This window comes from Stutzerimonas stutzeri (assembly GCF_051028275.1).
GTDB lineage: Bacteria > Pseudomonadota > Gammaproteobacteria > Pseudomonadales > Pseudomonadaceae > Stutzerimonas > Stutzerimonas stutzeri_AS.
The window spans coordinates 4,062,844-4,174,242 of record NZ_CP069269.1 but is presented as its reverse complement, the minus strand read 5'-3'; the positions used below and the strand labels follow the sequence as shown (position 1 = coordinate 4,174,242).

Below are 111,399 nucleotides of genomic sequence, written 5' to 3'. Positions count from 1 at the left end.
CGCACGAGCACTATTACGTCCCCGCCCAGAGCAAATGGCCGATCGTGGGGACGGTGGCGCTGCTGACGACCGCCTTCGGTCTGGGCAGCTGGTTCAACGACCTCAAGGCCGGCCGAGACGAGATCAGCGGCCCGGTGATCTTTTTCGTCGGCGCGCTGCTGATCGCCTACATGATGTTCGGTTGGTTTGGTGCAGTGGTGCGTGAAGGGCGCGCCGGACTGTACAGCGCGCAGATGAACCGCTCGTTCCGCTGGGGCATGAGCTGGTTCATCTTTTCCGAGGTCATGTTCTTTCTGGCTTTCTTCGGCGTCCTGTTCTACATCCGCTATTGGGTCGGTCCCTGGCTGGACGGCGAGGGTGACAAGGGCGTCAGCGAGATGCTTTGGCCGAACTTCGAGTACCACTGGCCGCTGCTGAACAACCCGGACCCCGAAATCTATCCGCCTCCGGAAGGCACCATCAGCCCGTGGGGCCTGCCGTTGATCAATACCATCCTGCTGGTCACCTCCAGCTTCACCCTGACCTGGGCGCACCACGCCCTGCGAAAGGAGAACCGCAAGCAGCTCAAGCTTGGGCTGGGCCTGACCGTGCTGCTGGGCGTGATCTTCCTGATCCTGCAGATCGAGGAATACATCCATGCCTATACCGAACTCGGACTGACGCTGGGCTCGGGCATCTACGGTGCGACCTTCTTCATGCTGACAGGTTTTCACGGCGCTCACGTGACCATGGGCGCGATCATCCTGACGGTGATGCTGGTGCGTAGCTTTCGTGGCCACTTCACGCCCGACCAGCATTTCGGTTTCGAGGCGGCAGCCTGGTACTGGCACTTCGTGGATGTGGTGTGGATCGGGTTGTTCGTCTTTGTCTACGTGATCTAGCGCGTTCAGGCGCCGAAACCGGGCTGCAACTGGCCGGAATGAAAGCCCCAGGCGATCAGGGCAATCGCCAACGCGGTCAGGGAGACGCGAACGAAGAGGGCGGTGATCAGGCGAGGGCTGCGGCTCTCGTCCTTGACCAGGAAAAACAAACCACTGAACAGACTGACCAACGTGGCTACTAATAACAGAACAATCGCCACCTTGAGCATGTGCGGGCCCGCCGTGAAAGGTGAACTGGGGGAAGTGGGGGTGCAGTATAGCCAGCCGGATCGATACGCCGCGGGGCAGGGTATGAACGGCTTCAAACCGGGCGTCATACCCACACTCGTGGTGCTCTGCCTGTTGCCGCTACTGGTCTGGCTGGGTTTCTGGCAGCTGGAACGGGCCGACCAGAAGCGCGAGCTGCTGGCGCGTCAGGAGGCGCGCGAAGCGGCAGCGCCGATCGGACCGGAGCAGATCGATATGCTCCAGGAGCCTGCCTACACCCGCGTCAACTTGCAGGGTAGTTTCGACGCTGAGCACAGCTTTCTGCTGGACAGTCGCACCCGCGACGGTCGCGTTGGCGTCGAACTGCTGCAGCCGTTTCGGGACCAGCCCAGTGGCCGTTGGGTGTTGATCAACCGCGGCTGGCTGCCCTGGCCGGACCGGCGCATCCCTCCGAAATTCGATACACCGGATCGCCCACTGAAGCTGGCCGCCTGGATCTACGCGCCATCTGGCGAGCCGTTCATTCTCAACCGGCGAATGGCCGAAGGTTGGCCGCGGCTGATCAACCACGTCGAGGTGCAGGACATCTGGACGTTGCTCGGCCGCGACGGCGTGCAATACCAGCTGCGGCTCGAGCCGGGCCCGGCGGCGTATCGCGCCGACTGGCCGGTGACCTTCATGCAGCCACAGCAGCATGTCGGCTACGCAGTGCAATGGTTTGCGCTGGCAGCGGCATTGCTGGCGTTGTTCATCTACTTCGGCGTGCATCAGGCGCGGGGGAACAAGGCATGACGATGATGAATCCGACCTACGACGTTGAACCGGCGCAACGGCGCCGTGGACGTCTGCAATTGCTGCTGATTGTCGCCGTTGTGATCGGCCCCATGCTGTTGGCAGGCGCCATGTACCGTTTCGGTTTCTGGGTGCCTGAAACCCGCACCTACGACGGTGCCCTGATCGCGACCGGGCAAGGCCGCGACGCCCTTGGCATCACCGCACCGATCACCACCGAACCGCGCTGGGAGCTGCTGGTGACCGCGCCGGATGGCTGCGCGCAGGACTGCCAGCAACTGGTGTACCTGGCCCGCCAGATCAACATCGGGCTTGCCCGCGAAGCAGGCCGGGCCAGCCACGCCATCGCCAGTGCGCAGCCTTTGGCTGCCGATTACGACCAGCGCCTGCAACGCGAGTATCCACAGCTTCAACGCTATCGGGTGGACCCCGCCGTGTATGGCGCCAGCTCCGATATACCGGCCGGGCCGCACCTCTGGATTGTCGATCCACACGGCAATCTGGTGCTGCGTTATGACGCCAAAGCCAATGGCAAAGCGATTCTCGAAGACCTGAAGTACCTGCTAAAAATTTCCCAGATTGGTTGATCCAAGGCACTCAGCCGCCTCGCTGGAGTCCCAAAGAGGTCGCTCAAGGAGAACCAGATGGCAAAACCCGGCTACCGCCTCGCCCTTGTCGCCACGCTATTGGCTGTCGTGGTGGTGCTGCTCGGCGCTTATACCCGCCTGACCCATGCCGGCCTCGGTTGCCCGGACTGGCCCGGCTGCTACGGGTTTCTCAGCGTTCCCATGAGCGAAGACAAGCAAAGCCTGGCCGCGCTGCGCTTCCCCGATGCGCCGTTGGAAGTGCACAAGGGCTGGAACGAGATGGTGCACCGCTATTTCGCCGGTGCGCTGGGGCTGGTCATCCTCGGGCTTGCCGTTCAGGCGCTACGCCGCCGCGCCGAGCCAGGCCAACCGCTGAAGCTCCCGTTGCTGTTGCTGGCTGTCGTCATTGCCCAGGCCGCATTCGGCATGTGGACGGTCACCCTGCAACTCTGGCCGCAGGTGGTGACCGCGCACCTCCTGGGTGGCTTCGCCACCCTGAGCCTGTTGTTTCTGTTGACGCTGCGTCTGTCTGGCCGGCAACCGGCGGTGCCAGATGTGCCTGGAAGGCTCCGTACCTTCGCCCTGATCGGCATGCTCGCGGTGATCGTCCAGGTGGCATTAGGCGGCTGGGTCAGCAGCAATTACGCCGCGGTGGCCTGTACCGATTTTCCGACCTGTCACGGCGAGTGGTGGCCGGAGATGGATTTCGGCAATGCCTTCAACCTGACTCATCACGACATTGGTCCGAATTACCTCGGCGGCATGCTTTACGGTGAAGCGCGTACGGCCATTCACCTGACACATCGGCTCGGCGCGCTCACGGTGACGCTGATTTTGCTGACGCTCGCCTGGCAACTCTGGCGGCACGGGCTGCCGCGTCTGGCCGGGCTACTCGTGGCAGCGCTGGCCCTGCAGATCGGACTGGGCATCAGCAACGTGCTGCTCAATCTTCCGCTGGCCGTTGCGGTCGCCCATAACGGCGGCGGCGCGCTACTGCTCTTGGTGACGGTACTGATCAACCACCGCTTGCGCCTGAACCCGGCGGCCAACGCCGTACTGGCGCCTCAGTCGCCTCTGAATTCGAACACGACGGGCAGGCTCGACCTGCCGCGCGCATAAGGAGAACCCCATGGCCACTCTCACCAGCGAACGCGGTGCCCAGGCAATCTGGCGCGACTATCTGGAGCTGACCAAGCCAAGGGTGGTGCTGCTAATGCTCATCACCTCGTTGGTGGGGATGTTCCTAGCAACACGCGCCGGCGTGCCATGGACGGTGTTGGTGTTCGGCAACCTTGGCATCGCCCTGTGTGCAGGAGGGGCCGCAGCGATCAACCATGTGGTGGACCGGCGCATCGACTCGGTAATGGCGCGTACCAACAAACGTCCTCTTGCCGTTGGACGCGTTTCGCCAGCGGCCGCCTTGCTCTTTGCCCTGCTGCTGGCGGTCGCCGGGATGGCCCTGCTGCTGACCTTCACCAATGCACTGGCGGCCTGGCTGACACTGGCCTCTCTGATCGGCTATGCGGTGATCTACACCGGCTTTCTCAAACGCGCCACGCCGCAGAACATCGTTATCGGCGGCTTGGCCGGCGCGGCGCCACCGCTGCTTGGCTGGGTCGCGGTGACCGGTCAGGTGACCGCCGAACCGCTGCTGCTGGTGCTGATCATCTTCGCCTGGACGCCGCCGCACTTCTGGGCCCTGGCGATTCACCGCAAGGATGAATACGCCAAGGTCAACGTGCCGATGCTGCCGGTGACCCATGGTGAGCATTACACCAAGGTCCATATCCTGCTCTATACCGCGATGCTGCTCGCCGTAAGCGTCATGCCTTTCGCCATTCACATGAGCGGCCCGCTGTATCTGGCTGCGGCGGTGCTGCTGGGCGCGCGCTTCCTCTTCTGGACGGTCGTGCTCTATCGCGACAGCCGCCCTCATGCTGCTATCAAGACGTTCAAATTCAGCATCTGGTATCTGTTCGCGCTGTTCATCGCCTTGCTGGTTGATCATTATCTGCCGCTGACCTTCTAAGCCTGGCGCCAGGGACCTCCATGACACGCATCCAGAAAACCGTACTGATCCTCGTGGCGCTGGTTGCGCTGGTCATCGGGCTTACGGCTTACAAAGTGTTGAATACCGAGCGGCAGCTCGACACCGCCGAGATGCTGGACGCCGGCATCGTCATGCTGCCCCGGGGTCGCGACATGCCGGACCTGACGCTGACCAACCAGAACGGCGAGTCGGTGGCCACCGAGCAGCTGGAAGGGCAGTGGAGCCTGCTGTTCTTCGGCTACACCTTCTGTCCCGATATCTGTCCCGCGACACTGGCGGAACTGCGTCAGCTGCGCGGCAAACTGCCGGAGGACGTCAATCAGCGGCTCCAACCGATCCTTGTTAGCGTCGACCCCGAGCGTGACACGCCTGAACAGTTGAAGAAGTACCTGGACTATTTCGGATCAGGCTTCATCGGCCTGACCGGCCCGCTGGACGATATCCAGACCCTGGCCAACGCGGCAGGTGTGCCCTTCATTCCGGGCGACACCTCCAAGGAAAACTACACCGTCGACCATGGCGGCAACCTCGCCCTGATCGGGCCGGATGGTCGCTTGCGCGGGTTCGTACGCAGCCCGCTGCGTACCGAGAAGCTCGCCGAGCAGCTGCCGGTGCTGCTCAGAAGCGAGGGTTGAGCCCCAGGACAAATGACCCGACCAGTGCGGCTGCGGGTTGGGGTCAGCTCGGGTTCCTGATTGGCAAAGACAGATCCACCCGCCGTTGCCTGCGGAGCTGGCGGCGCTGTCCGCGGCCTTTTATCCTCACGCGCAGGCCCTTACCGACATAACCCGATGACCCGCGTCTTACCCCCGCGTCCGCTGTTCGCACTGCTGACGGTCCTGCTGCTGCTGTCCATCTGGCTATCGTTGGCATTGGGGCCGGTCAGCCTTGCGCCGGGCGACACCTGGCGCGCGCTTCTGAGCCTCGTGGGGTTGAGCGAAGCCGACCCGCAACGCCTCCAGGCTGAGCTCATCCTCGGACAGATCCGTATGCCTCGGACCTTGCTGGGACTCGCTGTTGGTGCGGTGTTGGCCCTGACTGGCGTGGCGATGCAGGGGCTTTTCCGCAATCCGCTCGCTGACCCGGGGTTGATCGGCGTGTCCAGTGGCGCGGCGCTGGGCGCGGCGGTGGCCATCGTCTTTGGCTCCACGGCTGGCGGCATGCCGGCTGCCCTCGAACCCTATTTCCTGTCGGCCAGCGCCTTCGCTGGCGGGGTGGCGGTCACTGCCATGGTCTATCGGCTCGGGCGGCGCGATGGTCAAACCAGCGTCGCCACCATGCTGCTGGCGGGTATCGCACTGACCGCACTGGCCGCAGCGACCATCGGCCTGTTCACCTACCTCGCCGACGACACCACGCTGCGTACCCTGACCTTCTGGAACCTGGGCAGCCTGAACGGGGCTAGCTATGCCCGACTCTGGCCGTTGCTGCTGATTACCGCCGGGGTGGCGCTCTGGCTACCGCGCCGCGCGGCGGCACTCAACGCATTGTTGTTAGGCGAGTCCGAAGCGCGCCACCTTGGCTTTTCGGTCGAAGCGCTCAAGCGCGAGCTGGTGTTTCTCACCGCGCTCGGCGTCGGTGCCGCAGTGGCGGCCGCAGGGCTGATCGGCTTTATCGGCCTCGTCGTGCCGCACCTGATTCGCCTGGTCAGCGGGCCTGATCACCGCGTGCTGTTGCCTGCGTCGGCACTGGCCGGGGCCAGCCTATTGCTGTTTGCCGACCTCCTGGCGCGGCTGCTCCTGGCACCCGCTGAATTGCCGATCGGTATCGTCACCGCACTGCTGGGTGCGCCTTTCTTCTTGTTCCTACTGGTGCGGGGGCGCAGCTGATGCTCCGCGCGGAAAACCTCGAGGTGCGTCGGGGAGCCCGTTGTGTCCTGCAGGGCGTCAACCTTCAATTACCAGCCGGTGAGATCGTTGGCGTGCTGGGGCCCAATGGTGCTGGAAAAAGCACATTGCTCGGCGCGCTCAGCGGGGAGCTTGCCGTCACGACCGGTCAGGTGTGCTTGGCGGATCGGTCACTGCAAGACTGGCCGTCACGCGAACGCGCCCAGCGCCTCGCCGTATTGCCGCAGCAGTCCAGCCTGAGTTTTGGCTTTCGCGTGGAAGAAGTGGTCGCCATGGGCCGACTGCCCCATGCCGAAGGGCGCGCAGCGGACCTGCTCATCGTCGAGCAGGCCTTGGCTGCGGCTGATGCCAGTCACCTCGAAGGCCGCAGCTATCTGTCGCTGTCGGGTGGTGAACGGCAGCGGGTGCACCTGGCCCGCGTGCTGGCGCAGCTGTGGCCAGGGGCCGAAGGTCGGGTCTTGTTGCTCGATGAGCCCACCGCTGCGCTCGATCCATTACATCAGCACAGTACCTTGCAGGCAGTTCGTGGGTTTGCCGAACACGGTGCGGCCGTGCTGGTAATTCTTCATGACCTTAACCTGGCGGCGCGCTACTGCGATCGGCTGTTGCTGCTGCACGACGGCCAGCCACACCTGCAGGGGACCGTCGAAGCGGTGCTGCAGGCAGAGCCCCTGCGTGAGGTGTTTGGTTTGGATGTACTGGTGCAGCGTCATCCAGAGCGAGGGCACCCGCTGGTGGTGGTGCGATAGTACGGGTCGGAGCGAGCATGCTCGGGACGTGTTTGGCTGCTTCGCACGAACCTGCCCGCGGCCGTAAAAAACCCCGCACAAGGCGGGGTTCGGTGGGCTGGCGCTCAGGCGATCAGAACGCCGGAACCACGGCGCCTTCGTACTTCTCGTTGATGAACTTCTTCACGTCTTCGCTGTGCAGCGCTTCGATCAGCTTCTGCATGGCGGCGCTGTCCTTGTTGTCCGGGCGGGCAACCAGGATGTTCACGTAGGGCGAGTCGCTGCCTTCGATGTAGAGGGCGTCTTCGGTGGGGTTGAGCTTGGCTTCGAGGGCGTAGTTGGTGTTGATCAGCGCCAGGTCGACCTGGGTCAGCACACGCGGAAGGGTTGCGGCTTCCAGCTCACGGATCTTGATGTTCTTCGGGTTCTCGGCGATGTCCTTTGGTGTGGCGGTAATGCCCGCGCCGTCCTTCAGCTTGATCACACCGGCCTTCTGCAGCAGCAGCAGCGCACGGCCGCCGTTGGTGGCGTCGTTGGGGATGACCACGGTCGCGCCATTGGGCAGTTCGTCCAGCGACTTGTGCTTGCTCGAGTAAGCGCCGAAGGGCTCGATGTGTACGCCGGCAACGCTGACCAGCTCGGTGCCCTTGCCCTTGTTGAATTCATCCAGGTACGGCTGGTGCTGGAAAAAGTTGGCGTCCAGGCGCTTCTCGGATACCTGGATGTTTGGCTGCACATAATCGGTGAAGACCTTCACCTTCAGGTCGACGCCCTGTTCGGCCAGCTGGGGTTTGACGAATTCAAGGATTTCCGCGTGTGGAACAGCCGTCGCGGCGACGTTCAGTTCGTCGGCGGCTTGGGCGGAGAACGCCGCGACAGCGGCAAATGCAGCAAGCAGTTTTTTCATGGAGGGTTCCTTGTGGGTTCCTGTATCGGTGCCGGTTAGGCAGTTATTTTCTTGAAAAATGCGTCACCAGCTTGTCGCCGATGCTCTGTAGGACCTGAACCAGCACCAGCAACAGCACAACGGTGACAACCATGACGTCGGTCTGAAAACGCTGATAGCCGAAGCGGATGGCCAGATCACCCAGCCCGCCCGCGCCCACCACGCCAGCCATGGCGGTATAGGAAACCAGCGTGATGGCGGTGACGGTTACGGCGGCAATGATGCCGGGGCGGGCTTCGGGCAGCAGTGCATTGAAGATGATCTGGCGCGTGGTGGCGCCCATGGCCTGGGTGGCCTCGATGATGCCGCGGTCGACTTCGCGAAGCGCGGTTTCCACCAGTCGTGCAAAGAAGGGTGCCGCGCCCACCACCAACGGTGGAATTGCCCCGGCGACGCCCAGCGAGGTGCCGGTAACCAGTACCGTGAAGGGGATCATCACGATCAGCAGAATGATGAACGGCAGCGAGCGCAGCACGTTCACGACGAATGACAGAAAGCCATACAGCGGGCCGTTCTCGAACAGCTGGCGCGGGCCGGTGAGAAACAGCAGCACGCCCAGCGGCAGGCCGAGGAGGATGGTGAACAGCAGCGATCCGCCGAGCATCAGCAGGGTGTCCACGGTCGCCAGCCAGATCTCGTACCAGTCGACATTTCCCAATAAAGAGCTGAACAAAGCGTCCATCAGCGCAGCACCTCAACGTGTACGTCAGCAGCATCCAACTGGGCCAGGGCCGCCGCCATGTCGCCTCCCACCAGCGCCAAGGTCAGCTGGCCGTAGGGGGTGTCCTTGATGCGGTCGATGCGACCCGAGAGGATGCTGAAATCCACACCGGTCTCTCGTGCAACGGTGCCAAGCAGCGGTTTGTAGGTGGCTTCACCCTGGAAAGTCAGGCGCAGAATCCGGCCGGGTACGTGGGCGAAATCGTCATGCTGTTCGCCCTCGTCAATCGCCTCGTCTTCCAGCACGAAACGCTGGGTCGTCGGATGCTTGGGATGCAGGAAGACGTCGGTGACAGGCCCCTGCTCGACAATCGCACCGCCATCCATCACCGCCACGCGGTCGCATACGCGGCGAATCACGTCCATCTCATGGGTGATCAGCACGATGGTCAGCTTCAGCTCGGCATTGATCTCCGCCAGCAACTGCAGCACCGAGGCCGTGGTCTGCGGATCGAGTGCGCTGGTGGCTTCGTCGCAGAGCAGGATGTCCGGCTCGGTCGCCAGCGCCCGGGCGATCCCGACGCGCTGCTTCTGGCCACCGGACAGCTGCGCCGGGTACTTGCGTGCCTGATCCTTGAGGCCGACACGTTCGAGCAGGGCGGCCACACGGCTGTCGATCTCGCTGCGTGAATGGTTGCCGGCCAGGCGTAGGGGCATGGCGACATTATCGGCCACAGTCTTGGACATCAGCAGGTTGAAATGCTGAAAGATCATCCCGACGCGCTGGCGGAAGCGGCGCAGGCCGTTGGCGTCGAGCGCGGTGACATCTTCTCCGTTGACCAGAATGTGCCCACCGGACGGTTCTTCCAGACGGTTGATCAGGCGCAGCAGGGTGCTCTTGCCTGCACCGGAATGGCCGATCAGGCCAAACACTTCGCCGGCACCGATGGCCAGGTCGGTCGGCTTGAGCGCAGGCACTTCACGCATAGTGCCCCGGCCGGCAACCCGATAGGTTTTGTGGACTTGCTGAAATTCGATCACGGGCGAACCTTGTGGGTGCGGTCGTATGTGCCTGGAATGTGGCGAAAGGCGTGCATTCTACGCGTTTGCGGCGGGCGGGCGTAGTGAACTGCAGTCATTGAGCTAAGCCATCAGGGGCATAGGTTGTATAAATCGTCGCAGGCCGCAACCTTGAGCGGCTTTGTCATGTCACTAACCGGTACGCCGTGAATTGATCAAGCTTCGGCCTCGGCAAATGAGGCCAGGTTCCTTCGCGGTTAAGCGCAGCCATGCTCAACCGAGGCCCAAGATGACCGACAAGAAAGATCCAAAACACAGCGAACTCGCCGGTACCGATACCGTTGATCGCTCCAACCACAACGCCAAGCTCGACCAGCTCGAACGCTTTCGCTCCGACGCCACTGGTGAAGCGCTGAGCACCAACCAGGGTGTGAAAATCGCTGACAACCAGAACACCCTGAAGGCCGGAGAACGGGGCCCGTCGCTGCTTGAAGATTTCATCATGCGCGAGAAGCTGACCCACTTCGACCACGAGCGCATCCCCGAACGCATCGTCCATGCACGTGGTTCCGCCGCCCATGGCGTCTTCACCAGTTATGACGACCACAGTGCGCTGACAAAAGCCTCGTTTCTCTCCGGCAAAGGCAAAGAGACGCCCGTTTTCGTGCGCTTTTCCACCGTCCAAGGCTCACGCGGTTCGGCTGACACCGTGCGAGACGTGCGTGGTTTCGCCACTAAGTTCTATACGGACGAGGGTATCTTCGATCTGGTTGGCAACAACATGCCGGTGTTCTTCATCCAGGACGCGATCAAGTTTCCGGACTTCGTGCATGCGGTCAAACCGGAGCCACACAACGAGATCCCACAGGGGCAGTCGGCCCACGACAACTTCTGGGATTTCGTCTCGCTGACGCCAGAATCGGCGCATATGGTGCTCTGGACCATGTCCGACCGGGCGATTCCGCGCAGCTACCGCGCCATGGAAGGGTTTGGCGTGCATACCTTCCGCCTGATCAATGCCGAGGGTGTGAGCCGCTTCGTCAAGTTCCACTGGAAGCCGGTAGCGGGCGCCTTCTCGCTGGTCTGGGACGAGACCCTGAAGCTGGCCGGCAAGGACCCTGACTTTAACCGCCGCGACATGTGGGAATCCATCGAGATGGGTGACTATTTCGAGTGGGAGCTCGGCGTGCAGGTGGTCGAAGAGGCTGACGAACACAAGTTCGACTTCGACCTGCTCGACCCGACCAAGATCATCCCTGAAGAGCTGGTGCCGGTGCAGAAGCTCGGCAAGATGACGCTCAACCGCAACCCGGACAATTTCTTCGCCGAGACCGAACAGGCGGCGTTCCACATCGGCCATATCGTGCCCGGTATCGACTTCACCAACGATCCGCTGTTGCAGGGCCGGCTGTTCTCCTACACCGACACGCAGCTGCTGCGCCTGGGTGGGCCGAACTTCCATGAAATCCCGATCAACCGCTCGATCGCGCCAGTGCACAACAATCAGCGCGATGCCTTTCACCGGCAGACGATAAACAAGGGCCGCGCCAACTACGAGCCCAACTCCATCGACTGCGGCTGGCCGAAGGAAACCCCACCGGCTGCCAGCGGTGGTGGCTTCGAGAGATATCCGGAGCGCATGGAGGGTCACAAGGTTCGTCAGCGCAGCGCGTCATTCGGTGACCATTTTTCCCAGGCCACGCTGTTCTGGAACAGCATGAGCGCGCCGGAAAAGGAGCACATCATCGGCGCCTACAGCTTCGAGCTGGGCAAGGTGGAGCGCGTTTTCATCCGTGAGCGTCAGGTCAAAGAGATTCTGGCCAACATCGATCTTGAACTGGCCCGTCGGGTGGCCGAGAACATCGGCGTGACGCCGCCCACGGCGCCAACCGTCAACACACGACAGCCGACCCCGGCGAGCTCACCCGCGCTGAGCCTGGTGAATCATCTGTCGGGCAACATCAAGTCGCGCAAAGTGGCGATCCTTATCGCCAACGGCGTAGACGGCAAGGCGATCGATGCGTTCAAGAAGAAGCTGGCGGACGAGGGTGCTCTGGCCAAGCTGATCGGCCCGTCACCGGCGCCGGTGAAAACGGCCGACGGCACCCTGCTGACGCCAGACGCCGCGATGGACGGTATGCCTTCCATCGCCTTCGACGCGGTGTTCGTACCGGGCGGTGCGCAAAGCGTGCAGGCGATGGCCAAGAACGGGGTGGCCAAGCACTACCTGCTCGAGGCCTACAAGCATCTCAAGCCGATTGCGGTGCTTGGAGAAGCCCGTCAGCTGCTCACGGCGCTGAACCTGCCGGAAGATGCAGGCCTGGTGACCGGTGAGGACAGTGACGTGGGGACCGTATTCACCGCGTTCGCACAGGCCCTGGCGCAACATCGGATCTGGGCGCGCGAGCCGGCCGCGGAGCAGGTGCCGGCATAACCTCAGCCGTGTGAAACAAGCGGCCCGGTTGATCCGGGCCGTCTTTTTTCTGTTGATTGTGCGTCAGGCGATTTCCCGCCAGTGCAGATAGCAGCGCAGGTCGAACTCGGTCTGTGCGTAGCCCGGCATCATGTGCTCGCAGAGCTTGTAGAACGCCCGGTTGTGGTCGCTCTCGCGCAGGTGCGCCAGCTCATGCACGACGATCATCTGCAGGAATTCCGGTGCCGCTTCCTTGAACAGCGCGGCGACGCGAATCTCTTTCTTTGCCTTCAGTTTGCCGCCCTGTACCCGCGACACCGCAGTGTGGAGACCCAACGCGCGATGGGTAAGATCCAGGCGATTGTCATAGAGCACCTTGTCGATCGACGGCGCGCTTTTCAGGTGGAGCTGCCGTAGCTGCTGCACATAGCCGTACAGCGCCTTGTCACTCTGCACCTGATGGCGTTGCGGATAGCGTCGCTCGAGGTAGTCTCCCAGCCGCCGCTCCTCGATCAGACGCTGCACCTGCTGTTGCAGCGACTCAGGGTAGCCGTGCAGGTATTTCAATGGCTTCATCGCACCTGTCATCGGGCTATGCCCTGCGTGGCAAGGCGAAACTGAGCAGGAACATGGCCGCAGCAGACACCACGATGGACGGTCCGGCCGGCGTGTCCTGATACCAGGACAAGGCCAGCCCACAACAGACCGCCAGCAGCCCCAACAGGCTCGCACCCAGCGCCATCTGTTCCGGGGTGCGAGCATGACGTTGGGCAGCCGCAGCCGGGATGATCAGCAGTGAGGTGATCAGCAGCACGCCGACAATCTTCATCGCTACGGCAATCACAATGGCGATCAGCAGCATCAACGCCAGGCGGATACTGGCGACGGGTAGGCCCTCGACCCTTGCGAGTTCCTCATGCACCGTGACCGCGAGTAGCGGGCGCCAGAGGAACGCCAGCGCGACCAGCACCAGGGCGGAGCCGCCGACGATCCAGGCCAGGTCAGTGGGGCTGACGGCCAGCAGATCGCCGAACAGATAGCCTATCAGGTCGATTCGTACGTCCTTCATGAAGCTCAGCGACACCAGACCGAGCGACAGGCTGCTATGGGCCAGGATGCCCAGCAGCGTGTCCGAGGCCAGCGGCTGGCGTTGTTGCAGCGTCACCAGCAGCACCGCGAGCAACACGCAGCAGAAGGTCACGGCCAGCGTCAGGTTAACCTCCAGCATCAAACCCAGTGCCACTCCCAGCAGCGCGGAATGGGACAGGGTGTCGCCAAAGTAGGCCATCCGCCGCCAGACCACGAAGGAGCCAAGCGGGCCGGCGACCAGCGCCAGCGCGAGGCCGGCGAATAGGGCATTGAGAAGGAAGTCAGGCATCAGTGATATCAGTGCTTGCAGTTCGGGCCGTGAACGTGGGGTTTGCCGGTGACTACGCTGCCATGCAGGTCGTGGCTGTGGTCGTGCTGATGGTGATAGACCGCCAGGCTGCGTGCGTCCTGGCCAAACAGCTCGACGAAGGCGGGATCAGTGCTGACCTGCTCGGGATGGCCGGAGCAACAGACATGGCGATTCAGGCAGACCACCTGGTCGGTGGCGCTCATGACCAGATGCAGGTCATGGGACACCATCAGCACCCCGCAGCCGTAGCGGTCACGGAGTCGTCCGATCAGCCGGTACAGGTCGGCCTGGCCGGCGACGTCGACGCCCTGGACTGGCTCGTCCAGCACCAGCAGTTCCGGTTGGCGGAGCAATGCGCGGGCCAACAGGACCCGTTGCATTTCGCCACCCGAGACTGACTGCAGCGGGCTGTCGATGACATGCTCTGCACCGACCTCGGTCAGTGCGGCCAGCGCACCGGGGCGATCCACACCGGGCACCAGGCGCAGGAAGCGCAGCACCGACAGTGGCAGCGTCGGGTCGACGTGCAGCTTCTGCGGCATGTAGCCGACACGCAGCCGTGGCTTGCGCCAGACGGTGCCCCTGTCCGGCTTGAGCAGGCCCAGTACGGCGCGCACCAGAGTGGTCTTGCCGGCCCCGTTGGGGCCGATCAGTGTGACGATCTCGCCACGTTGGACCTGCAGCTGGGCGCCTTCGAGCACCGACTGATTGGCGAAGCGCACATGGATGTCATCCAGGCGAATCAACGCTTCGTTCATGCCGCGTTCCGGCAGGGCGCGCACAGACCAACCACTTCGACCGTCTGGCCTTCAACGTGGAAGTCCACGCTGCTCGCCGCCTGCACGATCGCCTCACTGATGGCTGGCTGCTCCAGCTCGATGGCGGTGTGGCAATTGCGGCAGATGAGGAACTGGCCCTGGTGGGGGTGCTCTGGATGGTTGCAGCCAACGAAAGCGTTGAGTGAGGCGATACGGTGCACCAGGCCGTTCTCGAGCAGAAAATCCAGTGCACGGTAGACCGTGGGCGGCGCGGCGCGGCGGCCATCCTGAGCCGTCAGCTCGGCGAGAATGTCATAGGCGCCGAGCGGCTTGTGGCTTTGCCAGACCAATTCCAGCACGCGTTTGCGCAGGGCAGTCAGGCGTACACCCGAGCGCGCGCAAAGCTGATCGGCTTCGGCCAGCGCATTACTGACGCAGTGATCATGGTCGTGGGGCGTGCAGGCCAGCGGAGACTTGGGCATGAGCGGAGACGAGGTGGCTGAGAGACGTTATTATGTTACCCATTCAGATCAGCCGAGTGTTGCCCGTGTTCCGTCTTTTTTCGATACCGCTTCTCGTGACTGCCGGCCTTTTCAGCAGTGCCCACGCCCATGCCGAGCTCGAGGTGCTGACCAGTATCAAGCCCTTGCAACTGATAGCCGCTGCCGTTCAGGACGGCGTTGGCAAGCCCGCTGTGCTGCTGCCGCCTGGCGCCTCGCCCCACCATTACGCGATGCGCCCATCCGACGTACGGCAGATCCGCAGTGCCGATTTGTTCTACTGGATCGGTCCGGACATGGAGACTTTTCTCGAGCCGGTGTTGCAGGGTCGCAAGGGGCCCAGCGTGGCGGTGCAGTCCCTGCCTGGGCTGACCTTGCGCCACTTCGGCGAGGCATCCGGCGAGCACGAGCACGACCATCACGACGAGCATGCACACGAGCCACAGGGTGCCCACGACGAGCATGGACATGGCGATCATGACGACCATGCCCATGAAGCAACCGACGCCCATGCAGCCGATCACGACGAACACGACCATGCCCACCGCCCCGGCAGTCTGGACGCGCACCTCTGGTTGTTGCCCGCCAATGCCGTAGCGATCGCCGAAGAAATGGCAGATGACATGGCCAAAGCCGATCCAGCCAACGCCGAGCACTACCGAGCCAACTTCGCATCGTTCAAGCAGCGGTTGGATGCGCTCGATAAGCGGCTCAGCCAGCGTCTGAGCGAAACCCGAACCAAGCCATTCTTCGTCTTCCACGAGGCCTACGAGTATTTCGAAGCCGCGTATGGAATCAAACACGCGGGCGTGTTCAGCGCAGGTGGCGAAGCCCAGCCCGGTGCGCGGCACGTCGCCGCGATGCGTGAACGCCTGGAGCAGGCAGGCCCAAGCTGCGTGTTCTACGAGCCTCCGGCTCGTCCGCGCCTTGCCGATAGCCTGACTCGCGGGCTGCCCGTGAAAGTCGCGAAGCTGGATGCGCTGGGTTACGGCATCGACGCCTCGGCGGGCGGCTACGAGCAGTTGATCGAGGATCTCGGTAGCTCGCTGGCGGGTTGCCTGGAATCACTCTGAGTCCCCGTCGCAGAGCCTGGCGACCAGGATGTCGCCGGGCGAATGACAGGTGCGTCCGTCGGCCGACTTGATCCGCGTCATAGTGCGTCTGCAACCCATGACTATGCTTCGTGCTTTGGATTCCATTCCATCGATACGAGGATGCGCAGCGCATGGCGAAGACGGACGGGCCCATCGCGGCAGAGACGAAAAGCACCCCTGACATTGCTTTGCAGGCCGCCTCTGAAGACATCTGGGCGCAGAAGTATTGTCTGACCCGCAAGGACGGCAGCGCTGTCGACGACAGCGTTGACGCCACCTGGCAACGGGTCGCCCGGGCGTTGGCTGATGTGGAGCCAGCCGAGCAGCGCGACCACTGGCACGAACGCTTCCTCTGGGCGCTGCGCAATGGCGCCATTCCTGCCGGGCGGATCATTTCCAACGCGGGCGCGCAGGATTACAAGCCTGCCACCTCGACGATCAACTGCACCGTTTCCGGCACCATCGCCGATTCGATGGACGACATTCTGGGCAAGGTTCATGAAGCCGGCCTGACGCTCAAGGCCGGTTGCGGCATCGGTTATGAATTCAGCACCCTGCGCCCGCGCGGCTCCTTCGTGTCCGGCGCCGGCGCGCACACCAGCGGCCCGCTGTCGTTCATGGATATCTTCGACAAGATGTGCTTCACGGTCAGCTCCGCTGGCGGGCGCCGCGGCGCTCAGATGGGCACCTTCGATGTCGGCCATCCGGACGTGCGTGAATTCATCCGCGCCAAGCGCGAGGATGGCCGGCTGCGGCAGTTCAACCTCAGCCTGCTGATCACCGACGAGTTCATGCAAGCCGTAGAGGGCGATGCCGACTGGCCGCTGATTTTCCCGCTGCACCTGAAGGAAAAGGCGGAGCACGATCTCGAAGACGCGGATCAGGTGCTCTGGCGCGAATGGCCGAGCCATGAGGGCTACATCGTCCGCGACGATGGCTTGGTCGCCTGCAAGGTCTACGGCCGGGTCAAGGCGCGGCACCTCTGGGACATGATCATGGTGTCCACCTACGATTATGCCGAGCCGGGCTTCATCCTCATCGACCGGGTCAACCAGTTGAACAACAACTGGTGGTGCGAAGCGATCCGCGCCACCAATCCGTGCGGCGAACAGCCGCTGCCGCCCTATGGCTCTTGCCTGCTGGGCTCGATCAACCTGACCCGATTCGTGATTGATCCCTTCGGCGTCGATGCGCGCTTCGACTGGGACACATACCGCGAAGTGGTGCGCGTGTTCACCCGGATGCTCGACAACGTGGTGGAGATCAATGGCCTGCCGCTGGCCCAGCAGCGCCACGAGATCGAAAGCAAACGCCGCCATGGCATGGGGTTCCTGGGTCTTGGCTCGGCCCTGACGCTGCTCAAACTGCGCTACGGCAGTCCGGAAGCTTGCGTATTCACCGAGGAAGTCGCCCGCGAAATGGCGCTGGTCGGCTGGGAGGTGGCATTGCAACTTTCGAAGGAGAAAGGGCCGGCGCCGTTGTTGGCTGAGACCTTTGAGGTCACCGCCGAGATGCTGCGCAAACGACCGGAAATGAAAAAGGATGGCTACAAGCTTGGCGATCCGGTGCCGGGGCGCATCCTGCATGCCAGGTACTCTCGCTACATGCAGAAGATTGCCGAATACGCGCCCGAGCTGATCGAGGCGCTGGCCGAGCAAGGCGCGCGTTTTACCCATCACAGCTCAATCGCGCCCACCGGCACCATCAGCCTGAGCCTGGCCAACAACGCCTCCAATGGCATCGAGCCTAGCTTCGCCCACCACTACTCGCGCAACCTGATCCGCGCCGGGCGCAAAGCCAAGGAAAAGATCGAGGTGTTCAGCTACGAACTGCTGGCTTATCGCACCCTGATCAATCCTCGCGCCAAGCCCGGCTCGACCGAGCCGGGCGAGCAATTGCCGGACTATTTCATCACTGCTGACGACATCACCCCGACCCAGCACGTCGACATCCAGGCCGCTGCGCAGAAGTGGGTCGACTCGTCGATCTCCAAGACCGCCAACGTCCCCACCGATTACCCGTTTGAAGCCTTCAAGGACATTTACCGCTACGCCTGGCGCCAGGGGCTGAAGGGTTGCACGACCTTTCGCTTCAATCCGGCTGCGTTCCAGGGTGTGCTGGTCAAGGAAGCTGACCTGGAGAAGACGCTGTATCGCTTCATCCTCGAAGACGGCAGCGTGGTCGAGCTCAAGGGCAATGAGAACGTAGAGTACGACGGCGAAGTGAATACCGCAGCCAACCTCTTCGATGCCTTGAAAGAAGGCTACTACGGCAAGTACTGAGCATAGAAAGCCGGACGGCGTGCGTCGTCCGGGTGGAGAACCCGCAATGACCGTAAAGATCACGCAGCGCATCAAGGGCTTCAAGGTTGTCGACGAGACCGTGGAGCGTCCCGCCGTCACCGCTGACAACGCCACCGGCAAGGCCAATGTGGTGGAAATGGACGAAAGCCTGCAGCGCCCGGAAACCCTGGTCGGCATGACCTACAAGATCAAGTCGCCGCTGTTCGAGCACGCGCTCTACGTCACCATCAACGATGTGGTCCTCAACGCCGGCACGCCCCATGAGCAGCGCCGGCCGTTCGAGATCTTCATCAACTCCAAGAACATGGACCACTTTCAGTGGATCGTGGCGCTCACGCGGATCATGTCGGCGGTGTTTCGCAAGGGCGGCGACTGCACCTTTCTGGTGGAGGAGCTCAAAGCCGTCTTCGATCCGCGCGGTGGCTACCTGAAGAAGGGTGGCGTCTACATGCCGTCGATCGTGGCAGAGATCGGCGGCGTGCTGGAACGTCATCTGATCGCCATCGGCATGCTCGAAGGCCATGCGCTGGACGACACCCAGCTCAAGTACCTGGCCGAAAAACGCGCCGCCTATGAGGCCAGCCAGGGCGCCGCTACGGTAGAGCCGGGCGAGGGCTTCCCCCCCGGCGCGCAACTATGCAGCAAGTGCAACACCCAGGCGGTGGTGCTGATGGATGGCTGTGCGACGTGCCTGAATTGCGGCAATTCCAAATGCGGCTAGAACGGCCAGAAAGAAAGGCCGGACTCCGCTTGTGGTTTACTGCGTAGCCTTTGCTCTGATTGGGCCGGACGACAATAGCCGTCACGGCCCTGTCGGGTTGTCAGGTCACGACGCGATAGCAAGGCTCGTACGGCCGGCCGCCAGGCAGCTTCATCCGGTGCTGCTCGACAAAAGCCTGTAACAGCTCGTCGAGCGGTTTCATGAACGCGGGATCGCCGTGGATTTCGTAGGGACCGAACTGCTCGATACGACGGATGCCCTTGTCCTTCACGTTACCGGCCACGATGCCGGAGAACGCCCGGCGCAGGTTCGCCGCCAACTGGTGCGGCGGCACGTTGCGGGTCAGTTGCAGACTGGCCATGTTCTCGTGGGTCGGATCGAAGGGATGCTGGAAGCCTTCGTCTATCTTCAGCAGCCAGTTGAAGTGGAACGCATCGTTGCGCTCCCGGCGGAACTGCTTGACCGCTTTCAGCCCCTCGACCATTTGCCGTGACACCTCGGCCGGGTCGTCGATGACGATCTTGTAGAGGCGCTGGGCTTCCTCACCCAGGGTCGCGCCAACGAACTCGCGCAGCCGCTGCAGATAAGGCGCCGCGCTTTCCGGGCCGGTGAGGATGACCGGGAAGGGCACCTCACGATTGTCCGGGTGTAGCAGGATGCCCAGCAGATAGAGGAATTCCTCGGCCGTGCCGACACCGCCTGGGAAGATGATGATGCCGTGACCGACCCGGACGAAGGCTTCGAGGCGCTTCTCGATGTCCGGCAGGATCACCAGCTCGTTGACGATCGGGTTCGGTGCTTCGGCGGCGATGATGCCCGGCTCTGTCAGGCCCAGGTAACGGCCCCCGACGATCCGTTGCTTGGCATGGGCGATGGTCGCGCCCTTCATCGGGCCCTTCATCACGCCTGGGCCGCAGCCGGTGCAGATGTTCAGGTTGCGCAGGCCCAGCTCATGGCCGACCCGTTTGCTGTATTTGTATTCCTCGGTGCTGATCGAGTGGCCGCCCCAGCACACCACCATGTTCGGTTCGACCCCTGGACGCAGGGTGCGGGCGTTGCGCAGCAGGTGGAACACATAGTCGGTAATGCCCTGGGAGCTGCTCAGGTCGATGCGGGGGCTGCCCAGCTCGCTTTCGGTGTAGACGATGTCGCGAAGTGCACTGAACAGCATCTCGCGGGTGCTGGCGATCATCTCACCGTCGACGAAAGCATCCGCTGGGGCATTGAGCAGTTCCAGGCGCACGCCACGGTCCTGCTGATGGATCCGTACTTCAAAGTCGTCATAGGCTTCGAGAACGGTTTTTGCGTTGTCGATGCGCGCGCCGGTATTGAGGATAGCCAGGGCGCACTGGCGAAACAGCGTATAGGTGCTGCCACAACCGGCTTCGCTCAGTTGCTGGACTTCCCGTTGGGACAGCGTCTCCAGGCTACCTTTTGGGGTAACCGAGGCATTGATTACATAGCGTGAGGTCATGCTTTTATTCCCTGAAAGCAATGCGGCCTGGCCAGTGCGGGCAGGCGCATCAGGATGTTGGACGCCGAGGCCTTGAGCAGCGGCGTATGAACAGGGCCGTCCGAGCAGGCATCGTGCCGATGGGCTGTAGGGCGGAGCGTCGCAGCGGCAAAACGCATCGCTGCAGGCTGCTTGCCAAGGCCAAACGTTTCACGCTGGCCGATACGATGCGCTTGGGCGGGCAGTACTTGACGTCGAACGGGAGAAAATGTTCCTGAAAGCGCCTCCTGGGGCTTGGTTCTGTTCATGCGTACATCCAGTACGGCCAGCGTTGACAAGCGTTTGACAGCGGGTGTGGCTGTTGATTGGACGCGATGTGGACGGTTTCTCCGGCAAGGGGCGCAACCTTTCGGTTGATGAAGGCGCTCAAAAGGCAAACGGCAGGGCGCTGTGGCAATGCTGTCGAGCGCTGAGCAGCCGACAGAACTCGTCGGGGTCCTTGATCAGCACCGACTGGCCTGCGAATTTCTGCGCAGCGATCAACCGCGACAGCCAGAAACGCACACAGGCGACACGTAGCATGGGTCGCCACAGCTCGGCTTCGGCCGGGGTGAAGCGGCGCAAACTGGAGTAGGCGGCCAGCAACGGCTGGCTTCGGGATTCGTCGATTTCGCCGTTGGGGTGCGAGCACCAGTCGTTCACCGTGATCGCGACGTCGTAGAGCATGGGCCCGGAGCAAGCATTGTAGAAATCGATGACACCGGTCAGGTGGCTGCCTTCGAACAGCAGATTGTCACGGAACAGATCGGCGTGCAGGTTGGCCCGCGGCAGCGCCAGGATCTTTGGCTTGAGCTCGGCAATCTCGGCCAGGCCGTCACGCAGCAACGGTAACTGGTCATCACTGAGCGACAATGCCAGGCTCGGGCCTTCCGCCTGCATCCAGTCCAGGCCGCGATCGCTGCGTCGCTCGATGATCTTGTCTCGCGTCGCCAGGTGCAGGCGCGCCAGCAGCCGACCGACCTCGGCGCACTGATGGGCGTTGGGCGATGCGACATGCTTGCCAGCCAGTCGTGGCTGCAGCAGGGCCGGTTTTTCTGCCAGGGTGCGCAGGGCTTCGCCGCGGTCGGTCCGCAGGGCATAGGGGACCGGCAGGCCGGCGCGGTGCAGCACGTCGAGCAGTTCGATGAAGAAAGGCAGATCCTGGCTTGGGCCGCGCTCGACCAGCGTCAGGACGTACTCGCCCTGTTCCAGGCTGACAAAGAAATTGCTGTTCTCGCTGCCGGCAGCAATGCCCTCGAACTCACGCAGGCGGCCAAGGCCGTAGGGCGCCAGGAAAAGCTCGAGTTCTTCGCGTTGCAAGGGGGTGAAAACCGACATGAGCTGCCTTCCGTTATCAGAACATTCAGCTTACCAGCTGAAGATTTCCCAGGCCGGGATGAGCATGTCCGGACGATCGGCGCGAATGAAGTTGCTGTCGCCATCGGCTCGCACCAGAAAGTACGGCTTGCCATGCTTGGGGATGATCTTCACCGCATAGAGGAAGCCATTGACCCGGTATTCCTCAACGGTGCGCTCACCGTCCTGGCGGATGGTCACGTCGGGTTCGCCGCCGACCGATTCCTGAGCGAAACCACTCAGCGGCGCCAGTGCCAGCAAGCTGGCCAGCAGTAAAGCCTGGATCGAACGCATGATAACCTTGTCCCTTTGTCGTCAAGTGGTCCCGCGCATTCTAGCCCCGGACCCGCCGAAAAGGTTGATCCTGCTCATGAGCCAAGCGCCCCTCGTTCTGGTGGACGGTTCGTCCTACCTCTATCGCGCCTTTCACGCCTTGCCCCCATTGACCACCTCGACCGGCAAGCCTACCGGCGCGGTCAAGGGCGTGCTGAACATGCTGCTGTCGTTGCGCCGGCAGTACCCGGACAGCCCCTTCGCAGTGGTTTTCGATGCCAAGGGACCGACCTTTCGCGACACCCTGTTCGCCGAATACAAATCGCACCGCCCGCCCATGCCCGATGACCTGCGCGGCCAGGTCGAGCCGCTGCACGCCAGCGTACGCGCATTGGGTATGCCTTTGCTGTGCGTCGAAGGCGTTGAGGCCGACGATGTCATTGGAACGCTGGCGCGGCAGTGCGCAGCGCTTGGCCGCGACGTCATCATATCCACCGGCGACAAGGACATGGCGCAACTGGTCTGCCCACACGTTACCCTGGTCAACACCATGACCGGCAGTGTCTACGACATCGAAGGCGTGAAGACCAAGTTCGGCGTTGGTCCGGAACTGATCATCGACTTCCTCGCACTGATGGGCGACAAGGTCGACAACATTCCTGGCGTTCCCGGCGTTGGCGAGAAGACCGCCTGCGGCCTGCTGAACGGCATCGAAGGCGGCATCAAGGGGCTTTACGAGAACCTCGATAAGGTCAGCGCCCTGCCGATCCGCGGCGCCAAATCCCTTGCCGCCAAGCTTGAAGAGCATCGCGACGCAGCGTTTATGTCCTATGAACTGGCGACCATCAAGATCGACGTGCCGCTGGATGTGCAGGTCGGTGACCTGATGCCCGGCGAACCGCACCGCGAAGCCCTGATCGCGTTGTACCGCGAACTCGAATTCAAGACCTGGCTCGACGAACTGCTGCGCGATGCCAAGGCAGCGGGCGAAGACTGCGAGGTTCAACCCGAGAGTTGCTCGATCCAGGCCGAAGCCGAGTACAGCACCATTTTTGAACAGGCCGAGTTCGACGCCTGGCTCGAACGCCTGGAGGCGGCGGAGTGCTTCGCCTTCGACACCGAAACCACCAGCCTGGACGCGCAAAAGGCACAACTGGTCGGTGTGTCCTTCGCCATCGAGGCGGGCAAGGCGGCTTATGTACCGCTCGGCCACAGCTACATGGGCGTTCCGCAGCAGCTGAACATGGATGCCGTACTGGCTGCGCTCAAACCGCTGCTGGAAGACCCGAGCAAGCGCAAGATCTGTCAGCACGGCAAATATGACATGAACGTGCTGATGCACTACGGCATCGAGATGCGCGGCATGACGTTTGACACCATGCTCGAATCCTACGTGCTCGACGCTACGGCCACCCGCCACGACATGGACAGCCTGGCGCTCAAATACCTGGGTCGCGGCACCATCCGCTTCGAGGACATCGCCGGTAAGGGCGCCAAGCAGCTGACTTTCGATCAGATCGCCGTCGAGCAGGCCGGGCCCTACGCTGCCGAGGACGCCGACGTCACCCTGCGCCTGCACCAGACCCTGATGAGCAAGCTCGACGCCGCACCCTCGCTGCTCAAGGTGCTCAACGAGATCGAGATGCCGCTGGTGCCGGTGTTGGCGCGTATCGAGCGCAACGGCGCACTGGTCGATGCCAACCTGCTCGGGTTGCAGAGCGTCGAGATTGGCAACAAGCTCGTCGAGCTGGAGCGCGAGGCCTATGACATCGCCGGTGAGGAGTTCAACCTCGGCTCGCCCAAGCAACTCTGCGCGATCCTGTATGACAAGCTCGGCTGCCCGGTGCTGTCGAAGACCGCAGGCGGCCAGCCGTCCACCGCTGAGAGCGTGCTGGCCGATCTGGCCGAGAAGGATTATCCGCTGCCCAAGGTGATCATGCAGCACCGCAGCTTGAGCAAGCTCAAGGGCACCTACACCGACAAGCTGCCGTTGCAGATCAATCCGCGCACCGGACGCATTCACACCAGCTACCACCAGGCCGTGACGGCGACCGGTCGCTTGTCATCGTCAGACCCAAACCTGCAGAACATCCCGATCCGCACCGCGGAGGGTCGGCGGATTCGCCAAGCATTCGTCGCCGCGCCGGGCTATAAGCTGCTGGCGGCCGACTACTCTCAGATCGAATTGCGGATCATGGCGCACCTGGCACAGGATGCCGGCTTGCTGCATGCCTTCCAGAACGACCTGGACGTGCACCGTGCCACTGCTGCCGAAGTGTTCGGCGTCGAGCTGGATCAGGTCAGCAATGACCAGCGACGCAGCGCCAAGGCGATCAACTTCGGCCTGATTTACGGCATGAGCGCGTTTGGTCTGGCCAAGCAGATCGACGTCGGTCGCGGCGAAGCCCAGGCCTACATTGACCGATACTTCGCCCGCTATCCCGGGGTGCTCGCCTACATGGAGCGCACCCGCACGCAGGCGGCGGAGCAGGGCTACGTGGAAACGCTGTTCGGGCGCCGGCTGTATCTCCCCGAAATCAATTCCAAGAACGGCGCCATGCGCAAGGGCGCCGAGCGTACAGCGATCAACGCACCCATGCAGGGCACTGCAGCGGACATCATCAAGCGCGCCATGATCGCCGTCGACAACTGGCTACAGGAAAGCGGATTGGATGCGCGTGTCATCCTGCAGGTGCACGATGAATTGGTGGTCGAGGTTCGCGAGGATCTGGTCGAACAGGTCCGCGAGCAGATTCTGCCGCTCATGAGCGGAGCCGCGCAGCTGGATGTGCCGCTGCTGGTCGAGGCGGGCGTGGGCAACAACTGGGACGAGGCACACTAGCAGGGCGCTGGTCGAGGTGCGATAGGCTGCGGTACGCCCCGTCTTGGAGCGGCTTTGCCCTCGATGAAAATATTTTTCGTTGCGTATTGAACTGACGGATCGAAAGACCGGTCATAGGCTACGAAGGGTGTAGAAGCCCTTCGATGCTCCTTGTTGTGTTAAGTGTTGGCAGATCTCTGGTTACGCCATTGGCGTACCGGATTTAAACCTCGGACTTCCCCCTCCCCCAACGAAGTCCGAGGTTTTTTTTTGCCTTTAAGAAAGTGCCTCGAAGAAGGTCCGTGAAGATGGCGGCGCTTCGCTCGGCCCATCGCTATCGAACGGGATTGTGCTGGCTCAAGGCAGCTGCAAGCCGCCGCCTGCCTTGTGCAAATGGCGAAGGTGCTTACCGATCTGCGCCAGATTGGCTTCGACACTCTCCAACTCCAGCCGGCGCTCTTCGCCCAGCAGCTGGCGCACCTCGGCATTCAGCGTATCGGTGAGCTGGTGTAGGCGAGCCTGGCGCTGGTTGCTTTCTGACTCGAGCCGCTGCCACTCGCTGGCCTGCGGCAAGCCGTAACCACTGCCGTCGAGCAATTGCGCCGGCTGGCTCAGGTAACCGCTGTTGGCAAGAATGCCCTGCAGGGTCTCGTCCGCCTTGGCCAGGCCTGTGTCACCCTGTTGGCGGCCGCTGAGGTAGCGATTCTTCAGCTCTTCCTGCGCCAGCAGCAGGTGCCGGCGCAGGGCTGCCTGTTCCACCAGCAGCAGGGCCGCGCTGGCGCGCAGGTCGGCTCGCTCGATCCATGGGCGACGCGTTTCGGCGCTCAGTTCCAACCAGGCTTCGACGTCTGCCTGCGGCAGTCCCAAGCGCTCGCGGAGTATGGCAAACATCGCCTGATAGCGATCCCGGTACGAATCGAAGCGATAGCCAAGGCGCAGCGCCTCGCGCGGATCATCGAGCACGCTGGCATCGGCCAGCCCGCGGTTGATCAGGATCTCGAGCAGGCCGCTGGGCAGAATGCTATCCAGTGCAACGAGCTCAGGGCGGGCCGTTCCGCTACGCAACAGCTTGAGCGTTTCTACGGCGCAGTTGTTGGACAGAAAGTAGTAATCGCCGTCGTAGCTCCAGTGCATTTCAGCGCTGCGGGTCACCAGGTTTTCGATCTCCGCGCGCTGGAACCTCAGCGGGATCGAGGCGAGGCTGCGCAGTTCGATCTTGGTGTATTCGTCGATCACCTGGCCCAGCGGCAGAACGAACAGGCGTGACGGGTAGACGCCGGTCAGGCCATCCCAGCTCGACAGCTGCACATCACCCACGAATGCGCGGAAAGACAGTACCAGGTGTTGATCGAGGTCCAGCCGGCAGTCTGGCCCGCGCGGGCGCCCCGGTGCGCAGATCACCAGACGCAGCATGCTGTGGCCCCAGCGGCTGACCCAGGCGTCGTTGGCTTCGGCGAACAGGTAGTCCACTTCATAGACTCGCTCGGGGTCGAGTTCGATCAGCGGCGTGCGCGCAAAGTCGTGCCCGGCGTTGAGGATCGGCAGGGCGTCTGCGCACGCTTCTACGTCGGCGGGATGCCAATCGAAATGCTGGCTGAAGTAGCGATGCAGAGAGGGACGACGGCAGGCGTAGCTGGGATCCAGGAGAAAGTACTCCAGGTTCACCGCGACGAATTCCAGCGGGTTGCTCAACTCGTACGCATCGGGGCTGCGCGCGACCTGGGCGTTCTCTCGTTCGCGCTCGCCGCGCTGGCCGACACGTTGAGGCCAGCCGGCCAGATCGAGAAGGCGTGGATCATCGCTGAGGGTGAAGCGACGTTCGGTCTGGCCGCGACAGTGTTCCGGTAATCCGATTTGGCCATGGCTGCTGGCGCGTCGGCTGCAGAAGGCGAGCTGTCTGTATTCATCCGACGACCAGAGGCGGGCGCGGTCATACAGGTGGGCGATTTCGTGAACGAGAGTCGCCAGTAATTCCTGACGCACTGTGCCATGTGGACGCTTGGTGCGCTGCTTGGCCGCGCTGCCATCGGTCAGCCCCGGCAGCAGGCGCCTGTTGAGCAGCACCAGGCTGCCGCCAGCGCTGCCATACACATCGTGAGTCAGGCCTTGATGCCAGCGCACACGAACCTCGCGGTCGAGCTGTTCGACCATCCGCGGAGGCAGCGCGGCCATGGCTTCGTCCAGTAGGCGCTGGCTGGATGCGCGTTGAGCCGGTAGCAGGTCGTCGTTATCCAGCTTCAGCCGCAGGCCAGCCTGACAGAGGCTGGCAAACATCGTGAGCGTGATGAGCGCAAGGGCCGCACACCAGGCGCGTGGCCTCTTCACTGAGCGAGGATGGTTTCGGCTAGAGCCAGGTCGCTGGCGTATCGCGCTTCGGGAAAGGCTCCACGCAGGCTGTCCAGCGCGGCTTCCAGCCGAGCGCCACGGATTTCACCACTGCTGGCGACGAAACTGGCCGCCTCGTCGCGGGCTTCGCTGACAACTTTCATGTCGCTGATGCGGCTGGTCACGTCGGATGTGAAGTTGATGCTGCGATCCAGCGCGTTGACGACGATATTGCTGGTGGCAACGAGGGTCTGCGCCTGGGTGCCGCTGGCGATAAAGGCCAGTGCGAATGGCACGGCGATCAGCTTGAGTTTCATTGGGCTTCTCGTAAATCGGAGTGAGTCATTGGACGAGGATTGCTTCGGCCAGTTCAAGGTCGCTCGCTTCCAGCTCCGGTTGATGTTCGCGTAACCAGAGCAGTGCAGCCTCCAGGCTCGCGCCACGCAGAGCGCCAGCGCTGGCAACGAAGCCGGCTGCGTCATCGCGCGAGTCAAGGATGAGCTTCTTGTCGAAGGGAGCGCTGGTCAGCTGGCTGGCAACGTAGCTGAAGGCGACGGTACCGCCGGTCAGGCTGTCAAACGCTTGGGCGCTATTGCAAAGGCAGCAGCTGAGGAGTGCAAGGTAAAGCGAACGCATGTGAGTCCTGGAGCCGAAACAACAGCTGCCAAGGCTAGCGAAACGCCAGCCCTTGGGCCAGCGCTACGCTCACCGCATCCGTGTCACAGCGCCAGAATGGCGCCGGCCAGTTCGAGGTCGCTGGCTTCCATACCTGGTGTTTCGGCGCGGATGTGCTTGAGTGCTGCCTCCAGCTGAGCGCCACGCGCCTCGCCGTTGCTGGCCACGAAGCGAGCCGCATCGTCGCGAGCGTCCAGTACCACCTTGTCATCACCCAGGTTTGACGTGATGTCGGATGTACCTTCCACAGTGTTGACCAACGAGGCGCCGATGGCGTCGATGGTGCCGGTGATGCTGCCGGCCGAAGCGGTACCTGCCACCAGACAGGCAGCGGTGGCAATAGACAACAGGTACTTGTTCATAGTGTTCTCCAGGCTAGACGCGGCTCGCCGCTGATGGCCAGTTTGACCATCAGCCAAGGCATGCCGTTCAGCTTACGACGCGATGCCATCGCCCGGAAGGTGCCGTCAGCGCCAGAAGGGCTTATTTAGCTCGTCCAGCCGCTCGCTGTGGCTGATGCCGATGTCCGCCAGTTGACGGTCATCGAGCGCGGCCAGCTGGCGGCGGGTACGTGTTCGCTGCTGCCATAGGCGGAATATTTCCGGTATGTAGCGAAGCGATAGCGGGCCTAACGTGGGTGTAATGCTCTGGGACAGTACGCGCTCCATGTGCCGCTCCTTCCCGAAGTAAACGGGGATGGGTTATGGGCAGATAGAGTCGCGTGCCGGACTGTTGCGATACAGTCACAGGGACTTAGAATTGTGCTGGTTCAGTTGGGCTGATGGCCGAGCTGTACCGCTGTTGCAAATGCACAACTGTTTGCCGCAGCCGTTTACGCGTTCCGGTTGGTGGACGCAGGGCTCAGCATATGGACCGGCCGGATCTCGAAATCGCAAGTCAGGTAATCCATCCGATGTTCACTGAAGCTACGCATATGCGGCAGTGCACTGTGAGCCTCGAGATGCTCGGCCGATTCCCAGACCTCGTAGAAGATGAACAACGTTGGGTCTTTGGCATCGCGCAGCATGTGGTACTCGATGCAGCCTGCTTCCGCTCGGCTAGGGGCTACGTAGCGCTTGAACAATGCTTCGAATTCAGCGGATTTTTCTGGCCGGGTATGGGCGTGGAGAATGAAAGCACAGGGTTCGCTCATGGGCTGCTCCAGAAGAAAGGTATGCAGCCTAACGCAGTAAAGCGGCACTTATTCATGATTTTCAGTCAATAAGTTTTTGCCGGAATGGCTCTGTATCGACAGTTCTGGAATCGTTAGGCTGCGAGCCATCCTCATTTGCTGGAACGATCAATGAAGCACATTCTCCTTCTTAATGGCGCCAAGCAGTTCGCTCATTCCGACGGTCGCTACAACACAACCATGCACGAGACGGCGCTGAGCTTTCTCGACCGTGCCGGGTTCGACGTCAGACAAACGCACATTGACGCCGGCTATGACTTGGCTGAAGAGGTCGCCAAGTACCTGTGGGCCGACGTGATCATCTATCAAATGCCTGGCTGGTGGATGGGCGCGCCATGGACCGTGAAAAAATACCTCGATGAAGTTTTCACCGAGGGTCATGGAAGCCTGTACGCCAACGATGGACGGACACGCTCCGATGCATCGCAGAAGTACGGCAGCGGCGGGTTGCTACAGGGCAAGCAGTACATGATCTCGGCGACCTGGAATGCGCCGCAGCAAGCCTTTGACGATCCGACCGATTTCTTCGAGGGCAAGGGTGCCGACGCCGTGTACTTCCCTTTCCACAAGGCCAACGAGTTTCTTGGCATGACTGGCCTGCCAACGTTTCTCTGCGTCGATGTGATGAAGCAGCCATCCATCGAGGCGGACATCAGGCGCTACGAGGCGCACCTGGCCAAGGTGTTCGGCCTCTGACCCGGCCGCTGACCCGCCAAAACAAAAACCCCTCGCGGCCGGGCCGGGAGGGGTTTTTGGTACTGCGGTATCGCTTACTCCACAGCCTTGACCATATCTTCGACGACCTTCTTGGCATCGCCAAAGACCATCATGGTCTTGTCCATGTAGAACAGCTCGTTATCCAGGCCGGCATAACCGCTGGCCATCGAGCGCTTGTTGACGATGACCGTCTTGGCTTTGTAAGCCTCGAGGATCGGCATGCCAGCGATAGGCGACTTGGGATCGTTCTTCGCCGCCGGGTTGACCACGTCGTTGGCGCCGAGCACCAGCACCACGTCGGCTTGGCCGAACTCGGAGTTGATGTCTTCCATCTCGAAGACCTGCTCGTAGGGGACTTCGGCCTCGGCCAGCAGCACGTTCATGTGACCGGGCATACGACCAGCGACCGGGTGGATCGCATACTTCACGGTCACGCCCATGTGCGTCAGCTTTTCGGCCAGTTCCATCAGCGCATGCTGCGCGCGGGCCACCGCCAGGCCATAGCCGGGCACGATGATCACGGTGTCCGCGTTCGACAGCAGGAAAGCGGCGTCATCGCTGGAGCCGGATTTGACCGGACGCTGTTCCTGGCTGCCCGTTGCCGGGCCCGCATCTGCATCGGCGCCGAAGCCGCCGAGGATGACGTTGAAGAACGAGCGGTTCATCGCCTTGCACATGATGTACGAGAGGATCGCGCCGCTCGAACCCACCAGCGAGCCTGCAATGATCAGCATCGAGTTGTTCAGTGAGAAGCCGATACCGGCTGCTGCCCAGCCTGAGTAGCTGTTGAGCATCGAAACCACCACCGGCATGTCGGCGCCGCCAATCGGGATGATGATCAGCACGCCGATGACGAAGGCCAGCGCCAGCAGGATCATGAACGCGGTGAAGTTGCCGCTGAAGGTGTAGATCAGGCCCAGTACCAGAATCGCCACGCCAACGGCGAGGTTGATCTTGTGCTGGTTGGGGAACACCACCGGCGCGCCCTGGAACAGGCGGAACTTGTACTTGCCCGACAGCTTGCCAAAGGCGATCACCGAACCGGAGAAGGTGATGGCGCCGATGGCCGCGCCGAGGAACAGCTCCAGGCGGTTGCCGGCCGGTATCGGATAGCCGATGGCCTGCACGATGCCCAGCGACTGCGGCTCGAGCACCGCGGCGATGGCGATGAACACCGCGGCCAGGCCGATCATGCTGTGCATGAACGCGACCAGCTCGGGCATCTTGGTCATTTCGACGCGTTTGGCCATCAGGGTCCCGATGGTGCCGCCGATCAGCAGGCCGATGATGATGAAGCCCAGACCGCTCCAGGGGCTGGCGCTTTCGACCAGCTGCGCGCCGAGTTTGAACACCAGAAACACCGTGGTGACCACGGCGATGCCCATGCCGATCATGCCGAACAGGTTGCCACGGCGAGAGGTGGTCGGATGCGACAGGCCTTTGAGGGCCTGGATGAAGCTCACCGAGGCGATGAGGTAGAGCAGGGTGATCAGGTTCATGCTCATGGCTTGACCTCCGCCTTGGCGCCTGCGCGCTCCTTTTTCTTGAACATTTCGAGCATGCGGCGGGTGACGAGGAAGCCACCAAAAACGTTGACCGCGGCCAGGGTCACGGCAAGGGTTCCCATCAGCTTGCCCATCGGGGTAACGGTCAGGGCAGCAGCCAGCATGGCGCCGACAATGACGATCGCAGAAATGGCGTTGGTGACCGCCATCAGTGGAGTGTGCAGCGCGGGGGTGACGTTCCAGACCACGTGGTAGCCGACGTAGATCGCCAGCACGAAGATGATCAGGTTGTAGATGCCATCAGAAATCATGTCCATGTTCAGGCTCCCTTAACCGTTGGTGCGTACGACCTGGCCGTCACGGCACATCAGGCACGCGGCGACGATGTCGTCTTCAAGATTGAGCTGGAATCGGGCTTCTCCATCGACCACCAGCTTGAGGAAGTCCAGCAGGTTGCGTGCGTATAGCGCCGAAGCATCCGCCGGCACGAGGGTCGCCAGGTTGGTGTAGCCAACCAGGGTCACGCCGTGCTTGACCACCACCTGATCGGCTTCGGTCAATGGACAGTTACCGCCCTGAGAGGCGGCGAGGTCGATTACCACCGAGCCGGGCTTCATCTGCTGCACGGTCTCTTCCTGCAGCAGCGTCGGTGCCTTGCGCCCCGGAATCAGCGCGGTGGTGATGATGATGTCGGCCTGTTTGGCTCGTTCGTGCACGGCCTGGGCCTGGCGCGCCATCCAGGACGCGGGCATCGGCCGGGCATAACCGCCAACACCTTCGGCGCACTCACGCTCTTCGTCGGTTTCGAAGGGCACGTCGACGAACTTGGCGCCAAGGGACTCGATCTGCTCTTTCACCGCCGGGCGGACGTCCGAGGCTTCGATGACCGCGCCCAGACGTTTGGCCGTGGCGATGGCCTGCAGACCGGCAACACCGGCGCCAAGAATCAGCACCCTTGCGGCCTTCACCGTACCGGCTGCGGTCATCAGCATCGGCATGAAGCGCGGGTACTGGTTGGCCGCCACCATCACCGCCTTGTAGCCGGCGATGTTGGCCTGGGAGGAGAGCACGTCGAGGCTCTGCGCGCGCGAGGTACGCGGCGCGGCTTCGAGGGCAAAGGCGGTGATCCCGCGCTCGGCCATGCGTGCGATGTTGTCATTGTCGAAGGGATTGAGCATGCCGATCAGAACCGTACCGGGCGCGATCTGCGCCAGTTCGGTCTCGCTCGGTGCGTTCACCTTCAGCAGGATCTCTGCTGCGAACGCCGCAGCGGCATCGGCGATGGTGGCGCCTGCCGCCTCGAAGGCACTGTCCGGAATACTGGCCTGTACGCCAGCTCCGCTCTGCACCGTCACCCGATGCCCTTGCCCGATCAGCTTCTTGATGGTTTCCGGTGTCGCGGCAACGCGCGTTTCACCGGGCCTGGTTTCGAGAGGAACACCAATGTGCATTGTTCTTGTTCTCCTGCTTGATCGTAGCCAGCGGACTTTCCGGTCTACCGGTCATCGCACCGCTGACGTTACTTATCGCCCGGCCACTGCGGATGGCGGCTGGGTGTGGATCGGCTTAACGGGCCCTTGCACATTGCTAAAAGCCTGCTGCGGCGCGGCATTCTGCAAGGACTGAAAAAATCAAACAACTGTTTTAACCAGAACGCAAGTGTGGCGGTTCGTTCACAACGTGACCGTTAGGTTGCTTCGTAACGCTGCAGCCAGCGTCGGTATTGGGTTCGACCTTAGTCTAAGGTTCAATACCCTGTTAGGCGCGGCGCACTCATGAATGACGGGTTATAGACGCGGTATTCGTCGGCGGCCTCGTCTATATTCAATCTTGGTGCTGGTTTTTTTGCGCGATGGCCCCGCTGCGCCAAAAAATCAGCGAGGGGTTTGAAATGTCATGCATGTCCTGTAGTCCATAGCTGTTGGTCGCGTCGGATCGGACCGCCGGCCAACACGAATCGCACCCACTGCGAGAAAATATTGCGCATGGCCGAATTAGACTTGAACGAGATCACCCTGCTTGAGGAACCGTTGCCGCGACGGTTGCCTTTCGCCTTTGCCCGCCGTCACGGAGTGCTCCTGCTGGAACGCCCCGAGGGCTTGCGCTTGTGCGCTCGGGAGGGCGCGCCGCTGACTGCGCTGCAGGAGGCGCAGCGTATCGCCGGTGGGCCGTTGTCGATGCAGTGGTTGGCGCAGGACGAATTCGAGCAGGCCCTGAGCGCGGCCTATCAACACGATTCGTCGGCGGCGATGCAGATGGTCGAGGGCCTCGGCGACGACATGGACCTGCACAGTCTGGCCGACCAGATCCAGGAAACCGAAGACCTGCTGGAGCAGGAAGACGACGCACCGATCATCCGGCTGATCAACGCGATCCTCGGGGAGGCGATCAAGGAAAACGCGTCGGATATTCACGTCGAAACCTTCGAGAAACGCCTGGTCATCCGCTTCCGTATCGACGGTATCCTGCGCGAGGTGGTACAGCCCAAGCGCGAGCTCGCGGCCCTGCTGGTGTCGCGGATCAAGGTCATGGCACGGCTGGATATTGCTGAGAAGCGTATCCCGCAGGATGGGCGGATCTCTCTCAGAGTCGGTGGACGCGAGGTGGACATTCGTGTCTCGACGCTGCCTTCGGCCAATGGCGAGCGGGTCGTTTTGCGCCTGCTCGACAAACAGGCCGGGCGGCTGACGCTCCGCCACCTGGGCATGAGCGATCGCGACAGGCGTGTGATGGAGCAGGCGGTGCAGAAGCCCCACGGCATCATCCTTGTCACCGGCCCGACCGGCTCGGGTAAGACCACCACGCTGTATGCCAGCCTGGTCACGCTCAACGATCGTACGCGCAACATCCTTACTGTTGAGGACCCGATCGAATACAACCTCGAAGGCATCGGTCAGACCCAGGTCAACACCAAGGTCGACATGACCTTTGCTCGCGGCCTACGCGCCATCCTGCGTCAGGACCCGGACGTGGTGATGGTTGGCGAGATTCGTGACCAGGAGACGGCCGACATGGCGGTGCAGGCCTCTCTGACCGGTCACCTGGTGCTGTCGACCCTGCACACCAACAGCGCCATCGGCGCCGTCACCCGCCTGGTGGACATGGGCGTCGAGCCGTTCCTGATCTCATCTTCGTTGCTTGGGGTGCTGGCCCAACGCCTCGTCCGGGTGCTGTGTAATGACTGCAAACGCGCCTACGTGGCCGACGAGGCTGAATGTGCACTGTTCGGCCTCGATCCCAGCGAGGCCCCGACGCTCTACCACGCCGAAGGCTGCGATGTTTGTCGCCAACTGGGTTACCGCGGACGGACCGGCATCTACGAGCTGGTGTTATTCGATGACACCTTGCGCAGCATGATCCACACCCGCGCGGCCGAGCAGGACATGGTTCGCCACGCCCGGCGTCTCGGTCCAAGCATTCGGGAGGATGGGCTGCGTAAAGTGCGCGAAGGGGTGACGACCATCGAAGAAGTGCTGCGCGTGACGCGGGAGGAGTAACGGTGAAGAGTTCGTTTGGTTTCACCGAAGGGCTTGCAGTCCCGATCGCGCCCGTGGGTGCTTTGTCTCGCTGTGGTGATGACGTCCAATCTGCCCCCTCTCACACCGGCGTTGACGTTGTGCGGGAGCGGTCTGGACTTCGGGCTTTCACCCACATAGGCGAAGTCCCGCGCTAATGGCCGCGTTCGAATACATCGCCCTCGACCCACGTGGGCGTGAGCAGAAGGGCCTGATCGAGGCGGACAGCGCGCGCCAGGCGCGGCAGCTGTTGCGCGAAAAGCAGTGGTCGCCGCTGGACGTCAAGCAAGCAAAGGCCAAGGAAGACAGCGGCGGCGGAGGCTTCGCCTTTGGCCGTGGGCTGTCGGCGCGCGACCTGGCACTGGTAACCCGGCAGCTGGCGACCCTCGTTCAGGCCGCGCTCCCCATTGAGGAAGCGCTACGTGCGGCGGCGGCGCAATCGTCGTCGCAGAAGATCAAATCGATGCTGCTGGCTGTCCGGGCGCGGGTGATGGAGGGGCATAGCCTGGCGGGATCGCTGCGTGAGTATCCGTCGGCCTTTCCCGAGCTTTACCGCGCCACCGTTGCGGCGGGCGAGCATGCCGGCCACCTCGGGCTGGTGCTCGATCAGCTGGCCGATTACACCGATCAGCGCCAGCAATCGCGGCAAAAGATTCAACTGGCGCTGCTCTACCCGGTGATCCTGCTGGTCGCCTCGCTGGCCATCGTTGTGTTGCTGCTGGGCTATGTCGTGCCGGACGTGGTGAAGGTGTTCGTCAACACCGGACAACAGCTGCCGGCCCTGACCACAGGCCTGATTGCCGTGAGCGAAGTGGTGCAGCGCTGGGGATGGCTGATCTTTGTAGGCCTCGTGGCGGCAGGCCTGGCGATGCGGCAGGCACTGCGTGATGAGAAGATCAAGCGCCGCTGGCATGCCTTCATCCTTCGCATTCCGCTGGTGGGGCGTCTGGCGCGGGCGACCAACACTGCGCGCTTCGCCTCGACACTGGCGATCCTTACGCGCAGTGGCGTGCCGCTGGTGGATGCACTCGGGATCGCTGCAGCGGTAATCGCCAACCTGCGCATCCGTGACAAGGTCATCGAAGCTGCACAGCGCGTGCGTGAGGGTGGCAGCCTGACGCGCGCACTGGATGCCACGGGTGAGTTTCCCCCGATGATGCTGCACATGATCGCCAGCGGCGAGAAGTCCGGTGAGCTGGATCAGATGCTGGCTCGTACCGCACGCAATCAGGAAAACGACCTGGGCGCGCAGATTTCGCTGATGGTGGGACTTTTCGAACCCTTCATGCTGGTGTTCATGGGGGCTGTGGTATTGGTAATCGTGCTGGCGATCCTGCTGCCGATCCTTTCTCTCAATCAACTGGTGGGCTAGTGAGAATGACGTTGAACGAACATAAACAGGGTGGCTTCACCCTTATCGAAATCATGGTCGTGGTGGTGATCCTCGGGATCCTCGCCGCGCTGGTAGTGCCACAGGTGATGAACCGTCCGGATCAGGCCAAAGTCACTGTGGCCAAAGGCGATATCAAGGCCATCGGCGCCGCCCTCGACATGTACAAGTTGGACAACTATTCCTACCCCAGCACCCAGCAGGGGCTGGATGCGCTGGTGGAGAAGCCCAGCGGCAATCCGCAGCCGAAGAATTGGAACCGCGACGGCTACCTCAAACGCGTCCCGAAGGACCCATGGGGCAATGAATATCAGTACCTGTCGCCCGGTACCCAGGGCCCGTACGACCTGTACTCCTATGGTGCCGACGGCAAGCAGGGCGGTTCCGACCTGAACGCGGATATCGGTAACTGGGACCTCTGATCCATGCCCCAGGCGCGCCGGGAGGGCGGCTTCACGCTGATCGAGCTGTTGGTGGTGATCGTCATCCTCGGCAGCCTGGTGGGCCTGGCAGTGCTATCGACCGGCAACACCAGCTCATCGCGCGAAATTCGCGACGAAGCGCAGCGCGTAGCGACCCTGATCAGCCTGATGGCGGACGAAGCCGTACTCGACAGCCGTGAATACGGCTTGCTGTTCGATCGGGACAGTTACCGGGTCATGCACTACGACGAAGCCGATGCACGCTGGCGCGATGCCGGTGATCGTGAAGCGCACCAGGCGCCCGAGTGGATGCGCCTGGAGCTGGAGCTGGACGGCACCCCGCTGGAGCTGGTGACGCCGGTCAAGCGCGAGGATGACCCGGCGGGCCTGTCCAACGACGAGGACCGGGAGCGCCGGCGTGCGCCCCGCGTGCAGCCGCAGCTGCTGATTCTCTCCAGCGGTGAGCTGTCTCCCTTCACCCTGACCCTGTCCGATCAGCGCCCTGGCGGAAGCCGCTGGACGGTGTCGAGCGATGGCTTCCGCATGCCCCTTGCCCAGCCGGTAGAGGGACGCCGATGAGTCGCCTCCATGCGCGCTCACATGGCTTCACGCTGTTAGAAGTGCTGGTGGCGCTGGCGATTTTTGCCATCGTCGCCGCCGTGGTGCTGACCGCGGCCGGGCGCAGTGTCAGCAATGCCGGGCGGCTGGAAGCGCTGACCCTGGCCGGCTGGATTGCCGACAATCGGCTCACCGAGCTGCAGCTCCAACAACCGGCCCCGAGCGTCGGCCGGGAAGACACCCGGCTGGAATTCGGTGGGCGTCAATGGCAAACCCTGAGCGAAGTGGAAACCAGCGGCACGCCCGGGCTGTTGCGCATTCAGGTTTGGGTCGCGGCCGCCGAGCAGCAGCGCGGTGTCGGCGCCGGCGCTATCGAAGAGCGTGCAGTGACCAGCCTGACGGGCTTCGTTGGCGTCGACCCATGAAGATCTGGACGCGTCACGCCATGGCAGGCTTCACGCTGCTCGAATTGTTGATTGCAATCGCTCTGTTTGCGCTGTTGGGGTTGGCCACCTACCGCATGCTCGAGGCGGTGATGCGCAGCGACGAAGTGGTGCGCGCGCAGGAAGTCCAGCTGCGCGAACTCGGGCGTGCGATGTGGAGCCTGGAGCGAGACCTTGTCCAGGCCATGCCACGACCGGTTCGCGACGGCTACGGCGATGAGCAGAATGCTTTTATCGGCCAGATGGCTGGCGCCGAGGACGGCGTGTCGCTGGAGCTGACCCGCAGCGGGTGGCGAAATCCCACGGGTATGCGCCGGTCCAATCTGCAGCGGGTGCGCTGGCGGTTGGTGGGCGACACGCTTGAACGGGTTTACTGGGTCGTGCTCGACCGCGACGTAGACAGCGAGCCACGGGTGCAGCGCGTGCTCGACAACGTGCTGGCGCTGCGGCTGCGCTATCTGGATGCTGAGAACAGCTGGCACGAGGAATGGCCGCCGTTCGAGTTCGGTCGAGGTGATCCGGACGAACAGGCCCGGCGCCTACCCCGCGCCGTGGAGGTCTCGGTGGACCACCAGCGTTACGGCACCATTACTCGCCTGCTACGGCTGCCAGACGGCCCGGCACCGGCGCCGCAATTCGTGCAGCCCGACTCGCAGGGCGTTCCGGAGCCGGGCGGCGTGGGAGAAATGCAATGAGGGGCCAGCGCGGCGTCGCGCTGATCACCGTGCTGCTGGTGGTCGCCATTGTCACGGTGATCTGCGCCGGCATGATCGCCCGTCAACAGCTGTCGATCCGAGGCACCGGCAACCAGCTGCAGGCACGTCAGGCGTGGCATTACGCCTTGGGTGGGGAAGCGCTGGCGCAAACCATGCTGCGCCGCGATCTGCAAACGTCCGAGGGCACCGGGCAACCGCCAGTCGATCATCTGCTCGAACCTTGGGCATTGCCGCAACCGGCGTACGATCTTGACGAAGGTCAGGGGCAGGTTCAGGTACGTATCGAGGACATGGCCGGGCGCTTCAATCTCAACAGCCTTGTGCAGGAACAACAGCCCAACGCGGCAGCCATCGCACAGTTTCGCCGGTTGCTGCAGCGCCTGCAGATCACCGAACCCTATGCCGAGCGGCTCGTTGACTGGATAGACAGCGACCAGCAACCCAGCGGCGAACTGGGCGCAGAGGACAACGCCTATCTGCTGCTCGATCCGCCTTATCGGACGGCGGGCAGGCGGCTCGAGGATATTTCCGAGCTGCGCCTGCTGCTAGGCATGCGCGACGAAGACTTTCAGCGTCTGGCGCCCTACGTCAGCGTGCTCCCGGCCGATACGCCTCTGAACGTCAACACGGCCAGTGCTATGGTGCTGTCGAGCCTCGCTGACAGCCTCAGCCCCAGCGCCGCCGAATCGCTGGTCAAGGCACGGCAGGCCGCCCCGTTTCGCGACACGGCCACGTTCATGGCGCAACCGGCGCTTGGTGGTGTCCAACTTCAAGGCACCAACATCGCGGTGACCAGTCAATTCTTCCAGGCCATCAGCGAGGTGCGCCTGGGCGATCGCCGCCTGGCGCTGGTGAGCCGCTTACGGCGCGAGGATAACGGCGACGTTCGGGTGCTTCAGCGCAACCTGGGTCAGCCGCCACGGCTGCCCCGACCAACCAACGACGGAGATCGATAGCCGATGGACTGCCTGTTTTTGCCCCCTGATTGCGGCGCCCGAATCGACAGTGATACCCGTGTTTACTGGTTGCCGGGCGAAGGCGACCACGGCTGGGTGCCGCTGGAGACTGTTATCGAACGGGCGCCCGCGGCGGTGACCCTGGTGCTGCCGGCCGAGGTCTGCAGCTCGTTCGCGGTCAATCTGCCGACGCGAAAGGCGCGCTGGGTCAATCAGGCGCTGGCCTATGCCGTGGAAGAATTGCTCGCCGAAAACGTCGACGACCTGCACCTGACCCATGGCGATGCGCTGGAAGACGGGCGCCGTCGTGTCATCGCCATCCGCCGACAGTTGCTGGCCGGCTGGCTGGACGATTTGCAGGCACTCGGCCTGACCATCGTCGCAATTCATGTCGATGCCGACTTGCTGCCACGCGACGGCACGCAGCTGCTGTTCATCGATGGGCGCGCGCTGCTTGGCGGCAGTCCGGAGGCCCGGCTGGCCTTTGACAGTTCGCAATGGCCGCACCTGGCCGGGCAGTGCCCCGCGCCGCGTCATGGACATGGCACCTTCGATGCGGCGCCCTCACCGCTGGACGATTATCAGCAGTTGGACGAGCCCTATCGCTTCCTTGCCTCCGGACGCGCCGCTGCGCTTAATCTGGCGCAGGGTGACTTTGCCTTTCAGGCTGCAGGTAGCGGGCTGGGCCAATGGAAGCCCGTCATGATCGTGCTGGCGCTGGCACTGGCGGTGCAATTGGTGTTCAACCTGGTCCAGGCCTGGACGCTGGAAAGCCAGGCCGAGCGCTATGCCGACGCCAGTCGAGCGCTCTACACAGAGCTGTTTCCCGAGGATCAGCGCATCGTCAATCTGCGTGCGCAGTTCGACGCACACATCGGCCAGAGCACCGGCGCCTCGGCAGAATTCATGCGCCTGCTCAACGAGGTGGCATTGGCAATGGCCGAGGGCATTCCGGTGTCCATCGGCCAACTTGATTTCAACCAGGCTCGGGGCGACCTTGCCCTTCAGGTACGCGCCAGCGATTTCGCCGCGCTCGAACAGCTGCGCCAGCGCCTGGGGCAAACCGGGGAGAGCGTTCAGTTGGGGTCGGCCAGTCGTGACGGTGATGCCGTCAGTGCGCGTGTTGTGATTGGAGGCAGAGGATGAACCTGAGACAACAGATGCGCGTGCGCCTGGCCGAGTCGCCGTTGTGGCTGCGTTGGCAACGTCTACAGCCTCGCGAGCGCCTTTCGCTCAGCCTGCTGGGCGCTTTTCTGCTGGTGGTGCTGTTCTATCTGCTGCTCTGGCAGCCAGCGCAGCAGCGCGCCAGCAATGCACGGGATTACTTCGAGCAAGAGCGTGCCTTGCATGCCTACCTCGAGCAGAACACCGAGCTTGCACGGCAGATGTCGCGTAGTAATCCGGTTTCACTGGCACCCGATCAGCTGCAGGGACTGGTGACGCAAAGCGCACAGCAGAGGGGCCTGGTTATCGAGAGTTTCGATTTCGGCAATGACGGCAGCCTGCAGGTGACGCTCCCCGGCGCGTCGTATGGAGTGCTGCTGCGCTGGTTCGATGAGCTGCAGGCCGCTGGCGCGAGTCTCGCCGAGGTCAGTATCAGCCAGGTCGGAGAAGGGCTGGTCGACGCCCGGGTCAGCTTCCGTGCGGACGGCTAGACCGTCGCGCAACGAAAGCGGCAGTTCGCTTCACTTGGCCAGCATCGCCTCGATTGCGCGGCTGACTTACTGCGAGGGCTGGACCTGCATCGCCAGGGCGCGGAGCGCGGCTTCTGCGTCCAGCACTTTGCTGACGACCTCGTTGGCTTTCTCACGGCTCAGCCCGAGGCGGTCGAGCAGATCCTGCGGAACCTCGCTGTAGGGGCCGGAGCCGATGCCACGGTTGCGCAGCAGCTGAACTGCAAGACAGACAAGGTTGGCGTGCCCGGCATGTTCGCCCTGGTAGTGTGGGTCATGCTGAAAGCGCAGCGCCGCGGCCAGCTCGTCCGGCATGCCCCAGTAACGCATCAGCCAGGCGCCGATCTGCTCGCGGGTGATGCCCAGCAGGTGCTGTTCGATGACGCTATGGCTCAGGTGCGGATTGACCTCCATGTGTCGGCAGATCAGCGAGAAATGAGGTGGGAAGACGTGCGCCAGTACCAGGTAGCCGAAGTTGTGCAGTAACCCTGCAAGATAGCTGATGCCCGCCTCGGGGCGCTGAGTCCTTGGTATGGCGCGGTTGAGACCTTCGATGACTGCTGCCGTGTAAATCGATTGCTGCCAGTAGGGTGTGGCCTGCTGCGGCTGATCCTTGGGCAGGCTCAGGGTCTTGCCCAGCGCGAGCCCGAGCGCCAGATTGATCACCAGATCGAAGCCAAGCACCCGCACGATCGCGTCCTCTACCGAGCGGATCTTGCCGGGCGCGCGGTAGTAAGGCGAAGCGGCCCAGCTGACCACCTGCGCGGCCAGTGCCGGGTCGGTTTCGACCACGCCAGTGATGTCATCCACCGTGGCGTCCGGATCGACGCGCAGCTTGATGATTTTCTGCGCCGTCTGCGCCAGCGGTGGGATTTCAATGGTCTCTTCGAGCCGCTTCTGGATACGTCGTGCGGTAAAGCTCTGCACTGCCAGGGTGATCTCGGCGCTGTCTTCCTCGGGGCGGTCGAGATTCGGCTGAATCGTGCTGACAGGCACGGCGAACTGTCCGGCGCTGGCCTTGCTGAGCAGTTGCTTGAAATCGTGGCTGGCCATCTCAAGCAAAAGGCCGGGATGCCCGCTGTCGATGAACAACAGTGGCTGCTGTAGCAGGCGCTCTTCATACAGGCAGGGTGAGCTGGTCAGTGGCGGCAGCCCCGGCAGTACCTGCAGGCTGTGCTTGGCTAGCATGCGTGCCAGGCGGTCCGGCTTGACGGCCAGCAGCTGACGGCCAGTGAGCTCACCCAGACGATTCAGGTCAAGCAGGTGATCCCGCGGGAACAGCACAAGCAAGGCACCGATGGCATCATCCACCAGCACCACCTGTACCCGCTTTGCCGGGTCCAGCTCGGGGCTGTCGTCGCGTGTGCGGTAGGGCAACCCCAGCTTTTCAAGGAGCTGGACGATCAGGGCGGGTGGCGTAATTGAAGTTGTTCTATCGACAGCCGAGTTCATGAGCATGATCCGTCTTATTCCCGTGCGCCGCAGTATAGCGTCAGGTTTAGTCCGGTTAGGGTTTACCGACGAGCGTCAGACCTGACCGTATTGCTGGCCGTGGCGCAGCCAGCGTTCCAGTAACGGGCTGACGTGTTGCGGCCAATGTGCAAGCAGTGCTTGCGCAGCATCTCGGACGGCGGGAAGCAGGTCCGCGTCACGCATCAGGTCGGCGACCTTGAACTGCAGCAGACCGGTTTGCCGGGTGCCCAGCATTTCTCCTGGGCCGCGCAGCTCCAGATCCTTCTCCGCGATGATGAAGCCGTCGCAGGTTTCGCGCATGATCGCCAGCCGTTCGCGTCCGATCTGCGAAAGTGGCGGGTGATAGAGCAGCACACAATGACTAGCGGCACTGCCGCGACCGACCCGTCCGCGCAGTTGATGCAATTGAGCGAGCCCAAGGCGTTCCGGGTTTTCGATGATCATCAGGCTTGAGTTCGGCACGTCGACACCGACCTCGATCACGGTAGTGGCGACCAACAATTGCAGCCGGCCTTCCTTGAATTCTGCCATCACAGCTGCCTTTTCCGCAGGCTTCATGCGACCGTGGATCAGCCCCACATTCAGCCCGCCGAGCGCCGCGGAAAGATCTTCGAAGGTGGTTTCCGCTGCCTGACAGGTCAGCTCTTCAGACTCCTCGATCAGGGTGCAGACCCAATAGGCCTGACGCCCTTCGTTGCAGGCTGACCGCACCCGCTCGATGACCTCCAATCTCCTGCTATCAGCCACCAGCACCGTGTTGACCGGTGTACGACCGGGCGGCAGTTCGTCGAGGATGGAGGTGTCCAGATCGGCATAGGCGCTCATGGCCAGCGTGCGTGGGATGGGCGTGGCGGTCATGATCAGCTGATGCGGGCAGAGCCGGCCTTCAACGCCTTTGCGACGTAGCGCCAGGCGCTGCTGGACGCCGAAACGGTGCTGCTCGTCGATGATCACCAGGGCCAGGCGACGGAACTGAACCTCGTCCTGAAACAGCGCATGGGTGCCCACCACCATAGGGCAACCGGCCGCGATGCGCTCAAGTGCCGCGGCACGGGCTTTGCCCTTGAGTTTGCCGGCCAGCCAGGCGACTTCGATGCCCAGCGGTTCCAGCCATTTGCAGAAGGTCATGAAATGCTGTTCTGCAAGGATCTCGGTGGGTGCCATCAAGGCGACCTGATAGCCCGCCTCCAGGGCCTGCAAAGCGGCGAGGGCGGCCACAACGGTCTTGCCGGCGCCCACGTCACCCTGGACCAGGCGCAGCATGGGTTCGTTCTGAGCGAGGTCGTAGGCGATCTCGGCACCCACGCGTTGCTGCGCGCCGGTGGGCTGGAAGCCGAGGTTGGTCAGGTAGCGTTGCGGCAGATCGCGCGCGACCGGCAGTGGCGGCGCGTGCTGGGCGCGACTGCTTTCGCGCAAGCGTTGCATCGAGAGCTGGTGAGTCAGCAGCTCCTCGAAAGCCAGCCGATGCTGCGCCCAGTGGCGGCCCTCGGCAAGTTCTTCGAGGTCGGCATCCGGAGGCGGTCGGTGCAGGTAGCGGATCGCTTCATCCAGCTTCGCCAGCCGGTAGTCACGGGTCAGCTCGTCGGGTAACCAGTCGGGCAGGCTGTGCGGGCCAAGCCGAGCCAGCGCTTGCGCCGTGAGCTGGCGCAGGCGCTGCTGCGTCAGGCCCTCGGTGGTCGGGTAGATCGGCGTAAGCGTCTGCTCGACGGCCACCGGCTCACTGTCAGTAAGCGCACGGTATTCCGGGTGATAGATCTCCAGGCCCGATGCACCGGGCCTGGCTTCGCCATAGCAGCGCACCTGGGTGCCACGCTTGAGCGCTTCTTTCTGCGCCTGGCTGAAATGGTAGAAGCGAAGGCTGAGGCTGCCGCTGCCATCATGCAGGCGTACCAGCAGGCTACGGCGCCGCCCCATCACCACATCGGCACCCGTGACGGTGCCTTCTACCACCGCGTCCTGGCCGGGACGCAGTGCGCCGATCGGCACGATGCGCGTGCGGTCCTGGTAGCGCAGCGGCAGGTGAAACAGCAGATCCTGCAGGGTTTCCAGGCCGACCTTGGCGAGCTTTTCGGCCAGCGCCGCCCCGACGCCCTTCAGTGCGGTCACCGGTACCGCTGCCAGCTCGCTCATGGCCTCAGGCGTTCGCAGCCGGCGGTTTGGCGACTGAGCACAGGCGAATGGAGTCGGCCAGCACTTCGATGGCTCTCGGCCGTGGGAAGCTGGCGCGCCAGGCAATGGCCACGGTACGGAACGGCACCGGCGGCGTCAGCGGACGGATGTCCAGCACGCCGGCCGAGTAGTGGTGACTATCCACTGCAGAGAGCGGCAGGATCGATACGCCCAGCCCCGACGCGACCATGTGACGGATGGTTTCCAGCGACGAGGACTCGACCGTTGTGTGGCTCGGCGCCTCGCCCTTGCGCGTGGTCGGGCAGGCTTCGAGGACCTGATCGCGAAAGCAATGTCCTTCACCCAACAGCAGCAAGCTTTTGTCGTTGAGCATCTCGCTGTCGATGGTTTCCCGCTTCGCCCAGGGGTGGCCGGCAGGCATCAGCACGTAGAAGGGCTCGTCATACAGCGGCAGCGTCAGGACGTCGGCTTCCTGGAAGGGCAGCGCGATGATGATCGCGTCCAGTTCGCCGGTGCGCAGCTTGTCGCGCAGGATGTGGGTGAAGTTCTCTTCGATATACAGCGGCATGTCCGGCGCCACGCGATGCAGCTGCGGAATCAGGTGCGGGAACATGTAGGGGCCGACAGTGTAAATCGCGCCGACCTTCAGCGGCGCGGCCAGCTGATTCTTGCCGGCCTGGGCCAGCTCACGAATGCTCTGCGCCTGCTCCAGTACCTTTTGCGCCTGGGTCACGATGCCTTCACCGACCGGCGTCAGCCGCACCGCGCTTTTGGTCCGCTCGAAAATCAGCACCCCAAGCTCATCCTCGAGCTTCTTGACGCCTACCGACAGGGTCGGTTGGCTGACATGGCAACGTTCGGCCGCGCGGCCGAAGTGGGATTCCTGGGCGAGCGTGACGATGTAGCGCAGTTCGGTCAGTGTCATAGTGTGATTCCATCAGAGTGCTGGTTAGCATAGCCTTTGCTCGTGTTCGAACCAACTGGCCAATAGCCGTTCCCTTATAGGTGATCAGCGGAAATATGCTGACAGCAGTACACTCAGGCAAGGCGGGCCGGATGAGGGCCTGCACGGTTAAGGAGCAACCGCCATGGCAATTCGTCCCTCTGTAATGATCGCCGGTTGCGGCGACGTCGGTAGTCGTCTCGGGCTGAAACTCAGCCGGGAAGGCTGGACGGTATATGGGCTGCGCCGCGAGGCCGCCAGCCTGCCGGTGCCGATTCTGCCGGTCAAAGGCGACTTGTCTGCAGCAGAAGTACCGCGTGGCTGGCCAAACGGCAAGCTGGACTATGTGGTGTACGCCGCTTCGGCCAATCAGCATGACGAGCCTGGGTATCGCCAGGCCTATGTAGAAAACCTGCGCAATGCGCTTCGCTGGCTGGAGCAGCGGGGACAACGGCCGAAGCGCGTTTTATTTGTTTCCAGCACCGGGGTCTACGCGCAGAACGATGGTGAGTGGATCGATGAAGCCTCGGCCACCGAGCCCACGGGCTATACCGGTCAGGTGATGCTCGAGGCTGAACGGCTGGCACTCGAGTGCGGTTTTCCGGCGACGCGAGTGCGCATGGCCGGGCTCTACGATCCGGTGCGCCCATGGATGCAGAATCAGGTCCGTTCGGGGCTGCGGGTCGAGCGTGACCCGCCGCAGTACAGCAACCGCATTCACCGAGACGACGCGGCCGCGCTGCTGGCGTGCCTGCTGCAGACCGATCTGGCCGGGGGCGCTCTCGAAGACTGTTACCTCGGCGTGGATGACGACCCCGCGCCGCTGCACGAAGTCGTCGACTGGCTGCGTGAACGGCTGGGTGTCACCCATTGGGCCGAACAGACCATGACCCGCCGCGCTGGCAGCAAGCGCTGCAGCAACGCGCGCGCCCGCGCCCTTGGGTGGGTGCCGCAATATCCCAGTTATCGAAACGGTTACGCCTCCATCCGCCCGGGTAAAGGCTGAACAGCAACGAGGCCCGCACGGATCGCCGCGCTTTCTCTAGAAGCCAGCGGGACGCCCAGTCCTTACTGGCGATCCGTGTTCTTCGTCGCGCCGAGACCTGATGCATTGGTTCGAACGTGCTCTGAACAGTTGATATAACGTTCCAACTCGGCACCGAATGATCACGCTTCGTCGGTGATATCGCTTCATTGCGCATAAATCAGGCAACTCTGCCGGCACGCTGCTTACTAAAAATCTGATAGCACGTACGCCGTACACCCTGCCGCATGGCAGCAGTCGGGTCAGGAGCAGCAGCCGCAGCGCGGCGAAGACATCAGGAAGAACAACCACGGCGGCGTTTTCGAACACCGAAGCAGGAGATTTTTCCAATGAGAGCCCTTCGCTGGCACGGTAAGCACGACATTCGCTGTGACAACCACGTACCCGATCCCTCTATCGAGGACCCGCGTGACGCCATCATCAAGGTGTCCTCCTGCGCCATCTGCGGCTCCGACCTGCACCTGTACGACGGCTTCATGCCCGGCATGCAGCACGGCGACATCATGGGCCACGAGTTCATGGGCGAGGTGATGGAAGTCGGCTCGGCGAACAAGAAGCTCAAGGTCGGTGACCGCGTGGTGGTGCCTTTCACCATCGTCTGCGGCGAATGCGACCAGTGCCGGCGCGGCAACTTCTCTGTCTGTGAGCGCACCAACCGCAACAAGGATGTCGCCGACAAAGTCTTCGGCCACACCACCGCCGGTTTGTATGGCTACACCCACCTTACCGGCGGCTACGCTGGGGGACAGGCCGAGTTCGTTCGTGTGCCCTATGCCGACGTCGGCCCCGTGGTGGTCCCGGACGGCATGACAGACGAACAGGTGCTGTTTCTCGGCGACATCCTGCCCACCGGCTGGCAGGCCGCGGCGCAATGCGACATCCAGCCCACCGACACGGTAGCGGTGTGGGGCGCCGGCCCGGTCGGTCAGTTCGCTATCCGCAGCGCGGTGATGATGGGTGCCGAACAGGTCATCTGCATCGACAACGTGCCCGAGCGTCTCTCCATGGCCCGCGCCGGCGGTGCCATCACCATCAATTTCGATGAGGAAAGCGTGCTCGAGCGGCTCAAGGAGCTGACCCGCGGCAAGGGCCCGGAGAAGTGCATCGACTCGGTCGGCATGGAGGCGCACGCGGCGCGTTCGATCGATTCCATGTACGACCGCGCCAAGCAGGCGCTGATGATGGAAACAGACCGCCCGCACGTGCTGCGCGAAATGATCTATGTCTGCCGCCCGGCGGGCATCATTTCGATTCCTGGCGTCTACGGCGGGCTGATCGACAAGATCCCCTTCGGCGCGGCGATGAACAAGGGCCTGACCTTCCGCATGGGGCAGACGCACGTCAACCGCTGGACCGACGACCTGCTCAAGCGCATCCAGGAAGGTCAGATCGACCCATCCTTCGTCATCACCCACAGCGTCAGCCTTGAGCAGGGTCCGGAGATGTACAAGACCTTCCGCGACAAGCACGACGGCTGCATCAAGGTGGTTCTCAAACCCTGAGCCTGACCCTGTGAGAACGGCAGTGTTCGGCCGATTGCCTGGCTGACCCATGCGCGCGACGTTCTCACGGGGCTCGATAGTGCGGCCTCGCTACTCGAGGCCGCTACTGAGGAGGTATTTTATGAGCGTTCCACATCGTGTCACCCATACTAACCATTCAGCCCGCACGCTGGCCCGGGGCCTTGGCTGGTTCAGCATCGGCCTGGGCCTGGCCGAAGTGTTGATGCCGGCGAAGCTGGCGCGGTTTCTTGGTGTGCCCGGCAACGAAGGCCTGATCCGAGCCTGCGGCGCGCGGGAAATCGCCACAGGCGTTGGCCTGTTGCTCACTGATGATCCCAAACCCTGGATTTACGGGCGCATCGGTGGCGATGCGCTGGACCTGATCGGCCTGGGCCTGAGCATCGAGAACGGTACCGAGCAGGTCAATGCGGCCATTGCCGCTGGTGCTGTGGCCGGCATCACTGCGCTGGATATTTCCTGCGCTAAGGGCTTGGCGACCGAGGAGCAGCTGGTCATTGAGTGGGATTACAGCGACCGCAGCGGTTTCCCGCAGGGCGCTGATGCCATGCGTGGCCGTGTCGAAGCGGAGTTCGCGGCCGGGCGCGCCGAGCCGAACGGCTACAGCCCTTCGATGATGCTGCATTGAGGTTCAGGTCAGAGCGAATCAAGGAGTGGCCTGATGTCACGGTATCGCCCGGCTGGGCGATACCGTGACATCACAGCAGTCGATATCTCGTTTGGGCCAAATCATCGAACATCAGCTATCGACCTGTGCCCGGTAGCCCGCGACGCATCCATTCTTTGCTAAGGTTTGCCGCCGGCTTGCCCCGGCCCAACTGTCCCGCACAGCCAGCCTGCTGTCGGTAAACCTGCCGTTGAGAATCCATGTCCGCCGTCGTCAATGTTGTCCTGCCTGTTTTTGCGCTGATCTTTCTAGGCTTTATCTGTCGCCGTACCGGTCGCATGGGGCCGACCGGGGCTTCCGAGCTGAATCGGTTCGTGGTCTGGCTTGGGCTGCCGGCGCTGTTGTTCAGCGTCGTAGCCAACTCAACCTGGCAGCAGCTCTGGCAGCCGGGCTTCATTACGGCATTCTCGGTAGGCTGCCTCGGCGTGTTCGGTTTCACGCTTGGCTACCGGCTGTGGCAAAAGCACCCGTTGGCTGACGCCAGCCTCGATGCGCTCGGTGCGTCCTATGCCAATACCGGCTACATCGGCATTCCGCTGTGCATGCTGGTGCTTGGCGATGAAGCACTGCAGCCGGCCATGGTCGCGTGCATTGTGGTCGTCTGCGTGCTGTTCGCCATTGCGCTGGCTTGCGTGGAAACCGGGTTGCATGCCGGGCAGGGTTTCAACCAGACGCTGCGAAAGGTGAGCGTCGCGCTGCTGCGCAACCCACTGGTGGTGGCGCCGATGCTGGGTGGGGTGTGGGCGGCGACTGGGTTGGACCTGCCGGTCCCGGTCGCGACGCTGCTGAAGCTGTTGGGTGCGGCGGCGGCCCCTTGTGCGCTGGTTTCGCTGGGGTTGTTCCTGGCGCAGCCGCAGCCGGGGGGCAACGTGAATGGCGTATGGCCGCTGGTCACGCTGAAGCTCGTGGTGCAGCCATTGATCACCTGGCTCCTAGCATTTCAGGTCTTCGAGCTGCCCGCGCTGTGGGCCTATTCGGCGTTATTGCTGAGCGCGCTCCCTACCGGGACCGGCCCCTATATGCTCGCCGAGTTCTACGGACGCGAGGCGTCGAGAGTGTCGCGCGTGGTGCTGCTATCGACGCTTGGCTCGCTTGTCACGCTATCGGCCTGCCTGGTGCTGCTGCCGGTGTAGGATACAATCGCGAAGCGCTTCTGCTGGGCGTCGAGTCGCGTGCTGCACGCCGCTTCAATCAGCCGGTCGAGTCACTTCCAGCACCACTGCTGCGATCCGATCACACTCGGTATAGGCGCCGTCGAGCAGCTCCTCGCCAAACACGTCGGGGTCGACTTCCCGGTAACGCCAGTCCATCCCGCGGCCTTCGAGGCGTTGTTCTATCTCGCGGCGGAAGGGGTCCTGATTGCCCTTCATTGCCACACCGGTATAGAGCAGCAAGGTGCCGCACGGGGCGAGACGCTGCAGCGCACTGTCGAATATCGCCAGGGACAGCCCGGCCCCCAGAGGCCCGCCGCCGTGTCGATAGGCGCGCTCGTCCGGATCGATCAGATACGGCGGGTTGGCGAGGATCAGGTCGAATTCACCGTCCACGTCATTGAGCAGATCGCTATGGCGGGCACTGAGATTGTCTGCCCCGGCCAGTGCTGCGTTGATGCGGGTCATGCGCAGTGCGGAGGGGTTGATGTCCACCGCGAGCACTTCTGCCTGCGGCCGCGCCAGCGCCGTTAGAATCGCCCCGGCGCCGGAGCCGCAACCGATGTCCACGGCGCGCCCGATGTGGCCCTTGTGATTGTTCAGGTGGGCCTGGATCGCATTGGCGAATCGGTAAGTATCCGGGCCGAAGAACACGGCGTCCGCTGCGTTGGTGGGGTAGGCGGAGTGAACGAACAGTTGGCCGTCGAGGCTCGATACACGCACCCGGCTTCGCCAGCCTGAATCGCAGGGTGCAAGCGCGCCCGCTTGATCCATCAGGCTGAAGATCGCCGGTGGTAGCAGCTCGTGCTGAAACGGGCGGCTCCAGCCGAAGACGCCCGCCAGGTCCTTCGCCAACTGGTTCTCGACCCGCGCGTTGACCCGTTCATGGGTCAGTGGCGTAGGCGTGATGAAGTGGTAGCCGCGCTCGCGCAGCGTCTGGACCAGCTGCAGCAGCGCGCGGTCCTGGGCAGTTTCCGTGGTCATGTCAGATTCCCTGGCGAGTTCGCCTTAGTTGAACAATCCGGTGAAGATGCGAGTGGCGAGCAGTCCCGCTGCGCTGTGGTGGCGGGTCGGAGCCAGCAGCGGCAACAGGTGGCGCATGCGCGCCTCGCGTGTCGGCAGTTGGGTCAGTTGTTGTTCGAGCAGCAAGGTCTCCTGATCGAAATCGCTTACCGGAAGCCCCTGATCCACGAGTGTCGGCTTCGCCGTCCGCTCGGTAGTCATCCGGCGGCGGTTGTTGAACGGCACTTGGCGTTGAGCCAATGACGGGTGCGGCTTGCCTCGGGTGGGCGATTGCTGGGCCAGCCAGTCGCCGGCAATCCAATCGTGGATCAGTTGTTGCTCGTGGGCGCTGAAAACCCCAAACATGGGCGCCTGTTCCCCGGTGATCAGCTGCCAGAAGCGACTGTTTTGCGGATCCTCGTTGCGTTTTATCCAGCTGCGCTGCTGTAGCGTCTCGATGAATTGCGGGATCTGTTCGGGCTCGGCCAGCCATTGGTTCACGGTACGGCCATCGAAGCGGCAGTAGTCGGAATGCACGAACTGACCGACGCCGGCCTTTTTTTCCAGCACACGCACCACTTCCTGCTCGGGATCGAAGCCCGCGATGACCGAAAGCGTGCTCGCACCCAGATCATTGAGGCGATAGCCGTTCATGACCCGGCGGTAGAATGCTTCGCTGTCGCCCACCTGCGGCCAGGCGGCGAGCAAGCCTTGGATCGCCTTCTTTGCATGGCCGTTGTCGGCATTGTCGACTGTCACATGCAAGGTGAAGTAATAGGGATCAATGCCCAGCTCGGTCAGCTCGTAGGCGCTGATCAGCAGATGCAGCGGGAGCTGTTCGTAGCCAAGGTTGAACCCGATCACCTCGGGCAGGAACTGCTCGGCGTGCTCGGCCAGCGCCAGCTGTATGGCACCCTGAACGAAATTGTCGTCATCCAGGTTCTGCCAGTCATCACAGCCCTGGCTGGCGAGCAGCTTGCGGTAGAGCACCACGTGATTTTTTTCCGGCTGACCTTCCCCCAACTCCTCCAGATAGGTCTGAATCAACGAGGTGAAGCGTGCGTCGTCCCAACGCTGCAGCAGCCCATAGAGCCAGGCGCCATCGACCAGCTTGGTCGGCGCTACGCCACGCAGAAAGTGCAGTGCATGGGCCTTGCTCGTGAAGTAGCGGCGTGGACCGCCGGCGCGACGCGCGTCGAGGTAGGCCTGATACTGCCCACCGACCTTGGCGGTATGCGCGTCCAGCCAGTCCGCGAGCCCGGCCGGATCTGGCGGCAGGTCGCAGGGCAGCGCGGATGCCTCATCCAGCTGTGCATTGAGATAGTCAACGGCGCGGTTACGGACGGCTGCGTCGTCGGGCGCATCCAGCAGGGCGAAGTAAAGCGCCCTGGATGGCGCTGCCACCTCGCAAGTCACGGGAGTGGTATCGACGGGCAGGCTTCGATTCAGTTGCATAGGTTCACACGGCGGCAGTGGGGAAACCCCCAGATGATTTTTGGGCCGTCGGTGTGCCGGATAAGTTCAGCGCGCCTGCCGAATGGCCGGCTATCTCGGAAAAACCTGATGCAACTTCTTCGATTGGGCGTCTTCCTAACCTATGGGGATGCCGAGCGGTGTCCGAATGCGCAACCAGACGGAGGTCCCATGAATCAATCTGAACGCGGCACGGAAAATCTGAAGACGATCAACGACCGCAACGATGAGCGTGTCGACCAGGCGAGCCGGACCACTAACGGCGAAGCCGCCGGCGGCGACCGTGACGATGTACCAGGCGGCGCTTACAACGTCCCGCCGGGAATGGCGGACGAGGTAAGCGATGAAGACGCGGTGAAGCGCGACAAGCAGAATCGCCCCGAGCGTTAGTCCATAGCGGAGCGTGGGTCAGCCCCCCGCTCCGCTGCCTGAAAATAAAATCGGGCGAGCGCTTAAGTTCCGTTGTGTTTTGGTCGCCTGCAGCCTTTAAGTACACTGCCACGGCCATGCTCGGGAGGACGCTCCCGGCGTGTCGCGTGACAGGAAAAAGGACTGCCAGAGCCTCGACATGCGCCAACACAGCCGACTCACCTTTCGCCACCTCAGCCGTATCCAGGTCACCAATCGACTCAGCGGCGACCCTATGGGCTATGTGGCTGACCTGTCGATTGGCGGGTTAAGGCTGGTCGCGAAGCAGCCTTTGGGCATGAGCGGCTGCTATGAAATGTGCCTCCATGTGCCGACCGTAGGTGATCGAACCCGTGAAGTGCAGGTCGTGGTGCTCTGCCAGTGGGTGCGCAAGGACTCCCGTCGCGACAGTTTTGAAATGGGCTTTTCCCTGGATCGCCCGAGCGATGACTACACCCGGTTGATTGGGGAGTTGATGCCCAAGCGGCGCGATTAGCGATTCACCACCTTGGCCGGCAACGCGATGACCAGCAGCGAGCCGAGCACCAGACACGCCGCGAAAAACCACAGCGCCACACCGCTTTCTCCGGTGATATCGAGCGTGACGCCAATCAGCGTATTGCTGACCAGCCCGGCAATGTTCGCCAACGAGCAGGCCAGGGCGAAGCCGGTCGCCGCCGCGGTGCCAGTGAGAAAGGTCGCCGGCAGGCTGAAAAACACCGGAACGGCGCCGATGATCGCGGCCTGAGCGATGGAGAACAGCAGGACTGTTGCCATCACGTTATCGGTGAATGCGGTACTGGTTGCCATCGCCGCAGCGCCAATCCAGAACGGCAGAATGATGTGCCAGCGCCGTTCCCGGAAACGGTCGGAGCTGGCACCCAGCACGAGCATGCCGAGCACCGCGGCGATGCTGGGCACAGCAGTCAGCAGGCCAATGTCCGAGACATCGCTGACGCCGGCGTTGCGGATGAATGTCGGCATCCAGAAGCCCAGGGCATAGGCGCTCAGCAGAATCGCGAAATCGATACCGCCCAGCATCCACACCTTGAGGTTGAAGAACCCCTGACGAAAGGTCTCGCCGCTGGCAGGGCTCTGCGCCTCATCGAGGGTCAGGTCGCGCAGCACCTGGCCCTGCTCTTGGATGTCCAACCAGTCGGCGCGCTTCGGACCGTCTGGCAGCATGCGCAGCGCCAACAACCCGAGCATCACGCTTGGGATGCCCTCCAGCAGGAACAGCCATTGCCAGCCATACAGGCCTTGCACCTGATCGAACGCACCGAGAATCCATCCGGACAAAGGCGCGCCGATCACGCTCGACAGCGGCAGGCCGATCATGAACAGCGCAATGATTCGCCCACGGCGATAGGTCGGGAACCACAACGTCAGGTAATAGAGCACGCCCGGCAGGAAGCCCGCCTCGGCGACGCCCAGTAGCAGGCGCACCACGTAGAACTGGGTGGGTGTGGTGACCAGCATGGTGCAGGCGGACAGCACGCCCCATGTGATCATGATCCGGGCGATCCAGACCCGCGCACCGACGCGCTTGAGGATTAGGTTGCTGGGTACTTCGAAGAGGATATAGCCCACGAAGAACAGGCCTGCACCAAGGCCGAACGCCGCTTCGCTGAGCTGCAACTGCTCGGCCATCTGCAACTTGGCGAAGCCGACATTGATGCGGTCCAGATAAGCCGCCAGGTAGCAAAAGCAGAGAAACGGAATCAGCCGCCAGGCGATCTTGCGATAAAGGCGCGGGTTGTTCGGCTCGCCGCTCGTGGGTCGGGTGTCTGGCGCGGGCGCCTGGGGCATCGGTCGTCTCCGTTTTGAGCTGTTTTGAGCTGTTTTGAGCAAGGCTGGCATGTTAATGGATGCCGGGCTGCCGAGTCAGAAGCTCTGACCCGAGGCCCGCGGCGGAATGTTCCGCGTCGCCTCTGCCGTGATGACGGGCGGCGAAACGCTATTGAACGCGGTCCGCCTGCAGGCGCCCAAAGAACATCGCCGGAACATGGCTCCTATATAGGCAAATCCAGTGGAAATGATTCTGCTCATTGGTATCCAGGCGGCCGGCAAGTCCACCTTCTATCGGCGGCAGTTCTTCGATACTCACCTGCGTCTGAACCTGGACATGCTGCGTACTCGTTATCGCGAGCGGACCCTGTTCCAGGCGTGCCTGCAAACCCAGCAACGGCTCGTGATCGACAACACTAACCCCAGCATCGCCGAGCGTGCCGCCTATATCGGCCCGGCGCGGGGCGCCGGCTTTCGCGTGATCGGTTACTTCTTTGAACCCGACCCGCGCGGCTGCGCAGCGCGCAACGAAAGCCGCGTCCGACAAATCCCGCCAGCGGGGCTGTTCGGCACGCTCAAACGGCTGCAGCGACCGACACTCGGAGAAGGGTTCGATACGCTGTACCGAGTGGTGCTGGACGCCTCCGGTGAGTTCATCATTTCCGAGTACGAAGGATGAGCTGGCGCGAACTCGACACCCTCTGACCTGTCGCACCTGTTCGACCGGTGCTCTTCGGTGCGCCTGATAAGGTCCGGTAACTCGCAACCCAATGGAGACAGGCATGACTTCACAGTGGATCGACATACCCGCGCAAGACGGCAACACCTTCAAGGGCTACCTGGCACTGCCGCCGGCGGGCCATGGCCCCGGCATCGTGCTGATTCAGGAAATCTTCGGTGTCAACGAGCACATCCAGTCCGTCGCCGACCAGTACGCATCCGATGGTTACGTGGTGTTGGCGCCGGACCTGTTCTGGCGCAGTGAGCCAGGCGTCAAGCTCGGCTATGACGGCGACGACTGGGAACGGGCGTTTGCCCTGATGAAAGCGCTGGACTTCGACCTCGCCATCGACGACCTGCGCCGCAGTGCCGAGCTGCTTCGTGAGCGCGACGACTGCAATGGACGTGTGGCCTCGGTGGGTTACTGCATGGGCGGTGTGCTGTCCTACCTGTTGGCTGCCCACTCAGGCGTCGATGCCGCCGTCTGCTACTACCCCGGCAGCATCGAAAAGCGTCTGGATCAGGCCGCGAACATCAAGTGCCCGACGCTGTTCCACTTTGCCGAGGAAGACGACCACATCGACAGCGATGCGGTGGCCGCCGTGCAGGAAAAGATGGCGCAGGTCGGCCAGGCGCAGATCGAGACCTACCCGGGCGTTGACCACGGCTTCAACTGCTGGGCGCGGCCGATGTACAACCAGAACGCTGCGGCGCTGGCGCATGGGCGTAGTCTGGTGTTTCTGGCTGAGAATCTTTAGGCGATTCAAGCGGCCCTCGTTGGCCCTGAGGGGTGTAGGCAAACGCTGCTGGCAGCTTGAGCACCAAGGGACCGTGATCGCGAGCAAGCTCGCTCCTACAGGCGCAGCCCTTGGGCGAGCTCCGCACCTATAGGAGCCAGCTTGCTGGCGAACCGAGCGACCCCTCGGGTGGAGCGACCGCAACGGACACGGCTGCGGCATCGTCTCCTGATCTTTCGCGAGCAAGCTCGCTCCTACGGGAGCAGCCCCTTGGGCGAGCTCCGCACCTGTAGGAGCCAGCTTGCTGGCGATCCCCGGCCTGACGCGTCACGCGGGCCGCTGGAACAGTTAACCCAGCGTGCCGAGAATGTTCACCCCAACCCGATCCGGAATCTCGTTCTGCGACAGCACGTGCAGCCCTGGGCTGAACACCCGTGCGTAGCGCGACAGCAGCGGACGCAGCTGTGGCATCACGGTGAGGATCGGTGGGTGACCGTCTTTGCGCAGCTTTTCCTTCACCACCGGCATGCTGTTCTGCAGCTGGTTGAGCAGGCTCGGTTCCACGGGAATGTTGTCCAGGCTGACCTGACCGGCCTGCTGAGCGATGGCAAGGGCGTTGAGCAGGGTGTTCTCCAGCGCATTTTCCAGGACGAAGACCGCCAGTTCGCGACGATCCCCGGCAATCATCGAAACGATGCTGCGGCGCAGGGCATAACGCACATCCGCAGCCAGCAGCACCGGGTCTTTGGTGGTTTCGCTGCATTCAAGCAGGGTGCTGGCGATGGTTTCGATGTCACGCAGCGGCACCTCTTCCAGCAACAGCTGACGATACACCCGCATCTGTTGGGTGTAGCTCAGTGCATTCTTCAAGCTTTCGGCCAGCTTGGGTGCCTGAAGGGTCAGGCGCTGCATCAGGTGCTCGACGTCGTCATGCTTGAACAGGTCTGGCAGGTGCTCGCGCACCACCTTGTTCAGGTGCGTGGCGACCACGCTGGCGCAGTCGATAACCTGATAACCGAGGTTCAGCGCGCGGGATTTGTCCGACGGTTGAATCCAGACCACCTGCATGCGGTACGCGGGGTCAGTGCCGAGAATGCCATCGATCTCGCCATAAAGCTCCGGCGACGGAATCGCCATCAGACGGTCGGCGTGCAGCTCGGCGCCGTCAATCTTTTCGCCATTGATGTAGATGTCGTATTGCGAAGCCTTGAGCCGCAAGCTGTCGCGGATCTGCACTTCTGGCAGCAGGAAGCCCAGATGCTCGGACAAGGTTTGGCGCACACCACGCACCCGAGCCGGCAGCGGCGCACCGGAAGCTTCATTGACCAGACCGACCAGCTTGTACCCCAGCGAAATCGACAGCCGCTCGACCAAGGGAATGTCTTCCCATGCCAGCGTCTGTGCCTTTTCCTTGTCCATCGCCTGGCCGATGGCCTGGATTTCCTTGAGATCGGCGCCAGCGGCCGGTGGCTCATGCAGCGACACCCTCCAGCCAATGAAGCCGATCAGCGCGGCAAAGCCGATGAATGCCAGGTGCGGCATGCCGGGCACCAGACCGAGCACGAAAAGAATGCCGGCTACGGTGTACAGCGAGGCCGGGTTGGCCAGCAGCTGACGCTGGACCTGGCTGGTGATGTCGCTGGATTCGTTGATGCGGGTGACGATGATCGCCGCCGCGGTGGACAGCAGCAACGCAGGAATCTGGGCGACCAGGCCGTCACCGATGGTCAGCAAAGCGTACTGCTTGAAGGCTTCACCGGCTGCCAGATCGTGCACGAACACGCCGATGGCGAAGCCGCCGAACAGGTTGATCAAGAGGATCAGGATGCCCGCAATGGCGTCGCCGCGGACGAACTTGGAGGCACCATCCATCGCGCCGTAGAAGTCGGCTTCCTTGGCCACTTCCTGGCGGCGGGCCTTGGCTTCATCGTTGCTCAAGAGGCCGGCGTTGAGGTCGGCGTCGATGGCCATCTGTTTGCCCGGCAGGGCGTCCAGGGTGAAGCGCGCGGTCACTTCCGAGATCCGCTCGCCGCCCTTGGTGATGACGATGAAGTTGATGATCATCAGGATGATGAACACCACCAGGCCGACAATGAAGTTGCCGCCGATCACCACCTCACCGAAGGCTTCGATCACCTTACCTGCCGCACCCGTGCCGGTATGGCCTTCGAGCAGCACCACCCGCGTGGAGGCGACGTTGAGTGTCAGGCGCATCAGCGTGGTGATCAAAATCACTGTCGGGAACAGCGAGAAATCCAGCGGGCTCTTCGATGACACACTGACCAGCAACACCAGGATCGACATGGCGATGTTGAAGGTGAACAGCACGTCCAGCAGCTGCGGCGGCAGCGGCAGGATGATCATCGCCAGAATCGACAGGATGATCAGCGGAATCCCAATCCGACCGCTGCTGAAGGTCGGGGTCAGTTTCTGAATCAGGCTCATGATCGGGCTCGGTTGAACAATTCTTCGGGAATGTGCATGTCAGTCGCCAGCTTGGGCTTGGCCCGGCGGCCTTGTTTCCAGGCCTTGAGCTGGAGGATGTAGGTCAGCACGTGGGCCACTGCGGTGTAGAGCGGCGCCGGAATCTGCTGATTGACCTGTGTGCTGAAGTAAATCGCCCGCGCCAGCGGCGGCAGCTCGACCACCTCCAGGTTGTTGGCCTGGGCCAGCTTGCGGATGTACAGCGCCGTTTCATCGACACCGCGCGCAATGACGAAGGGTGTTTCGGCCTTCTTCGGGTCGTACTTGAGCGCAACGGCATAATGCGTCGGGTTGACGATCACCACGTCGGCATCCTTGATCACGCGACTGATCTGCCGCTGGGCCAGCTGGCGCTGCAGCTGCTTGATCCGCGCCTTCACTTCGGGTCGGCCTTCCTGGTTCTTGTGCTCTTCCTTGCGCTCCTGCTTGGTCATACGCATCTTTTTCAGGAAGAAGAAGCGCTGCAGCGGGATATCGATCAGCGAGAACAGCAGAAAGACCATCAGCAACACGATCGCCAGATCGAACGTCAGCGAAAAGGCACTTCCGATGGCGTTGCTGATGTCGCTGCGTTGCAGGGCGATCAGCTTGGGCGCAGCGTAATAGAGCTGGCCGACGGCAACGCCGAGCAGGGTGGCGATCTTCAGGAGTGACTTGAGCAGCTCGGCCCAGTTCTGCGCGCCAACCATCCGCCCCAGGCCGGAAATGGGGTTGAGTTTGCTGAACTTGGGAGCGAAGTTCTTGGACGCGAACACCCAGCCGCCCGGTACGAGCGCGAAGGCGATCACCAGTATAGGGGTCACCAGCAACGGCAACAGCACGGCGATGAACACCAGCAGGTTGTGGGTGAGGATGAGTTGCAGGTCATCGAGCGTCATCTCGCTGTGATGAAAGTTGATGTACGAATAGCTGAACGCCTGCTGCAAGCCATCGAAAAAGAAGCCGAAGCTGAACTTCAGCACCAGCAGCGTCGCCAGCAACGAGACGGTGGTCGCGACGTCCTTGGAGCGGGTGACCTGGCCATCGTCGCGACTCTTCTTGAGTTTCTGCTCGGAGGCCTCTTCTGTTTTGTCCTGGGTGCTGTTCTCAGACATTGCGGCCGCTCCGCAAGATCTCACCCATGTTGCCCAGCAGCTCGCGGGTCAGGTGCAGGTAGGCTTCTGACAGATTCGGCAGGGTCAGGTAGATCAGCACCAGCCCAGCGATGATCGCCATGGGAAAGCCTAGCGAGAACAGGTTCATCGCCGGCGAAATGCGGTTGAGCAAGCCAAAGCAGAACTGCACCAGCGTCATGCAGAAGACGATGGGCAGGGCGATCAGCAGCGCGGCGGAAATCACCCAGCTCAAGGACAGCGCAATGGTCTGCAGTCCGTCGAAATGAATGCCACTGCCGATCGGCCAGAAGATAAAGCTCTGGTAGATGATGGTGACGATCACCAGATGGCCGTCAGTGGCGAAAAACAGCAGTGCCAGCATGATGAAGTACAGCTGGTAGACGATGGAGGCCGAGGACACGCCGTTCATGGGGTCGTTGAACACGGCCATGGACAGGCCCAGCTGCGTCGAGACGATGTCACCGATCAGCGTGAAGACCGTGAACACCAGCATCAGCGCCACGCCCAGCAACAGGCCCATGGCGATCTGCTCCAGCGCAGTGAGAATGCCCTTCATGGACAGCGGGTCGATAGGCGCGGTCGGCGGCAGGGCGGCGGTGAGTACCACCGTCAGGGCGATGGCCAGCAACACCCGCACGCGGATGCTCAACGATTTATGACTGAACATCGGCGCCAGGCTGAACACGGCCATGATCCGGCAGAACGGCCACCAGTAGCCCAGTAGCGTCTGCAGGTACTGACCGGCCTGCACGATGGGTTCGTTGCCCACGGCTAGCCGACCAGCCGCCCGGCTTGGGTGAAGGTTTCGATGAACAGGTCGCTGAAGGTGCGCAGGATCCAGTGCCCGGCGAACACCAGCATGCCGAGGGTGATCAGCAGGCGTGGGAGGAAGCTCAGCATCTGTTCGTTGATCTGGGTGGCGGCCTGGAAAATGCTGATCAGCAGGCCACCGAGCAGGCTCGGCACCACCAGCACGCAGACCACCAGCACGATGACGTGGATAGCGTTGGAGACGATGTTGACGGCGGTGTCGGGGGTTAGCATGGGAGCACCTGGGAGGTGATACAGCCGCTACAGGTCGCGGCGAGCCGGTAGTGGCTTTGGCCTCGGGTGTAATGGCTCTTTGTTGTGGTTGGCTGAGGCAGTGGTTTCGCCCTGCTGGGCGAGTCCCTTTTGGCAGTCGCCCCAAAAGGAACCAAAAAGTCTTGCCCCTGCATGCGGGTCTCGCTGCGCTCGACTTCCCTCGCTCCGGTGGCGTTCCAGGGGCCCGCCGCGAAGGGCCATCCCTGGCCCATCGCGGCTCTCGCGGCATCCATGCCGCTCAACCCCTTCCACGCCACCTGCGCTCGGCCTTCTGAAAGGTGCGATTCGGTGGCGTCTGATGAGCCGTGCGATGACGCGTTTACAGAGTCCTTATGTAGCGTGGGTAATGCGAAGCTTACCCACCGGTTTTCGCCGGCAACGTTCGATACCGATCGCGGCGACGATTGCGGTGGAAAATGCTTCGCAGTTTTTCGCCCTACGAACTTTTGACCGCCGTTGATTAGGTGACCTCGGCTCGAAACGATTCCTGGCTTTTCCATTGCACGGCCTGCCAGACGACGCCGAACGCCCCTTTCAGGAGGCCGAATGGAATCGCTGCGCAGAGGGGCGAGCGGCATGGATGCCGCGAGAGCCGTGAAGGGCCACGGATGGCCTTTGCGCGGCGACCCTCGGAGCAGCGATGGAATGAGGGAAGTCGAGCGCAGCGAGACCCGGATGGAGGGGCAAGCGTTTTTGGTTACTTTTTCGGCGTTTGGAAAAAGTGACTCGCCGTGCAGGGCGAAACCTGTAGCCCCAGCCGAGGAAAGCGCGGCGTTATACGAAGAGGTACGAGCCGCCAGCTTGTGATCGCAAGCAAAGACTAGGCGTCCCCCTACGCTCCTACGAAAAGCGACAGGCCGTTCAGCGGTTAAGGCATAAGGAGAGCGACTGTTCACGGCGCCCCCTAAAACGGCTGGATACTGGTGGTCAGGGTCCCCATCAACAACGCCCACCCATCCACCAACACAAACACCATCAACTTGAATGGCAGCGAGATCATCATCGGCGAGAGCATCATCATGCCCATCGCCATCAGTACGCTGGCGACCACCAAGTCGATCACCAGGAACGGCACGAAGATCATGAAGCCCAGCTGAAACGCAGTTTTCAGCTCACTCAGCACGAACGCCGGCAGCAGCAGCGAAAAGTCCAGATCGTCGAGGTTCTCAGGCACTTCTTCGCCGGCCAGGGCAACCATGGTTTCCAGCGAGTTCTTATTGGTCTGCGCCAGCATGAAGCCCGACAGGCTGTCCTTGGAGACTTCCAGTGCCTGCTCCAGGCTGATCTCGTCGTTCTGGAACGGCTCGAAAGCGGCGTTATGGATTTCCTGCCACACCGGGCGCATCACCAGCAGAGTGACGATCAGCGCGATACCGACCAGCACCTGGTTCGGTGGGCTCTGCTGCAGGCCGATGGCCTGGCGCAGGATGGCCAGCACGATGATGAAGCGGGTGAAACAGGTCATCATCATCAGCATCGCCGGCAGGAAGCCCAGCAGCGTCATGATGATCAGGATCTGCAGCTTGATGCTGAATTCCTGGCCGTTCTCCGTATCGTTCAGGTTGAACAGCGTGATTTCGCCGTTATCGGCCAGGGCTGCCAGCGGAAACAGGCTGATCAGCAACAGGCACAGCAGCGACAGCCCGCGGCGCAGCTTCATTGCGTCAGCGCATCCAGGCCGACACCGGAAAGCTCGACGATACGCAGCCCGTAGCTGCCGTTCATCACCACCACCTCGGCCTTGGCGAACAGGGTGCCATTGACCTTGACGTCCAGCGGCTCGCCAGCAACCTTGTCGAGCACGATGACGCTGCTGGTATCGCACTCCATCAGTTCTTTCAGCGAGATTTCGGCGGACGCCACTTCCAGCGTGACGTTCACCGGGATCTTGCCGAAGAAGCTGAGGTCCTGGCGGGGCGCCTGTGGCTGGGGGGCAGGTGCAGCCGCTGGCTCGTCGGTGCCGTCGAGGCTCAGGTCGCCCTCGTTGATGAGGTTCTCGAATTCGTTGTCGGACAGTTGACCGGTCATTGGGATTTCACGCTTTCAAGTGAAGTGAGGAACAAGGCGCCGTCTTCTTCGAAGACAGTCCCCCGATAGAGCTTCTGCTGGTTGATCCGAACTTCGTAACGGTCCAGCGGGCGCACCATGAGAATGTCGTTGAGCTGCAGGCCGAGCACCTGCGACAGCGGCATCTGTACAGAGGCGACTACGCAATCCAGGCGCACCGGCAGATGCTTGATGTGATCCACCGGGTTGCCGGTCAGCCGAGCAGGCAACGGGCCGGCTAGGCGACTTGTGAGTTCATCGACCAGATCGGTATTCAGATAAATGAAAACCGATGAGCGGCTATTGGTCAGGTGGCTGATATATTCGAACTCAGCGACATACTCCCAAGTGGTTTCTTCGTAGTCGTTTTCGTAGCGTTCGAGTTCGCCGAATGTTTCGCCGGATAATACTGAGCGCGCAAAGATATAGGTCAGATCCAGGCCCAAGCGATCGCGCATCCGTTGTTCGGAAGTGCTGATCGGTGGTGCTTCCTGGCTAGGCACTATCGTTCCGCCGTAATAGCACTCGAGTGCCTCGGTAAGCAGTGCCCGGTCAATAGAAAAGCCAACTTTCCCCATCGGCGATCTGTAGATACATTCCGGTGTTTTATTTGCCGGCTCCTGCACATCAACTTTGCTCAGCTCCAGGCTGATCCGGTAATTGCGCAGAAAGTAATCGCCAATCAAGCGGGGATTCTTGTTGGTGGTTTCCTTGATGAACTGTGGAATCTTGTGATGATGCCGGCCAAGCTTCTGCGGTTTTAATACAGTCAGGCTTTGGGCGGGCACGCCATGGTGGACTTTTGAATTGCCAGACATGTTGTGAACGGTAGTTCCTGGTTCTTGCACGACGGGCAGGTGCCAATCGTGCGGGTATAAGCAGAAGAAGGTTTGGCCAGGGCGGGTGTGCGATGCCTGAAGTCACGGGCACGGCTCTAGCGTGCCGCCAGTCTAGGCTTGGGCGCGAGGAAGAATTAAATCAATAGGTATCAATTGATCTTTTTTGAGATCACTGATGAGCTTTTGATTTTAATTTAGCGGAACTGATTAGGCAGCTCCAGGTGGGGTTGTTAGCGTGCGCGCAATGGTTTCGAGGACAGTCGAGCGTGGAATCCCTCTTGTATGGCGAGTTGGACAGACAAGGCGACTGAAGTTCCGAAAGACTTAAATAATTTTTTAGCGAATCCGGCGTTGTGCTCGAGCAACAGGCGTAACAACGCCAAGGTGGTCACATTGAATAGTGTCAGTCATGCAATGAACTACTCCCGCGATGAGCTTTACGCTCCGGCGCCGGCGCGCAAGAAAATCCTTATTGTCGGGGATTCCGCAGAGCCGGGTTGCGAGTTCCTTGAAGCAGGACTGCGCAAGGAGGGCTGTGCGGTATTTTCCTATGCTGGTCTGAATGATCTGGATAATGCCGCGCTGAAGGGCGCATCGCTGGTTTTCATTGTTATCAGTGGCATGCAACAGCCCGCTTTATATACGCAGGTCGATTCATTGATTCGCCGCGGGCGCTCCATCAGCGTTATCCCCGTCGTCCAATACGCCGATCAGGAAAAGGCTGCCGCCTTACTTGAACTGGGATGTGTCGATTACTTGTTGTCGCCATTCAGCGAAGGCCAATTAAGCGCATTGTTGCGTCGACAGGAATTCGCTGACGCCGCACAGGAAAGTTTTGTTTCCTGCTCTCAGGCGGGTCGTCGCCTTCTGGCCATGGCGCAGCGCGTATCGCTGACCCGGGCGCCCATTCTGATAACCGGTGAAACCGGCACCGGCAAGGAGCTGATGGCGCGCTATATCCATCGTTTCTCGGCCAGCGCCGATGCGCCTTTCATCGCCGTGAACTGCGCGGCGATTCCTGAGCAGATGCTCGAATCGATTCTGTTCGGCCATGAAAAGGGCGCTTTTACCGGCGCGGTGACGGCCCAGCCCGGCAAGTTCGAGCTGGCCAATGGCGGCACCCTGCTGCTCGATGAGATCGGTGAGCTGCCGCTGGGATTGCAAGCCAAGCTGCTGCGCGTGCTCCAGGAGCAGCGTGTGGAGCGCCTCGGTGGGCGCAAGGAAATCGAACTCAACGTGCGAATCATCGCCGCCACCAACCGCGACCTGCAGGTGGAAGTGGCGCAAGGGCGCTTCCGCGCCGACCTGATGTTCCGTCTCGACGTGCTGCCGCTGCACATCAGCCCGTTGCGCGAGCGCAAGGAAGATGTGCTGCCGCTGGCTCGCCGCTTCGTCGCCAAGTATGCGCCGCAGGAAGCCGACGAGGAGCTGTTCACCAGCGATGCCTGCCGCGCCCTGCTGCAGCATGACTGGCCGGGTAACGCTCGTGAACTGGAAAACACCGTGCAGCGCGCTTTGGTACTGCGCAACGGCCTGTTCATCCAGCCGCAGGATCTTGGCCTGGCCGCACCGGCACAAGCCGAAGCGCGTGTCGAGCGGCTGCCGCTGCCCACGGTCGAGACCGGCAAGGCGGCCCTGCGCGCCAGTGGCAAGTGGGCCGAGTACCAGCATGTTATCGACACCATCCGCAAGTTCGACGGGCATAAGACCAAGGCGGCAGCGAGCCTTGGCATGACCTCACGCGCCTTGCGTTACCGCCTCAATGCCATGCGCGAGCAGGGCATCGAGCTGAATTTCTGATCTAAACAAGGCAAGGGGAGAGCCAGCGATGAGTTCAATCACTCAGGTACAGCAGGACCTGCTGGGCCGGATGCAGCAGCTCCAGGGTGTCGCCTCCGGCGCGACCATCAGGCCGGCTGACCAGGCGGCGCCCGATGCGGGCGGGCTGTTCATGGCGGCGATGCGGTCGGTCGATGCCCAGCAACATCATGCCAGCGCTGCGGTGGCCGCGGTGGACAGCGGCAAGAGTGACGACCTGGTGGGCGCGATGATCGACAGCCAGAAGGCCAGCGTGTCGTTTTCCGCGTTGCTCCAGGTGCGCAACAAACTGACCACGGCGTTTGACGACGTCATGAGAATGCCGCTTTGATCCGGCGTGAGAGCTAAGACGTGCTGCAGACAATCAAAAGCAAGCTGCCTGCCGGCGGCCTCCAGCTAGACCCACGGGTGATGCTCGCGGGCATGGCGGTGATCGCCGCCGCGCTGGCGGTGGCCGTGGCCTTTTACCTCTGGCGCGACAATGGCTCCTTCCGGCCGTTGCATGGTGCAGGTGAAGCCTTTCCGGTCGCCGAGGTGATGCAAGTCCTCGATGCCGAGGCCGTGCAATACCGCATTCATCCACAAAGTGGGCAGATCCTGGTGCGTGAGGACCAGCTGTCGCGCGCGCGGATGCTGCTCGCAGCCAAGGGTGTGAAAGTTGCACTGCCGGCCGGCTACGAGCTGTTCGACAAGGAGGAGCCGCTGGGCACTAGTCAGTTCGTGCAGGACGTGCGTCTCAAGCGCAGCCTGGAAGGCGAGCTGGCCCGCACCGTGATGTCGCTCAAAGGCATTCAGCACGCCCGTGTCCATCTGGCCCAGGAAGAAAACAGCTCTTTCGTGGTCAGCAAGCGCGCACCGACCAAATCCTCGGTGATGGTGCAGCTGGAGCCCGGTTACAAGCTCAGCCCCGATCAGGTGGGCGCGATCGTCAACCTCGTGGCCGGCAGCGTGCCTAACCTCAAGCCCGAAGATGTCGGCGTGGTCGACCAATATGGCGCACTGCTGTCGCGCGGCTTGAACGTGGGCGGTGGCCCGGCGCAGAGCTGGGGAGCCGTAGAGGATTATCAGCGGAAGGCGGTGGCCAATATCGAAGAAGTACTGGCGCCGGTGCTGGGCAGCGGTAACTACCGTATCAGCGTCGCGGCAGACATCGACTTCAGCGAGAAGGAAGAAACGCTGCAGTCTTACGGCGAAACCCCACGTCTGCGTCGCGAAGTGCTGAGCAACGAAAGTGCGCTGGATCAGCTCGCGCTCGGCGTGCCTGGCTCCTTGGCGAACCGGCCAGTCGCCCCGCCGAAGGAAGGCGAAGAGGCCAAGCCGGCCGAGGGCGAGACCAAGGGCGCAACGTCGCTGCGCGAAGAATCCACCCGTCAACTGGACTACGACCAGACCGTGATCCATGTAAAGCACGCTGGTTTCGCCCTGCGCCAGCAGAGTGTGGCTGTGGTGCTCAACGCTGCAGCCGCGCCAGAAGGTGGCTGGAGCGATGAGGCCCGCGCTGAACTTGAAGCCATGGTACGCAGCGCCGTCGGCTTCAAAGAGGCGCGCGGCGACCTGCTGACGCTCAGCGTGCTGCCCTTCGCCGCGGTTGAAACCGTCACCGAAGAAGTGCCGTGGTGGGAAAACAATCAGGTGCACGCCCTGGCCAAACTTGGTGTTGCCGGCCTGATTGCGCTGCTGCTGTTGCTGATCGTGGTACGTCCTGCCGTTCGCAGCCTGACCCAGCGCAATGCGCCAGCCCAGAATGATCCGGTTGCACTGGAAGGCACTTTGGCGGCTGCGCCGGGGCCGACGCCCATCGAGGCCGAGACGCGCGCCGCACTGGCCAGCCCACGGCCCAGCGGTGACGGCATACATGTATTCGGCGAACTCAATCCGCTCTCGGAAATTCGTCTGCCGGCGCCTGGTTCGGGGCTGGAGCTACAAATCGAGCATTTGCAGATGCTCGCCAAGAACGACCCGGAACGTGTTTCGGAAGTCATCAAGCATTGGATAGGCCGCAATGAAAGAGACCTCAACCCAGCCAGCTGAGTCGGTTACCGGCTCGAGCAGAGAGATCAAGGCACGCCCGGTGCAGTTGCGCTCGGTGAGTTCGCTGGATCAGGCGGCCATTCTCATGCTGAGCATGGGTGATGACATCTCTGCCGGCATCCTGCGCAATTTCTCGCGAGAAGAAATCATCAGCATCAGCCAGGCGATGGCGCGTCTGTCCAACGTCAAGCAGCCGATGGTTTCCGATGTCATCAGCCGCTTCTTCGATGATTACAAGGAGCAGAGCAGCATCAAGGGCGCCTCGCGCACGTACCTGTCGGGCATGCTGGGCAAGGCGCTGGGCGGCGACATCACCCGTTCGCTGCTCGACTCCATCTACGGTGAGGAAATCCGCGCCAAGATGGCGAAGATGGAGTGGCTCGACCCCAAGCAATTCGCTGCGCTGATTGCCAAGGAGCACGCGCAGATGCAGGCGGTATTCCTCGCTTTCCTGCCACCGGGCATGGCCACCGACGTGCTGGAGTGCATGCCGGCCGAGCGTCAGGACGAGTTGCTCTACCGTATCGCCAACCTCAACGAGGTCAACAGCGACGTTATCGCTGAGCTCGAGCAGCTGATCGACCGCAGCCTGCAAGTGCTGTCGAATCAGGGCTCGCAGGTGCGCGGCGTGAAGCAGGCGGCAGACATCATGAACCGCTTCAAGGGCAACCGTGACCAGATGTTCGAGCTGCTGCGCGCGCACAACGAAGAGCTGGTCGGCAAGATCGAAGATGAAATGTATGACTTCTTCATCCTCTCGCGACAGAACCAGGACGTGCTGCAGACGCTGCTGGAAGTGATCCCGCTGGAGGAGTGGGTGGTCGCCCTCAAGGGCGCCGAGCCCGCGCTGGTCAAGGCCATCCAGGGCGCGCTGCCCAAACGGCAGGCGCAGCAGATGGAATCGATCAATCGTCGCCAGGGCCCGGTGCCATTGTCGCGGGTCGAGCAGGTGCGCAAGGACATCATGGCGGTGGTTCGCGAGATGTCTACCGATGGCGACCTGCAGGTTCAGTTGTTCCGCGAACAGACCGTCGAGTAAGCGCCGATGAGCATCAAGATCATCAAGGGTGAAGGCCGTTCCTGGCGCCCGTTCCGCTTTCCGCCTCGCGTACGCTCGGCGGCCGAGTTGGCCGACAGCGTAGCCGGCGACCCGGCCGCGTTGCAGCGGGCCGTCGCCGATGGGTTTCAGGAAGGCATCGACAAAGGCTACGAGCAGGGACTGGAGCAGGGGCGTGAAGCCGGGCATCGCGAAGGATTCGAGCGTGGCGTCGAAGACGGCAAGTCGATCGGGCGTGAAGAAGGTCGTGTCATGGGGCGCCGCGCATTTGACGAGGCGGCCCGGCCACTGGATGAGCTGGTCACGCGCTTCGAGCACTTCCGGCAGGAGTTCGAACAGGCGCGTCGTGAGCAGCTGCTCGAGCTGGTGCAAAAAGTCTCCAAGCAAGTGATCCGCTGCGAACTGACCCTGCATCCGACACAGTTGCTGACCCTGGCCGAGGAAGCCCTGTCGGCCATGCCAGGCGATCAGGAAGATGTACGTATCCTGCTCAACCCAGAGGAATGCACGCGGATCAAGGAGCTGGCGCCCGAGCGGGCGGCGGCTTGGCGTCTGGTTCCGGATGAGAAGCTGGCGCTTGGCGAATGTCGTGTGGTGACGGCTCAGGCCGAAGCCGATATCGGCTGCCAGCAGCGTCTGGATTCATGCATGGACACGCTGGCCGAACACATCAAGGCGGAAGCCTAAGATGTCCCTGCGCGAGAGCTTCCGGCTCGATGAGGCGTTGCGCTCGCTGGATACGGTACAGCTGGCGAAGGTCAGTGGCCGGCTGGTACGCGTCTCCGGCATGCTGCTGGAAAGCCTCGGCTGCCAGCGCATGACCGGTCAGCGCTGCTTTGTCGAACAGGGCGATGGCAGCATGCTCGAAGCGCAGGTGGTTGGCTTCAACCGTGATATCACCTACCTGATGCCGTTCAAGAAGCCGGTTGGGCTGACCTCCGGCTCGCGCGTGTTTCCGGCACCGGACGACGCCAAGCTGCATATCGACGAGTCCTGGTTGGGGCGCGTGGTCAATGGCCTCGGCGAGCCTCTGGACGAAATGGGCAAGCTCAGCGGGCGCGATCCACTGCCGACCGAGCTGCCCTCGGTCAATCCGCTCAAGCGCAAGCCGGTCAGCGAACCGCTGGACGTCGGCGTGCGGGCCATCAATTCCATGCTCACGCTCGGCAAGGGCCAGCGCGTCGGCCTGTTTGCCGGTTCCGGCGTGGGCAAGAGCGTGCTGCTGGGCATGATTACGCGGCAAACCAAGGCCGATGTGGTGGTGGTCGGGCTGATCGGCGAGCGCGGTAGAGAGGTGCAGGAGTTTCTCTTGCATTCGCTGGGCGAGGAGGGCCTGAAAAAGGCCGTGGTGGTGGTCGCGCCGGCCAATGAATCGCCCTTGATGCGCCTGAAGGCCACCGAGCTTTGCCACAGCATCGCCGCTTATTTCCGCGATCAGGGCAACGATGTGCTGTTGCTGGTCGATTCGCTGACCCGCTACGCCATGGCCCAGCGTGAAATCGCCCTGGCGCTCGGCGAACCGCCGGCGACCAAAGGCTATCCGCCGTCGGTGTTCGGCATGTTGCCGGAGCTGGTTGAAAGCGCGGGCAACGGTGCCAACGACAATGGCAGCCTCAGCGCGCTTTACACGGTGCTGGCTGAAGGCGATGACCAACAGGACCCTATCGTAGACTGCGCGCGGGCGATTCTGGACGGGCACATTGTGCTGTCGCGGCGATTGGCCGATGCCGGGCACTACCCGGCCATCGACGTCTGTGCCTCGGTCAGCCGCTGCATGAGCCAGGTGGGCCAGCCGCCGCACCTGGGTGCGGCGCGCCAGCTCAAGGAGTTCTACAGCACCTACGAGAAGATCAAGGAGCTGATCCCGCTGGGCGGCTACAGCCCGGGCGCGGATCTGAAAACCGACCGCGCCGTGAAGCTGGCACCCACCATCGAGCGCTTCCTGCGCCAGGAAGTGGGCGAGGCCGCGGAGCTGGAAACCAGTCTTGCCATCCTGCAGAGCATCATCAAACAACCATGAAGCAGCAGATCGAAACGCTTACGCGCCTGGCCAGCCTGCGTGGCAACCGGGTCAAGCAGATGCTTGGGCAGGTTCAATACCAGCAGAACCTCTGTCAGCGCTATCGCAACAACATCACCGGCCTCAGCCGGCTCTGTGGTTTCTCTGTGCCGATGAGCACACCGCTACAACGCGACAACCAGCAGCGCTACAAGGCCACGCTGTACAAGATGGTCGAGCTGCAGCGCCGTGAGCTGGCTGTGGCCGAGCAGGCACTGGTGCGTATCCAGCAGGAGCTGCTGCAGGCCATGCGCAGCGAGAAAGTGGTGGAGCATGTGATCGACGCCAAGATGCAGCAGTGGCAGCAACTGCTGATGGCGCAGGAGCAGAAAATTCAGGACGGTCTGGCGGCACAAACGTGGTGGCGCAACCAGATTGCCTGACGGTGCTCGGGCTATCGTAGGAGCCAGCTTGCTGGCGATCACGGCGCCCCGTAGGCTGATTGGCAACAGCGCTCAGCGTCCTCGGTGCTGCCGATGTCGAAGGTCGCATTACGGGATAACCGCGCCACTCGTCCGTCCGTTTGCAAAAAAGATTTAAGTAATCCGCCCAAGCGGTCGCTTGTTAGGCAGTAACCACTGAGTTGGAACGAAATCATGGAAATCAGCCGGCAATTCAAGCCCGCCATCGCAATGCCCACCGAGACCGCTCCAGCGCGTCCGGCCAGCGCTCGCGCCACCGTTCAGCCGACAGCCCGCCCGGCCGCAAGCCTGCCGCTGGAGCAGATGCACGACGCGCTGCGCGCCATGCCCGAAGTTGATCTGGACCGGGTAGCAGCCATCAAGCAAGCGCTGCAACGCGGCGAGATCTCCACGGATGTGGGTGATTTGGCCAGCAGCATGCTCAGCTACCACCGCGGAAACGATGCGTGAGCCAGCGCGAAAAGCTGTTGGCAGTCGTCGATGACGATCTCCAGCAGGATTGCGGCGACTACCTCGCCTTGCGCGAACTGATGCAGGAGCTCTACGGGCGGCTGCTCGAACGTGACGTCCCCGAGATCGATCGCATCAATCTGCAAATCACCGTTCGTGTAGAAGCCATCGCCGCACGCGCCCAGCGCCGCAGCAAGGTACTGGCGGCGTTCGGTCTGGAGACCTCCGGTGTGGGCATGCGCCGCCTGTTGGCCAGCTGCTCGGGTGAGCGTGGCGAATCCCTTCAGCAGCATTGGCGGCAGGTCGGGGATCTTGCGACGCAATGCCAGCAGTTCAACGAGCACAACGGCAAGCTGCTCGCCATGCACCACGACATTCTCCAGCAACTGCTCGCCGGTGGGCAGGACGCTCGGCTCTATTCGCCACAGGCATACTGAGGCGCAACAAGTCCCTCCCGCTTATCGATCCTGCTCCGCTGGATCGCCAGCAAGCTGGCTCCTACGAAAGGCAGCGCGTGCCGTTGACTATGGGCATGCGATCGCCGCTGGATAGCCGCTCCTGTAGAAGCCAGCTTGCTGCGAGCCACGTCAGGTCAGGCGTGCGCTGCGGCTCCAATTCCCACTTGATTCAATTCACGCAGCATTGCCCCAGTGCCTCGTGAGTGCGCTGCTTTGTCGCCACTCACTCAAAGAATTAATCCTTTTCGTTTACTCCTTTAACTACCTCGCCTTTGACGTCGCCTTTATAGACAGATGTTCCGCCACCGCCCAAGGCGGAAACGGTGCTTCCCCGTTTCCTCGTCTTGTCGCGTTGCGGAAGCCTTTTTTCTGCATGTGCTTCGCTGAGAAGCCCGATTCAAGGGGGCTCCAGACCTGGCATGCAATCTGCTCTACAAACTTCAAGAGGGGAAGGTAATGGCTATAAATTCCGATTACGTACAGCAGATGTCGACGCAGTTGGCGACCTACGAGGTTCAGTCCTCGCTGGATCGGCTTAACCGCAACGAGGCGCGTTACAAGGCCCAGCGCGACGCGCTGAGTTCGTTGCGTACATCGATGACGACCTTCAAGTCAGCTATCACCAAGCTCAACAGCAGCACATCGAGCATGCTGACCAACAGCGCGACCTTCAGCCAGGAGGGCTACGCGACGGCGACCGTCGGCGCCACCGCGAAGGCCGGCACCTATGATTTCTTTGTGGAGCGCTTGGCCAGCAAAAAGCAGGTTGCTGTACAGGGTCTGGTGGATGGCAGTCTGAGCGGCACCCTGACGCTGGACGCCCAGGCCTTCGACCTGAGCCAGTACGCCACGCTGAGCGATGCCGCCACAGCGATCAACAACGCTGGTCTTGGCGCGCAGGCGACGCTGGTACGCAGCGACGGTGCGGTCAGCCTGGTGGTGACGAGCGAGCAGTCCGGCGCGGCCAATGGTTTCAGTCTTTCCATGACGGGTAATGCCGCTGCGACCACGACTGAGCTATCCACCGCACAGGACGCCTTGCTTCGTCTGGGGGGTAGCTACGGCGCCGGCGGCATCGAGCTGACCAGCGCCAGCAACACCTTCACCAATGTCATCGATGGCGTCAGCCTGACCGTAAGCAAGACCCATACGGCGACTGACACACCCTTGACTGTCACAGTGGGTCAGGACAAGGCCGGGACCCAGGCCAAGGCGCAGACCTTCATCGACGCCTTCAACGCCCTGATGAGCAGTTTCGATTCGCTGACCGCCAGCGGCAGTGACCGTGACAAGCGTGGCGCCCTGGCGGGCGACTCCAGCGTGCGCTCCATCGAGAGCCGCCTCAACGGCCTGCTGCGTTCCGACTTCGGTGGCAAAAGCCTGATCGAGTTCGGTATCAGTGCTGACCGTAACGGCAAGCTGACGATCGACGCCAAGCGCTTCGAAGCCGCTGTCGCAAACGATCCTGCGGGATTCGAGGAACTGTTCACCGGTACGGACAAGCTGCTCGACAGCATGGACAAGACCGTCGCCAGCTACACCAGCAGCACCAACGGCCTGCTGAAAAACCGCATGGACACGCTGGACATGAGCCTGCGCCGCATCGACGAGCAGTTCGAAACGCTCCAGCAGCAGTACGACACCCATTACAGCCGCTACCTTCGGCAGTTCACCACCATGATGCAGACCATGCAGAGCATGGAGCAGACCAGCGGGATGTTCTCGATGCCAACCCCATCGCAAGCTAACGGATTGTTCTCATGAACAGCTATCACCCTAACGACAGCTATGACAGCTACCGCTCGGTAGACCTCGAAGCGCGTGCAGCCTCGGCTTCGCCATACGAACTGGTGCTGGTGCTGATGGACGGCCTGCTGGACGAGCTGGCCCGTGCCCGCGGCCACATCGAACACAAGCGCTACCAGCAGAAAGGCATATCGCTGGAAAAGTGCATGAACATCCTCAACGGCCTTAACGGTGCCCTCGATGAAGAGGGCGGTGGTGAGGTGGTTCAGGGGCTGTCGCGGCTATACGAGTACTGCATCTATCGACTCTCGGATGTGAGCGTGTCGCTCTCGCTTGAAGGGCTGGACGAAGTGATCAACCTGCTCGGGATTCTCCGCGAGGGCTGGGAGGGCGTCAGTGCCGCCCGTAAGTGACCGCGAGCGCCTCATGGCGCTGCACAGCGAATTGCAGTCGGCGTTGCAGAGCGATGACTGGACTGCTGTCGCCACGGTTGACGCGGCGATCCGTCAGTGCCTCGAAACACTGGCCGGGCTTGAACTGGACGAGCCGACGCACGCCGCCAAGAACCGCCTCAAGCAGCTTCACGGGCAAGGCCTGCAAGCTTGCGCCGACGAGTGCGAACGCCTGCGCCTGCTGTTGTTGAACCACCTTGAATATGCGGAAGGGCGTGCCGCCTATCAGCGCATTGATATGTTCCAAGCCGGAGACAGGGGATGATGATCCAGTCGATTTCAGCAACGCGTGCCGCTGCGGCAAGTGGGGAATCCTCACTGCCGGTGGCCGCTCGTGCGAGCCAGGGTGGGCAGGCCACAGCCGGCCGGGCGATGGCAGACGATGCCATGCGCGGCTTTGGTGAGCGCATGCTGCTGGCGTCGACCGCTGACCAGGATCTGGCTTCGCAACTTGCTGACCCCTCGCTGCAAGGTGCTCTGCCGGTGTTGACTACCGAGCCGGGCCAGGCGCTCCGGGCTGGCGGCAGTGCCAGTCAGGGCAGTGAAACACCCCAGGAGCTCACGCCTGAACAATGGCTGCTGGGCATGCTGGATCAGCAGCTTGCCGCCATCCAGGCACGCGACGCGCAAGCCGGTAACACGTCCGGGCCAGTGCCGCGGGTGTTGTCGGACTCGGTCACATCCGCAGCCGATGATGTGTTGATCGGATTGCCGGGTCAGGCTCAGTTTCCCCAGGCCGTGGCAGAGGCCGCTCCGGTCGATCCGCTGGCCACACTGATGAGCGCCGGGGTTCAGCGCGGCCTTGCCGAGGTCAGTCCGCTGGTCGCGGCCATGTCCAAGCCCGGCGCAGATATGGGCGTTGCTCAACCTGCCGGCGTCGCGGTCACGTCGCTGGACGCTACGCAAACCACCACGCTGGATTCGCTACTGGACGCCGTTGAGTCGCTTGAACCCGGCGAGCCGATGAACACAGCGGCCGAGCGCGGGCAAGCCGCACCGCTGCAGTCGGCTGATCGCGCGCTGAAACTGCAGGCGCCAGAAGCCAAATGGGGCGAGCAGATGTTGCACGCCCTGCGCGAAAACGTGGATCTGCAAATTCAGCAGAAGATTCAGAGCGCCACCATCCGCCTGGATCCGCCAGAGCTGGGCAGCATGGAAATCCTGCTCAGTCACGAGTCAGGCCGGCTTAGCGTGCAGCTGTCAGCGGCAAATGCCGACGTGGCGCGTCTGCTGCAACAGACCAGCGATCGCCTGCGCCAGGAACTGGTGGGCCAGCATTTCGTTCAGGTCAACGTACAGGTCGGCGCGGACGGAGGTGGTCAGCAGGGCCAACCGCGTCAACGCCCAGTGCTGGCCGGGGAAGAGGCACCCCTGGCGGCCCGGCCGCAGGAGCAGGAGCCGGACCGAGATAGCCGCCGCCCCCGTGACGTCCTGGTAACGGTTTGACCCGATTCAACCTAATTAGCCATTTGTGAGTGTGTTATGTCGACGCCCCGTATTGTCCTGCTGATGCTGTTGCTCAACGTGCTGACCGTTGCCGGTGGCGTTGGCGCCAGCTACTGGCTGCTCAAGCCAGGCCTGGAAGGCTCCAGCCCGGAAGAGGTTGCAGAGGCTGAACCGGTCGAGCCTTCGGAATATGTCTTCTTTCCGGTGGATAAAGTGATCGTCAGCGTGCGTGGCGAAGGCCGTGAGCACTACTTCGTGCTTGATCTGGCGCTGCAGGCGGATGCGTCGAAAGAGCCGCCTAAATTCGAGCAAGCCGAGCCGATTGTGCGTAACTCGGTGGTGGGTTACCTGTCGTCCCTGCCGTTCGATGAACTGCGCGGGCTGAAGATCGGTGAGTTGCAAGAGCGTCTGGAGACAGCGCTGTTCGCCGACTTCGCGAGCAAAAATGCAGCGGTGCCCTTCAAGCACGTGCTGGTCAACAAGCTGATCGTGCAGTAAAGGCCACGCCATGAGTGCCACTTGCCCCATCGACTACTACGGCGCTACGCCGGCTGCCCCCTCGGTGTTCGCGCCGGCGGTCGAGCAGCGCTGGCTGATGCAGTACCTGCCTCTGGTCAAGCGGATCGTTCGCCAGCTGTCACTGCAGGCCAATCAGGTGCTCGACCGAGAGGACATGGAACAGATCGGCATGATGGGGCTGCTCGAAGGTCTGCGCCGCTACGGCGAGCCGGATGAAGGCTTCGGTAAGTTCGCTTCCCTGCGTATCCGTGGCGCCATCCTCGATGAATTGCGCCGCCAGGACTGGCGCCCACGCCAGGTCCGCCAGCAGGCACACAAGGTTCGTGATGCGATCCGGGATCTGTCGCGTCAGCTGGGCCATGAACCCAGCGATGAGGAAATCAAGGCCCACACCGGTCTCGATGAAAAGGAATACCAGGAATTTCTCTGCGCCGATTCATCCGAGGCCATCGAAAGCCTCGACGAGCTGTTGCAGAGCGGTCACGAACATTTTCCGGACACCACCGAGCTGTTCGAGGAACGCCTGATCAAGGAGCGTGTGCTGGCGCAGGCGCTGGCGCGGCTGGACGAGCGCGAACGCTTGGTACTAACGCTGTATTACCAGCATGAACTGAGCCTGAAAGAAATCGCCTTGGTGCTGGAAGTCAGCGATGCCCGGGTCTGTCAGCTGAGTAAACAGGCAATCGGCAAAGCCTGCCGATTCCTAACCGAGAGAAGTCAGTAGTCATGCAAAAAGTATTAGGCGCGTTGATCATCATCGGTTGTGTGCTGGGCGGGTACGCCATGGCCAACGGAGATATGCGGGTGCTTTGGCAGCCAGCCGAAGTGGTCATCATCCTGGGTGCCGCGCTCGGCAGCCTGGTGGTAGGCAACCCCAAGGAAGTACTGATCGAAATGCTTCATCAGATCAAGGACGTCTTTTCCTACAAGCGCCGGGGTGAAGAGTTTCAGCGCCAGTTGCTGATGCTCCTGTATGAGCTGTTGGAAATGGTCGACGTCGGCGGTCTCAAGGTGCTCGATTCGCATATCGAGGAACCGGAGCAGAGCGAGCTGTTCGTCCGCTACCCGTTGATCCTTCAGGAAAAGAACCTGATGGCCTTCATTGCGGACAACTTCCGCCTGATGGCCATGGGCAAGATCAGCGCCCACGAACTGGAGGGCTTTCTCGAACAGGAGCTGGAGGCCATGGAGCATGCGCTGCTTCAGCCGGCGCGCTCGCTGCACAAGATCGGCGAAGCCATGCCGGGCTTCGGCATCCTCGCCGCGATCATGGGCATCATCATCACCATGGGCAGCATCGGCGGCAGCGTCGCGGAAATTGGTGCCCACGTGGCTGCGGCTCTGGTCGGCACCTTCCTCGGCATCTTCTTCTGCTACTGCCTGATGGACCCGCTGTCCAACGCCATGAGCCAGCGCATCAAGACCGAACTCTCGGCCCTCGAATGCGTACGGACCACGCTGGTGGCTCATGTGGCCGGCAAGCCTACGCTACTGGCGGTGGACGCTGGTCGTAAATTGATCGAGCAGGACGTCAAGCCGGCCTTCAAGCAACTCGAGAACTGGGTCAACCAGTACGAGGAGCAAAGGGACGCCGCATGAGGAGCAGGGACAAGAGCAAGGGCGGCGGCGAACACGAGATCATCATCAAGCGCCGCAGCAAGAAGGGGCATGGTGACGAACACGGTGGTGCCTGGAAGGTGGCCTTTGCCGACTTCACTCTTGCGATGATGGCGCTGTTCATGGTGCTTTGGATCATCCAGCCGCAGATGGAACAGTCCAACCCTTCATACGGCGAAATGCAAAGCAATCCTTTGGTTGACGGCGGCGCCGGTATCTTCGATGGCACCAGCACGTCACCGCTTGAACTGGACGGCGTACCGGTGCGTCCACCGCAAGCTGACGAAACCGATCGCAAGGTCGAGAAAGGCGATCAGGACGGTAGCCATAACTATGGCTCGACCGAGGAGTTGAAGAAGCTCGCTGAGCTGATGCGCGAGGTGGCAAGCGAAGTCGATGCATTGGCCAACCTTGAAGTGGACGTGGTCCCGCAGGGACTGCGCATTCTCATCAAGGACGACCAGCAGCGCTTCATGTTCCAACGCGGTAGCGCGACCCTCAATCCGCATTTCCAGAAGCTACTGGGCGTGCTCGCCGGCGTGCTGGCCAAGGTTGATAACAAGCTGATCATCAGCGGCCACACCGATGCCACGCCGTATCGGCAGAAGAATGGCTACAACAACTGGAACCTGTCGGGGGACCGTGCTCTGCGTGCGCGTAATGCGCTGGTCGAAGCCGGTCTCGGTGAGCGGGCGGTGCTGCAGGTGACTGCTCAGGCTGACGTCATGCCGCTGCAACCCGAAGATCCTCAAAGCGGCGCGAACCGCCGTGTGGAGATCCTGTTGCTGACCGCTTCGGCCGAGGCGCTGTACAAGGAACTCTTCGGTGACAGCTACGGCAAGGTTCGCTTTTCCGAAAGCGGGGCGAGCTATAGCGGAGCGGCTGCGGATTAACAAGCAACGGGGCGCCTGTCGCCGCGGATGATCGCAGCGGTTGCTCCACATCGGGAACAAACGCGCTCCTGGTAGGTGGCAAGGGCAGGCCCGGTCAGCAGGAAGAACGCGTCGGTTTTCGTAAAGCAACTCGCAACTTGTAGGAGTCAGCTTGCTGGCGATTGAGCGTTTACGGAGACCGGCGCCTTGGCGTTCGCAGCACCTTGATCGCGAGCAAGCTCGCTCCTACAGGGTGGGCAAGGGAAGGCTCCGGCGGTAGGAAGAACGCGTCGGTTTCGCAAAGCAATTTGCAACTTGTAGGAGCCAGCTTGCTGGCGATTGGGCGTTTGCTGAGAGCGGCTCCTTGGCGTTCGCAGCACCTTGATCGCGAGCAAGCTCGCTCCTACAGGGTGGGCAATGGAGGCTCCGGCGATAGGAAGAGCGCGTCGGTTTTCGTAAAGCAATTTGTAACTTGTAGGAGCCAGCTTGCTGGCGATCGGACGTTTGCTGAGAGCGTCTCCTTGGCGTTCGCAGCACCTTGATCGCGAGCAAGCTCGCTCCTACAGGATGGGCAACGGGCGGGCCTGGTCGGCAGGAAGAACGCTTCGGTTTCGTTCAGCGACATGCCATTTGTAGGAGCCAGCTTGCTGGCGAATGGCATCGCATCGGTGCGGGATCACGCGTGCGCCTTCACTGGTTCAAGGCGCGGGTATTCATCACTAGGCTAGGATTGGGTGCAGTGCCTATACCGCGACTCCGACAGGCGCCGCTATCAGGCTCATCGCAACCGCTGGCAAGCGTGTGCTTCAGCCGCGGTTAGGGTGATCGTCAGCGCAATAAACCTGTCGGGTTTCGACGCCGTACAGACAGGAGCCGACCTGTTCGAGCGTGATGCGCGCACCCTTATGGGAGCCGTAGAACAGGTTGAACATCAGCTCGTCGTCCATTTCGTCTCTTGGCCCCAGACCGTGTACCTGACCTTCTTCCACCACCAGCGATGCCCGTCCGAGCAGGTCGGTCTCCAGTCGCCCCGACGTTTCGACGATGGCCGGTGCGTTGCGGGTCATCGAATAAAAACGGCCCTTGTTGAAGACCAGGCTCTGGCTGACCTTGACGGTCGAGCCGTCGCTCAGCAATACATGCCCGCTGGAACTGTAGCGGCCATCGAGGCTGGACGAAGCGTTGCCGGTGGTGCCCATGGCCACGAACGCCCACAGCAACAATGCAGCGGGCACCATCACCCGGAGCATGTGTTTACCGACTGCGCCGGTTTCGTTCTGGCTATTCATTGCAAGCACTCTTGTAAATGGTCACTGGGAATCGTCTGAACGCGGCTCTTGTGGACCTTGAGCCAATTCACCCGTCCATCCCCTTGCAGGCATCGGATCTCGTAAAAGCCTGGGGACATGTTGACGATCAGTCGGGCCGGTTCGGCACTTATACCGGCCATGGTATCGACCATATATTTCGTTTCATTAATCAGCGAATCGAGCAGGCGCTGGCTCTTCTCCACGTACAGCACTTCAAGCGCCCCAACATCGACCGTTTGCGTAAACGAAGGCGCCGAGCTGCTGGCGAGGCGAAAGCCAAGCGTCGCCAGGCCCAGCAGCACCATCATCGCCGAGCCGGCCAGCGCCATGGTTTGCCAGGAGCGGTAACGGCGTGCAGGTGTTGGCAGCTCGGCCATCGGTGCCGGGCTTGGCTTCGGCAGCTCAATCACGACCGTTTCGGCAGCGTCGGCAATGATCGCCACCGGTGCTGCTTCGATTGACGGCGCCGTTTGATCGGCATTTAGATACTGTGGATTAAACAGGTAGCCGCGGCGCGGCAATGTCTGGATGATCTGGCTACCAGCGTCAAACAGGGACTGACGCAGGGTATAGATTTGCTGATTCAGGCTGCCCTGGCTCACGACTCGCCCTTCCCAGGCATAAGCCATCAGCTCTTCACGGGAAACGACCTGCCCTGGAGCCTGAAGCAGGCGTTCCAGCACGCGACTACCGGAAAAGCCCAGATCAAGCGTCTCTTCGTTTTCCCCATCGATCAGCACGAGCTGGTAAAGCGCACGATCGAAACGCGCCGTGCACCCGGCTCGGCCAGTTTTCAACAGGGGACAGACAAAGGCATCGGTGGCCGTAGGGGTCAAGGATGGGGTCATGAGCGCCTGAGTTTGGGTTTTACGAAGATAAGTTTTGCCGACATCACTCTGACAAAACAGGACGGCGGCATATTGGCGTCGTTTTTTTGATCTAACAAGACGGTGGCACCAAAAAGGCGCCGAACGGGACTAGAGCTGAGCGGTCGATGAAATGACCTGCAACACCGCAGATATAGTGCCGAAAAGCGAAATATATGCGCTTTGCCGGAATATCTAGTGGTGGACGGTGGGGCTGCTCGCTGCCGCCGTTGGTCGGAAGCAAAGCTTCCGGCCCGCGGAAACAAAAAAGCCCCGAACCAGTCGGGGCTTCTCGATACCGGCCATTGCGACCGGCGGTGTTGCGTGCGGCTTAGCCCAGCAGGCCCATGACCATGCCTGGCATCTGGCCAGCTTGCTTGAGCATGGAGATGCCCGACTGCATGAGCATGGAGTTCTTGCTCATGTTGGCGCTTTCGATGGCAAAGTCGGCATCCATGATCCGGCCTTTGGCCATATCAGTGTTGTCCTTCATGTTCGCCAGGTTGTTGTTGACGTGGTTCAGGCGGTTGATGCTCGAACCGAATTGCGCGCGTACTTCGCCGAGCGAGTTGAGCACGGTTTCCAGCTTGGTGATGGTGGCGTTGGCGTTGTTGACTGCAGTGTCCGGCGTGCCTGCGGTGATGGTTGCGATGTCATCGCCTTTCAGCGTCGCGTCAGCGCCGTTGTCGGTGAAGATGTCTGAGGCCAGGCCAAGGTTGGTGGCGAGCGTGCCGAGCTTGGCCGAGGCATTGACGACCATGGTTTCGCTGGCGCTGGAACCGATCTGGAACGTCACACCAGCAGCCAGACCGAACTTGCCAGTGGCGCCATCGTTGGTGGTGCCGTTGCTGAACAGGCCTTCACCGGCGTACTTGGTGTTCTTGAAGATGTTCAGCAATTCCTTGCCGAGCTCGTCGTATTCGGCCTGGATCGACTTGAGGTCGGCGACGCCGTTGGTGCCGTTGGCAGCCTGAGTAGCCAGGTCCTTCATGCGCTGGGTGATGTCAGTCATTTCGCTGAAGGCGCCTTCGGCAGTCTGCAGCATGGAGGTGGCATCACCGGTGTTGCGCATGGCGACGCCCATGCCGCGGCTCTGGGCATTCAGTCGGGTGGCAATTTGCAGACCGGCGGCGTCGTCGGCTGCCGAGTTGATGCGCAAACCAGTGCCCAGGCGCTGCTGGTTGGTTGCCAGCAAGCTGTTCGACTTGTTCAGCGCCGTGTTGGTGGTCAGCGCGGAATAGTTAGTGTGGATGGACAATGCCATGGTCTAAATCCTTTCTGAGTAGAACGTTCAGCTCGTAAAAGCGCGGAGCGGCGAGCCGTTCGGAGACTCGCCGCGAGGCGGGCGGCTTAACCCAGCAGGCCCATGACCATGCCTGGCATCTGACCAGCTTGCTTGAGCATGGAGATGCCCGACTGCATGAGCATGGAGTTCTTGCTCATGTTGGCGCTTTCGATGGCGAAGTCGGCGTCCATGATCCGGCCCTTGGCCATTTCCGTGTTGTCCTTCATGTTCGCCAGGTTGTTGCTGGTGTGGTTCAGGCGGTTGATGTTGGCGCCGAACTTGGCGCGCATCGAGCCGACGTTGTTCAGCGCGGTTTCCAGCGTGGTGATGGTGGTACCGGCGTTAGCTGCGGTATCCATGGTGCCGGCCTGAACGGTGGTGGTCAGTTCGGTGCGCAGAGCCGTCATGTCAGCAGTAACGTCCATGGTCAGCTTCTCGGCGGCGGAAGCACCGATCTGGAAGTTGACCGCTGCGGAGAACTTGCCACCCGCTGCAAACAGGGCTTCACCGGCGTACTTGGTGTTGTTGACGATGTTGACCAGTTCTTTGCCCAGCTCGTCGTACTCGGACTTCAGAGAAGTACGGTCGGATACGCCGTTGGTGTCGTTCGCGGCCTGGGTCGACAGGTCCTTCATGCGCTGCAGGATGTCGGTGACTTCGCTGAACGCGCCTTCTGCGGTCTGCAGCATGGAGGTGGCGTCGCCTACGTTGCGCATGGCAACGCTCATGCCGCGGCTTTGAGCGTTCAGGCGAGTTGCGATCTGCAGGCCGGCGGCGTCGTCGGCTGCCGAGTTGATGCGCAGACCGGTGCCCAGGCGCTGCTGGTTGGTGGCCAGGGAGCTGTTCGACTTGTTCAGCGCAGTGTTGGTGGTCAGTGCGGAGTAGTTGGTATGAATGGACAGTGCCATGAAGATGATCCTTTTTGCGTTGGGCTGTTAGGAGCTGGCTTGACTGCCTGCTGAAAAGGTAGGGCGACAGCGCCACGCAAAGGATTAAATCCTGACGTCAAATTTTTTTGAAATCGACCGGCACGCCGGACAGGACGTCGGTTTGGTCGCAGTTGGGCTGTAGGGTTAAGCCTCGTCTGCTTATTGCCGCTCGGATCGCCAGCACGCTGGCTCCTACGGAAGCGGCGCTGATGATTCAGCGCTTGCAGGAGCAAGCTGGCTCGCAAACAGTTTAGAAGGTGCTGGTGACCACCCCCGCTTCCATGACCTTCGCGTCGATGACCTTGCCGCTACCGACGTTGCGCACGCGGATGACGTCGCCCGGCTGGCCGTCGGCCAGGGCTTCGCCGGAAGTGGAGGCTTCGATGCCATCGTTATTAGCGACGATCTTCACCGGCTGGCCGCGTTTGACCGCCATGGCTTGCTCGAGCAGCGCTGGCGTGATGGTCTGCCCGGCGCGGATGCGGCGTTTGGCAGCGAGGCCGACCACTTCTTCGATGCGGTTGTAGTAGCCGCGACGGGCCTTTGCGACGTTGATGCGCTGGAGTTTGAGGTCGTTGGCCGTCAGGGTCTGGCCGCGGTCGATGATGCCCTCGGCGTGAACGGCGGGCAGGAAGACGTGCGCCTGCCCCGTGACGTTCGTTGACCAGCTGGGCGTGCCGAGGCAGTTAATCTGCAGGTTCTGCCGTTCCATTGCCGACGGCGCCTCACCAGTCGCGCGGACCTGAAGCGCTTCGGAGCAGCGCGGCAGGTTGGCCGCACCGGACGGCACGCTGACGTCGTAGCGCAGTTGCATGCCTTGCCAGCCCTGACGCGCCGCCTGCTGCTCGAGCATCAGCTTAAGATGGTTCTCCACGGCCTGCTGAACCTGCGTCGTCGCGTCCGCATGTGCCTGGGGCATGACGCCCAGTAGTAGAAGAATGACGAACCTCCATGCGGAAGGCGCTTTTCCGCTTCCGCATGGTCGCTGCTTGCCAAGCGGAAAAAAGGGCCCGATGCGTTCGGGTTTGTTCGCATTTTTGGTCATGTAAATCAATGGCTTACCCGTATTTGTAGGTTCGGCACGCTTTCTGCAAAACATCAGCAAAGCGGTGGGCTGGGTTCAGCCTGCACAGGCTGCAAAGGTATCGGCAAATGAGTATACGGATTGATGATGCGCTGGGCGTTCACGAGCGCGCCCTCACTCTGCGCATGCAGCGCAGCGAGATTCTCGCGGCGAACCTGGCAAACGAAGACACCCCGGGCTTCCAGGCGCGGGACATCGATTTCAGCAAGGAAATGCAGCGGCTCGACAGCACCACCTCGTCGCGCGCCAGCATGGCCAGTACCGATCCACGCTTGCTGTTCCGGGTGCCGAGCCAGGCGGCGCAGGACGGCAACACCGTCGAGCTGTCGACCGAGCAGGCACAGTTCTCGCGCAACTCCATGGATTTCCAGACCAGCCTGACCTTCGTCACGATGAAATTTCGTGGCTTGAAGCAAGCCATCGAGGGCCGTTAAGCCATGTCATTCGATTCTATCTACCGCATCGCCGGCTCGGCGATGAATGCCCAGACCGTACGTCTGAACACCGTGGCGAGCAACCTGGCCAACACCGACTCGGCTGCCAACAACGCCGCCGACGTCTACCAGGCGCGCAAGCCGATGTTTGCTGCTGTCTACGAGAACAACTCCCTGACCCGCGGCGTCGGCCTTGGCGGTGCTCATGTGCAGGTGTTGGACGTGGTGACCTCCGGCGCGGAACCCAAGCGCCGCTACGAGCCGGGCAACCCTCTGGCGGATGGCGATGGCTACGTCTTTTACCCTGACATCAACGAGATCGAGGAGATGACCGACATGATGTCGGCCACCCGCAGTTTCGAGACCGGTGTCGAGGTGCTCAACCGCGTCAAAAGCATGCAGCAGAGCCTGCTGCGGCTGGGAGAATCCTGATGGCGGTGACCAATAATCTCCAGGGCAGCGGTCTGTCCGGCAGCAATTCCAGCGACCTGCCGAAGCAGGCCGTGAACGTCAGCGATGCCACGCAGATGGAGAACAACTTCATCAGCCTGATGGTCGCGCAGATCAAGTACCAGGACCCGACCAAGCCGGTCGACAGCACCGAATTTCTAAATCAGTTCTCGGCCATGTCTCAGGTCAAGAGCATGGAGAACCTCGCGACGCTGGCGCAGAACAACCTGGTGCTGACCGACAACCTGCAAACCCTGACCGCTGCCGGCCTGGTTGGCCAGCAGGTGAGTGTGGCGGTGGAGTCATTGGATCTCAGTGGGCAGGCCGTCAGCGGCGGCTTCGACCTGAGCCATGCCTCGCCCCGCACCGCAGTGCTGCTGACCGATTCCAATGGCACCCAGACCCGCATCGAGCTGGGCGCGCAGTCCGCTGGCAAGGTGCCCTTCGTCATCGATCCGGCCAAGCACGGCCTGCGCGACGGCAAATACAGCGTCAGCATCGAATCGGAAAACGGTGAGTTCCCACAGGTGGAAGTAGCCGGCCAGGTCTCCAACGTGCGCGTCAGCGCTGAAGGCCCGGTGCTTCAGGTGCAGGGCGTCGGTTCGGTGCCCTTTTACAACATCCTTGAATTCGCCCAGGCCGACGCCGGGCTGCTCGGCGGCTGAGCCCCAGGGCTCGCCAGTCTTCATTTTCCTTTTAAGTATCGAGATCAGCCCATGAGCTTCAACATTGCCCTGACCGGCCTGTCCGCCGTCAACGAACAACTCAACACCATCGGCAACAACATCGCCAACTCTGGCACCGTCGGCTTCAAGTCGTCGCGGACCAATTTCGGCAGCCTCTATGCCGAGTCTCAGGCGATGGGTGTCGAAGTCACCGGCACCAGCCAGAGCATCAGCCAGGGCGGTGCGCTGACCACTACCAACCGCAGCATGGACCTGGCCATTTCGGGCGGCGGCTTTTTTGTCACCCGCGCCAGCAACGGTGACGTGGCCTATACCCGTGCCGGTGTATTCGGTACCGACAAGAACAGTTATGTCACAAACAACATCGGCCAGCGCCTGCAGGGTTACCCGGCCGATGCGACCGGCAATCTGCAAACCGGAACCGTTGGTGATCTGCAGCTCAGAGCTGGCGGGCTTCCCGCCAAAGCGACCGATGCGCTGAGCTTCGTGGCTAACCTCGATGCCAACCAGGAAGTACCTGCGGTGGCTTTCGATCCTCTGGTAGCGGACAGCTACAACTCCACCTACACCACCAAACTGTTCGACTCCCAGGGCAAGGAACACACCCTGACCCAGTACTTCGCCAAGACTGGCGACAACAGCTGGGACGCTCACTATTACATCGACGGCGCAGCTGTAGCCGGACCTCAGGCGCTGACCTTTGACGGTGCAGGCACCCTTTCCGCACCCATTGGAAAAGTGGCTATCAATGCTGCCCTGGCGGGTGGTGTTGACCCGCTCGCCATTCAGCTCGACTACACCGGCACCAGCCAGTACGGCTCTGAGTTTAGTGTGACCAGCAACCGTGCCACCGGTTACGCAGCCGGCGAGCAAACCGGCATGAGCGTTGAGAAGGACGGCAAGGTCTACGCCAGCTACTCCAACGGTGAGCGTCTGCTCCAGGGTCAAGTGGTGCTGGCCACCTTCGTCAATGCCGAGGGCCTGAAAAACATCAGCGGCACCGCCTGGACCGAAACCGCCGATTCGGGCGCAGCCATGCTGGGTGCGCCGGGTATCGGCCAGTACGGCAGCCTGGCCAGCGGCGCGCTGGAAAGCTCCAACGTCGACCTCACCCAGCAGCTGGTGGGCCTGATGGAAGGACAGCGTAATTACCAAGCCAATACCAAGGTCATTTCCACCAACAAGGAACTGACCCAGGTTCTGTTTAGCGCAATCTGAGGCTGACCCATGGATCGTTTGGGATACACGGCAATGACCGCTGCCAGCCGCACGATGATGTCGCTGCAGGTGCGCTCCAACAACCTCGCCAACGTCAATACGCCGGGCTTTCGTGCTGACCTCGAACGCGCCCAGGCCGTTGCGGTAGAAGGTTACGGTTACGACAGCCGACACATGGCGGTGGTGCAAAACAACGGCGTAAGCCTTGCGGCCGGCCCGATGGTCGCCACTGGCCGGGCGCTGGATTTTGCCGTCAAGGGCACCGGCCTGATCGTCCTGCAGGATGGCGAAGGCGAGGCCTACACCCGCCAGGGCAGCATGCAGATCGATGCCGAAGGTCGCCTGACCCTCAACGGCCGCGCGGTCATGGGCGAGGGCGGGCCGATCGAGCTTCCCGAGCACGACCGCGTCGAGATCGGCAATGACGGAACCGTGTCGATCATGGCGCCGGGTGACTACCTGATGGCCGAGGTCGACCGCATCCGCCTGGTCGACGTGCCGGCTGGCGACCTGATGAAGAATGAGGCTGGTCTGCTGGTGACGCGCAACGGCGAGCCCGCCGCACCCAGCGAAGACGTACGCCTGGCCAGTGGTTTTCTTGAGTCGAGCAACGTTTCGGCGATCGACGAGCTGGCCTCGACCATGAGCCTCAACCGCCTGTTCGAAACCCAGGTAAAGATGATGAAAGCCGCCGAGGACCTCTCCGACGCCGGCAACCGAATGATCCGCGGCAGCTGATCGGGAGATAACGCATGAATTCCGCACTTTGGGTCAGCAAGACCGGCCTGGCCGCCCAGGACACCGCGATGGCGACCGTCGCCAATAACCTGGCCAACGTTAACACCAACGGCTTCAAGAGCGACCGCGCCGTCTTCGAGGATCTGTTCTACATCATCGAAAAGCAGCCGGGCGCTCAGGCGGACGAAATCAACACCGTACCGTCCGGTATCCAGTTGGGCAGCGGCGTGCGTGTTGCCGGCACCCAGAAGGTCTTCACCGAGGGCAGCATCCAGACCACCGGCCAGCCGATGGACCTGGCGATCGTCGGCCGCGGTTTCTTCCAGGTCGAGGCGCCCAACGGTGACATCCTCTACACCGAGAACGGCCAGTTCCAGCTCAACGCCGAAGGCGTGATGGTCAACGCTCAAGGCCTGCCGCTGGCACCGGCCATCGAAGTGCCGCAAGGCAGTACCGGCTTTACCGTCGGCGCCGATGGCATCGTCACGGCCGTGCTGGCCGGTGACACCCTGCCGTCCGAGCTGGGCCAGATCACCCTCGTCAACTTCACTAACCCGGGTGGTCTGGAAGCCCTGGGCGGCAACCTCTATCGCGAGAGCGTTGCCAGCGGCGAACCAGTAGAAGGTGTGCCGGGCGAAGAAGGCCTCGGACAGCTCAAGCAGGGCGTACTGGAAGGCTCCAACGTGCAAGTGGTCGAGGCCATGGTGGCGATGATCGCCATTCAGCGCGCCTACGAGGCCAACGCCAAGGTTCTCGATGCCGCCAGCGGCATGCAGCAGTTCCTCAACCAGACCGTTTGAGATTAATGATGCGTACGCCCATTCTGCTCGTCGCGCTGCTGCTTCTCGGCGGCTGCGCCAGCTTCAACGAAATGCTGCCGGAAGAACCCTCGACCGAGTACGAGCCGCTGGAGCTGGATTACAGCCTGCCGCCGACGACAGGCGGCGGTCTGTTTCGCTCCGGCTATACCGGTTCGCTGATCAGCGACAGGCGTGCCGTGCGGGTGGGCGACATCCTCACTGTGGTGCTCGATGAATCGACGCAGTCGAGCAAGAGCGCCGGCACCAGCTTCGGCAAGGAATCGAGCATCGGCATCGACGTGCCCACGGTACTCGGCAAGGCCTATCCCGACGTTGCGACATCTGCCGGTGCCGAACGCGACTTCAAGGGCTCGGCCAAGAGCTCGCAACAGAACACCTTGCGGGGCTCCATCGCCGTCAGCGTTCACCGCGTGTTGCCCAACGGCACCCTGCTGGTCAAGGGCGAAAAAGCCCTGCGGCTGAACCAGGGCGACGAATATATCCGCCTGACCGGACTGGTGCGCATCGACGACATCAACCGCTACAACCAGGTGTCCTCGCAGAGCGTGGCCAACGCCAAGATTTCCTATGCCGGGCGCGGCGTGCTCAACGACAGCAACTCGGCCGGTTGGCTGACGCGGTTCTTCGCGTCGCCGCTGTTCCCTCTTTAAGCGAGCTGACTTCTTCATGACTAGCTTCGTGCGACCATTCAAGCTGTTCCTCGCCGCCGTCGCGCTGTGGCAACTGCCGGCCCAGGCTGTTCCTTTGATGGATCTGGTGGATGTCGAGGGCATTCGAGGCAACCAGCTGATCGGCTACGGTCTGGTCGTAGGGCTGGACGGGACCGGCGACAAGAACCAGGTCAAGTTCACCAGCCAGTCGGTGGCGAACATGATCAAGCAGTTCGGTGTAAACCTGCCGCCGAACGTCGACCCGAAGCTCAAGAACGTCGCCGCGGTGACCATTACCGCGACCGTGCCGCCGTCTTACAGTGCCGGCCAGACCGTGGACGTCACCGTCTCCTCGCTGGGCGATGCCAAAAGCCTGCGTGGCGGCCAGCTGTTGATGACCCCGCTGCAGGGCGTCGACGGCGAGATCTACGCCCTCGCACAAGGCGCGGTGATTGTCGGCGGCGTCAACGCCGAAGGTGCCGACGGCTCGAAGGTTGCGATCAATACCTCCAACAGCGGGCTGATACCCAACGGCGCAACGGTCGAGCGGATGATCCCCAGCGACTTCACCGAACGCCCGGAGGTCATGCTCAACGTTCGCCAGCCAAGCTTTCAGACGGTCACCCGCGTGGTCGACGCCGTTGACGCCTACTTCGGCCCCGGCACCGCCACGGCGCTCAATGCCACCAAGGTATCGATCCGTGCGCCCGTCACCAGCACTCAGCGCATGAGCTTCATGGCCATGCTTGAACGGCTGGAAGTCGAAGAGGGCCGTACCCGTCCGAAGGTGGTCTTCAACAGTCGCACCGGCACCGTGGTGGTCGGCCAGGGCGTGCGCGTCAAGGCCGCGGCAGTGGCGCACGGCAGCCTGACCGTGACCATCAGCGAAAACCCCCAGGTCAGCCAGCCGAACCCACTGGCCGGCGGCCAGACCGTGGTTACGCCGCAGTCGGACGTCGCCATCGAGCAGGACCGCAAGGCCATGTTCAAGTGGCCCGAGGGTGCCAGCCTGGAAAGCATCATCAGCACCATCAACAGTCTAGGCGCCACGCCCGACGACGTGATGAGCATTCTGCAGTCGCTGGAGCGCGCGGGCGCGCTCAATGCTGAACTGATCGTGATGTAACACCGCGGTCGCCGGCCCGCCGATGCGGCGGCCGGACCCGCTGCAGATTCTGAATAGGTTGTGGCGCATGAGCATCGTATCCCTTCCCCAACACCTCGCTTCCATGCGCAACCGCGCCGACGGTCCAACCGCGGCCCGGCGCCAGCAGTTGGAAGTCGTCGCCGAGCAGTTCGAGGCGATGTTCCTGCAGCAGATCCTCAAGCAGATGCGCAAGGCTGGCGACGTGCTCGGTGCCGGCAATCCGATGCGCAGCCGCGAGCTGGACACCATGCGTGATTTCTATGATGAGGTCCTCGCTGACACGCTGGCTGGCAAGCGCCAGACCGGGATCGCTGACATGCTGGTGCAGCAATTGGGGGGTGAGGCCGTCGGCGCACCTGCGCCCACGGCATTGGCCGGCCACGTGGGCAGTGGTTTGCAAAGCGGTGGCCTGCATGCGCTGCGTGGTACCTGGCAACGCGGCGTCGATGCGCTCGACAGCGCCTGGGAAAGCGGTAAGGCTGGCTTCAAGTCGCTGGTCGATAGCGTGATCAAGCATGAGTCCAGCGGCAACATCGCCGCCGTCTCGCCCAAGGGCGCCCGCGGCCTGATGCAGCTGATGCCGGGCACGGCACGGGATATGGCGGCAGAACTCGGGTTGCCGTTCAGCGAAGCGCGTCTGACCACCGATGCGGAATACAACAAGCGCCTCGGCAGCGCTTACCTGAACAAGATGCTCGACCGTTACGACGGCCACCAAGCGCTGGCACTGGCTGCTTATAACGCCGGTCCCGGCCGGGTAGACGAGTGGCTGAAGAGCCATGGCGACCCCCGCAAGGGCGAGATCGGCACGAGCGCCTGGGTGCAGAAAATCCCCTATGCGGAAACTCGAAACTACACCCGCAACATCCTTAACGACCTGAGCGCTGCTGCGCCGCAGCAGGCCGAGCCACGGGCTCAGCTACAGGCTGTTCCGCCTGTTGTTCCATCGCCGCTTAATTCTGCTGGCGATTCGGTCGCTCTTACCACTCAGCGCAGTGTTGCTGCAGGCGCCCGCCTCTCGGTGGCGTTCGCGCAACCGATCCGGATCGAGCCGAAGGAAGTCGTGTCGTGAGTATTCTTGGTCAAATTGGCTACAGCGGCGTTCGCGCCTCGCAGATCGCCCTATCGGCGACCGGGCAGAACATCGCCAACGTCAACACGCCCGGCTTCAGCCGTCTGGCTCCGGACCTGCACTCGCTGGGTGGGCAGACGTCGGTCAGCATCGGTGGTGGCGTACAGGTCAGCAGCATCCGTCGCCTGTCCAATGATTTCCAGAATCAGCAGCTCTGGCGCGCCGGCACCGACAAAAACTATTTCAACACCAGTCAGCAGTACCTGACCGCCCTGGAAGGCCTGATCGACAGCGAAGGCTCGAGCGTCAGCGTTGGCCTGGACAATTTCTTCGCCGCGCTCAGCGAAGCCAGTTCCACACCCGAATCCATCGCCCTGCGCCAGCAGATCATTGGCGAGGCGAAACAACTGGCGCAGCGTTTCAACGGGCTGAACAGCAATATTGGCACCCAGCTCAACGCCCTGCAGGGCCAGCGGGTGGCGATGGTCAGCGAGATCAACGGGCTGTCCGGCAACATTGCCGAGCTGAACGCGCAGATTCGTGAGATGGAATCGTCGGGCCGCGATACGGCGACATTGCGGGATTACCGGGACAATCTGGTCAAGGATCTCAGCCAGTACGCCGGCATCCGCGTGCAGGAAGCTGCTGACGGCACCTTGAACGTCTCGCTGGCAAACGGCCAGCCGCTGGTCGCCGGTGCAACGGCGGGCCAGTTGAAAGTCAATGCCAACCTTGCCGGTGAGCAGGAGATGACGCTGGTCTTCGCCAAGACCACCTTCCCGCTCAACCAGCAAGGTATCGGCGGTTCGCTTGGCGGCCTCTACGACATGGAGTATGGCGCGCTGCGGCCGGCCCAACAGGATTTGCACGACATGGCCTCGGCCGTGGCGACCATGGTCAATGACACCCTCGCCGGTGGCTTCGACCTCAACGGCAATCCCGGCCAGCCGCTGTTCAGCTACAACGCCGGCAGCACCAGCGGGATGCTGGAGGTTAACGCGTTGGGCGCCTCGGAACTGGCGTTCTCCGGCACTGCAGGCGAGGTGGGTAACAACAAGACCCTGCTCACCCTGCTCGAGCTCAAGTCGGCGGGCGTCTCGGTCGCCGGTAATACTGTGCCGCTCAACGATGCCTATGCCGGTCTGGTAGGCCGCGTCGCCAGCGCGAGCCGGCAGAACCAGGCGGATCTGCGCGCAGCGACCACCGTGGCGGAGCAGGCCCAGGCCCAGCGCGACAGCGTCAGCGCGGTCAACCTGGACGAGGAGGCCGTCAACCTCATGGCCTACGAGCAGGCCTACCAGGCCAACATGAAGGTCATCAGCACTTCCAACGATCTGTTCAGCGCCGTACTGGCGATGTTCTGAGCCGGCACACGCCGATTCGACTGACGAGAAAAAACACCATGCGCATCTCCAACGCCCAGATCACCGCCCTGATGCACGGCTCGATGAACACCAGTTCCGAGAAGCTCGGCAAGCTGATGCAGCAGATGGCCACAGGCGAGCGCATGCTGATGCCCTCGGACGACCCGATTTCCGCCGTGCGGGTGCTGCGTATCCAGCGCGAAGAAGCGACGCTGACTCAGTACCGCACCAACATCGCCAACGTGTCGGGGAACCTGTCCAAGCAGGAAGCCAACCTCAAGGCGGCGTCGGACACCATGCTCAACGTGCGGGACCTGCTGCTGTGGGCGGCCAACGGCAGCAACACCAGTGAAGACCTCGCTGCCATCGCCAACGAGATGGGCAATCTCGAAAAGACCATCCTCAGTTTCGCCAACGTGCGCGACGAGGAGGGCCGTTACCTGTTCTCCGGCACGCTCAGCGACCGGCCGGCCATTACCTTCGACGATGCCACCCAGAGCTATCAGCTGACCGGCAACGATCAATACCGCCAGGCGGCAGTCGCCAATGGCGTTCTGGTCGAGGAGAATGTCACCGCGGCGCAGGTCTTCGGCGCAGGCGTCGGCATGCTCAACGACCTCAACGCACTGGTTAAAAGGCTTGCCGACCCGGCGCTGGACGCCAATGATCCTGCTGTACAGGCATCGATCACCGCTACGCTCAACAGCCTCGACAAGACGCATGGTGACCTGCTCGGAGCCGTCTCAGAGCTGGGCGGACGGCAAAACACCCTGACGCTGCTGTCGAGCAGCAACGAAGACGTCTCGCTGGTGAACCAAAAGATCGATGGCGAACTGTCGAGGCTCGACTACGCCGGGGCCAGCATCGACCTGAACAACTATCAGCTGTCGCTGCAGGCCACGCAGAAAACCTATTTGAAGATCAACGGGCTGTCACTGTTCGGCATGCTCTGACCGAGGTAGCGTGAATGAAGATTGGCAAGCAGCTCCCCGCTGTTTCCGCAATCAACCCACAGGAGCGTCGAGAGGCGCTGCTGCGGGATGCGCCTGCGTCGCTGCGGGCCGGTGTGCCGGCTGAAACGCCGCACGCCGAGACGACGCCCAGCAAGAACACCAGCTTCAGCCTGCAACTCAACCAGCAACTGTCCTCGATGCAGTCGGCCGACAGTTACCTCGGTGATCTGCAGTCGCGTCTGTCGCAACTCAAGCTCAACCTCAGCCGCCAGATCAGCTCGCCGCAGCCCAACGGAGAGGAAAGCATTCGCCAGACCGTGCAACAGGTCGGCGAGTTGCTCAAAGAGCGCAGCAAGCGTTCCGGTAATTCTCTGGACGCCACGCTCAAGCTTCGGCTGACCGAACCAGTGCGCAGCCGTTTCAGCCTGCAAGGCCTGGAGTCGTTGGAAAAGATTCGCCAGTCCGGCCGCGAGACATTGCTGTTCAGCGGCGGTCGCCAACTGGCCGAGCCGGTGGCTGTGGTGCTCGACGACGAGATGACCGACGAGCAGATCCTGCGCCGTTTCAATGGCAGTCTGGGCCAGGCAGGGATTCGGGCCGAACTGGATCAGAACGGCGAGCTGAAATTCTCCGCCCGCGAAGGCGATTGGCAGAAGCTCAAGGATCAGCTGGCGGTGCAAGGGGAAGGCAAACTGTTCGACAAGGGCCGATATGTTCGGGTCCAGAGCGAAGACGAGCAGCTGTTGAGCTTCCCCGAAGAGCTGCAGCTCGACTCGTTCCGTGAGCTGCGCCGCTTGCTCGACTCGGTCGTTGCCGGGCTCGACAAGGTCACCTCCCTGCGTGAGCAGCTGAGCAACCGGCAGCAGGAGATCCGTGAGTTTCTGGCCCGTCAGGCACATGCTGATGAGAAACAGTGGGCGATGGATTTCTCGCGTTCGGTGTTCAACCTGATGCAGCGCAGCCCCTCCAGCTACGCAGCGGTCACCCAGACCGTTGTGGCTCAGGCGACCATCAGCCGCTTCGCGGTGGTCAGTCTGCTCTCCTGATCGGACTGCGTCGGGCTGCGATGCCTATAGCCCGGTGCGGTCAATGAACTTCACATCCGAAGGCCGCCCCATCGGCAGCATCTGCACGGTATCGCCCAGCTTGCCGCTGCTGGGATCGCGCGCCAGTACCACCAGTGCATTGCTCTTCTGATTTGCAATGACCATGAACTGGCCGCTCGGGTCGATGGCAAATTCCCGTGGCTCGCGGCCCTCACTGTCGCGCTGCTGGATCTCGCGCAGGTTGTCGTTCTCCTCGATGGCGTAAACCATGATGCGGTTCGTCTCGGCGCGGTCACTGACGTAGAGGAAGCGGCCATCCGGTGAAGGGTGGATGGCGCCGGGCGAATGCTGACTGACGTCGCCGCCCGCGGCCAGGTCGATTAGCTGGCGCTGCACCAGGCTGCCATCGACATGATCGAATCGCGCCACCTGAGCGCTCAGCTCCAGCGTCGCATAGGCCTGGCTCCCGTCTGGGCTGAACACCAGATGTCGTGGGCCGCTGCCATCCGGCAGGCTGATAAAAGCCGGATCGGCCGGAGACAGTGGGCGCTCTGTGTTGGCCGGGTCGTAGCGGTAGGCAAAGATCTTGTCAGCGCCCAGGTCGCTGACGAACAGCGTCTTGCCGTCCGGTGACATCACCGCCGAATGCACGTGAGCCGATTGCTGCCGCTCCGGGTGTGCTTCGCTGGCCTTGTGGGTGGCGATCTGGGTGACAGGCAAGAGGGTCCCGTCATTGGCCAGCGGGACCACGGCGAGGCTGCCGCCCGGGTTGGCTCGCGAACCGTAATTGGAAACAAACAAGTAGCGACCATCGCGACTCTGGCTCAGGTGCGTGGGCTCGTCGCCAAGGGTGATCTGCTGCTCCAGCACCGACAACTTCCCGCTGGTTGGCGCCAGGATGAAGGCGCTGACCCGGCCCACCGGATCGGGATGCCCCGGCCCATTCTCGTTCACTGCGTAGACGCGGTTGCGGTTCAGGTCCAGCGTTAACCAGGACGGGTTGTGGGTTCGCACAACCTGTAGCGGCTGCGGTTCGAACTGACCGTTTTCGGCATCGAACTGCATCCGGTAAATCCCTTCGCTGTTGCCTTCGCTGGTGTAGCTACCAATCAGGACTTGATACATGGGTGCTGCTGCTCCCGAGGTGCTGAACGCCAGTGACCCGATCAGGGCGCACTGGCGCAGGGCGTTGATGAGGTGGCGCATGGCGCATCTCCAGACAGACGTGAGCATGTGACCGCAGTCAGGCGGCAACGCTCCGGCCGAATGAAGCTGCGCCGCCCATCAGCCCTGGGCGCGCACGCTCAGCTCGCGCTCGCTCCGCGGTTTGCAGCGGCGCAGGCCGTGCAGCGAAACCACTACCGGCACGCCGAGGGCGATCCAGCTCAGCCAGTCGCCGACACCTTCCGAGACCAGGCCGCCGATTAGCCCTACCGCTGAGATCAGCGCGATCACCACGGGCCACAGCCAGATGCGAATCATGCTCGCCCCTCCGTCGCGCCGCGCTTGAGCCACAGGTACAGACCGCTTCCGAGCACGACGATGGTGAGGATGTCCAACAGCCCCCAGAGAATCTTCAGCGGCAGGCCGCCGTAATCACCGAAGTGCAGCGGCTCGGACAGCTGAAGCGCCGTGACGTACCAGGGCCGCGCACTGGCCTCCAGTACGTCGCCGTTGGCCGGATCGACCAGGAGCGCCTGGGTCAGCCGCGAGGTCAGCGGCGTGTCGCCGCGCAGGATTACCGCTACGTGGTCCGGTGTGGCGCGCAAGGTGCCGGGGTAGGCAATCATCGATACCGCCATGCCTGGCGCAGCGGCCAACACCCGGTCGACCGCCGTCTGCAGGGAGCCGTCGGCAGCTGGTGCTCCCGCCGCGTCGTCCGCCAGCAGCACGCGCGTCTCGCCAGCTTGCAGCGCCGCGACTTGCTCGGCTTGCCAGCCTTTGAAGATCAGGTCCGCCCAGGTGTTGATCACACCGGTGAAGCCCACCGCCAGTGCCCACACGAGCGTGACGATGCCCAGCAGGTTGTGCAGGTCCAGCCAGCGGGTCCGCGACGTCCGTTCCTGACGCACCTCACCGAAGCGCAGCTTGCGCATGAAAGGCGCGTAGAGCACCACGCCGGAGACAATTGCCACCATCAGCAGCAGACCCATGAACCCAAGGAACAGCTTACCGGACAAGCCGGCGTACAGGTCCACATGCAGGCGGTACATCACGCTCATGAAGCCTTCGTCGAAGTTGGGCGCGCCCAGAACCTCGGCCGTCCGGGCGTCAGAGAGGATCAGGGTCGACTCGCTCTCATCGGTGTCCACGCGGGTGTCCAGCTTGACGTACCAGACGTCCGGCTCGTCTTCCTCGGCGAAGAAATACAGCGGCACCAACCCCGGATAGGCCTCGACCGCCTTGGCGGCTACGAGGTCGACCGCCGCGCGCGGCGAGCCCTCGGGCATCGCTGGCGCTTCGATCTCGTCCCCCAGGAGATGCTCGATCTCGTGGGAGAACACCAGCGGCAGGCCTGTCAGGCACAGCATGAGGATGAAGAGCGTGCAAATGAGGCTGGACCACTTGTGGACCCAGCCCCAGCGGCGAAGCGTGACTGCCTGCATCAGAAGTCGACCGTGGCGCTGACCGTGAGGGTGCGCGGGGCGCCGAGGACCATGTAGTTAGCGTTAGGGAAGCCACCGACCGAGGCCCAATAGTCTCGGCCAGTAACGTTGTCCACTCGTGCACGCAAGGTTACATCACGATCCTCGATAACCATGCGGTAACGAGCCCCGAGGTCGAAACGCGTCCAGGAGGATACTCCCAGGTCATTCGCGGTATCGGCGTACTGGGAACTGGTGTACAGCGCTCGGCCTGTCAGGGTCAGCCCTTCGATCGCGGGAACGTCCCATTCGCTGCCGAAGTTGACCTGAGTACGCGGGACGCCAATTGCATGGTTGCCTTCATTAATACCGTTTTCAGTTTTGGTCAGCTCTGCGTCGATCAGCGTAACGCCACCCAACAGGCGAACCCCGTAGGTTGGCTCACCGAAAACCGACAGTTCTATGCCGCGGTTGCGCTGCTCGCCGCCGTCGGTAAAGGTCTGACCGCTGATGATGCCGAACGGCTTTTCGGTGCTGAAGACAGCCAGGCTGCCCCCGAGATTGCCCGCGTCGTACTTCAGACCGATTTCGGTTTGTTTGGATACATAAGGAGCCAGTGACTGACCTGCGTTGGTCACCGGCAGGTTATTGGCTTCACCGGGTGCGGAGTCGCCCTTGACCAACCCCTCGATATAGTTGGCATAAACCGACATGTCATCAGTCAACCGGTAAACCACACCAGCAACCGGGGTGGTTTTGTAGCGGTTGTAAGACGATGTCCGCAGGCCAGTGCTGTTGTCGTAGTTTTTCGTCTCGATGCCCTGCCGACGAGCTCCGATGGTGACCAGAAGATCGTCGTTGAGGAAGCCCATGGTGTCGGCGAGCGCAATACTTTGAGTGTTAACGCGCTCGGTCACGTTAGGGTCGGACATCGACCCGCCGATCAGGGCGTCGGCCGGTGGGATCGGCGTGGCATAGGGCGCATAGAGGTTGCCGGCAAAGCCGCCAAAGTCACCGAATGCATAAGCGTTGCGTTCCTCGCGGTTAAAGACAGCAGCCGATGCAACCCATTGATGGGACACAGGACCTGTCTGGAGGCGCCAACGGAAGCCAGCTTCGCTGGTGAATACTTCCTCCTCTCGAACATTGTCGAAGCGTGAATAGGTGCCATCGCCCGATGCGGAGGAGGTAAAGCCTGCCAAACGATTTTTCTCTTCGCCGTCGCGCACGCCAGCAGCTAGCCAGCCAGTGACGGCCTCTGAGAAATCGTACTCGGCGCGGAAGGTGCCGAACGTTTGTTTCTCCTTGGAGAATGTCCAGGGCTGAGCGAAGTTATCATCGGCGTCCGGTGCGCTGGGGATGCCACCGCTGGGCGTCACGCTTGGGCGTGGGTTGTCGATAAAGTGGTATTGATGACCGATGTCTGCGGAAAGGCGGTAGCGATCACCCTGGTAGTCCAGCCCCAGTGCGAACATGTCCAGCGTGCGCTTTTCATCCTCGACGGTAGTCTCACCGTCACGTTTGGCAGCATTCAGGCGCACGCCAAACCGCTCTTCTTCGCCAAAGCGGCGGGCGATGTCCGCATGCGTCATTACCTGGCCGCCACTTTCAGCGCCAACTGTGAGTCGGGTCAACGGCTCGTTCGGAGCGCGCTTGGGCAGCAGGTTAACCGCTCCGCCGATTCCGCTTCCGCCGGGGGCTGCACCATTTAGAAAGGTGTTGGCGCCGCGGAATACCTCCACCCGCTCGATGAATTCTGCCGCCACGTACTGGCGTGGCAGCAGACCGTAAAGGCCGTTGTAGGAAATGTCGTCCGAGTAGACCGGGAAGCCCCGGACGATATAAACCTCTTGGAAATTGCCGAAGCCCCGCGCCACGCGCACCGAGGGGTCGTTCTGCACGATGTCCGACACGCTACGTGCCTGCTGATCCTGAATCAGCTGCGATGTATAAGCCGTCGAAGTGAATGGCGTCTCCATATAGTCCTGATTGCCCAGGATGCCCACCCGACCGCCGCGCGCTACCTGTTCGCCCGCATAGGGTTCGGTGAGGCCATCTGCAGAGGCGTCAGCACTGGCCGTGATCTCGACGGACTGCAATTCCACCGGTTCGGCTGCAGTGCCTTGTGGCTGGCCTTGCGTCTGCTCTTGGGCCATGAGCGGCGAGCCACTAACGCTGGCTGCAAGGCATACGGGCAGCAGTGCGGTTTTGCGCGGGAAACGGAGAATAGGCATTAGGAAACCTGGCGGCGTTGGTTATGGACGATCGTTAGCGACGGCTTTGCCGGATTACAAGCTGTCTGAGAGCCAGCATGATATGTCAATGATAATAATTCGCAACATTCTTCCTTTCTTTTCCTGATCGCGCCTGAACATGGGCGTATACGCCCGTCGGGTAAAAATCACGAAGCATTCATGACTGTCGATTCCAAGGTTCGCCAAGCGACAAGTTGATGGAAGCACCCATCAACCTTGAGAGGAGACGGATATGTCGCACGACAATCAGGAAGAAACCCGTATTCGCCAGCTGCACGCGGAGTTCGAGGCCGCCGTGAAGGCCAAGGATCTGGATCGAATCATGACTCAGTACGCACCGGATCTGGTTGCCTTCGATGCGGTCGGAGCCTTGCAGTTCCAAGGCGTATCCGAGTACCACGCCCACTGGCAGCGGTGCTTCGAGTTCTGCCAGGGCGAGGGGTTTTTCGAAACCCACGAGCTGCACATCGAAGCCAGTGGCGAGCTGGCCTATAGCCGGATGCTGAACCACTGCGGAGGGCCTAACGCAGACGGCCAGATGCAGACCGCCTGGATGCGCGCAAGCCGGGTCTGGCGCAAGCACGATGGCGTTTGGCGGGTCGTCCACGAGCATTTCTCCATGCCGTTCGATATGGAGACCGGTCAGGTATGCATGTCGCCTGAACCGGCGCAGTTGCAGGCACACGCCGGGTGAGTGATTACGCGTTCGTCGTTCGGCGGGGCAGGTTTTGCGGGTGGCTGCTAGCGTTGCTGGGTCGCCGGCAGAAGGAGTCTCGCCATGAAATACCTGTGTCTTGTCTACTACGACGAACAGCTTGTTGATGCGATGAGCGACGACCAGTGGCAAGCGCTGGTCGCTCGCTGTTTGGCCTGTGGTGAGCGCTTGAGCGCCAGCGGGCACATGCTCGCGGGTGAGCCGCTGCAATCGGTGCGTACGGCTCGGACGATCAGGGTGCGAGATGGCGCTACATCAGTGGTTGACGGGCCTTTCGCCGAAACACGAGAGCAGTTGGCAGGTTTCTACCTGATCGAGGCGGCCGATCAGATGGAAGCGGAGGCGATTGCCGCGACGATTCCGCCGGCTAGCCTCGGCAGCGTCGAGGTTCGCCCTTTGCGACAACTGCCACATCGCTAGCATGCCCGCCTGCGAAGATGGGGTGGCCGAACGGATCGAGGCGATCTATCGGCACGAATCGCGGCGTGTTCTGGCGACGCTGATTCGCTTGCTCGGTGATTTCGAGCTTGCCGAGGAAGCCCTGCACGACGCCTTTACCGCTGCGGTACAGCAGTGGCCTCGTGAAGGCGTACCGGGCAACCCGCGCGCCTGGCTGGTGTCGGCTGGCCGTTTCAAGGCCATCGACGCGTTGCGTCGGCGGGCGCGCTTCGATGCGTCCCTGAGCCAGTTGGCCGCACAGCTGGACGGCCGCGACGAACTGGGATGGCAGCAAGAAGACCTCGGAGATGATCGCCTGCGGCTGATCTTCACCTGCTGCCACCCAGCCTTACCGGCCGATGCGCAGGTGGCGCTGACGCTGCGTGAGGTCTGCGATCTCAAGACCGAAGAGATCGCTCGAGCCTTTCTTGCCTCGCCAGCCACCATCGCTCAGCGCATCGTGCGCGCCAAAGCCAGGATTCGTGAGGCGAAGCTTCCCTATCATGTGCCGGAGCGAGACGAACTCCCGGCTCGGTTGGACAGCGTGTTGCGCGTCATCTACCTCGTGTTCAACGAAAGTTATTCCGCCTCCAGCGGCAGCGAGTTAACACGTGCTGATCTCAGCGCGGAGGCCATCCGTCTCGGTCGTCTGCTGCTCGAACTGTTGCCCGACCCGGAAGTGATGGGACTGCTGGCGCTGATGCTGCTCCATGACGCCCGTCGCGCTGCTCGCATTGATAATGCCGGCGAGCTGATCCGCCTGGACGAGCAGGACCGTTCGCTTTGGGACCGGGAGCGTATCGCAGAAGGTTCGACGTTGGTGCAACGCGCATTGGCATCCCGGCGCTTCGGTCCCTATACCCTGCAGGCTGCCATCGTTGCCGTGCATGCCGAGGCGCCTAGCGCGGCGCAAACCGACTGGCTTGAAATCGTTGGGCTCTATGACCTGCTGCTGCGCATCAGCCCATCGCCGGTCATCCAACTCAACCAGGCCGTGGCGCTGGCGATGACCAAAGGTCCTCAGGCTGGGCTGCTCGTTATCGACGGCCTACTGGCCCGCGGCGAACTGCATGACTACCACTTGTTGCACTCAGCCCGCGCTGATTTCCTGCGCCGATTGGGCCGCCTGGGCGAGGCCCTCGAGGCCTATCGGACTGCATTGACCTTTGCACGGCTGGAGCCGGAAAAGCGATTCCTGCAGCAGCGGCTCGATGAGCTGGCTACCGGGCTGCGAGAAGGCTGAAAAGCGATCGCGAGCAAGCTCGCTCCTACAGATCAACCTACCGGTGGGGGGGGCGGGATATTTCAGGCGTTGCGAGTGCCGCCGGGATCAACCGCTCTCTGGGGACCGCATTCAGCATCCTATCGGCTCACCCTCGGCCCGCTTTTCGTAGGAGCGAGCTTGCTCGCGATCCGGGGCTAGGGATGTGGCAAACATTCGCGAGCAAGCTCGCTCCTACAGGTGACGCAACCGGGGCGGGGGGGATATTTCGGGGTTCCGCCGGGATCAACCGTTCTCTACCGACCGTTTTCAGGTTGCTATCGCCCCATCAAACGGCCCGCTTTTCGTAGGAGCGAGCTTGCTCGCGAACCGGGGCTAGGGGTGTGGCAAATGTTCGCGAGCGAGCTCGCTCCCACAGGTCGACCTACCGGAGCAGTGATATGGATATTTCAGGCGTTGCGGGTGCCGACGCGATCTAACTTCTCTACATCTCTCATACGGTCCGCCGGCGGGGATCAGCTGTCGCCGCTACCTGCTGGCAGGTAATCGCTGCGGCTCAATCCGTGCCGTTGCATCTTTTCGTTGAGGGTGCGGCGGGGCACCTGCAGTTGAGCCATCACTTCGCTGATGTTGCCTTTGTGCTGTTGCAGGGCGCTGTGCAGGCACTGGGCTTCGAAGGCTTCCATCTGGTCGGCCAGTGAGGTGCCGGCGACGGCTGTCGGTGGCGGCGGCGTCAAACCCAGGGCGTGGCGTTCGGCGGCGTTGATGAGCTCACGAACGTTACCGGGCCAGTCGTGGCCGAGCAGCTGCGCCAGTTCGGCCGGGCTGGCCGGCACCGGATCGCGGCCATGGCGTTGCGCAGCCTGAAGGGCGAAGTGATCGAATAGCAGTGGAATGTCTTCGCGGCGGTCACGCAGCGGCGGAATGTGAAGCTCGGCAACGTTCAGGCGGTACAGCAAATCCTCACGGAAGCGTCCACCGCGTACTTCTTCCAGCAGGTCGGGCTTGGCCGCGCTGATCACCCGCAAGTCGACCTCGATGCTGCGGTTCGAGCCCAGCCGTTCCAGCGTTTTTTCCTGCAGTACCCTCAGCAGCTTGACCTGCTGGGCCAGTGGCATGCTCTCGATCTCGTCGAGAAACAGGGTGCCGCCGTGGGCGTGCTCGATACGCCCGATGCGCTTGCCCTGAGCGCCCGTGAACGCGCCGCTTTCGTGGCCGAACAGCTCGCTCTCAAAGATGGTTTCCGGGATCGCCGCGCAGTTCAGCGCAACGAAGGGGTTGTGCGCGCGCGGACTGAAATCATGCAGGCAACGCGCGACCTGCTCCTTGCCGCTGCCGGTGTCGCCGCGAATCAGCACGTTGACGTCCGTGCCCGCCAGCTCCAACACCTGGCGGCGAAGGTTCTCCATCGCCCGCGAGACGCCCAGCAGCATCGATTCGATGCGGCCTTTGCGGGTGAACTGTTCGCGTAACTGACGGTTCTCGCAGACCAGCCGGCGCTTGTCCTGGGCGCGGCGGACGCTGTCGAGCAGGCGCTCCGGGGTGAAGGGTTTCTCGATGAAGTCGTAGGCGCCCTGGCGCAGCGCCTGTACCGCCATCGGCACATCGCCGTGGCCGGTCACCATGATCACCGGCAGCTCCGGGTCCAGCGCCACCAGTTTGTCCAGCAGACCGAGGCCGTCGAGATCCGGCATACGCACGTCGCTGATCAGCACGCCGGGAAAGCCCCGGTCGACGATGGCCAGCGCGTCGTGAGCGCGGGCGCAAGTCCGCACGTTGAAGCCGGACAGTTCCAGCCACTGCTGCACCGCCTGGCGAATCGCCGCTTCGTCATCAATGAAGATCACCTGACCGCTCATGTTTCACTCCTCCAGCGAGTCGCCAGTCTACTCGGGGCCGTGCGATTGGGCTGCAGGCAGATGCAGCTCGAACACCGCGCCCTGCGCATCGTTGTGTGCGGTGAGGCTGCCGCCAAGGTCGCGCACGATACCGTAGGAGACGGCAAGGCCGAGTCCGAGTCCGTGGCCAACCGGCTTGGTGGTGAAGAACGGCTCGAAGACCTGATCCAAATGCTCGTCAGCGATGCCGCCGCCGCTGTCGGCAACGCTCAGCATCCAGCCGTCGCCCTGGCGCTGGCAAATGATGCGCAGCGCTTTGGTCTCGGCATTCCACAGGGCATCCAGGGCGTTGGTCAGCAGGTTGATCAGCACCTGCTCCAGGCGAATCGCATCGCCCACGACCCAGGCTTGCGACGGCACCTGGCACGTCACCTCAACCCCTTCGCTGCGAATCCTGGGGCCGAGCAGTTGCAGGGCCTGGTCCAACACCTCGGCCAGGCTCAGTCGCTGGCGCAACCCGGCGGGGCTCTTGCGGGCGAAGGTTTTCAGGTGGGTGGTCAGCGCGGCCATGCGTTCGAGCAGGCTTTCGACCTGGCCGATGCCTTCCCGCACGGCGTCGGTGCGGCCACTGTCGAGCAACAGCCGCTGACTGGCCAATTGCATCCGCAGGGCTGTCAGTGGCTGGTTGATCTCGTGGGCGAGGGCGGCGGACATCTGCCCCAGGGCGGCCATGCGCGCGGCGTGCACCAGTTCATCCTGCGCCGTGTTCAGCTCGCGGGTGCGCTCTTCTATCAGACGCTCCAGCTCGTTGCGGCTGCGCTGCTCGACGCGCCGGGTCTTGCGCCGTTGCGCCAGGTACAGGAGCAGGAATGCGAGCGTCATCCAGACGCCCGCTGCGGCCAGCCGATAGCTGCGAACGTTGGGCGCCACCAGCCGCGACTCCTGCAGCAGGTGCAGGGTCCAGTCTTCCTCCGGCAGCTCCAGGCGTTGCCAGAGGTAGTCCTGTCGCCCATCCGGCCCGTCGACCAGGCGCCGCTCGCTGTTATCGGCGATGCGCTGCAGGCTCTGGCTGGCCAGTGGCTGCAGGTTCTGTTCAGCGTAGCGGCGAACCGAGACGAGGCGGTCGCGCACCGCGTCGCTGAGCGGGCGCAAGTAACGGAAGCGCCAGGCCGGTCTATTGGTCAGGATGACGATGTCCAGCGAATCGGAGATCAGCAGAATGCCGGACTGCCCAACCCATTCGCGTTGCATGTCCTCCAGTTCGAGCTTGACCACCAGCACGCCGATCACCTCGCCCTCAGCATTCTTAACCGAGCTGGAAAGGAAATAGCCTGGGATGCCAGTGGTCACGCCGACAGCGAAATAGCGGCCCGAGTCGTTGGTGACTGCATCGATGAAATACGGCCGGAAGGCGTAGTTGTTGCCAACAAAGCTGCTCCAGTCACGCCAATTGCTCGCTGCCAGGGTTTCGCCATGGCGGTCTAGCAGGTACAGCACCGAGGAGCCTGCGGCCTGGTTCTGCTCTTCCAGCCGCTGGTTGAGCTGTGCACGTCGGGCCTGATCGTTGGGGTTGTTCAATAACGCCTGGATATCGCTGTCGAGGGCCAGCAACGCGGGAACCGAGCGGAAGCGTTGAACCTGAGTATGGATCGCCTGGGCGTACAGCTCGAGCTGGCCGGCCGCCTCCTGGCTGCGCTCGGCCCAGGCGCGCTGTTCGGCGATGCGGCCGGCCCAGTACATGCTCAGCAGCAGGCCGGCCACAATCAGCGAGATAATGAGAGCGACGCGGTAACGGCTGGTCGGGGCAGGCATGATCGGCTCGCGATGGCGGTGTCGCATGGTAAGCGTCGCATGGTAAAGCAGGCCGCACGTCTGATTCCAAGCTATGTGCAGCTATCGGCTCATGTACGGGAGCGATTGGTTAGCGGCTTCGGCGACCCCACGTTCGCCGTCATGTGCCATTCACCCCAGTCCTCACCCTCGCGCCCGTAGTGAAAGACGCATCGTCGGTCGGGCGGGTCCAGCGCAATAAAGATGTCGCAATCTCGACGCCTCCGGCGGTAGGTCGCCCATATCGGGCATGGCCCCGCCCAGCCGGCGTATCCCCGACGCCAGCGCGACGGCCCGAGGTGTTCGGAGGTCCCGTGGGTCGCGCCAGAGGGCTTGCTGCGCTATCATTCGCGGCCTGTTTTCAGCGGCTTCGAGCAATTGAAGCCCTTCAACGAGTCTGTCTCTTCGCATGATCTGGCTGCCTACTCCGCCTTAGCGCACCGCTGTCTCTTCAGCGCGACCACCTGACATTCAGGCGGTCTAAGCAGCATGCGCGTCGCATTTCATGCACGCCAATTGCTTTCTGTTCAAATCTAGAAACTAGCCTTGTATCAACCGCGTGCCATGTCTGGTCTGCTGGTGGTGCCTTTGCTCTGGAAATAAACATGCTCCATTCGATCAAACAAAACTGGTTGTGCAACGTGCGCGGCGACGTGCTTGCCGGCCTGGTTGTAGCCCTCGCCTTGATCCCCGAGGCGATTGCCTTCTCCATCATCGCCGGGGTCGATCCGCGGGTCGGGCTCTACGCATCTTTTTGTATCGCCGTCGTGATTGCCTTCGTTGGCGGCCGGCCGGGGATGATTTCCGCAGCCACCGGTGCCATGGCGCTGCTGATGGTGACGCTCGTGCGCGAGCATGGCCTGCAGTATTTGCTGGCGGCGACGTTGTTGTGCGGTGTGCTACAGATCGGCGCTGGTTACCTGCGCCTTGGCTCGCTGATGCGCTTCGTGTCGCGCTCGGTGGTCACCGGGTTCGTCAACGCGCTGGCCATTTTGATTTTCATGGCACAGCTGCCGGAGCTGACGGGCGTCACCTGGCACGTCTACGCCATGACGGCCGCCGGCCTAGGCATCATCTATCTGTTCCCCTACGTGCCGATGATCGGCAAGGTCATCCCATCGCCGCTGGTGTGCATCCTGTCGCTCACCGCCGTGGCGATCTACCTGGGGCTGGATATCCGCACCGTCGCCGACATGGGCGAGCTGCCTGACACCCTGCCGGTTTTCCTCTGGCCGGAAGTGCCGCTGACGTTCGAGACCCTGGCGATCATCTTCCCGTATTCCGCTGCGCTGGCCGTGGTCGGCCTGCTGGAGTCGTTGATGACGGCCACCATCGTCGATGACCTGACCGACACCGGCAGCGACAAGAACCGTGAGTGCAAAGGCCAGGGCGTCGCCAACATCGTTTCCGGGATGTTCGGCGGCATGGCCGGTTGCGCGATGATCGGCCAGTCTGTGATCAACGTGAAGTCCGGCGGCCGTACGCGCCTGTCCACCCTGATCGCCGGCGTCGTGCTGCTGCTGATGGTGGTCTTCCTCAGCGATTGGGTCGGCCAGATCCCAATGGCCGCACTGGTGGCGGTGATGATCATGGTCTCCATCGGCACCTTCAGCTGGGATTCGCTGCGTAACCTCAAGCGCTATCCGTTGTCGACCAACATAGTGATGGTGGTTACGGTGGTCGTGGTGGTCTTCACCCACAACCTGGCGTTCGGCGTGTTGGCGGGTGTTCTGCTGGCGGCGCTGTTCTTCGCCAACAAGGTGGGGCACTACCTGCGCATCGGCAACGAGCTGTCCGCCGATGGTAACCAGCGCACCTACCGTGTGGTGGGGCAGGTGTTCTTCAGCTCGTCGGACAAGTTCACCGGCGCGTTCGATTTCAAGGAAGCGGTCGGCAAGGTCACCATCGACCTCAGCCAGGCGCACTTCTGGGACATCACGGCCGTGTCAGCGCTGGACAAAGTGGTGCTCAAGTTTCGCCGGGAGGGGACCGAGGTCGAGGTGCTGGGCCTGAACGAAGCCAGCGCGACCATCGTTGACCGCTTCGGTGTACACGACAAGCCCGACGCGACCGACAGCCTCATGGGCCATTGAGAGGAGAGCGACGATGAATCAGGTCCTAGCGTGTATCGACGGTTCCCCACAGGCTGCAGCGGTGTGCGACTGCGCCGCCTGGGCCAGCCTGAAACTGGACGCGCCGCTGACGCTGCTGCATGTGCTCGATCACCAGCAGTACCCGGCAACCGCTAATCTCAGCGGCATCATCGGGCTTGGCAGTCGCGAATACCTGCTTGATGAGCTGGCAGCCCTGGATGCCAAGCGCAGCAAGCTCGCGCTGGAAGAAGGCCGAATGATGCTCGACGCGGCCAAGCAGCGCGTCCTTAATTTGGGCGTGGTACAGCCCGAAGCACGCCAGCGCCACGGCGATCTGGTGGAAAGCCTGCATGAACTGGAACGCGACACTCGGCTGCTGGTGATTGGCAAACAGGGTGAAGACAGCGGCAACGACCGTCAGCTGATCGGCAGCCAGCTGGAAAGCGTGATCCGCACCCTGCACCGTCCGATTCTGGTCACACCGGCCAGCTTCACCGCACCGCAGAGCGTCATGCTGGCCTTCGATGCCAGCGACACCACCCGCAAGGGCGTCGAAATGATCGCCTCGAGCCCGCTGTTCCAGGGTATCCCGATCCATCTGGTCATGGTCGCTGCCGACACTGCCGACAACCACAAACTGCTCGATGCAGCCCGCGATGCGCTGGCGGCTGCAGGCTTCGAGGTGTATCAGTCCATTCGCCCCGGTGAAGTCGAGCCCAGCCTGCATGCCTATCAGGCCGAACACGGCATCGACCTGCTCATAATGGGCGCCTACGGCCATTCGCGGATTCGCCAATTCCTAGTCGGCAGCACCACCACCAGCATGATCCGCACAACCACCACGCCGCTGCTGCTGTTGCGCTGATGCCTAGCCAGCCTGGCGCGTGCGTCAGGCCGAAGCGCTATTGATAGATGTCCGCCCGCGTCCAGGGCAGTTCATGCGAGCCGTCGGGCAGCGGTTTGCTGGCCAGTATCTGGTGCAGATTGATCCAGTTGCGGCGGAAACCGTAGGCACAACCCGCCAGATATACTCGCCAAATACGCAGCGCTCGCTCGGGGATCATCTGCTGCGCTTCGTCCAGCCGTGACTCGAGCCGTTCACTCCACAGCTGCAGCGTACGTGCGTAATGCAGGCGCAGGCTTTCCACGTCGACGATCTCCAGCCCCGACTCGCTGATGCACGAGCCGATAGCCGTCAGGTGCGGCAGCTCGCCGTGGGGGAACACATAGCGTCCGATAAATTCGCCAGCGCCGTGGCTCACCGGCCTGCCATCGATATGCCGGGACGTAATGCCATGATTCATCACCAGCCCGCCGGGGCGCACCAGCTTAGCCATCTGGCGACAGTACAACGGAAGATTGGCGTGCCCGACGTGCTCGAACATACCGACGCTCACCACCTTGTCGAACTGACCCTCCGTGGGCAAATCGCGATAGTCCATCAGCTCCAGCCGTACCTGCCCTTCAAGCCCTTCGGCGGCGACTCGTTCACGTCCTAGCTTCAACTGCTCGCGGCTCAGCGTGATCCCGAACACCTCGGCGCCGTACTCGCGCGCCGCAAAACGCGCCAACCCACCCCAGCCGCAGCCGACATCCAGAAGCCGGTCGCCGGGTTTAAGTCGCAACTTGCGACACAGGTGACGCAGCTTGGCCTGCTGAGCCTGGTCAAGGTCTTCGCTGCCGGTTTCGAAATAACCGCAGGAATAGACCATCTCGCGGTCCAGCCAGAGCTGATAGAACTCGTTCGACAAGTCGTAATGATAGGAAATGGCTTTCGCGTCGGTGGCCTTGTCATGCGCCTCACGCCTTGGCGATGCCGCATGCCCGTCGCCCAACGCACGGGTAATCTGATCGCCGATCCGGATAATCTCTCCCAGCGGTCCATGCAGATCGATCTGCCCTTCAACATAGGCGCCGCCCAGCAGATCGAGGCTGGGATGGGCCAGCTGCGGAATCAGGTTCGGGTCCTTAATCTCCAGCGTCACGCATGGGGCCGGACCTAGATCCAGCTCCTCCCCGTCCCACAACCGGAGGCGCAACGGAAGGTCCAGTTCCTGCAAAGTCGGAAGCAATGTCGCCAACATGCTCGATCTCCTTTTTTCGCGTTTGGGAAATCCTAGTTCAGGATTTCTCCGTTCGCGCTCCATCGGTCAATCACATTTGGCTACAGGGACAATCGGAAATTGCCAGCGGATTCGATGTGCTTGAACAACGGTTCCGTTTGAGCTGTTGCGCGCTCACCACGGGCTTGGATAAGCAGGCAAAAGGGGGAAGGTAGAAGGGCACAATTTATCTTTCGGGCCCTTACACAACGCCTCGCGCACAACTACGGTCTTGGCCGCATGCCAGAGGCCATCAATTAATGACCTCAATCGCATCGCCGAACAGAGGGGCACTCCGAGTCGTTGCGGCTGTGGTTGGAAGTGGATCAAGAGAATGGCGGAAGGCAGTGGGAGTCGAACCCACCCGGGGACGGCTGCCGCCCCCAACCGGGTTTGAAGCCCGGCCGCACCACCGGGTGCGATTGCCTTCCTACAAGATGTCTGACTTGTCGGTCATAAAGCGTGGGACAGCCTACCTGACCTCAGCATCTGAGGCCAAGGCGCTGTCCTGTCGCACCTTGCGCTCGTTGCCGAAGCGGCGGGTGAAGCCGATGCGGTCGAAGTGTTCGAGCAGCTGGATGCTGCGTTTGCGGCCCAGCTGGATCTGGTCGCGGAAGGCAGCGGCGCGGATGACGCCGGCTTGGCGCTCCATCTGCAAGACCTGATCGGCCAGCAGGCGGATGGTCTGCTCGGGGTAGAAGAGGTCTTTCACCACTTGTTGCAGCGCACCGATGCGCGCCAATTTGCGCAGTAGCTGACGGACCTGTTCTTCCTCAACATCAAGCTCACGCGCGATGTCACGGACCCAGGGCGGGTCGAAGCGGCTGGAGGCGAGCAATGGCCATAGCCTGGCCTTCAGCGCCTCTTCTTCGTCGGTCAGGCGTACCCGGTGCCCCGGCAGGTGCAGCCAGGGGCCGCTGGCTTCGATCTGGCCGTTGGCCAAGGCGCGTTCCAGCAAGGCGATAAATACGGCGCGCTCCACCAAGGGCAGCGCGTACCGGCGCAGGCGGTCGCGGTCCGGGCCGAGCTCGTCCGGCTGCTGTTCGTGGAAGCGCTGCAGGGCGACGATGATGCTTTCGTTGAGGTAATCCCAGGTGCCGCGATCGAACAGGCGGGTGCCCACCCGTGTGCTGATTTCCAGCGCTTCGGCCGGCAGCCGCCAGGTGTGGCGTGGCCGGTTGAACTGGCGCTCCAGCAACGCAGGCTCCAGCCCGTTGAGGGCGCTGGGCAGAAGTGCCGGCAGAATGTCTTCCAGTGTCTCGCCGCTGAGTGCCCGTAGCTGTGCGAGGCGAGCCTGGCGATGTTTGTTGCGTGGCGGCGCGAAGGGGTCGAGTACGCGGCCACCGCCAAGGGTGCGCTGGGCAGACTGGTCGCGCAGCACGACGCGGTCACCGTGTACCGCATGGGCCGGCGCGTTAAGTAGAAGTTGGGCATGCACATGCCCGCCCGGCGCGAGGCATTCGCCTTCGAGCAGGGCGATGCGGCCGGTGACGTCCTGCGCACCAAGGTGGATGTGGACGGGCGTCCAGTGCTTGAGCGCGCGGGCCTCGCTGGGCAGCAGGGTGAATTCGATATCGATGCGTCGCGTCGCGGCTTGCAGTTGGGGCTTCACCAGCCAGTCGCCGCGGCTGATGTGCTCGACCGAGAGCCGGTCGCCGGCGATGTTGAGGGCGACCCGCTGGCCCGCTTGCGCCTGCTCGGCCTTCTGGTTCTGCGCGTGCAGGCCGCGTACTCGCACGGACCGACCGGCCGGACTCATGGT

At 62.3% G+C, this 111,399-nt stretch carries 112 protein-coding genes and 1 tRNA gene (2 of these 113 cut by a window edge); 65 read left to right on the top strand and 48 right to left on the bottom strand.

The annotated features are described in order from the left end of the window. On the top strand, positions 1-881 hold the 3' portion of the coding sequence (locus JQR87_RS19450) for a cytochrome c oxidase subunit 3 (RefSeq protein ID WP_407294108.1). 19 nt of this gene lie to the left of the window's left edge; only the last 881 of its 900 coding nucleotides appear in the window; its start codon lies off the left edge, out of view; the stop codon is at positions 879-881. A 5-nt stretch (positions 882-886) separates the two neighbouring features. On the opposite strand, the gene JQR87_RS19445 is transcribed toward JQR87_RS19450, so the two are convergent. Beyond that, positions 887-1,090, bottom strand: coding sequence for a twin transmembrane helix small protein (locus tag JQR87_RS19445; RefSeq protein WP_407294109.1), 204 nt, complete (start codon positions 1,088-1,090; stop codon positions 887-889). Between the two features lie 82 nt (positions 1,091-1,172). Between JQR87_RS19445 and JQR87_RS19440 the strand changes: the two genes are divergently transcribed. The 7 genes from JQR87_RS19440 to JQR87_RS19410 all read left to right on the top strand — a co-directional run bounded on the left by JQR87_RS19440 (position 1,173) and on the right by JQR87_RS19410 (position 7,113). Further along, positions 1,173-1,880, top strand: a complete 708-nt coding sequence (locus JQR87_RS19440; RefSeq protein ID WP_434157849.1) for an SURF1 family protein — start codon at positions 1,173-1,175, stop codon at positions 1,878-1,880. A gap of 5 nt (positions 1,881-1,885) precedes the next feature. Continuing rightward, the gene (locus JQR87_RS19435; RefSeq protein ID WP_407297884.1) at positions 1,886-2,467 is read left to right on the top strand and encodes a hypothetical protein; all 582 of its coding nucleotides are present in this window, start codon (positions 1,886-1,888) and stop codon (positions 2,465-2,467) included. Between the two features lie 57 nt (positions 2,468-2,524). After that, complete coding sequence (locus JQR87_RS19430; protein ID WP_407294110.1) at positions 2,525-3,586, top strand: COX15/CtaA family protein; 1,062 nt, start codon at positions 2,525-2,527, stop codon at positions 3,584-3,586. Between the two features lie 10 nt (positions 3,587-3,596). Then, positions 3,597-4,496 carry a heme o synthase gene (gene cyoE, locus JQR87_RS19425; RefSeq protein ID WP_407294112.1) on the top strand — a complete coding sequence of 300 codons (900 nt, stop codon included), beginning with the start codon at positions 3,597-3,599 and terminating at the stop codon, positions 4,494-4,496. A gap of 20 nt (positions 4,497-4,516) precedes the next feature. After that, complete coding sequence (locus JQR87_RS19420; RefSeq protein ID WP_407294114.1) at positions 4,517-5,152, top strand: SCO family protein; 636 nt, start codon at positions 4,517-4,519, stop codon at positions 5,150-5,152. Between the two features lie 156 nt (positions 5,153-5,308). After that, the gene (locus JQR87_RS19415) at positions 5,309-6,346 is read left to right on the top strand and encodes a FecCD family ABC transporter permease (RefSeq protein WP_407294116.1); all 1,038 of its coding nucleotides are present in this window, start codon (positions 5,309-5,311) and stop codon (positions 6,344-6,346) included. Continuing rightward, a complete protein-coding gene (locus JQR87_RS19410) occupies positions 6,346-7,113 on the top strand; it encodes a heme ABC transporter ATP-binding protein (protein WP_407294118.1) in 768 nt (255 codons plus the stop codon). Before JQR87_RS19415 ends, JQR87_RS19410 begins: the two co-directional genes overlap by 1 nt. A 112-nt stretch (positions 7,114-7,225) precedes the next feature. Here the strand turns inward: JQR87_RS19410 and JQR87_RS19405 are convergent, their stop codons facing one another. From JQR87_RS19405 to JQR87_RS19395, 3 genes are read right to left on the bottom strand one after another with little or no spacing between them, the layout of a single operon-like run. Then, positions 7,226-7,999 carry a MetQ/NlpA family ABC transporter substrate-binding protein gene (locus tag JQR87_RS19405; RefSeq protein WP_407294120.1) on the bottom strand — a complete coding sequence of 258 codons (774 nt, stop codon included), beginning with the start codon at positions 7,997-7,999 and terminating at the stop codon, positions 7,226-7,228. A 43-nt stretch (positions 8,000-8,042) separates the two neighbouring features. Then, complete coding sequence (locus JQR87_RS19400; RefSeq protein ID WP_407294122.1) at positions 8,043-8,720, bottom strand: methionine ABC transporter permease; 678 nt, start codon at positions 8,718-8,720, stop codon at positions 8,043-8,045. Next, positions 8,720-9,739, bottom strand: coding sequence for a methionine ABC transporter ATP-binding protein (locus JQR87_RS19395; protein WP_407294124.1), 1,020 nt, complete (start codon positions 9,737-9,739; stop codon positions 8,720-8,722). Before JQR87_RS19395 ends, JQR87_RS19400 begins: the two co-directional genes overlap by 1 nt. A 268-nt stretch (positions 9,740-10,007) precedes the next feature. Here JQR87_RS19395 and katE point away from each other — a divergent pair, with 268 nt between their 5' ends. After that, a complete protein-coding gene (katE, locus tag JQR87_RS19390; RefSeq protein WP_407294126.1) occupies positions 10,008-12,152 on the top strand; it encodes a catalase HPII in 2,145 nt (714 codons plus the stop codon). A 63-nt stretch (positions 12,153-12,215) separates the two neighbouring features. Here katE and JQR87_RS19385 read toward each other — a convergent pair whose 3' ends face one another. From JQR87_RS19385 to zur, 4 genes are read right to left on the bottom strand one after another with little or no spacing between them, the layout of a single operon-like run. Further along, complete coding sequence (locus JQR87_RS19385; protein ID WP_407294128.1) at positions 12,216-12,707, bottom strand: YgjP-like metallopeptidase domain-containing protein; 492 nt, start codon at positions 12,705-12,707, stop codon at positions 12,216-12,218. Between the two features lie 16 nt (positions 12,708-12,723). Continuing rightward, positions 12,724-13,509: a zinc ABC transporter permease subunit ZnuB gene (znuB, locus tag JQR87_RS19380; RefSeq protein ID WP_407294130.1), complete on the bottom strand. Its 786-nt coding sequence runs from the start codon at positions 13,507-13,509 to the stop codon at positions 12,724-12,726. Positions 13,510-13,517: 8 nt separating this feature from the next. Beyond that, on the bottom strand, positions 13,518-14,288 hold the full coding sequence (znuC, locus tag JQR87_RS19375; RefSeq protein WP_407294132.1) for a zinc ABC transporter ATP-binding protein ZnuC: 771 nt from the start codon (positions 14,286-14,288) through the stop codon (positions 13,518-13,520). Beyond that, positions 14,285-14,770 (bottom strand): zinc uptake transcriptional repressor Zur, encoded by a 486-nt coding sequence (zur, locus tag JQR87_RS19370; RefSeq protein ID WP_407294133.1) that lies wholly within the window; start codon positions 14,768-14,770, stop codon positions 14,285-14,287. The genes znuC and zur overlap by 4 nt, the downstream gene beginning before the upstream one ends. A 65-nt stretch (positions 14,771-14,835) precedes the next feature. Here zur and JQR87_RS19365 point away from each other — a divergent pair, with 65 nt between their 5' ends. The 3 genes from JQR87_RS19365 (at position 14,836) to JQR87_RS19355 (ending at position 18,906) form a co-directional block, all read left to right on the top strand. Further along, positions 14,836-15,861: a zinc ABC transporter substrate-binding protein gene (locus JQR87_RS19365; protein ID WP_407294134.1), complete on the top strand. Its 1,026-nt coding sequence runs from the start codon at positions 14,836-14,838 to the stop codon at positions 15,859-15,861. Between the two features lie 152 nt (positions 15,862-16,013). Further along, positions 16,014-18,164, top strand: a complete 2,151-nt coding sequence (locus tag JQR87_RS19360; RefSeq protein WP_407294136.1) for an adenosylcobalamin-dependent ribonucleoside-diphosphate reductase — start codon at positions 16,014-16,016, stop codon at positions 18,162-18,164. Positions 18,165-18,210: 46 nt separating this feature from the next. Beyond that, the gene (locus tag JQR87_RS19355; protein WP_407294138.1) at positions 18,211-18,906 is read left to right on the top strand and encodes an NrdJb; all 696 of its coding nucleotides are present in this window, start codon (positions 18,211-18,213) and stop codon (positions 18,904-18,906) included. Between the two features lie 100 nt (positions 18,907-19,006). Here the strand turns inward: JQR87_RS19355 and ppnN are convergent, their stop codons facing one another. The 4 genes from ppnN to JQR87_RS19335 all read right to left on the bottom strand — a co-directional run bounded on the left by ppnN (position 19,007) and on the right by JQR87_RS19335 (position 22,048). Continuing rightward, positions 19,007-20,380 (bottom strand): nucleotide 5'-monophosphate nucleosidase PpnN, encoded by a 1,374-nt coding sequence (gene ppnN, locus JQR87_RS19350; RefSeq protein WP_407294140.1) that lies wholly within the window; start codon positions 20,378-20,380, stop codon positions 19,007-19,009. Then, positions 20,377-20,667 (bottom strand): hypothetical protein, encoded by a 291-nt coding sequence (locus JQR87_RS19345; RefSeq protein ID WP_407294142.1) that lies wholly within the window; start codon positions 20,665-20,667, stop codon positions 20,377-20,379. Before JQR87_RS19345 ends, ppnN begins: the two co-directional genes overlap by 4 nt. Positions 20,668-20,785: 118 nt before the next feature. Beyond that, a complete protein-coding gene (locus JQR87_RS19340; RefSeq protein ID WP_407294143.1) occupies positions 20,786-21,736 on the bottom strand; it encodes a homoserine kinase in 951 nt (316 codons plus the stop codon). A gap of 30 nt (positions 21,737-21,766) precedes the next feature. Next, positions 21,767-22,048 (bottom strand): DUF2782 domain-containing protein, encoded by a 282-nt coding sequence (locus JQR87_RS19335; protein WP_407294145.1) that lies wholly within the window; start codon positions 22,046-22,048, stop codon positions 21,767-21,769. A gap of 76 nt (positions 22,049-22,124) precedes the next feature. Between JQR87_RS19335 and polA the strand changes: the two genes are divergently transcribed. Beyond that, a complete protein-coding gene (polA, locus tag JQR87_RS19330; protein ID WP_407294147.1) occupies positions 22,125-24,869 on the top strand; it encodes a DNA polymerase I in 2,745 nt (914 codons plus the stop codon). Positions 24,870-25,205: 336 nt separating this feature from the next. On the opposite strand, the gene JQR87_RS19325 is transcribed toward polA, so the two are convergent. The 6 genes from JQR87_RS19325 to JQR87_RS19300 all read right to left on the bottom strand — a co-directional run bounded on the left by JQR87_RS19325 (position 25,206) and on the right by JQR87_RS19300 (position 29,001). Next, positions 25,206-27,173 (bottom strand): DUF4105 domain-containing protein, encoded by a 1,968-nt coding sequence (locus JQR87_RS19325; RefSeq protein ID WP_407294149.1) that lies wholly within the window; start codon positions 27,171-27,173, stop codon positions 25,206-25,208. Further along, positions 27,170-27,490 carry a DUF2388 domain-containing protein gene (locus JQR87_RS19320; RefSeq protein WP_407294150.1) on the bottom strand — a complete coding sequence of 107 codons (321 nt, stop codon included), beginning with the start codon at positions 27,488-27,490 and terminating at the stop codon, positions 27,170-27,172. Before JQR87_RS19320 ends, JQR87_RS19325 begins: the two co-directional genes overlap by 4 nt. 25 nt (positions 27,491-27,515) lie before the next feature. After that, positions 27,516-27,809, bottom strand: a complete 294-nt coding sequence (locus JQR87_RS19315) for a DUF2388 domain-containing protein (RefSeq protein WP_407294152.1) — start codon at positions 27,807-27,809, stop codon at positions 27,516-27,518. Between the two features lie 83 nt (positions 27,810-27,892). Next, positions 27,893-28,210: a DUF2388 domain-containing protein gene (locus JQR87_RS19310; RefSeq protein ID WP_407294154.1), complete on the bottom strand. Its 318-nt coding sequence runs from the start codon at positions 28,208-28,210 to the stop codon at positions 27,893-27,895. A 105-nt stretch (positions 28,211-28,315) separates the two neighbouring features. Then, positions 28,316-28,516, bottom strand: coding sequence for a DUF1127 domain-containing protein (locus JQR87_RS19305; RefSeq protein ID WP_407294156.1), 201 nt, complete (start codon positions 28,514-28,516; stop codon positions 28,316-28,318). Positions 28,517-28,680: 164 nt separating this feature from the next. Continuing rightward, positions 28,681-29,001: a putative quinol monooxygenase gene (locus JQR87_RS19300; protein ID WP_407294158.1), complete on the bottom strand. Its 321-nt coding sequence runs from the start codon at positions 28,999-29,001 to the stop codon at positions 28,681-28,683. A gap of 150 nt (positions 29,002-29,151) precedes the next feature. On the opposite strand from JQR87_RS19300, the gene JQR87_RS19295 reads away from it, so the two are divergent. Beyond that, a complete protein-coding gene (locus JQR87_RS19295) occupies positions 29,152-29,736 on the top strand; it encodes an NAD(P)H-dependent oxidoreductase (RefSeq protein WP_407294160.1) in 585 nt (194 codons plus the stop codon). 74 nt (positions 29,737-29,810) lie between these two features. Here JQR87_RS19295 and JQR87_RS19290 read toward each other — a convergent pair whose 3' ends face one another. From JQR87_RS19290 to JQR87_RS19280, 3 genes are read right to left on the bottom strand one after another with little or no spacing between them, the layout of a single operon-like run. Beyond that, a complete protein-coding gene (locus tag JQR87_RS19290; protein WP_407294163.1) occupies positions 29,811-31,262 on the bottom strand; it encodes an NAD(P)(+) transhydrogenase (Re/Si-specific) subunit beta in 1,452 nt (483 codons plus the stop codon). Then, the gene (locus JQR87_RS19285) at positions 31,259-31,579 is read right to left on the bottom strand and encodes an NAD(P) transhydrogenase subunit alpha (RefSeq protein ID WP_407294166.1); all 321 of its coding nucleotides are present in this window, start codon (positions 31,577-31,579) and stop codon (positions 31,259-31,261) included. The genes JQR87_RS19290 and JQR87_RS19285 overlap by 4 nt, the downstream gene beginning before the upstream one ends. 12 nt (positions 31,580-31,591) lie before the next feature. Beyond that, positions 31,592-32,713 carry a Re/Si-specific NAD(P)(+) transhydrogenase subunit alpha gene (locus JQR87_RS19280; protein ID WP_407294168.1) on the bottom strand — a complete coding sequence of 374 codons (1,122 nt, stop codon included), beginning with the start codon at positions 32,711-32,713 and terminating at the stop codon, positions 31,592-31,594. Between the two features lie 534 nt (positions 32,714-33,247). Between JQR87_RS19280 and gspE the strand changes: the two genes are divergently transcribed. The 9 genes from gspE to JQR87_RS19235 all read left to right on the top strand — a co-directional run bounded on the left by gspE (position 33,248) and on the right by JQR87_RS19235 (position 40,917). Beyond that, the gene (gene gspE / locus JQR87_RS19275; RefSeq protein WP_407294170.1) at positions 33,248-34,759 is read left to right on the top strand and encodes a type II secretion system ATPase GspE; all 1,512 of its coding nucleotides are present in this window, start codon (positions 33,248-33,250) and stop codon (positions 34,757-34,759) included. A gap of 175 nt (positions 34,760-34,934) precedes the next feature. Continuing rightward, the gene (xcpS, locus tag JQR87_RS19270; RefSeq protein ID WP_407294172.1) at positions 34,935-36,149 is read left to right on the top strand and encodes a GspF family T2SS innner membrane protein variant XcpS; all 1,215 of its coding nucleotides are present in this window, start codon (positions 34,935-34,937) and stop codon (positions 36,147-36,149) included. Between the two features lie 5 nt (positions 36,150-36,154). Next, positions 36,155-36,589, top strand: coding sequence for a type II secretion system major pseudopilin GspG (gene gspG, locus JQR87_RS19265; RefSeq protein ID WP_407294175.1), 435 nt, complete (start codon positions 36,155-36,157; stop codon positions 36,587-36,589). 3 nt (positions 36,590-36,592) lie between these two features. Next, complete coding sequence (gene gspH / locus JQR87_RS19260) at positions 36,593-37,168, top strand: type II secretion system minor pseudopilin GspH (protein ID WP_407294177.1); 576 nt, start codon at positions 36,593-36,595, stop codon at positions 37,166-37,168. Beyond that, a complete protein-coding gene (gene gspI / locus JQR87_RS19255; protein ID WP_407294178.1) occupies positions 37,165-37,572 on the top strand; it encodes a type II secretion system minor pseudopilin GspI in 408 nt (135 codons plus the stop codon). Before gspH ends, gspI begins: the two co-directional genes overlap by 4 nt. After that, positions 37,569-38,285, top strand: a complete 717-nt coding sequence (gspJ, locus tag JQR87_RS19250) for a type II secretion system minor pseudopilin GspJ (protein ID WP_407294180.1) — start codon at positions 37,569-37,571, stop codon at positions 38,283-38,285. The genes gspI and gspJ overlap by 4 nt, the downstream gene beginning before the upstream one ends. Further along, positions 38,282-39,262 (top strand): type II secretion system minor pseudopilin GspK, encoded by a 981-nt coding sequence (gene gspK, locus JQR87_RS19245; RefSeq protein WP_407294182.1) that lies wholly within the window; start codon positions 38,282-38,284, stop codon positions 39,260-39,262. The genes gspJ and gspK overlap by 4 nt, the downstream gene beginning before the upstream one ends. A gap of 3 nt (positions 39,263-39,265) precedes the next feature. Beyond that, positions 39,266-40,408 carry a type II secretion system protein GspL gene (gspL, locus tag JQR87_RS19240; protein WP_407294184.1) on the top strand — a complete coding sequence of 381 codons (1,143 nt, stop codon included), beginning with the start codon at positions 39,266-39,268 and terminating at the stop codon, positions 40,406-40,408. After that, positions 40,405-40,917 carry a type II secretion system protein M gene (locus JQR87_RS19235; RefSeq protein ID WP_407294186.1) on the top strand — a complete coding sequence of 171 codons (513 nt, stop codon included), beginning with the start codon at positions 40,405-40,407 and terminating at the stop codon, positions 40,915-40,917. The genes gspL and JQR87_RS19235 overlap by 4 nt, the downstream gene beginning before the upstream one ends. A 66-nt stretch (positions 40,918-40,983) precedes the next feature. Here JQR87_RS19235 and JQR87_RS19230 read toward each other — a convergent pair whose 3' ends face one another. The 3 genes from JQR87_RS19230 to JQR87_RS19220 form a co-directional block, all read right to left on the bottom strand. Then, on the bottom strand, positions 40,984-42,387 hold the full coding sequence (locus JQR87_RS19230; RefSeq protein WP_407294188.1) for an aminoacyl-tRNA deacylase and HDOD domain-containing protein: 1,404 nt from the start codon (positions 42,385-42,387) through the stop codon (positions 40,984-40,986). A gap of 75 nt (positions 42,388-42,462) precedes the next feature. Continuing rightward, a complete protein-coding gene (gene recG / locus JQR87_RS19225) occupies positions 42,463-44,538 on the bottom strand; it encodes an ATP-dependent DNA helicase RecG (protein WP_407294190.1) in 2,076 nt (691 codons plus the stop codon). Between the two features lie 4 nt (positions 44,539-44,542). Then, a complete protein-coding gene (locus JQR87_RS19220) occupies positions 44,543-45,463 on the bottom strand; it encodes a hydrogen peroxide-inducible genes activator (protein ID WP_407294192.1) in 921 nt (306 codons plus the stop codon). Positions 45,464-45,626: 163 nt separating this feature from the next. Between JQR87_RS19220 and JQR87_RS19215 the strand changes: the two genes are divergently transcribed. The 4 genes from JQR87_RS19215 (at position 45,627) to JQR87_RS19200 (ending at position 49,846) form a co-directional block, all read left to right on the top strand. Then, positions 45,627-46,487, top strand: coding sequence for an NAD-dependent epimerase/dehydratase family protein (locus tag JQR87_RS19215; protein WP_407294194.1), 861 nt, complete (start codon positions 45,627-45,629; stop codon positions 46,485-46,487). A gap of 368 nt (positions 46,488-46,855) precedes the next feature. Further along, on the top strand, positions 46,856-48,028 hold the full coding sequence (locus tag JQR87_RS19210; protein ID WP_407294196.1) for a zinc-dependent alcohol dehydrogenase: 1,173 nt from the start codon (positions 46,856-46,858) through the stop codon (positions 48,026-48,028). Positions 48,029-48,149: 121 nt separating this feature from the next. Next, positions 48,150-48,674, top strand: a complete 525-nt coding sequence (locus JQR87_RS19205) for a transcriptional regulator (RefSeq protein WP_407294198.1) — start codon at positions 48,150-48,152, stop codon at positions 48,672-48,674. 239 nt (positions 48,675-48,913) lie between these two features. Beyond that, a complete protein-coding gene (locus tag JQR87_RS19200) occupies positions 48,914-49,846 on the top strand; it encodes an AEC family transporter (RefSeq protein ID WP_407294200.1) in 933 nt (310 codons plus the stop codon). A 54-nt stretch (positions 49,847-49,900) separates the two neighbouring features. On the opposite strand, the gene JQR87_RS19195 is transcribed toward JQR87_RS19200, so the two are convergent. Beyond that, entirely contained in the window at positions 49,901-50,848 is a 948-nt protein-coding gene (locus JQR87_RS19195; RefSeq protein WP_407294202.1) for a methyltransferase, read from the bottom strand. Positions 50,849-50,872: 24 nt separating this feature from the next. Beyond that, complete coding sequence (locus JQR87_RS19190; protein ID WP_407294204.1) at positions 50,873-52,321, bottom strand: iron-containing redox enzyme family protein; 1,449 nt, start codon at positions 52,319-52,321, stop codon at positions 50,873-50,875. A gap of 189 nt (positions 52,322-52,510) precedes the next feature. Here JQR87_RS19190 and JQR87_RS19185 point away from each other — a divergent pair, with 189 nt between their 5' ends. Continuing rightward, the gene (locus JQR87_RS19185) at positions 52,511-52,729 is read left to right on the top strand and encodes a hypothetical protein (protein WP_407294205.1); all 219 of its coding nucleotides are present in this window, start codon (positions 52,511-52,513) and stop codon (positions 52,727-52,729) included. 178 nt (positions 52,730-52,907) lie between these two features. Next, positions 52,908-53,243, top strand: a complete 336-nt coding sequence (locus JQR87_RS19180) for a PilZ domain-containing protein (RefSeq protein ID WP_407294206.1) — start codon at positions 52,908-52,910, stop codon at positions 53,241-53,243. Here JQR87_RS19180 and JQR87_RS19175 read toward each other — a convergent pair. Further along, positions 53,240-54,556, bottom strand: a complete 1,317-nt coding sequence (locus tag JQR87_RS19175) for an MFS transporter (protein WP_407294207.1) — start codon at positions 54,554-54,556, stop codon at positions 53,240-53,242. The two genes, JQR87_RS19180 and JQR87_RS19175, sit on opposite strands and share 4 nt — an antisense overlap. A gap of 226 nt (positions 54,557-54,782) precedes the next feature. Here JQR87_RS19175 and JQR87_RS19170 point away from each other — a divergent pair, with 226 nt between their 5' ends. Both JQR87_RS19170 and JQR87_RS19165 read left to right on the top strand, forming a co-directional pair. After that, positions 54,783-55,214 carry an AAA family ATPase gene (locus tag JQR87_RS19170; RefSeq protein ID WP_407297886.1) on the top strand — a complete coding sequence of 144 codons (432 nt, stop codon included), beginning with the start codon at positions 54,783-54,785 and terminating at the stop codon, positions 55,212-55,214. A 103-nt stretch (positions 55,215-55,317) separates the two neighbouring features. Continuing rightward, positions 55,318-56,013, top strand: coding sequence for a dienelactone hydrolase family protein (locus tag JQR87_RS19165; RefSeq protein ID WP_407294208.1), 696 nt, complete (start codon positions 55,318-55,320; stop codon positions 56,011-56,013). Between the two features lie 327 nt (positions 56,014-56,340). Here JQR87_RS19165 and JQR87_RS19160 read toward each other — a convergent pair whose 3' ends face one another. The 7 genes from JQR87_RS19160 to JQR87_RS19130 form a co-directional block, all read right to left on the bottom strand. Then, positions 56,341-58,437 carry a flagellar biosynthesis protein FlhA gene (locus tag JQR87_RS19160; protein WP_407294210.1) on the bottom strand — a complete coding sequence of 699 codons (2,097 nt, stop codon included), beginning with the start codon at positions 58,435-58,437 and terminating at the stop codon, positions 56,341-56,343. Continuing rightward, positions 58,434-59,570, bottom strand: a complete 1,137-nt coding sequence (gene flhB / locus JQR87_RS19155; RefSeq protein WP_407294212.1) for a flagellar biosynthesis protein FlhB — start codon at positions 59,568-59,570, stop codon at positions 58,434-58,436. Before flhB ends, JQR87_RS19160 begins: the two co-directional genes overlap by 4 nt. Then, positions 59,563-60,342, bottom strand: coding sequence for a flagellar biosynthetic protein FliR (gene fliR / locus JQR87_RS19150; protein WP_407297888.1), 780 nt, complete (start codon positions 60,340-60,342; stop codon positions 59,563-59,565). The genes flhB and fliR overlap by 8 nt, the downstream gene beginning before the upstream one ends. Before the next feature lie 20 nt (positions 60,343-60,362). Next, positions 60,363-60,635, bottom strand: coding sequence for a flagellar biosynthetic protein FliQ (locus JQR87_RS19145; RefSeq protein WP_019342009.1), 273 nt, complete (start codon positions 60,633-60,635; stop codon positions 60,363-60,365). Positions 60,636-61,578: 943 nt separating this feature from the next. Further along, positions 61,579-62,334: a flagellar type III secretion system pore protein FliP gene (gene fliP / locus JQR87_RS19140; RefSeq protein WP_407294214.1), complete on the bottom strand. Its 756-nt coding sequence runs from the start codon at positions 62,332-62,334 to the stop codon at positions 61,579-61,581. Further along, positions 62,331-62,702: a flagellar motor switch protein FliN gene (gene fliN, locus JQR87_RS19135; RefSeq protein WP_046163473.1), complete on the bottom strand. Its 372-nt coding sequence runs from the start codon at positions 62,700-62,702 to the stop codon at positions 62,331-62,333. The genes fliP and fliN overlap by 4 nt, the downstream gene beginning before the upstream one ends. Continuing rightward, on the bottom strand, positions 62,699-63,538 hold the full coding sequence (locus JQR87_RS19130) for a FliM/FliN family flagellar motor switch protein (protein ID WP_407297890.1): 840 nt from the start codon (positions 63,536-63,538) through the stop codon (positions 62,699-62,701). Before JQR87_RS19130 ends, fliN begins: the two co-directional genes overlap by 4 nt. 435 nt (positions 63,539-63,973) lie before the next feature. Between JQR87_RS19130 and JQR87_RS19125 the strand changes: the two genes are divergently transcribed. The 17 genes from JQR87_RS19125 (at position 63,974) to JQR87_RS19045 (ending at position 78,527) form a co-directional block, all read left to right on the top strand. Further along, positions 63,974-65,359 (top strand): sigma-54 dependent transcriptional regulator, encoded by a 1,386-nt coding sequence (locus JQR87_RS19125; protein WP_407297892.1) that lies wholly within the window; start codon positions 63,974-63,976, stop codon positions 65,357-65,359. 28 nt (positions 65,360-65,387) lie between these two features. Continuing rightward, positions 65,388-65,708, top strand: coding sequence for a flagellar hook-basal body complex protein FliE (locus tag JQR87_RS19120; protein ID WP_407294215.1), 321 nt, complete (start codon positions 65,388-65,390; stop codon positions 65,706-65,708). A gap of 20 nt (positions 65,709-65,728) precedes the next feature. Then, positions 65,729-67,408: a flagellar basal-body MS-ring/collar protein FliF gene (gene fliF, locus JQR87_RS19115; RefSeq protein ID WP_407294217.1), complete on the top strand. Its 1,680-nt coding sequence runs from the start codon at positions 65,729-65,731 to the stop codon at positions 67,406-67,408. After that, complete coding sequence (locus tag JQR87_RS19110) at positions 67,380-68,447, top strand: FliG C-terminal domain-containing protein (RefSeq protein ID WP_407294219.1); 1,068 nt, start codon at positions 67,380-67,382, stop codon at positions 68,445-68,447. Before fliF ends, JQR87_RS19110 begins: the two co-directional genes overlap by 29 nt. A gap of 6 nt (positions 68,448-68,453) precedes the next feature. Next, entirely contained in the window at positions 68,454-69,152 is a 699-nt protein-coding gene (gene fliH / locus JQR87_RS19105; RefSeq protein WP_407294220.1) for a flagellar assembly protein FliH, read from the top strand. A gap of 1 nt (position 69,153) precedes the next feature. Next, positions 69,154-70,485, top strand: a complete 1,332-nt coding sequence (gene fliI, locus JQR87_RS19100) for a flagellar protein export ATPase FliI (RefSeq protein WP_064481201.1) — start codon at positions 69,154-69,156, stop codon at positions 70,483-70,485. Further along, positions 70,482-70,907 carry a flagellar FliJ family protein gene (locus JQR87_RS19095; protein ID WP_064481202.1) on the top strand — a complete coding sequence of 142 codons (426 nt, stop codon included), beginning with the start codon at positions 70,482-70,484 and terminating at the stop codon, positions 70,905-70,907. The genes fliI and JQR87_RS19095 overlap by 4 nt, the downstream gene beginning before the upstream one ends. 213 nt (positions 70,908-71,120) lie before the next feature. Next, the gene (flgM, locus tag JQR87_RS19090) at positions 71,121-71,396 is read left to right on the top strand and encodes a flagellar biosynthesis anti-sigma factor FlgM (RefSeq protein WP_407294223.1); all 276 of its coding nucleotides are present in this window, start codon (positions 71,121-71,123) and stop codon (positions 71,394-71,396) included. Then, positions 71,393-71,833 carry a flagellar export chaperone FlgN gene (flgN, locus tag JQR87_RS19085; protein WP_407294224.1) on the top strand — a complete coding sequence of 147 codons (441 nt, stop codon included), beginning with the start codon at positions 71,393-71,395 and terminating at the stop codon, positions 71,831-71,833. The genes flgM and flgN overlap by 4 nt, the downstream gene beginning before the upstream one ends. 477 nt (positions 71,834-72,310) lie before the next feature. Further along, positions 72,311-73,618, top strand: coding sequence for a flagellar filament capping protein FliD (gene fliD, locus JQR87_RS19080; protein ID WP_407294226.1), 1,308 nt, complete (start codon positions 72,311-72,313; stop codon positions 73,616-73,618). After that, a complete protein-coding gene (gene fliS, locus JQR87_RS19075; RefSeq protein ID WP_407294228.1) occupies positions 73,615-74,013 on the top strand; it encodes a flagellar export chaperone FliS in 399 nt (132 codons plus the stop codon). Before fliD ends, fliS begins: the two co-directional genes overlap by 4 nt. Then, the gene (locus JQR87_RS19070) at positions 73,997-74,317 is read left to right on the top strand and encodes a hypothetical protein (protein ID WP_407294230.1); all 321 of its coding nucleotides are present in this window, start codon (positions 73,997-73,999) and stop codon (positions 74,315-74,317) included. Before fliS ends, JQR87_RS19070 begins: the two co-directional genes overlap by 17 nt. Next, complete coding sequence (locus JQR87_RS19065) at positions 74,317-75,498, top strand: flagellar hook-length control protein FliK (protein WP_407294231.1); 1,182 nt, start codon at positions 74,317-74,319, stop codon at positions 75,496-75,498. The genes JQR87_RS19070 and JQR87_RS19065 overlap by 1 nt, the downstream gene beginning before the upstream one ends. 36 nt (positions 75,499-75,534) lie before the next feature. After that, positions 75,535-75,996, top strand: coding sequence for a flagellar basal body-associated FliL family protein (locus JQR87_RS19060; protein WP_407294233.1), 462 nt, complete (start codon positions 75,535-75,537; stop codon positions 75,994-75,996). 10 nt (positions 75,997-76,006) lie between these two features. Next, positions 76,007-76,741, top strand: coding sequence for a FliA/WhiG family RNA polymerase sigma factor (locus JQR87_RS19055; RefSeq protein ID WP_407294235.1), 735 nt, complete (start codon positions 76,007-76,009; stop codon positions 76,739-76,741). Positions 76,742-76,743: 2 nt separating this feature from the next. Further along, positions 76,744-77,616, top strand: a complete 873-nt coding sequence (gene motA, locus JQR87_RS19050; RefSeq protein ID WP_407294236.1) for a flagellar motor stator protein MotA — start codon at positions 76,744-76,746, stop codon at positions 77,614-77,616. Further along, a complete protein-coding gene (locus JQR87_RS19045; protein ID WP_407294238.1) occupies positions 77,613-78,527 on the top strand; it encodes an OmpA family protein in 915 nt (304 codons plus the stop codon). Before motA ends, JQR87_RS19045 begins: the two co-directional genes overlap by 4 nt. A gap of 785 nt (positions 78,528-79,312) precedes the next feature. Here the strand turns inward: JQR87_RS19045 and JQR87_RS19040 are convergent. The 5 genes from JQR87_RS19040 to flgA form a co-directional block, all read right to left on the bottom strand. Beyond that, positions 79,313-79,795, bottom strand: coding sequence for a hypothetical protein (locus tag JQR87_RS19040; RefSeq protein ID WP_407294239.1), 483 nt, complete (start codon positions 79,793-79,795; stop codon positions 79,313-79,315). Next, on the bottom strand, positions 79,792-80,664 hold the full coding sequence (locus tag JQR87_RS19035; RefSeq protein ID WP_407294240.1) for a transcriptional regulator: 873 nt from the start codon (positions 80,662-80,664) through the stop codon (positions 79,792-79,794). Before JQR87_RS19035 ends, JQR87_RS19040 begins: the two co-directional genes overlap by 4 nt. A 349-nt stretch (positions 80,665-81,013) precedes the next feature. Further along, positions 81,014-81,946 (bottom strand): lateral flagellin LafA, encoded by a 933-nt coding sequence (gene lafA, locus JQR87_RS19030; protein WP_407294241.1) that lies wholly within the window; start codon positions 81,944-81,946, stop codon positions 81,014-81,016. A gap of 86 nt (positions 81,947-82,032) precedes the next feature. After that, positions 82,033-82,875, bottom strand: coding sequence for a lateral flagellin LafA (gene lafA, locus JQR87_RS19025; RefSeq protein ID WP_407294242.1), 843 nt, complete (start codon positions 82,873-82,875; stop codon positions 82,033-82,035). A 271-nt stretch (positions 82,876-83,146) separates the two neighbouring features. After that, complete coding sequence (gene flgA / locus JQR87_RS19020) at positions 83,147-83,749, bottom strand: flagellar basal body P-ring formation chaperone FlgA (RefSeq protein WP_407294244.1); 603 nt, start codon at positions 83,747-83,749, stop codon at positions 83,147-83,149. A 299-nt stretch (positions 83,750-84,048) separates the two neighbouring features. Between flgA and flgB the strand changes: the two genes are divergently transcribed. The 12 genes from flgB to JQR87_RS18960 all read left to right on the top strand — a co-directional run bounded on the left by flgB (position 84,049) and on the right by JQR87_RS18960 (position 94,559). After that, positions 84,049-84,414, top strand: a complete 366-nt coding sequence (gene flgB, locus JQR87_RS19015; protein WP_407294245.1) for a flagellar basal body rod protein FlgB — start codon at positions 84,049-84,051, stop codon at positions 84,412-84,414. A gap of 3 nt (positions 84,415-84,417) precedes the next feature. Next, complete coding sequence (gene flgC, locus JQR87_RS19010) at positions 84,418-84,846, top strand: flagellar basal body rod protein FlgC (RefSeq protein ID WP_407294247.1); 429 nt, start codon at positions 84,418-84,420, stop codon at positions 84,844-84,846. Beyond that, positions 84,846-85,529, top strand: a complete 684-nt coding sequence (locus JQR87_RS19005) for a flagellar hook capping FlgD N-terminal domain-containing protein (protein ID WP_407294249.1) — start codon at positions 84,846-84,848, stop codon at positions 85,527-85,529. Before flgC ends, JQR87_RS19005 begins: the two co-directional genes overlap by 1 nt. 51 nt (positions 85,530-85,580) lie before the next feature. After that, the gene (gene flgE, locus JQR87_RS19000) at positions 85,581-86,768 is read left to right on the top strand and encodes a flagellar hook protein FlgE (protein ID WP_407294251.1); all 1,188 of its coding nucleotides are present in this window, start codon (positions 85,581-85,583) and stop codon (positions 86,766-86,768) included. Between the two features lie 9 nt (positions 86,769-86,777). Further along, entirely contained in the window at positions 86,778-87,506 is a 729-nt protein-coding gene (gene flgF / locus JQR87_RS18995) for a flagellar basal-body rod protein FlgF (RefSeq protein ID WP_407294252.1), read from the top strand. A gap of 14 nt (positions 87,507-87,520) precedes the next feature. Further along, on the top strand, positions 87,521-88,306 hold the full coding sequence (flgG, locus tag JQR87_RS18990) for a flagellar basal-body rod protein FlgG (protein WP_407294254.1): 786 nt from the start codon (positions 87,521-87,523) through the stop codon (positions 88,304-88,306). 5 nt (positions 88,307-88,311) lie between these two features. Continuing rightward, positions 88,312-88,977 (top strand): flagellar basal body L-ring protein FlgH, encoded by a 666-nt coding sequence (flgH, locus tag JQR87_RS18985; protein ID WP_407294255.1) that lies wholly within the window; start codon positions 88,312-88,314, stop codon positions 88,975-88,977. Positions 88,978-88,993: 16 nt separating this feature from the next. Further along, on the top strand, positions 88,994-90,103 hold the full coding sequence (locus tag JQR87_RS18980) for a flagellar basal body P-ring protein FlgI (RefSeq protein WP_407294257.1): 1,110 nt from the start codon (positions 88,994-88,996) through the stop codon (positions 90,101-90,103). Between the two features lie 67 nt (positions 90,104-90,170). Continuing rightward, entirely contained in the window at positions 90,171-91,196 is a 1,026-nt protein-coding gene (locus tag JQR87_RS18975) for a transglycosylase SLT domain-containing protein (protein ID WP_407294259.1), read from the top strand. Continuing rightward, complete coding sequence (gene flgK, locus JQR87_RS18970; protein WP_407294261.1) at positions 91,193-92,560, top strand: flagellar hook-associated protein FlgK; 1,368 nt, start codon at positions 91,193-91,195, stop codon at positions 92,558-92,560. The genes JQR87_RS18975 and flgK overlap by 4 nt, the downstream gene beginning before the upstream one ends. 38 nt (positions 92,561-92,598) lie before the next feature. After that, a complete protein-coding gene (gene flgL, locus JQR87_RS18965; protein ID WP_407294263.1) occupies positions 92,599-93,513 on the top strand; it encodes a flagellar hook-associated protein FlgL in 915 nt (304 codons plus the stop codon). Positions 93,514-93,527: 14 nt separating this feature from the next. Continuing rightward, complete coding sequence (locus JQR87_RS18960) at positions 93,528-94,559, top strand: hypothetical protein (RefSeq protein ID WP_407294264.1); 1,032 nt, start codon at positions 93,528-93,530, stop codon at positions 94,557-94,559. Positions 94,560-94,583: 24 nt separating this feature from the next. Here the strand turns inward: JQR87_RS18960 and JQR87_RS18955 are convergent, their stop codons facing one another. From JQR87_RS18955 to JQR87_RS18940, 4 genes are all read right to left on the bottom strand, one after another. Then, entirely contained in the window at positions 94,584-95,765 is a 1,182-nt protein-coding gene (locus JQR87_RS18955; protein WP_407294266.1) for a lactonase family protein, read from the bottom strand. A 78-nt stretch (positions 95,766-95,843) separates the two neighbouring features. Then, positions 95,844-96,041 (bottom strand): hypothetical protein, encoded by a 198-nt coding sequence (locus JQR87_RS18950; RefSeq protein ID WP_407294268.1) that lies wholly within the window; start codon positions 96,039-96,041, stop codon positions 95,844-95,846. After that, positions 96,038-97,165, bottom strand: a complete 1,128-nt coding sequence (locus tag JQR87_RS18945) for a PepSY-associated TM helix domain-containing protein (protein ID WP_407294270.1) — start codon at positions 97,163-97,165, stop codon at positions 96,038-96,040. The genes JQR87_RS18950 and JQR87_RS18945 overlap by 4 nt, the downstream gene beginning before the upstream one ends. Further along, on the bottom strand, positions 97,165-99,378 hold the full coding sequence (locus tag JQR87_RS18940) for a TonB-dependent receptor (protein WP_407294271.1): 2,214 nt from the start codon (positions 99,376-99,378) through the stop codon (positions 97,165-97,167). The genes JQR87_RS18945 and JQR87_RS18940 overlap by 1 nt, the downstream gene beginning before the upstream one ends. Before the next feature lie 253 nt (positions 99,379-99,631). Between JQR87_RS18940 and JQR87_RS18935 the strand changes: the two genes are divergently transcribed. From JQR87_RS18935 to JQR87_RS18925, 3 genes are all read left to right on the top strand, one after another. Beyond that, complete coding sequence (locus JQR87_RS18935) at positions 99,632-100,093, top strand: YybH family protein (protein WP_407294273.1); 462 nt, start codon at positions 99,632-99,634, stop codon at positions 100,091-100,093. Positions 100,094-100,177: 84 nt separating this feature from the next. Then, positions 100,178-100,534, top strand: coding sequence for a YciI family protein (locus JQR87_RS18930; protein WP_407294275.1), 357 nt, complete (start codon positions 100,178-100,180; stop codon positions 100,532-100,534). Position 100,535: 1 nt separating this feature from the next. Further along, positions 100,536-101,795: an RNA polymerase sigma factor gene (locus JQR87_RS18925; protein WP_407294277.1), complete on the top strand. Its 1,260-nt coding sequence runs from the start codon at positions 100,536-100,538 to the stop codon at positions 101,793-101,795. Positions 101,796-102,289: 494 nt separating this feature from the next. Here the strand turns inward: JQR87_RS18925 and JQR87_RS18920 are convergent, their stop codons facing one another. After that, a complete protein-coding gene (locus JQR87_RS18920) occupies positions 102,290-103,633 on the bottom strand; it encodes a sigma-54-dependent transcriptional regulator (RefSeq protein ID WP_407294278.1) in 1,344 nt (447 codons plus the stop codon). Positions 103,634-103,660: 27 nt separating this feature from the next. After that, the gene (locus JQR87_RS18915) at positions 103,661-105,424 is read right to left on the bottom strand and encodes a sensor histidine kinase (protein WP_407294280.1); all 1,764 of its coding nucleotides are present in this window, start codon (positions 105,422-105,424) and stop codon (positions 103,661-103,663) included. A gap of 623 nt (positions 105,425-106,047) precedes the next feature. On the opposite strand from JQR87_RS18915, the gene JQR87_RS18910 reads away from it, so the two are divergent. Next, positions 106,048-107,535 carry a SulP family inorganic anion transporter gene (locus tag JQR87_RS18910; protein ID WP_407294282.1) on the top strand — a complete coding sequence of 496 codons (1,488 nt, stop codon included), beginning with the start codon at positions 106,048-106,050 and terminating at the stop codon, positions 107,533-107,535. 13 nt (positions 107,536-107,548) lie between these two features. Continuing rightward, on the top strand, positions 107,549-108,400 hold the full coding sequence (locus JQR87_RS18905) for a universal stress protein (RefSeq protein ID WP_407294284.1): 852 nt from the start codon (positions 107,549-107,551) through the stop codon (positions 108,398-108,400). A gap of 37 nt (positions 108,401-108,437) precedes the next feature. Here the strand turns inward: JQR87_RS18905 and cfaB are convergent, their stop codons facing one another. The 3 genes from cfaB to selB form a co-directional block, all read right to left on the bottom strand. Next, on the bottom strand, positions 108,438-109,619 hold the full coding sequence (gene cfaB / locus JQR87_RS18900; RefSeq protein WP_407294286.1) for a C17 cyclopropane fatty acid synthase CfaB: 1,182 nt from the start codon (positions 109,617-109,619) through the stop codon (positions 108,438-108,440). Between the two features lie 353 nt (positions 109,620-109,972). Then, a tRNA-Sec gene (locus tag JQR87_RS18895) sits at positions 109,973-110,068 on the bottom strand. A 41-nt stretch (positions 110,069-110,109) separates the two neighbouring features. Beyond that, on the bottom strand, positions 110,110-111,399 hold the 3' portion of the coding sequence (selB, locus tag JQR87_RS18890; RefSeq protein WP_407294288.1) for a selenocysteine-specific translation elongation factor. The gene runs 627 nt beyond the window's last position; the window shows 1,290 of its 1,917 coding nt (coding positions 628-1,917); the start codon falls outside the window, past its right edge — the gene reads right to left on this strand; it ends in the stop codon at positions 110,110-110,112.

Excerpts from the sequence above, each read along its gene's own strand:
- JQR87_RS19320 (WP_407294150.1), bottom strand. The coding sequence starts at position 27,490 with ATGAAACTCAAGCTGATCGCCGTGCCATTCGCACTGGCCTTTATCGCC.
- JQR87_RS19165 (WP_407294208.1), top strand. The coding sequence starts at position 55,318 with ATGACTTCACAGTGGATCGACATACCCGCGCAAGACGGCAACACCTTC.
- flgC (WP_407294247.1), top strand. The coding sequence starts at position 84,418 with ATGTCATTCGATTCTATCTACCGCATCGCCGGCTCGGCGATGAATGCC.
- gspI (WP_407294178.1), top strand. The coding sequence starts at position 37,165 with ATGAGTCGCCTCCATGCGCGCTCACATGGCTTCACGCTGTTAGAAGTG.
- cfaB (WP_407294286.1), bottom strand. The coding sequence starts at position 109,619 with ATGTTGGCGACATTGCTTCCGACTTTGCAGGAACTGGACCTTCCGTTG.
- fliN (WP_046163473.1), bottom strand. The coding sequence starts at position 62,702 with ATGACCGGTCAACTGTCCGACAACGAATTCGAGAACCTCATCAACGAG.
- cyoE (WP_407294112.1), top strand. The coding sequence starts at position 3,597 with ATGGCCACTCTCACCAGCGAACGCGGTGCCCAGGCAATCTGGCGCGAC.
- JQR87_RS19295 (WP_407294160.1), top strand. The coding sequence starts at position 29,152 with ATGAAGCACATTCTCCTTCTTAATGGCGCCAAGCAGTTCGCTCATTCC.
- JQR87_RS19060 (WP_407294233.1), top strand. The coding sequence starts at position 75,535 with ATGTCGACGCCCCGTATTGTCCTGCTGATGCTGTTGCTCAACGTGCTG.
- JQR87_RS18935 (WP_407294273.1), top strand. The coding sequence starts at position 99,632 with ATGTCGCACGACAATCAGGAAGAAACCCGTATTCGCCAGCTGCACGCG.
- znuC (WP_407294132.1), bottom strand. The coding sequence starts at position 14,288 with ATGAACGAAGCGTTGATTCGCCTGGATGACATCCATGTGCGCTTCGCC.
- gspE (WP_407294170.1), top strand. The coding sequence starts at position 33,248 with ATGGCCGAATTAGACTTGAACGAGATCACCCTGCTTGAGGAACCGTTG.
- recG (WP_407294190.1), bottom strand. The coding sequence starts at position 44,538 with ATGAGCGAGCTGGCAGCGGTACCGGTGACCGCACTGAAGGGCGTCGGG.
- JQR87_RS19035 (WP_407294240.1), bottom strand. The coding sequence starts at position 80,664 with ATGACCCCATCCTTGACCCCTACGGCCACCGATGCCTTTGTCTGTCCC.
- gspL (WP_407294184.1), top strand. The coding sequence starts at position 39,266 with ATGGACTGCCTGTTTTTGCCCCCTGATTGCGGCGCCCGAATCGACAGT.
- JQR87_RS19410 (WP_407294118.1), top strand. The coding sequence starts at position 6,346 with ATGCTCCGCGCGGAAAACCTCGAGGTGCGTCGGGGAGCCCGTTGTGTC.
- znuB (WP_407294130.1), bottom strand. The coding sequence starts at position 13,509 with ATGCCTGACTTCCTTCTCAATGCCCTATTCGCCGGCCTCGCGCTGGCG.
- JQR87_RS19190 (WP_407294204.1), bottom strand. The coding sequence starts at position 52,321 with ATGCAACTGAATCGAAGCCTGCCCGTCGATACCACTCCCGTGACTTGC.
- flgF (WP_407294252.1), top strand. The coding sequence starts at position 86,778 with ATGGATCGTTTGGGATACACGGCAATGACCGCTGCCAGCCGCACGATG.
- JQR87_RS19310 (WP_407294154.1), bottom strand. The coding sequence starts at position 28,210 with ATGAACAAGTACCTGTTGTCTATTGCCACCGCTGCCTGTCTGGTGGCA.
- JQR87_RS19280 (WP_407294168.1), bottom strand. The coding sequence starts at position 32,713 with ATGCACATTGGTGTTCCTCTCGAAACCAGGCCCGGTGAAACGCGCGTT.
- JQR87_RS18930 (WP_407294275.1), top strand. The coding sequence starts at position 100,178 with ATGAAATACCTGTGTCTTGTCTACTACGACGAACAGCTTGTTGATGCG.
- JQR87_RS19335 (WP_407294145.1), bottom strand. The coding sequence starts at position 22,048 with ATGCGTTCGATCCAGGCTTTACTGCTGGCCAGCTTGCTGGCACTGGCG.
- flgG (WP_407294254.1), top strand. The coding sequence starts at position 87,521 with ATGAATTCCGCACTTTGGGTCAGCAAGACCGGCCTGGCCGCCCAGGAC.
- JQR87_RS19415 (WP_407294116.1), top strand. The coding sequence starts at position 5,309 with ATGACCCGCGTCTTACCCCCGCGTCCGCTGTTCGCACTGCTGACGGTC.
- motA (WP_407294236.1), top strand. The coding sequence starts at position 76,744 with ATGCAAAAAGTATTAGGCGCGTTGATCATCATCGGTTGTGTGCTGGGC.
- fliH (WP_407294220.1), top strand. The coding sequence starts at position 68,454 with ATGAGCATCAAGATCATCAAGGGTGAAGGCCGTTCCTGGCGCCCGTTC.
- JQR87_RS19200 (WP_407294200.1), top strand. The coding sequence starts at position 48,914 with ATGTCCGCCGTCGTCAATGTTGTCCTGCCTGTTTTTGCGCTGATCTTT.
- JQR87_RS19040 (WP_407294239.1), bottom strand. The coding sequence starts at position 79,795 with ATGAATAGCCAGAACGAAACCGGCGCAGTCGGTAAACACATGCTCCGG.
- JQR87_RS18915 (WP_407294280.1), bottom strand. The coding sequence starts at position 105,424 with ATGCCTGCCCCGACCAGCCGTTACCGCGTCGCTCTCATTATCTCGCTG.
- JQR87_RS19305 (WP_407294156.1), bottom strand. The coding sequence starts at position 28,516 with ATGGAGCGCGTACTGTCCCAGAGCATTACACCCACGTTAGGCCCGCTA.
- JQR87_RS19215 (WP_407294194.1), top strand. The coding sequence starts at position 45,627 with ATGGCAATTCGTCCCTCTGTAATGATCGCCGGTTGCGGCGACGTCGGT.
- JQR87_RS19210 (WP_407294196.1), top strand. The coding sequence starts at position 46,856 with ATGAGAGCCCTTCGCTGGCACGGTAAGCACGACATTCGCTGTGACAAC.
- JQR87_RS19360 (WP_407294136.1), top strand. The coding sequence starts at position 16,014 with ATGGCGAAGACGGACGGGCCCATCGCGGCAGAGACGAAAAGCACCCCT.
- flgB (WP_407294245.1), top strand. The coding sequence starts at position 84,049 with ATGAGTATACGGATTGATGATGCGCTGGGCGTTCACGAGCGCGCCCTC.
- JQR87_RS18910 (WP_407294282.1), top strand. The coding sequence starts at position 106,048 with ATGCTCCATTCGATCAAACAAAACTGGTTGTGCAACGTGCGCGGCGAC.
- JQR87_RS19175 (WP_407294207.1), bottom strand. The coding sequence starts at position 54,556 with ATGCCCCAGGCGCCCGCGCCAGACACCCGACCCACGAGCGGCGAGCCG.
- JQR87_RS19130 (WP_407297890.1), bottom strand. The coding sequence starts at position 63,538 with ATGTCTGGCAATTCAAAAGTCCACCATGGCGTGCCCGCCCAAAGCCTG.
- ppnN (WP_407294140.1), bottom strand. The coding sequence starts at position 20,380 with ATGACCTCACGCTATGTAATCAATGCCTCGGTTACCCCAAAAGGTAGC.
- JQR87_RS19435 (WP_407297884.1), top strand. The coding sequence starts at position 1,886 with ATGAATCCGACCTACGACGTTGAACCGGCGCAACGGCGCCGTGGACGT.
- JQR87_RS18955 (WP_407294266.1), bottom strand. The coding sequence starts at position 95,765 with ATGCGCCACCTCATCAACGCCCTGCGCCAGTGCGCCCTGATCGGGTCA.
- flgL (WP_407294263.1), top strand. The coding sequence starts at position 92,599 with ATGCGCATCTCCAACGCCCAGATCACCGCCCTGATGCACGGCTCGATG.
- JQR87_RS19180 (WP_407294206.1), top strand. The coding sequence starts at position 52,908 with ATGCGCCAACACAGCCGACTCACCTTTCGCCACCTCAGCCGTATCCAG.
- JQR87_RS19055 (WP_407294235.1), top strand. The coding sequence starts at position 76,007 with ATGAGTGCCACTTGCCCCATCGACTACTACGGCGCTACGCCGGCTGCC.
- JQR87_RS19385 (WP_407294128.1), bottom strand. The coding sequence starts at position 12,707 with ATGAAGCCATTGAAATACCTGCACGGCTACCCTGAGTCGCTGCAACAG.
- gspK (WP_407294182.1), top strand. The coding sequence starts at position 38,282 with ATGAGGGGCCAGCGCGGCGTCGCGCTGATCACCGTGCTGCTGGTGGTC.
- lafA (WP_407294241.1), bottom strand. The coding sequence starts at position 81,946 with ATGGCATTGTCCATCCACACTAACTATTCCGCGCTGACCACCAACACG.
- JQR87_RS18940 (WP_407294271.1), bottom strand. The coding sequence starts at position 99,378 with ATGCCTATTCTCCGTTTCCCGCGCAAAACCGCACTGCTGCCCGTATGC.
- JQR87_RS19235 (WP_407294186.1), top strand. The coding sequence starts at position 40,405 with ATGAACCTGAGACAACAGATGCGCGTGCGCCTGGCCGAGTCGCCGTTG.
- zur (WP_407294133.1), bottom strand. The coding sequence starts at position 14,770 with ATGCCCAAGTCTCCGCTGGCCTGCACGCCCCACGACCATGATCACTGC.
- JQR87_RS19005 (WP_407294249.1), top strand. The coding sequence starts at position 84,846 with ATGGCGGTGACCAATAATCTCCAGGGCAGCGGTCTGTCCGGCAGCAAT.
- lafA (WP_407294242.1), bottom strand. The coding sequence starts at position 82,875 with ATGGCACTGTCCATTCATACCAACTACTCCGCACTGACCACCAACACT.
- JQR87_RS19230 (WP_407294188.1), bottom strand. The coding sequence starts at position 42,387 with ATGAACTCGGCTGTCGATAGAACAACTTCAATTACGCCACCCGCCCTG.
- gspJ (WP_407294180.1), top strand. The coding sequence starts at position 37,569 with ATGAAGATCTGGACGCGTCACGCCATGGCAGGCTTCACGCTGCTCGAA.
- flhB (WP_407294212.1), bottom strand. The coding sequence starts at position 59,570 with ATGTCTGAGAACAGCACCCAGGACAAAACAGAAGAGGCCTCCGAGCAG.
- JQR87_RS19355 (WP_407294138.1), top strand. The coding sequence starts at position 18,211 with ATGACCGTAAAGATCACGCAGCGCATCAAGGGCTTCAAGGTTGTCGAC.
- fliD (WP_407294226.1), top strand. The coding sequence starts at position 72,311 with ATGGCTATAAATTCCGATTACGTACAGCAGATGTCGACGCAGTTGGCG.
- fliS (WP_407294228.1), top strand. The coding sequence starts at position 73,615 with ATGAACAGCTATCACCCTAACGACAGCTATGACAGCTACCGCTCGGTA.
- gspG (WP_407294175.1), top strand. The coding sequence starts at position 36,155 with ATGACGTTGAACGAACATAAACAGGGTGGCTTCACCCTTATCGAAATC.
- JQR87_RS19285 (WP_407294166.1), bottom strand. The coding sequence starts at position 31,579 with ATGGACATGATTTCTGATGGCATCTACAACCTGATCATCTTCGTGCTG.
- JQR87_RS18980 (WP_407294257.1), top strand. The coding sequence starts at position 88,994 with ATGACTAGCTTCGTGCGACCATTCAAGCTGTTCCTCGCCGCCGTCGCG.
- JQR87_RS19125 (WP_407297892.1), top strand. The coding sequence starts at position 63,974 with ATGAACTACTCCCGCGATGAGCTTTACGCTCCGGCGCCGGCGCGCAAG.
- JQR87_RS18905 (WP_407294284.1), top strand. The coding sequence starts at position 107,549 with ATGAATCAGGTCCTAGCGTGTATCGACGGTTCCCCACAGGCTGCAGCG.
- katE (WP_407294126.1), top strand. The coding sequence starts at position 10,008 with ATGACCGACAAGAAAGATCCAAAACACAGCGAACTCGCCGGTACCGAT.
- JQR87_RS18975 (WP_407294259.1), top strand. The coding sequence starts at position 90,171 with ATGAGCATCGTATCCCTTCCCCAACACCTCGCTTCCATGCGCAACCGC.
- JQR87_RS19185 (WP_407294205.1), top strand. The coding sequence starts at position 52,511 with ATGAATCAATCTGAACGCGGCACGGAAAATCTGAAGACGATCAACGAC.
- JQR87_RS19145 (WP_019342009.1), bottom strand. The coding sequence starts at position 60,635 with ATGCTAACCCCCGACACCGCCGTCAACATCGTCTCCAACGCTATCCAC.
- xcpS (WP_407294172.1), top strand. The coding sequence starts at position 34,935 with ATGGCCGCGTTCGAATACATCGCCCTCGACCCACGTGGGCGTGAGCAG.
- JQR87_RS19205 (WP_407294198.1), top strand. The coding sequence starts at position 48,150 with ATGAGCGTTCCACATCGTGTCACCCATACTAACCATTCAGCCCGCACG.
- JQR87_RS19315 (WP_407294152.1), bottom strand. The coding sequence starts at position 27,809 with ATGCGTTCGCTTTACCTTGCACTCCTCAGCTGCTGCCTTTGCAATAGC.
- polA (WP_407294147.1), top strand. The coding sequence starts at position 22,125 with ATGAGCCAAGCGCCCCTCGTTCTGGTGGACGGTTCGTCCTACCTCTAT.
- JQR87_RS19420 (WP_407294114.1), top strand. The coding sequence starts at position 4,517 with ATGACACGCATCCAGAAAACCGTACTGATCCTCGTGGCGCTGGTTGCG.
- gspH (WP_407294177.1), top strand. The coding sequence starts at position 36,593 with ATGCCCCAGGCGCGCCGGGAGGGCGGCTTCACGCTGATCGAGCTGTTG.
- JQR87_RS18945 (WP_407294270.1), bottom strand. The coding sequence starts at position 97,165 with ATGCAGGCAGTCACGCTTCGCCGCTGGGGCTGGGTCCACAAGTGGTCC.
- JQR87_RS19405 (WP_407294120.1), bottom strand. The coding sequence starts at position 7,999 with ATGAAAAAACTGCTTGCTGCATTTGCCGCTGTCGCGGCGTTCTCCGCC.
- flgE (WP_407294251.1), top strand. The coding sequence starts at position 85,581 with ATGAGCTTCAACATTGCCCTGACCGGCCTGTCCGCCGTCAACGAACAA.
- JQR87_RS18950 (WP_407294268.1), bottom strand. The coding sequence starts at position 96,041 with ATGATTCGCATCTGGCTGTGGCCCGTGGTGATCGCGCTGATCTCAGCG.
- JQR87_RS18920 (WP_407294278.1), bottom strand. The coding sequence starts at position 103,633 with ATGAGCGGTCAGGTGATCTTCATTGATGACGAAGCGGCGATTCGCCAG.
- JQR87_RS19220 (WP_407294192.1), bottom strand. The coding sequence starts at position 45,463 with ATGACACTGACCGAACTGCGCTACATCGTCACGCTCGCCCAGGAATCC.
- JQR87_RS19045 (WP_407294238.1), top strand. The coding sequence starts at position 77,613 with ATGAGGAGCAGGGACAAGAGCAAGGGCGGCGGCGAACACGAGATCATC.
- JQR87_RS19110 (WP_407294219.1), top strand. The coding sequence starts at position 67,380 with ATGAAAGAGACCTCAACCCAGCCAGCTGAGTCGGTTACCGGCTCGAGC.
- JQR87_RS19120 (WP_407294215.1), top strand. The coding sequence starts at position 65,388 with ATGAGTTCAATCACTCAGGTACAGCAGGACCTGCTGGGCCGGATGCAG.
- JQR87_RS19300 (WP_407294158.1), bottom strand. The coding sequence starts at position 29,001 with ATGAGCGAACCCTGTGCTTTCATTCTCCACGCCCATACCCGGCCAGAA.
- flgH (WP_407294255.1), top strand. The coding sequence starts at position 88,312 with ATGATGCGTACGCCCATTCTGCTCGTCGCGCTGCTGCTTCTCGGCGGC.
- JQR87_RS19290 (WP_407294163.1), bottom strand. The coding sequence starts at position 31,262 with ATGAGCATGAACCTGATCACCCTGCTCTACCTCATCGCCTCGGTGAGC.
- JQR87_RS19340 (WP_407294143.1), bottom strand. The coding sequence starts at position 21,736 with ATGTCGGTTTTCACCCCCTTGCAACGCGAAGAACTCGAGCTTTTCCTG.
- JQR87_RS18925 (WP_407294277.1), top strand. The coding sequence starts at position 100,536 with ATGCCCGCCTGCGAAGATGGGGTGGCCGAACGGATCGAGGCGATCTAT.
- flgA (WP_407294244.1), bottom strand. The coding sequence starts at position 83,749 with ATGCTCGAGCAGCAGGCGGCGCGTCAGGGCTGGCAAGGCATGCAACTG.
- JQR87_RS19345 (WP_407294142.1), bottom strand. The coding sequence starts at position 20,667 with ATGAACAGAACCAAGCCCCAGGAGGCGCTTTCAGGAACATTTTCTCCC.
- JQR87_RS19095 (WP_064481202.1), top strand. The coding sequence starts at position 70,482 with ATGAAGCAGCAGATCGAAACGCTTACGCGCCTGGCCAGCCTGCGTGGC.
- fliP (WP_407294214.1), bottom strand. The coding sequence starts at position 62,334 with ATGAAGCTGCGCCGCGGGCTGTCGCTGCTGTGCCTGTTGCTGATCAGC.
- JQR87_RS19440 (WP_434157849.1), top strand. The coding sequence starts at position 1,173 with ATGAACGGCTTCAAACCGGGCGTCATACCCACACTCGTGGTGCTCTGC.
- fliI (WP_064481201.1), top strand. The coding sequence starts at position 69,154 with ATGTCCCTGCGCGAGAGCTTCCGGCTCGATGAGGCGTTGCGCTCGCTG.
- JQR87_RS19065 (WP_407294231.1), top strand. The coding sequence starts at position 74,317 with ATGATCCAGTCGATTTCAGCAACGCGTGCCGCTGCGGCAAGTGGGGAA.
- JQR87_RS18960 (WP_407294264.1), top strand. The coding sequence starts at position 93,528 with ATGAAGATTGGCAAGCAGCTCCCCGCTGTTTCCGCAATCAACCCACAG.
- JQR87_RS19445 (WP_407294109.1), bottom strand. The coding sequence starts at position 1,090 with ATGCTCAAGGTGGCGATTGTTCTGTTATTAGTAGCCACGTTGGTCAGT.
- flgM (WP_407294223.1), top strand. The coding sequence starts at position 71,121 with ATGGAAATCAGCCGGCAATTCAAGCCCGCCATCGCAATGCCCACCGAG.
- JQR87_RS19160 (WP_407294210.1), bottom strand. The coding sequence starts at position 58,437 with ATGAGCCTGATTCAGAAACTGACCCCGACCTTCAGCAGCGGTCGGATT.
- JQR87_RS19170 (WP_407297886.1), top strand. The coding sequence starts at position 54,783 with ATGATTCTGCTCATTGGTATCCAGGCGGCCGGCAAGTCCACCTTCTAT.
- JQR87_RS19400 (WP_407294122.1), bottom strand. The coding sequence starts at position 8,720 with ATGGACGCTTTGTTCAGCTCTTTATTGGGAAATGTCGACTGGTACGAG.
- JQR87_RS19195 (WP_407294202.1), bottom strand. The coding sequence starts at position 50,848 with ATGACCACGGAAACTGCCCAGGACCGCGCGCTGCTGCAGCTGGTCCAG.
- JQR87_RS19430 (WP_407294110.1), top strand. The coding sequence starts at position 2,525 with ATGGCAAAACCCGGCTACCGCCTCGCCCTTGTCGCCACGCTATTGGCT.